Below are 86049 nucleotides of genomic sequence, written 5' to 3' on the forward strand. Positions count from 1 at the left end.
GCCGCCGGTCGCGGGTTGAGCGTGATGTTGGTCGAGCGCGACGACCTCGCCTCGCACACCTCGTCGTCGAGTACCAAGCTTATCCACGGCGGGCTGCGTTACCTTGAATATTACGAGTTCCGACTGGTCCGCGAGGCGTTGGCCGAGCGCGAGACACTGATCGACGTCGCGCCACATCTGATCCGGCCGATGCGCTTCGTGATGCCGCTCGCCGACGGCATGCGCCCGGCATGGCTCATCCGCCTTGGGCTGTTCCTCTACGATCATATCGGTGGCCGCACGCGCTTGCCCAAGTCGAAGAGCGTTCGGCTGGACAATAGCCACTGGGGTGCCGGATTGAAGCCCATCCGCCACGGCTTCGTCTATTCCGACGGCTGGGTCGACGATGCCCGCCTCGTCGTGCTGAACGCGCTGGATGCCGCCGAACGGGGCGCCGACATCCGTGTCCACACCAGTTTCGAAGGCGCGCGTCGCGAGGCCGATCACTGGGTCGCGACATTGGGCGACGGAAGCACGGTTTCCGCGCGAGCCATCGTCAACACCGCCGGCCCTTGGGTCGGCAAAGTGCTGAAGGAGATACCTCAGGCGCACGCCGAACAGCCGCCGCGGTTGGTCAAGGGCAGCCATATCATCGTGCCAAGGCTGTTCGACGGCGACCATGCCTACATCCTTCAGAATGAGGATCTGCGGATTGTTTTCGCGATTCCGTACGAGGGCGATTTCACGTTGATCGGCACAACCGACAAGCCGTTTGAGGGCGATCCATCGCACCCGACGATCGACCCCGACGAAACCGAATATCTGTGCAAAAGCGCCAACCGCTATTTCAAGCGGCAGATCGGCGCGGGGGATGTCGTGCGGAGTTATTCGGGAGTCCGCCCGCTTTTCGACGACGGCCACGAAGAAGCCGCGGAAGTCACCCGGGACTATGTCCTGCGGCTGGGGGCCGAAGAGGCGCCGCAGATCCTGTCGGCGTTCGGCGGTAAGATTACGACCTATCGGCGCCTGGCCGAGCACGCGCTCGAACAGCTTGAGCCGTTCCTTCCGCCGATGGCCAAAGCATGGACCGCCGGTGTCCCCTTGCCCGGCGGCGATTTACCCGACGGCGACTTCGCGGCATTCCTCAAGAACGTCCGCGCGCGCTGGCCATTTCTCGACGAGGTAAACGCGACCCGCATGACGCGCGCTTATGGTACCCGCATCGACCGGATATTCGGCGATGCCGCTCGGTTCGACGACATCGGTTACGGCTTGTCCACATGCGAAATCGATTATCTTATCGACGAGGAGTGGGCGTGCACTGCGGAGGATATCCTGTGGCGCCGGACCAAGCTTGGGTTGCACGGCGGTGACCACCTCAAAGCAACAGTCGAGGCGTATCTGGCCAAGCGCCGCATGCCCATTCCACGCTAGCCAAGGAAGGGCTAAGTCGGTGTCCACCGAACCGGTAACGGATTCCCGGTAATTCGGGCATCGGCAGCCGGCCTCAGCGGAAATGCGGCAGCAGCATCTCCGCGAACCGATCAACCGTCTGTGTCAGCACTTCCGGTTCATGCGAGTTCAGCGCGAAGATGAAGTGTGTAGTGCCCGCCTCTCGGAACTGCCCCGCAATGTCGATCGCACGCGCCATGTCGCCGCCCTTGACCGTCGAGCGCAGTTCGAGGTCGGTAATCTCCGCGTTATCCAGTGCCACGTTGAACCGCATGCAGATGTCGATCGAACCAGGGTCCCGCCCGCTTGCCAGCGCCAGTTCGCGAAGCGTGTCCGCCTGTTCCCGCAACTGTTCGGGTGTGATCGCCGTAGGATGCCAGCCATCGCCGATCCGCACTGCGCGCCTGCCTGCGGCGCTGCTCATGCCGCCTATCCATATCGGCACCCGTCTGTCGCGATAGGGCTTGGGCGAGGTATGTATCCCGTCGAATTGCCAGTGTTCGCCCTTGTGCCGGGCTTCTTCCTGCGTCCACAGGGCGCGAATGACGTCAAGCGATTCATCGGTGATCGCGCCGCGCTTTTCCCATGGAATACCCAGTACCTCGAATTCCTGTTGTACGTTGCCAACGCCCACGCCCAGGATGACGCGACCACGTGATATCTGGTCGAGCGTGGCGACATATTTCGCGACGTCGAAAGGGCTGTGGAACGGCAGGACTAGGATCGACGTGCCCAGCGCGATCCGATGGGTGCGCGATGCGATCGCCGACAGCATGGCAAGCGGATGATAATAGGCACCGTCGCCAATACGTGCCCGAACATAATCGAGGTTGATGAGATGCTCGGATGTCCACACCGAGGCGAACCCGCGTTCTTCGGCCTGGACGGCCAGGTCGATCAGGCTCGGCGCATCAGGGACACCCCAGTTGTTCGGGATCGAGATTCCGATTTTCATGCGGATTTTGCGCCTTTTCCTGTCATGGTCAGGGCCATGGCTCTGTCCGTCCTAAAGTTCTGGTTCAATCGGCGTGCCGAAACTGCCGCCCCGCCTCGATCAGCCCTCGAACCCCGGAACCTTGGCGACGAAGAAGGTTTTGGCCGACCTGTGGCGGAATGGAATTGCGTTCTGATATGTCTCCGAATTCCACCAGCGATCGAAGGCTTCCTCATCGTTGAAGCGTAGGATGACCAGCCGGTTGGCCTCCTCGCCGCCCTCCAGAAACACCGGCGCATCCGACGAAACCACGATTTCGCCTCCGACTTCGGCCAGCGGCAGACGTGCCCTGCGGGAATATTCCATGTAGGTTTCCGGGTCCTGCTTATCGAGAACCGACACGACATATATGCTCATTCACAGCATCCCTATGGTTGCACCTGATCCGCCCGCGTTCAGATTCGCATAATCCGTTTACCAAGATTGTCGCCGCGATACAGACCCGCAATGGCGTCGGACGGGCTTCCAGGCGCTCGAGACTGACGCCGACATTCGTTGGAATCGCGGGGCCACCGGGGCGGAACTACGAGCACAGGCTGACCGGTTGAAAAGCTAGCACTCGGCAGGGCCAATGTTCGAAAGACGGTTCTTCGAAGCGTCCAACTCTCCGGACCGTTCTTTGATGTTGCACTGACTTTGCTCCCCACCTACAGGCCAGGTCGGCTCCGCGGTTGTGCGAAAATAGCGAGCATTTCCGCTGGGGCTTCGATAATAATGGCGCCAAAAAGTGGCCGTATATCAGGGAATTGGTTTAATGGGAAAAATTTCAACGGCAGCGATGAGCGTCGTGGGCCTGCTCGCTTCAACAAGCCTTGCCTCGACGGCTTATGCGCAGGGCATCGCTGACGCGTCGACCGGATCGGCTACGACGACCGCTGACAACGCAACGGCTGGGGAAGGCGAGATCATCGTTACCGCTCAGCGCAAGTCGGAAAGCCTGCAGAAAACGCCGATCGCGGTAACCGCGGTTACGGCCGAGGCTGTCCAGAGTCTCGGACTTGTCGAAATAAAGGATATCGCGGCAATTACGCCAGGCGCGAGCTTTACGACCAATTCGAATTTCTTCGCTCCATATATTCGCGGTATCGGAACAGCCTTCGTCTCGGTGGGCGTCGAAGCGCCCGTGGCGATATACGAAGACGGCGCTTATCTGGAGCGGACACTCGGAACTAACGAGGTTCTCGATAATTTCGACATCGGCAACATTCAGGTGCTTCGCGGGCCACAGGGCTCGCTCTACGGGCGCAATGCGACTGGCGGCGTCATCCTCATCAACAGCGCCGATCCCAAGCCGGATCTAGAAGGACGCGTTCGCGGAGAGTTTGGCAACCTCGACCATTACTCGCTGAATGCCATGATCAACATGCCGCTCGGCGAGGATTTGGCCCTCCGCGTTACCGGCGGCTACAAGCATGACGGCGACTATGTTTTCGGTCCTCTCCCGGGTCAGGATCGTGGCGGAGGACGTGTTTATAACGTGCGGGGCAAATTGCGCTGGAACCCCGAGAACGTCGACATCGTCCTGGGCGGGCAATATTACAACATTTCCAATCGGATGGGGCTCAACACGCTGGGGCGCAACGACGTGACCTGCTTCGGCTGCCAATTCTTTCCGGCCGGTTTGCCCGCCAATCCGGGACCGCACGATTATACGAGCCTCCTTTCGGCATCGCCGATGAAGAATGAATTTTACGGCGCCAACTTGAACATGAAATTCCAAGTGGGCGACTTTGAACTATCGAGCGTCACGACATATCGCCATCAGAAGGTGACCGATAGCGTCGGCGACTCGGACTTTGTTCCTCAGATCCTGTTCGAGTTCAACGTACCGGAATCCGGCGGCAAGACCTTCAGCCAAGACCTTCAGCTAAGCTCCGGACTGGACGGCCGGTTCAACTATCTGTTTGGACTGAGCTACCTGCACGACAAGGGATTTTTCAACGCATGCCTCATAGGAGCGGGCTTTGGCGGCTCCACGAGTACGGCGGACGGATTTTGCGCCGACAACCGCACGACAACCAAGTCTTACGCTGCATTTGTCGAGGGCTATTATCAAGTTACGGATAATCTGACGGCAACGGTCGGCGGGCGCTACACCTATGAGCAGCGCAGCGCCGACGTCCTTCAGCGCGCCTTCTCGCCTTTCTTCATTCCCGCCTTCTCGATCTCCAACAGGATATCGCAGCGTGCCTTCACGCCGCGTTTCGTGTTGGCATGGAATGACGGACCCACCAATATCTACTACAGCTTCACCCGCGGCTTCAAAGCAGGCGGGTTTCCGGGGCCTTTCTTTCCTGGCTTCGGTGGTGGGATCACCACCGTGCAACCCGAAAAGATTTTCAGCCACGAAATCGGAGTCAAGCAATCCTGGCTGAATAATCATGTTCGTCTGAATGCGGCCGCATTCTATTTCAAGAACAAGAACCAGCAATCCCAGACGCTCGACCCTCTCACGAGCGTGGCTACCTCCAGAAATTCGGGCGCCGTCGAAAATTACGGTCTCGAAGTCGAGGCGCACATTGTCCCAATCGATGGTCTGACTTTGGGCCTCAACGGTGCCTGGCAACACGCTCGCTACAAGCCGTTCAGGGACGCTGCGCTGGTTTGCTTCGATCCGACGCGGCCGTCGCAATTCACGCTGGCGGGCCCTTCGGGACCCCTCTTCCCTTGCTCGCGCGATATCACCGGGACACCACCGCCCCACGCTCCCAAATTCTCGGGATCCTTCAACGCCAGCTATGACTTCCCTATCGCTTCGTGGACCGGCTCGCTTTCAGGCATCGCGCAATATACGTCGGCGATCCTATATTATCCTGGCGCAAGCGGCCCATTGAATTACGACCGTAGGGGTCAGCTTTTCCTGGTCAATGCATCAGGCTATGTGAGCCCCCCCGGGGATCACATGCGTATCGGCTTTTACGCAAATAACGTGTTCAACAAATCATATGTCGACTACCGACAGACCAACGCTCCCTGGGGCCTGGCCTTCAATGGCGCCAAGCCACGCACTTACGGCCTTCGTGTAGAGTATATGTTCTAAGGATCCGTTTTTGGCTCTGATACCGGGATTGTGGTGATCGGAATCTAGGGAGTCCCCTCGAGGGGATGAAGATTTCGCGCTCACCGCATCCTGGTATAAGGCGTTGGACCAGACCTGAAGACCATCGCGAGAGCAATTTCCAATTGTTCAGCGCTGGCGCGACACTAAGGATCGACGGGGCCTCTCGGGTTGATGATGGCGTCTGTGATAAACAGCGTCAGCAACAGTTGCCGACGAGCGCCCCGCGTTCATGGTTGGCGTGGTGGTGGTGCCGGCGTTGAGCTACGTAACGGAGCGCGGCTGCACCACCGGCACGCAGTCCCCACATGGGTTCGAGCACGACGGTGCTCACATCTTCAGACGGGGGGCAGGCCAGCAGCTGTCAGGCCACCGTCAATGACCAACGCGTGACCCGTGACATAAGATGACTGGTCACTCGCGAGAAATAGCGCACCACGTGCAACCTCTTGGGGCTTCCCAACGCGGCGCATCGGCAATTTTTTGTCGAAATCCGCAATATCTTCAGTCGTTACGCCCATATCCGCCATGATGATGGGGGAGGGAACGGAGCCGGGGCAAATTGCATTCACCCTCACGCCGAAAGGGGCAAGTTCGACCGCGACGGTTTTGGTGAAGGAGACTACTGCTGCCTTCGATGCCGAGTAAAGTGCCATCCCCGGAACGCCAAGGATTGCGTTAGTTGAAGCCGTATTGATAATCGTCCCGGAGCCTTGTTGCCGCATGACCTTGCCCGCCGCGCGGGTTCCAAAAAAGACTCCTCCGACATTGACCCCCATAATGGCCTGATATTCCTCGTCGCCTACGTCGGTGACCGGGCATAACCGCGCAATGCCGGCATTGTTGAACATGATGTCCAGTTTCGCGAACTTATCGATCGCCGTCTGAACAAGTGAATCAACTTCTGCGGATTTTGAGACGTCGACCTGCACGAAGAGTGCTCCGATTCGAGCCGCGACGGCCGTGCCCCGCTCAACGTGGTGATCAGCGACGATCACCTTCGCTCCCTCAGAGACAAACAGTTCGGCAGCGGCCTCGCCCATGTTGGATCCCGCACCTGTGACGATCGCAACCTTGCCCTCAAGCAGTCCCATTTTCTTCCTTTCCTATCTTTCCATCCAAGGTACCGTCGCGCAACATGGCGTGCATGATGACCGCGATGCGACGAGCAAGAGCGTCACTGTAGCTATCGGCGCAGCATATGCAGATCCAATGCCTCCGAACGGTCGTTTCGAATCCGTATTTGAGCCCGCGTAGAGTCTAGCCCGAATGGACTTGAGATGCATATAGCCGCGGCTGTTCGACCGGCCAGCCGCAGTGGAAGCCTTTTTTCACGCTCTTCGCCATAAGCGGGCGCCAGCCGCCAGTCGTGCTGGCGACCACGGTGGGCATAGCCAGGTGCGCAGGCCAAAAGATGTGACTTGTTCGATGGCTTATGGCGGAGACGGAGGGATTCGAACCCTCGGTACCAGATTACCGGTACGGCGGTTTAGCAAACCGCTGGTTTCAGCCACTCACCCACGTCTCCGGGAAGGCAGAGGCCGGGCTATAGCGAGCAGGTACGCCACGATCAACCGCCTCAATGGCCAAACCGGATAATCATCATGCGTTCATTGCAGCGACAGGGAAAAGCGGCTTTACCTGTGGCGAGGCAAAGCGGTTATCGGAGAGTGCGATGAACTACGGCAAGATGCTGGGCGTGGCGATGATGCTGGCGCTGGGCGGAACAGGCGTTGCCGAGGCGCAGGTCCATACCGTCGATCCCAACCAGGCGAACGACCTCGCGCCCGTGCCTGCGAGCGAAGCCGACTATGGCACGAAGGTCGCCGCCCCCGCCCCGGCTGCCCAACCAGCGGCCGCGCAATCCACGGAGGCCGCGGCCAGCGCGGTGTCGGAAGAGGCCGCCGCGGCACCACCTGCCGGTGCGCGGGCGCAGGCCGCCGATGCCTCTGCCAATAACACCTATGCCCAGGATGACGTGCTCAGCGCCGCCGAAGGCGTGTTCGGCCGCGGCGCCGAAGGCCTCGCCAAGCTGGTCGAGAAGATTTTCAAGGAGCAGGGCCGGCCGAACGCCTATATCGCGGGGCGCGAAGCCGGCGGAGCGATCGTGGTCGGCGTGCGGTACGGCTCGGGCACGCTGTTCCACAAGGTCGAGGGGCAGATGCCGGTCTATTGGACCGGCCCGTCGCTCGGCTTCGATCTCGGTGCCAACGGCTCGAAGAGCTTCGTGCTCGTCTACAACCTGTTCGACACCAATGACCTTTTCCGCCGCTATCCTTCGGCCGAAGGGGCCGCCTATGTCGTCGGCGGATTCACCGCGACCTATCTGCGCCGCGGCGACGTGGTGCTGATCCCGATCCGCCTCGGCGTCGGCTGGCGGCTCGGCGTCAATGTCGGTTATATGAACTTCACCCGGCAATCGAAAGCGGTGCCGTTCTGAAGATCGCTCAGCCGGGCAGCCCGATCAAGGAGATCTGCCGGCCATAGCCCGGCTCGCCGCGATGGGTTGCGCGGCGGAAACTGTAGAATCGTTCGGGCTGTGCATAGGTGTCCTCGCCCAGCGCGATCACGCGGGCGATGCCGGCTAAGGCAAGGCGGTGCGCGACATAGGCTTCGATGTCGAACTGGGCATAGCCGGCCCGCCGCCCATCGGCAAAGAAGCGTTCGTTCGCCGGGTCATCGGCCTGGAAACGCCGCACGAAAGCCTCATCGACCTCGTAGCTCGCCCGCGCGATGCAGGGGCCGATGGCCGCGACGATCTCCGGCCGCCGTGCGCCCAGCTTCTCCATCTCACCGATGGTGCTGTCGGTCACGCCCGAGAGCGCGCCCTTCCAGCCGGCATGGGCGGCACCGACCACGCCTGCCCCCATATCGGCGAACAGCACCGGCACGCAGTCGGCGGTGAGGATACCGAGCAGCAGCCCCGGCCGGTCGGTGACCAGCGCATCGGCGTGGGGCCGCGCGGCGTCGGCAAAGGCCTCCGTGACCGCGACGGCGTCCGGCGAATGGACCTGATGGAGCGTGACGAGGCCATAGCCCGATGAGACCGCTTCGACGGCACGGCGACGATTCTCGACTATCGCGGCGCGATCGTCGTCCGAACCCAGCCCGACGTTCAGCCCGGCGTGGATCCCTTCGGAAACGCCACCCTCACGGCCGAGGAAGCCGTGGGGGAGATCGCCCAGCGCATCGACGCGGATCGGCTTGACGCTCATACCGTCGCCTTCTGGGTGAAGCCCGCAGCGACAATGCCGGGGGTGTCCTCGACGATCACCTTGTCGACCCGCGCTGCGGGCGGCCCTTCATGGCAGCGAGCGATCAGCGCTTCGACCTTGTCGGCCGGCCCCGCCACCACCGCCTCGACGGACCCATCGAGCCGGTTGCGCACCCAGCCATCGAGGCCGAGTTCGTTCGCCTGATCGACCGTCCAGCCGCGATACCACACCCCCTGGACCTTGCCCTTGATGTGGATGCGCCGGGCAATCCGCCCGGGATTGCCGCTCATCCCCGCTGGGCCCGGTGCAGCAGCTTCTGGTCGGCCAGGACCAGCGCCATCATCGCCTCGACCACGGGCGCGGCGCGGATGCCGACGCAGGGATCGTGGCGGCCCTTGGTGCGGATCTCGGCGGCCTTGCCGTCATTGCCGATCGTCTCCACCGGCGTAAGAATTGAGGATGTCGGCTTGAGCGCTATCCGCACCACCACCGGCTGTCCGGTCGAGATGCCGCCCGCAACGCCGCCGGCATGGTTGGCGAGGAACAGCGGCCGGCCGTCATTGCCCGGCCGCATCGGATCGGCATTGGTTTCGCCGGTCAGCCGCGCTGCCGCGAAACCATCGCCAATCTCGACTCCCTTGACCGCATTGATGCTCATCATCGCCGATGCCAGCTCGCTATCGAGCTTGGCGTAAAGCGGCGCCCCCCAGCCGGCCGGCAGCCCCTCGGCTATGCATTCCACGATCGCGCCGACCGACGATCCGGCCTTGCGTGCCCCATCGACGATGGCTTCCCAGCGAACCGCAGCCGCCCGGTCGGGGCAGAAGAACGGGTTCTCGTCAATCGCCGAATCCTCGAAGGCAGCCCGATCGATCGCATCCCCGCCCAGCTCGACCAGATAGGCGCGGATCCGCACCTCGGGAATCACCAGCCGCGCCACCGCGCCTGCAGCGACCCGCGACGCCGTCTCCCGCGCCGACGAGCGCCCGCCGCCACGATAGTCGCGAAAGCCATATTTCGCGTCATAGGCATAGTCGGCATGGCCCGGCCGATAGGCGAGCGCGACCTCCGAATAATCCTTCGAGCGCTGGTCGACATTCTCGATCATCAGGCTGATCGGCGTGCCCGTCGTCTTCCCCTCGAACACGCCCGAGAGGATGCGCACCTGGTCCGGCTCCTGCCGCTGGGTCGTGAAGCGCGAGGTGCCCGGCCGGCGCTTGTCGAGCCAGGGCTGGATATCGCCCTCGCCGATCGCCAGCCCCGGAGGACAGCCATCGACGACCGCACCGATGGCGGGGCCATGGCTCTCTCCCCAGGTGGAGAAGCGGAACACGCGACCGAAGGAGTTGAAGCTCATAGAAACCCTCTCCCTGCAGGGGAGAGGGAGGGGCCCGCGCCGCAGGCGTGGGAGGGTGAGGGTTCTTCTTTCAAGGCATTCATGATTGAAGTCAGTACCCCGTCCAGATTGTCGCGCACGTCATTGTTCCAGAAGCGCAACACGCGATACCCCTGTTGCGCGAGAAAGGCCGTGCGTCGATGGTCATATTCCTGCTGCTCGGCATGCTGGCCGCCATCGGCTTCGATCACGAGCCTCCGATCGAGGCGTACAAAATCGACGATGTAATTTCCAAGCCACACCTGCCGCCGGAACTTCGCTTCTTCCAGACGCCGACCGCGTAGACGAGACCAGAGCCGCTTCTCTGCATCAGTACTGAAGGTACGAAGCGATCTCAGCCGTTCTATCGGCTCTACGCCAGGTGGTCGCTGCATTGAGCCTGCCCTCACCCTCCCACCGCTTTGCGGCGGGCCCCTCCCTCTCCCCTGAAGGGAGAGGGTTCAGTTTCTAAGCCAGCGCGATATCCGGTGCGTCCTCGGCCTTCATGCCGATGACGTTATAGCCGGCATCGACGTGGTGGATCTCGCCGGTCACGCCGCTCGCCAGCTGCGACAGAAGATAGACGCCTGCCCCGCCGACATCCTCGATCGTCACGTTGCGTCGGAGCGGCGAGTTCAGCTCATTCCATTTGAGGATATAGCGGAAATCGCCGATCCCGCTCGCGGCCAAGGTCTTGATCGGGCCGGCCGAGATCGCGTTGACACGGATATTCTCGGGGCCCAGGTCCATCGCCAGATATTTGACGCTCGTTTCAAGCGCAGCCTTGGCCACACCCATGACGTTGTAATGCGGCACCACCTTCTCGGCGCCGTAATAACTGAGCGTCAGCACCGAGCCGCCATCGGACATCATCGGCCGGGCGCGCTTGGTCACCGCCACCAGGCTGTAGGCCGAGATGTTCATCGTCATCAGGAAATTGTCGAGGCTGGTATCGACATAGAGCCCGCGCAGCTCGTTCTTGTCCGAGAAGCCGATCGCGTGGACCAGGAAGTCGATTTTCGGCCAGCGGGCGGCGAGCGTGCCGAAGGCGACGTCGAGCGCCGCATCGTTCGAGACGTCGCATTCGATCAGGAAATCGGAGCCGACCTGCTCGGCCAGTGGGCGGACGCGTCGCTCCAGCGCCTCGCCCTGATAGCTGAAGGCCATTTCGGCGCCCTGTTCGTGGAGCGCCTTGGCGATCCCCCACGCTAGCGAGCGATCATTGGCGAGGCCCATAATCAGCCCGCGCTTCCCCGTCATCAAACCCGCCACGACATCTCCCTTACTCGTTCGGCGCCGCCTCCTTTACAGAGCTTTCCGGGGTTTCCGCTAGAGCCGCATTGAGATGGGCACCGAAAACAAGCCCAAGCCCCACCAGCCAGAAGAACAACAGCGTCACGATGACGCCCGCAAGGCTGCCATAGGTACGGCCATAACCGCCAAATGCACTCACCACGACGGGCAACAGCATCGTCACCGCCATCCACCATAGCCCGGTAAACAGCGCGCCCGGCCATTTCGGGCAGGGCGCATAGCGATATTTAGATGGGGTGAGCGTGGCGAACATCGCATAGAGAGCGCCCACCAGCATCAGCAGCGGTCCGATCCGCGAGAGGTTGATCAGCGGCTGAAGCTCGGCGCCGATCGGCAGCAACCGCCAGATGAACTGCTCGACGCCGGTGAGCACCACCTGCGCGCTGAAGGCCGACATGGTCAGGATCACCGAGACGATGATGATCAGGATCGAGCCGGCGCGATAGTGCCAGAAACCTCGGGACGGCCTGGTGCCATAGGCACGGTGGAGAATGTCGCGGATCGTCTCGACGAAGCTGCCGACCGTCCACAGCCCGACCAGCGCGCCGAGCCAGAGCAGCGCGCCGCTATTGTTGGCGGCAAGCACGTCGTGGATCGGCTTCGAGATCAGGTCCCGCACCGAATGTGGCACGGTCCGCAAGAAGCCGTAGACCGCATGCTGGACATCCGGCGTGCGTCCGAACAGCTGCGCCAGCGCCGCCATCACGATGAAGAAGGGAAACATCGTCAGCAACGCCAGATAGGCAATGTTGCCGGCGTGGATGAAGCCGTCATTATACACGCCCAGCGCAGCGCGGCTGACGATCGTGTAGATGCGGCCGCCGGGGCGCATCTCGGCCAGATGCTTTTCGAAGGGACGACGCCTGCGCGCTTCGGGAGATTGGTCCGTTATCAGCGCCGCCCTCCCTTTTGTCCTGTTCCGCTGGAAAGACTTACCCTCGTCAAACGCCCAGATTGGCCCGCGGGTTGCGCTTGCCCTTGCCGGCCCAGCTCTCGACGAACGCCTCCAACTCGGGATCGTCGGCGGGGATGTCGATCATCACGGTGACGAGCTGGTCGCCGCGCGATCCATCCTTGCGGTGGAATCCTTTGCCCTTGAGCCGCAGCGTCTTACCGGAGCTGCTGCCCTTAGGGATGCCGAGCATCACCGCGCCGTCGACCGTCGGGACCTTGACCTTCGCACCCAGCAGCGCCTCGTCGATCGTCACCGGCAGGTCGAGCCTGACATCGTCCTCGTCGCGCCTGAAGTAGCGATGCGGTCGGATATCCACGGTGATGATGGCGTCGCCGTTACCGCCGGGGCCGGCCTCGCCCTGCCCGCTCAGCCGCATCTGGGTGCCGGTCTCGACGCCGTTGGGTAGTTTGACGTCGATCGTCTTGCCATTGGCCAGCGTGATCCGCTGCGGCTTCAGCGCCGCGGCATCCTCGAACGGCACCGCCAGGCGATAGGCGATATCCGCGCCCTTGGGCGGACGACCGCCGCCCTGGCTGCCGAATCCGCCGAACCCACCCGGCCGGCGCGCACCGGCGCCCGCTCCCGCCCCCGCACCGCGCGAACGGCCGAAAATGCCTTCGAAGATGTCGCCGAAATCGGCGCCGTCGCCGGTAAACTCGTAGCTCGCCCCGCCCGGCCCGGCGCCGGGATTGAAGCCGCCCCCACCGCCGCGCCCGCCAAAACCGAACGGCCCGCGGGGATTACCCTGCTCATCGATCTCGCCGCGATCATATTGGGCACGCTTGTCGCGGTCCGACAGCAGATCATAGGCCGCCGTCACATCGGCAAAGCGCTCGGTCGCCTTGGGATTGTCCTTGTTGCGATCGGGATGAAGCTCCTTGGCGAGCTTGCGGTAAGCCTTCTTGATCTCGGCCTCGTCGGCGCCGCGCTTCACCCCAAGCTTCGAATACAGATCGGCCATAGTCGTCGTCGTCATCCTGCAATCGCACCCTGTTGCATTTATGCAACAGATCAGATGTGTACCGCCTCGCCATTAAGCAAGTGCAAATTTCATTTGCCACAGGGCAACTCAGCCGGTCCGCTGGCGTTCTGCGACCGAAACCTCCCGACTACAAGCGAGTTACTTACCTATGGCGCCTTATCCGTGCCCTAACTGCAAGCGCCTGAACCATTTCGAAGTGCGCGTCTGCCCGGCCTGCGCCTTCACGCTGGGTTTCGACCCCGCGTCCGATGGCTTTCTGTTCCTCGGCGACGGCGCCACCACCTGGCGCGACGGCAACGGGGGAACCCATGACGTCGCCGTCTGTGCCAACAACAATGAATATGGCGTGTGCAATTGGCTGGTCTCGACCACCGACAACACGCCCTTCTGCCGCGCCTGCCGCCACAATCGCACGATTCCTGACCTGACCGTTCCCACCGTGCCCGAGCGCTGGGGCAAGATCGAGGAAGCGAAACGCCGGCTGTTCCACACGCTGATCAAGCTAGGCCTGCCGCTGGAAACCAAGGCCGAGGAAGTCGATCATATCCAGGGGCTTGCCTTCGATTTCTTATATGACCCCTCAGCCGAATTGCAGGGCCAGCGACAGGTCCTCACCGGCCATGACGGCGGTGTGGTGACGCTCAACCTGATCGAAGCCGACGATGTCGAGCGCGAGCGGATGCGGCGGAGCATGGGTGAGCCCTACCGCACTCTCCTCGGCCATTTCCGGCACGAGGTCGGCCACCATTACTGGTCGAGACTGGTCGAACAGGATCCGCAGGAGTTGCAGGCGTTCCGCTCGATATTCGGGGACGAGACGATCGACTATGCCCAGGCGCTGCAGGAACATTACGGCCCGAACAGCCAGAAGGTCTGGACCGAGGACTATGTGAGCTTCTACGCGACCGCACATCCATGGGAGGATTTCGCTGAGACGTTCGCCCATTATCTCCACCTTGTCGACACGCTGGCGACCATCGGCGGCTTCGACATGCGAATGGCGCCCTTGCCGGGGCCAGAGAGCCATCCGGGCGCCGTGGTCGACTTCAACGCCTATACCGCCAGCACCGAGCAACTGATGGCGGAAATGGTGCCCTACAGCTTCGCGCTGAACGCGGTGAACCGGAGCATGGGCCAGCCCGACCTCTACCCGTTTCGGCTGACCCCGGCGATCATGGGCAAGATCGATTATGTGAACCGGCTGGTCGCGAAGGCGGCGGGGCGGACGCGATCGTAGGACGCACCCTTGTGGGTCATCCGGAACTCGTTTCGGGATCCACTCTCCCACTGGAGCTCCCGTGCCAAGCAATGAATGCTGAAACAAGTTCAGCATTACGAAATCGTTCGAGCCCCGCCTACTCCATCGGCTCCACGTCCACCGAGACGTCGATCTTCTGCCCGTCCTGCCCCGTGAAGACCCCGTCGATCGGCGCCACGTCCGCATAATCGCGGCCCATCGCGGTGATGATGTGATCACTGCCGACCATGCAGGCATTGGTCGGATCGAAGCCCAGCCAGCCCCGATCTGGTCCGCACCAGATCACCACCCAGGCATGGGTGGCGTCGGCGCCAACCAGCCGCGGCTTGCCCGGTGGCGGCACGGTGCGCAGATAGCCAGAGACATAGGCGGCGGGCAGGCCCACGCCGCGCAGCCCGGCGATCATGATCTGGGCGAAATCCTGGCAGACACCGTGGCGCTTCTCGAATGCCTCGGCGGGGGTAGTATCGACGGTGGTCGCGCTGCCGTCATAGGTGAAGCGGTCATGGATGCGCGTGGCGAGCGCCAGCCCTGCCTCGACGATGGCGCGGTGCGAATCGAGATGCTCGGAGCACCAGGCGGTGATTTCCGAACTGAGCGGAATGGACAGCGAAGGGTAGATGTAATTAGCCGGGCTCTCGACTCCCATATCGGCCGTCGTCCGCGCCAGCATCGCGATCTCGCCGATAGCCGGATCGTCGGCTCGCGGCTCCGGCACCGGCCGGTCGACACGGATACGAAAACTGCTCTCGATGCTGAGCTCGCGCGATGGCCGGTCCACCACCATCCGCGTGACGTTGCCGAGATAGCCGATCGGCCGGGTTCCAGTGACGTGCGCCGACGGCGACAGCTCCAACTCATAATGCTCCAGCGTCTGACCGGCCCATTCGACCGGCTGCAGCCTCAGGTTGCAGCGTGCGAAACTGACCGGAAAGGCGTAGCGGAAGCGAGTCTTGTGGCGAACCTGATAGAGCATCAAGCGAGCGTCATACCCGACATCCGGAAACCTTCGCTACCCTGCAGGAAGAAGCGGGCGCTGATCGCGTTCGACATCTCCGACAGCATGTTCTCGACGCCAAGCATCATCTGCGAGTCGAGCGTCTCCGCACTGGCGGTTCGGATCGCGGCCTCGATACGATAGAAGATCGCGACGTGAGGTTCGGCCATGCCGTCATCGCGCAGCGCGGGCAAAGCCCTGAGATGCTCGGAGATCCGCTCAACCTGGTAGGCCAGGGCGCGAGGATTATAGGGGTCGAGGGCGACAAGATCGCGGACCGGCTCCAGCGCCAGCCCCGTCAGATAACGCGCGCGGTAGCTGATCTGGCTGTCGCACAGGTCGAGCAAGGTAGTCAGGTCGTCAGCCGAGGCGTCCTTGCCGCCGAAGATGCGGACCAGGCGGGCCCCCCATAGCGCACGCTCCATACGGCGTCCCATGTCGTGGAAGCGCCAGCCCGCGGTGCGCCCCATATTTTCCGCCGCAAGCCCGGATAGCGCGGAAAAGCGCTCCTGCATGTCGATCGCTCGCGCCAGGGTCGCCTCGGCGTCCTCGGACGTGGCATTGGCCAGCGGCGCGTCGACCAGCCGCCAGACATCGGCCGACAGCCGTTCGCGCGTGCCGCTTGCGATCACCCGGGCGTTGCGGATCAGGTTGGCGACGCTGGCCGGTCCCGCTCCGTCGAGCGCCAGCAGAGCCAGCTCACGCAGATCATGCGTCTCGCCGAAGCTGTGCTCGGGCGCGTCATCCTCATCCTCGTCAGCCTCTTCTTCCCTGGGCACCGCCGCCCCCGAGGAGACCAGCATCGTGCCGAGCCGATCGAGCGTCAGCGGAAAAAGCGCGGCGCCCCCATCCGCGACAATCGACCCGCCGAGCGTCGCGCGCACCAGCCGCAAGGTCGCCTCGCCACGTTCCAGGTAACGGCCGAGCCAGTAGAGATTGTCCGCGGCGCGGCTCGGCAGGGTACCGGGGTTGCGCCGGATCGGCACCTTCTGGGGCAGCAGCGAGATAGGCTCGACCGCTTTCGACCCGACGATGCACACATCGGCCGAGAAGGCGCCCTCGCCCATCACGGTGGCGCGCGCATCCGAATCGTCGCCGATCCGCGCGAAGCCGCCCGGCATGACCGTCCAGTTGCCCTGCCCGTCGCGCGCGGCGAACACCCGCACGGTGAACGGCCGCGGCACCAGCTGCCCATCCTGCACAACCGGGGTGGTCGACAGGTGGACATCTTCCTGCGCGACATAATCCTCGGGCCGCCGGTGCATATCGGCGAGCAGGACCGCGCGCTCTGCGCTGCTCAGCGTGGCTGCGAGCACCGGGCGGCCGCGTGGCAGGCCCATCGGCGTCTCGGAGAAAGCGGGCGCGATCAGCATCTCGTCGAGCCTCGCCTCCACCTGCGCGCGCGGCGTCTCCTGTCCGCACCACCAGGTGGCGATGTTGGGAAGTGCCAGGTCCTCACCAAGCAGACGCCGGGCCAGCGTGGGCAGGAAGGCTGCGATCGCGGTCGATTCCACCACGCCGACGCCGGGCGCGTTGGCGATCACCGCCTGCCCCGCCGCCATCGCATCCATCAGGCCCGGCACGCCGATGGCGGAGGTCGCGTCGAAGGCCAGGGGATCGAGCAGTCGCGAGTCGATGCGACGCCACACGGCGTCGACGCGCTTGAGTCCCTCGATGGTCCGCACGAACAGGCCGTCCTCGCGCACCGCCAGATCGCTGCCCTCGACCAGCAGCAGGCCGAGATAGCGGGCGAGATGCGCCTGCTCGGCATAGCTCTGGTTGTAGCGTCCCGGCGTCAGCAGGCCGATTCGCGGCTCCGACCGGCGGCATGCCGCCGCGAGTCCTTCACGGAAGGCCGAGAAGAACGGCGCCAGCCGCTCCACATGCAGGCGGGTCTGGAGCGAGCCCATCAGGCGAGTCGAGGCGAGCCGGTTTTCGAGGGCGTAGCCGGCCCCCACCGGGGCGCGGACGTGATCGTCGAGGACCCGCCATTCGCCGCTCGGATCGCGGCACAGATCGGCCGCGTAGATGTGGAGGCGATGGCCGCCGGGCGGCTTGATCCCGACCTGCGAACGCCAATAGGCGCGGCTTCCCGTCACCAGCGCCGCCGGGATCGCGCCGGAGGCGACGAGCTTCTGTTCGCCGAATATATCGTCGAGCACCCGCTCGAGCAGTTCGGCGCGCTGCGACACGCCGGCAGCGATGATCGCCCAGTCGTCCTCGCCAATCAGCAGCGGCATCGCCGAAACGGGCCAGGGCCGCTCGCGCTCCTCGCCTGGCAGGCGGAAGGCCGTGCCGAGTTCCAGCACCTGGCGCGCCATGCGCTGCTGCAGCAGATCGAGCCGCCCCTCGCTCAGCCGCCCTACGCCCTCGAACAGGGCGTGCCACCATTTGGCGCCACGCCCCACGTCGCCGCGCAACGCATCGGCGATCCCGGCCTTGCCGATATAGCTGTGGAGCCAGCCTTCCCCAAGGCTCGGCATGCCCGGCAGTTCCGCCATCATATCCCCCTGCATGACGGCCATTACCAGTTGGGCGGTGTACGAAGATCGAGTGTCATCGGGAACTCGCTGGGCCGTTCGGTCATCGGCATCGCCACCGGGCCGGGCGTGTGGCCATGGTCCTGGAAGCGCGCGCGACGGCGCGCCTCGGCCTCGAGGTCGTTGATCGGAATCGTGTCATAACTGCGTCCCCCCGGATGCGCGACATGATAGACGCACCCGCCTAGCGACCGACCGTTCCACTTGTCGAGCAGATCGAAGGTCAAAGGCGCATCGGCCTCCAGCAGTGGGTGGAGGCAGTTGGCCGGCTTCCACGCCTTGTAGCGGACCCCGCCGACCGCCTCGCCCGGCACGCCGGTCGGCGTCATCGGCACCGCTCGGCCGTTCACCGCCACGATGTGGCGCCCAGGCACCAAGCCACTGGCTTTGACCTGGAGCCGCTCGGTCGAACTGTCGACATAGCGCACCGTACCGCCGATCGCGCCGGTTTCGCCGAGCACATGCCATGGCTCCAGAGCATGCGCGATCTCGAGCGTCACCCCGCCGGCCGATACCGTGCCATGCACCGGGAAACGGAACTGGCGCTGGGCCTCGAACCAGGCGGGATCGAAATCATAGCCGGCCTGGCGCAGATCGGAGAGTATCTCCATGAAGTCTGCCCAGACGAAGTGCGGTAACAGGAAGCGGTCGTGCAGCGTTGTGCCCCAGCGCACCAGCCCGCCCTGCTGTGGCTCGCGCCAGAACCATGCGGTCAGCGCCCGCAGCAGCAGTTGCTGGGCGAGGCTCATCTTCGGCTCGGGCGGCATTTCGAAGCCGCGGAACTCCAGCAGCCCGAGCCGCCCGGTCGGCCCGTCCGGCGAAAACATCTTGTCTATACAAATCTCGGTGCGGTGGGTGTTGCCGGTGACGTCCACCAGCAGGTTGCGGAACAACCGGTCGACCACCCATGGCGGCGGCGTCTCGCCCTGCCCCGGCATCGGCACCTGCGACAGCGCGATCTCCAGTTCGTACAGCCCGTCATGGCGCGCCTCGTCGATGCGCGGCGCCTGGCTGGTCGGGCCGATGAACATGCCCGAGAACAGGTAGCTGAGCGAAGGATGGCGCTGCCAGTAGAGGATGAAGCTCTTCAACATGTCCGGGCGCCGTATGAACGGCGAATCGGCCACGGCACGACCCCCCAGCACGATATGGTTGCCGCCGCCGGTGCCGATCGCGCGGCCATCGATCATGAATTTGTCGGCGGTGAGCCCGGTCTCCCGCGCCAGCTCGTAGAGGCCAGTGGTGATATTCACCGTCTCGGCCCAGCTTGACGCCGGGTGGACGTTGACCTCGATGACACCGGGATCGGGCGTCACCTTGAGAAGATTGAGGCGCGGATCGGGCGGCGGGCCATAGCCCTCGATCCGCACGGGAACGCGGGTGCGCTGGGCGGTGGCCTCGATCTCGGCGACCAGCTCCAGATAATCCTCGAGCTTCTCGGTCGGCGGCAGGAACACCGCGATATAGTCGCCACGCGATTCCGCTGTCATCGCGGTGCGGACCGCGCCTTCGATGATCTTCTGCTCCTGGCGCTCCTGCGCCGCCGCGCCGCCGGCGGCCGGGGCCACCGCTTCGGAACGCTGGGCCGGCTCCTCTGACCTAACCGGCTCGAACACTGGAAGCGCGCCGCGTGGCTCGCTGGTGTCCTGGACGTGCAGATAGGGATAATCGGCCGGCGGCACATAAGGCAGCGAGCCCAGCGGCAGGCGATAGCCGATCGCCGCGTCGCCAGGCATGACGAACAGCTTGCCGCGCCGCACCTGCCAGCGTTCGGAGCGCCAGCGCCGCGGCTCGGGCTCCTGCGCCGCCTGCCAGCGCTGGATCGGCAGGACGTGGCCGACCGGCTTGCTCAGTCCATGTTCGAAGGCCTTGACCATGCGGTGCCGCGCCTCCGGATCGTCGATCTTGGGATCGGTCGGGTCGACATTTTCCGGCAGCTGGGCTTCCTTGACCGCCCATTCGATGCCGTCCTCATAGGCTTCCTGCACCATTTCGGCGCCGACGCCGAGACTGTCCGCGATCTCCGCCAGGAAGGTGCCGGCATCGTCGCTGGTCACGGCCTTGCCGGTTTCGCTCCCGGCGATCAGGCTGGCGTCCTTCCAGACAGGCACGCCATCGGTGCGCCAATAGACCGAATAGCCCCAGCGCGGCAGGCTCTCGCCAGGATACCATTTGCCCTGACCATGATGGAGCATGCCGCCCGGCGCATAGCGTTCGCGCAGCTTGCGGATCAGCCGGTCGGCATAGCCGGCCTTGGTCGGCCCGACCGCATCGCCATTCCATTCGGGGGCCTCCGGATCGTCGAGCGCGACGAAGGTGGGCTCCCCCCCCATAGTGAGCCGCACGTCCTGCGCGACCAGATCGGCATCGACCTTCTCGCCGAGACGGTCGAGCGAATCCCAGCGCGCGTCGGTGAAAGGCTTGGTGATCCGCACCGCCTCGGCGATCCGCTGGACCGTCATGTCGAATTGGAAGTCGACATGCGCAGGCTCTAGCAGCGCGCCCTCGATCGGCGTCGCCGAGCGGTAATGCGGGGTGGCGGCAAGCGGGATATGCCCTTCTCCCGCGAACATGCCCGACGTCGCGTCCATGCCGATCCAGCCGGCGCCGGGCAGGTAGACCTCCGCCCAGGCGTGGAGATCGCAAACATCCTGCGAAACACCCTTGGGACCGTCGATCGGCACGATGTCCGGTGTGAGCTGGATGGAGTAGCCCGACACGAACCGGGCCGCGAGGCCGAGCCGACGGGCGGCCTGGACCAGCAGCCAGGCCGAATCACGGCAGCTGCCGGTGCCGATCGCCAGCGTGTCCTCCGGCGTCTGCACACCCGGCTCCAGCCGGATCACATAGCCGACGCGCTGGTTGATCGCGATATTGAGATTGCCGAGGAAATCGATCGTGCGGATGCGTACATCGGCGAACTGGGCAACGAATTCGTCGAACAGCTGGCCCTGCGGCTCCAGTTCGAAATAGGCGGCGAGATCGGAAGCAAGGTCAGGCGCGTAGGTGAACGGCCGCTGCTCGGCATAATCCTCGACGAAGAAATCGAATGGATTGATTGCGACCATGTCTGCGATCAGATCGACCGTGACCGAAAACTCGTTGGTGCGTTCCGGAAAAACCAGCCGCGCCAGCCAGTTGCCGTGCGGATCCTGTTGCCAGTTGATGAAGTGATTCTCGGGGACGATCCGCAGCGAATAATTGTCGACCACCGTGCGGCTATGTGCCGCGGGTCGCAGCCGGATGACCTGCGGACCCAGCTGGACCGGGTGGTCGTAGCGATAGACTGTCTTGTGGTGCAGGGCGGCCTGAATCATAGCCGAGAGAGTCAGCACATCCCGTTGTGCGGTGCAATGAAGAGTTACACTGGCGAACAGTCCTGCTTCAGGTTCCGCGCGCCAGTTCCATCAGCCCCGGCACCAGCGATGCCACCAGCAGCGCGGCCATGCCGACATTGAAGGCGCGCAGCGCGGCGGGCCGCGTCAGCAGCCGGCGCACGATGGTGCCGCCGCCAGCCCAGAGCATGATGCAGGGCAGGCCACAGGCCGCAAGCACCAGCGCGACGACCATGACGTCGGCGACCAGATGGCCGGGTCGCGAGAAGCTTGTCGCCGCGCCGAGAGTCATCGCCCAGGCCTTGGGGTTGACCCACTGGAATGCGGCCGCGTCGAAAAAGCCCAGCGGCCGTGCGCGCGACGCCGCGGCGCCCGCGCCAGCGGAGGTGGCGATCCGCCAGGCGAGGTAGAGCAGGTAGGCGGTCGAGGCGGCGTGGAGCCCGGTATAGAGCCACGGCGCCCGCCCGATCACGCTCGCCAGGCCGAGGCCGAGCAGCAACACCATGACGACGCAGCCGATGCTGATGCCGAAGATGTGCGGCAGCGTCGGGCGAAAACCGAAGGTGGCGCCGGAGGACAGCAGCATCATGTTGTTCGGGCCCGGCGTCACCGTAGAGACAATGCAGAAGGTGCCGAGCGCAAGCAGCGTGTCGGGAGCCATGACTATCGTCGCAGACCGATGGCTAGGCGGTACTGCGCCTCGATCATCATGCGTCGTCCATCCAGACGGGCGTCCGGCTCCGCCGACGCAATCGCCGAGGCGGAAACGACGGCCGCGAAGCCGATCAGCAAGAAGCTAGCAAGGGCTGTCATCCATATCTGTCTCATTGTCCCTGTCCTGTTCGCAGTTGACACATGCCAATTGCGATCTAGTTTACCTCGTGTCAAAGGCGATATTGTCATAATGACATTTTCGGGCAGCCCGAGGTGGTGTGGATGATCTGGACTCCGGTTCTTGGCGACGATGCGGACACGGTGTCGGGCCGGCTGCTTGCCGCCCTGCGCCGCGACATCGATGAGGGCCATCTGCCGCCCGGCACGCGCCTGCCGCCGCACCGCGATCTCGCGCATCGGTTGGGTATCGGCATCGGCACGGTCACAGCGGTCTATGGCGAAGCGGCACGGCAGGGCCTGCTCACCGCCACTGTCGGCCGCGGCAGCTTCGTCGCCGACGGTTCCGCGCGCGGCGGCCGCAGCGATGGTCTGATCGGGCTGGCCCGCAACCTGCCGCCGCTCGCGGCCAGCCAACGGCGCTTCGCCACCACGCTCGCGAAGCTGAGCAAGCGCGGCGATATCGCGCAGTTCCTGGACTATGCGCCGCCCGCAGGCCATGAAGCGCATCGCCGCACGGGCGCAAGCTGGCTGCGGCGGGTGAGCGGGCTTGCGGATGTCCGTGCCGACCGGCTGGTCGTCACCAGCGGCGGCCAGCAGGCGATGACGCTGGCGCTCGACACGCTATGCCGCCCAGGCGACACCATCATGACCGAGGCCGCAACCTATTTCGGGGTTCGGTCGATCGCCGAAGCCGGCGGCTACCGCACGCTGGGGCTGGAAATGGACGAACAGGGCCTGCTGCCGGACGCGCTCGATCGCGCCGCGGCCCGCGGTGCGCGGGTGCTCTACACCTTGCCAACACTCCAGAACCCGACTGGCCGGATCATGGGCGATGCTCGTCGCGCCGAGATCGCCAAGGTCGCGCGCGCGCGGGACATCTGGATCGTCGAGGACGATCTCTATTCTGCCTTCGCGATCGGTAACGCCCCGCCGCCGCTGGCCAGCTACGCGCCGGAACGCTGCTTCTACATCAACGGCACCTCCAAGGCGCTCGCGCCCGGCTTGCGTACCGGCTACCTGGTGCTACCCGACGACGAGCATCTGGATCGCGTGCAGCGACTGATCCTGGCGCGGGTCTATGCGCCCGCTGCAATGGGGGCGCTGGTCGCCAGTCAGTGGATCGAGGACGGAGCCGCCGATGAGATCGTCGCCGAGATCCAGGCCGAGATGCTGGTGCGCGGCAAGATGGCCATCGACCGGCTCGGCGCGGCGATCAGTCCGCCGGGCGATCCCCGCTGCCCGCATTTGTGGCTGCCGATGCCGGAACTGGAGGCGGAGCGGATGGTGGCCCGGGCGATGCGGGCCGGCGTGGAGCTGACGCCGCCCTCCGCACCGCTGGTCGATCCGGCCTCGATTTCCGGGGTGCGACTATGCCTCGGCGTTGCGGCCGATCGGGCGCAACTGGCGACAGGGTTGGATCGGGTGGCGCTGGCGCTCGATTCGGGGCGGACGCCTGCCGCATCAGCAGTTATCTGATCCAGTTCCTACCCGTCGGTGGATATTCTCCATGCGCGCACTAGAAGAAAAATCATGACAGACACCCCGCTCTCGCTGTTCGCCCTATGGTTTGTCGAGGCGCGCCAGTCCGAACCCAATGATCCCGAGGCCATGGCAGTCGCCACGGTCGGCGCCGATGGCCGTCCGTCGGTCCGCATGGTGCTGCTCAAGGGACATGATGAGCGTGGCTTCGTGTTCTATACCAATTATGAGAGCCGCAAGGCGGAGCAGCTGATGGAAAACAGCCAGGCCGCGCTGCTCTTCCACTGGAAGTCGCTGCGTCGGCAGGTCCGCATCGAGGGAGCCGTCAGCAAGGTGAGCGATGCCGAGGGCGACGCCTATTTCGCAACCCGCTCACGCGATTCGCAGCTCGGCGCCTGGGCATCCGACCAGTCGCGCCCGCTCGACAGCCGCGCCACTTTTGAAGCGCGATTCGAAGCGGTCGCCGAGCGTTTCGCCAACATGGCGGTGCCCCGCCCGCCGCACTGGTCGGGTTTCCGCGTCGCACCGGAGCGGATCGAGTTCTGGCAGGATCGTGCCCATCGCCTCCACGAACGCCGCTTGTTCACGCGGGCCGGCAATGGCTGGACCGAGGGCCTGCTTTACCCATGAAGCTCGATCCCAACGTGCGCGCCGGGATCGCCTCGGTGTCGGTCGCGCTGATCCTGATCGGGCTGAAGGGCTATGCCAGCTGGGCCACTGGCTCGGCAGCGATGCTCGGGTCGCTCGCCGATACCGGGCTGGACCTGATCGCCTCGCTGGTGACGCTCTACAGCGTCCGCCTTGCCGCGACTCCGGCCGACCGGCAGCACCGATTCGGCCACGGCAAGGCCGAGGCGATCGCGGCCTTTTTCCAGGTGGTGCTGATCAGCCTGTCGGCCTTCTGGATCGCGAGCCATTCGATCCAGCAGCTGGTCGGGGCGGCACGTCCCGCCGACGCCGAAGCAGGCATCCTGGTGTCGCTGATCGCGCTGGTGTTGACCTTGCTGCTGGTCACCTATCAGCGGCGCGTGGTGGCGCAGACCGGTTCGCTCGCGATCGGCACCGACAATATCCATTATCAGAGCGATCTCCTGCTCAATGCTGCGGTCATTGCTGCCTTGGCCGCCGACCAGTTCGCGAACATCCAGGGTGCGGACGCTGTGGCCGGCATCGCCATCGCCGGATGGCTGCTCTACGGCGCCTACACCGCCTCGCGTCAGGCGATCGACCAGTTGATGGACCGCGAATGGCCCGAAGAGCGCCGCCGCGCCTTCGTCGAAGTCGCCAACCGCCACCCCGAATTGCGCGGAATCCATGACCTGAAGACGCGCACGGCGGGCCATCATGATTTCGTGCAGTTCCATGTCTGGGTCGATCCGATGATGACTGTCGGCGAGGCGCACCGGGTGATGGACGAAGTCGAGGACAAGCTGCGCGAGGCATTTCCCGGCGTCGAGATATTGATCCATCCTGATCCCGCTGGGCATGTCGACGGCGGCGAGGAGATGCATCCGTGAAACTTCCGTTCCAGCAAGTCGACGCCTTCGCCGATCGTCCGTTCACCGGTAACCCTGCAGCGGTAATGCCGCTCGAGGCGTGGCTCGACGACGCGACGCTGCAGGCCATCGCCGCCGAGAATAACCTGGCCGAAACCGCCTTCATCGTCCCGTGGCTCGGCGATGACGCCGACTTCGAGCTGCGCTGGTTCACGCCCGAGGTCGAGGTGGCGCTATGCGGCCATGCGACGCTGGCGACGGGCCATGCCCTGCTGTCGTCGCGGGAAACGGTCGACAGGGTGCGCTTCGCGACCCGCAAGGCCGGCATCCTCGAAGTGGCACGCGATGGCGACGGCTACAGACTGGCTCTACCTGCATGGGAGGTCGCGCCGAAGCCGCTGCCCGATCATGCTGCGGCACTCGGCGGCACGCCGATGGAAAGCCATTGGCGCGATGGCGGCTATGCCTTCTTCCTCTATGGCAGCGCCGCCGAGGTGCGCGATCTTTCTCCTGATTTCAGAGCGATGCGCAGCTTTGGTGATATCCTGTTCATGGCGACGGCGCCCGGCGACGAAACCGACATCGTCAGCCGCGTCTTCGCCCCCGGAGTGGGCATCGACGAAGATCCGGTAACCGGCTCGGCGCATTGCTTGCTGACCACCTTCTGGGCGAAGCGCCTCGGCAGGGAGCGGTTCAGCGCCTACCAGGCATCGGCGCGCGGCGGCTATCTGAGCTGCGCGCTGGAGGGTGACCGGGTCGTGCTGGGCGGCAAATGCGTAACGGTGATCGAGGGCGTGTTCAGCCTGGCCTGACCCATCTTCAGCCGTCACTCGATCATCGCTTCGACCGTACCCGAGCCATTCTCGCCGACAATGATGGTCACCGGTTTTTCGAAAGTGACGTCGAACCCACCGCTCTGGATGATTGGGAGCGACAGAGGATAGCTGGTCCAATCCAGATCTTCGGTCCCAAACTCTTTCGGAAGCCAGACGCGTTTAAGAAAGGGCGGCGGCAGTGAGGTGGTACGAGTTTTTCGGCTCATGAGCCGCGAATACTATAGACCAGAATCAGGTGGAAGACGCGCATGATCAGGCCGCGAGCTGCGCCGCCGCCGTCTCGCGAATCCATCCGCCGCCGAGCACACGGTCGCCGGCATAGAGCACCGCGGCCTGGCCCGGTGCCACGCCATATTCAGGCTGGTCGAAGCTCACGACGCCCTCCTCGAAGCGGGCCGGCACGGGCTTGGCGAGCGATCGCACCTTGGCGGTAACCGGGCCATCATACCCGTCGCCGATCCAGTTGAGGTCGTCGAGCGCCGCAGCCGACACTGCAAGAGCGCGGCGCGGGCCAACGACCAGCCGCTTGGCCGCGGGCTCCAGCCGCACGACATAGAGCGGCTCCGGGCTGCCGCCAATCTCGATGCCGCGGCGCTGTCCGACCGTGAAATGGATTAGTCCCTTGTGCCGCCCTAAGACCCTGCCCTGCAGATCGACGATCTCGCCTTCATCGGCAGCCTCCGGTCGCAACCGCTTGACGATGCTTGCATAATCGCCGTCCGGTACGAAGCAGATGTCCTGGCTGTCCGGCTTGGCCGCGACGCCGAGACCAAGCTCGGCGGCGATCGCCCGGACACGCGGCTTCGGCATGCCGCCGAGTGGGAAGCGCAGATAGTCGAGCTGCGCCTGGGTGGTAGCGAACAGGAAATAACTCTGGTCGCGCGCAGGATCGGCGGCACGGTGCAGTTCTGCCCGCCCCCCCGCTCCAATCACGCGGCGGACATAATGCCCAGTCGCCAGGCAGTCCGCACCGAGATCGCGGGCGATGCCGAACAGGTCGGTGAACTTGACCCCCTGATTGCATCGAACGCAGGGGATCGGCGTACGCCCCGCGGCATATTCATCGGCGAAATCGGCGATCACCGAATCCCGGAAACGGCTCTCATAATCAAACACATAATGGGCGATGCCGAGCCTGTCCGCCACCGCCCGGGCATCACGGATATCCTGCCCGGCACAACAGCTGCCGCTACGGCCCACCGCCGCGCCATGATCATAGAGTTGAAGCGTCACACCGATAGTCTCGGCGCCGCTCGCGGCCGCGAGCGCCGCTACCACCGAACTGTCGACACCGCCCGACATGGCGACCACGATGCGGGCGCCCTTCAGCGAGGTGCCGTCGCGGCTTTCGATCTGGAACTCAGGATTCATCGGGCGTCCATAGCAGCTGGCGGCGAAGCCCGCAAAATCGATTGGAAAATGACTAAAGATTCCTGCCTGCCCGTCGTTTCTTGTGCTGAGACGGAAAACGGGACTCGCCAGCATGAAGTTCAGGATCGACGAATTCCGCATCTGTGACGCCCGGCCAGTGGAAGCACAACTGGATTTCACGCTGCTGTGCGAGCAACTCGCCGCGCTACAGGCGGAGACGCCCACGGCACGGCTTGCACGCCACAGCGGCGGTCCGTCCGAACATCATGACCATGCCAACCGGGCGGTCGCAATCCTGCTGACCGCTCCGGGCATCGATACGTTCGAAGGTATGGGCGTGCAGGGCAGCTTCCACGCCGCCGCCGCTGCGCGCGTCAACGGCCGGGCGCGTTAACGAAAATGTTCCGGCCATTTACCGTCTCACGCAAAGCTTCCTTGATCGCGGACCGCCAAGACCGTGTTCGGGGAATGAGCCTAGGTCGCATGACCATGTTTGGGGTAACGTATGCTTGAAAATCAGAAATTTCGTCCGCATCAGGTTATCGGCCCGCTGGGTGAGCCGCTCACGCTGGACTCGCTACCGCCGGCTGGAACGACCCGTTGGGTCGTTCGTCGAAAGGCTGAAGTGGTGGCAGCCGTCAATGGCGGCCTGCTGACAGCAGACGAAGTATGCGATCGCTACAATCTGAGCGTGGAGGAGTTTGCCGCCTGGCAGCGCGCGGTCGACCGGTCGGGAATGCCCGGGCTCCGCGTCACCCGCATCCAGCACTATAAATCGCTATACGAACGCCAGCAGAAATATTGATCCCCGCCGCTCGGAAGTGAGTACGGAATCCGCCTTCCACAAGGGAGGCGGATTCGTCTGTTTGAGGCCGATAGCAAGGCGGTCGAACCGGGGTGGAAAGGAACAAGAACGGGTGTTCAGACGTACTGCGTAACGATGGCTTTCGACATGAGCGGAAGCCTTTGGCATTGGCAGGAGGACTCGATGAACCTTATCATTTTCCTTATCGTCGGCGGCATCATCGGCTGGCTGGCCAGCATTCTTATGCGCACCGATGCGCAGCAGGGCATCATCTTGAATGTGATCGTCGGCATCATCGGTTCGTTCATCGGCGGCGTGCTGTTCGGCCGGACCCTCGGCGCCGGCGGCATCTATGGCTGGATCAGCGCCTTCCTGGGCGCGGTGATCCTGCTCGCGATCGTCAATCTCGTCCGCCGCGGCGCGATGCGCTGATCCTCCGGCGATTTTCTGACGGAAGGCCGCCGGGCTCGCTCCGGCGGCTTTTTCTTAACCGATGGTCGAGCGCTGGCGCTGCTGACCGCTGCAAAGCCTCTCGACAGAGTCCGGCGAGGACGCCAATCATGGGTGCAATCGTTCGGGGCATCGTCATCCATGGTCAGTCGCGCCAAGCTCATCGCCTACGGCTTGCCGAAGCAGCCCCTCGAGATCCGCCCCGCTCCCTATGAGCGCGACTGGATGGACGCCACCAGCCAGCGCTATGCCTATCGATGTCTACCGCTGACGATCGCCAACGCGCATGGTTGGGAGATCCTCTGCCCCGCCGGATTTTCCGCATGGTGGGGCGGCGGCCAGAATTCCGACGCGATCCGCATCACCCCCGACGATGAGAACCACAAGCCGGCGATCACCCATTTCGGCTATGGCGTCCTGACCTTCCATATTCCGGCCGTGTTTCGTACCGATGCCGGATATGACCTGATGGTGCAGGGTCCGATCAACCGGCCCAAGGACGCGATCGCGCCGCTTTCCGGCATGGTCGAAACCGACTGGACCCCGTTCACCTTCACGATGAACTGGCAGTTCACGCGGCCGAACACGGTGATCCGCTTCGAAAAGGGCGAACCCTTTTGCCATGTCTTCCCCGCCCGGCGCGGCGAACTGGAAAAGATCATGCCCGAGGTGCGGCCGATCGCCGATGATCCCGAGCTAAAGGCCGAGTTCGACGCCTGGACCGCCAGCCGCGCCAATTTCCTCGACGGACTCAAAAAACCCGACTCCGAGGCCTCGGCCGCGAAATGGCAAAAACATTATTATCGCGGCCAGAATCTCGATGGCACCGACATCGCCGCCGATGATCACCGCACCAAGATCCGCCTCCAGCCTTTCCGCAAGAGCGAGGACAGCGGAGAGGGGTGAAAGACAGCTCACGGCCCGGCCGGTAAACTCCGCAATGGCGAACTAGTTCAGCTCGAACGTCACCGAAACGCTGATCGCGATCTTTTGCTCGCCCGCCTCGATCGACGAATCCGCGGCCTCCTTGCCGCGCGCCATCATCATCATCGGCATCGGCCGCGGCATCCCTTCGTAGCTGCCCTCGCTGATCGCGACGATGCGCTTGACCTGCAGCCCCGCCGCCCGCGCGTACAACGCCGCCCGTGCCCTTGCCCCAGCGATCGCCTTTTCGCGGGCCTGGTCGAGCAGCGGCTCCGGCTTGTCGATCGACAGCGCCGGACCATCGATCTGGTTGGCGCCCGCGGCAACCAGCGAATCGAGGATCGGTCCCGCCGCCTTGATGTCGCGGAAGCGCACGCTGACTCGGCTCGACGCCTGGTAGCCGGTGATCGCGGGCGGCTGGTTATCGGCATAGCGATATTGCGGGCTGAGGTTGATCGCCGTCGTCTGGATGTCGCGATCGGCAACCCCCGCCTTGCGAATGGCTGCAACCGTGGCAGCGGTACGTCGCGCATTGTCGCTCATCGCCAAGGCTGCCGTGGCGGCCTGCGTAACGACGCCGGCACCAACCGTAGCGATATCCGGCGCGACGCTCACCTCGCCGGTTGCAACGACATCAAGCCGCGTGCCTGCCATTGCTGACGGCATTGGCGCACCGGCCGGCTCCTGCTGCGCCGCGGCCGGGCTCGCCAGCGCCAGCGCCAGCGGCGCGATCAGGCCGATGTTCCGCATTTTGTCTCCCATTTCGGTTTAGCTCCTGCTTGGCCGCACCGTTGGCGGCGTGCTAAGGATTATGGCGATTATCGCTGCACGTGGCCTGAACGCCTTACGGCTACGAAATGATCCCCTGATGCTCGGGAGCGGCGACATGGCGCTGTGGTCTTGAGCCAGGTGACATATTGATATAATACAGTCTGCTCGAAATCAGGGCTCGACGGGGCTGGCAGTGGAAAGCGCATGAGGATGAACGTCGAATCCGGCATCCAATCCGACTACACTCTATATGACTATGACGACGGCCGCGCGCGTCGGTGGCGACTGATAATCATTGCCGCTGTGATCGCAGTGCTATTGGTGGCGATTGTCGCTGGCATAACGATATTTGGCAAGAAGGAGGCGCCGCCGCCGCCGCCGCCGCCGGGCGTCACCGTTATCGTCCCCGGACGCACCGATGTCGCTGCCGCCGTGAACGCGACCGGCACGCTCTTCGCCAAGCGGGAGATGCCGGTTGGCGTCGCCGGAGAAGGCGGCATGGTCCAGCGCGTGCTGGTGGAACCGGGCGACTGGGTCGCCGCAGGACAGACGCTCGCCGTGATCGAGCGATCCGTGCAGGCGCAGGAAGCCAATTCGCTCGCCGCCTCGATCCGCGTGGCCCAGGCCGATGCCGATCTGGCGCAGGCCGAACTCGACCGCGCCAAGGCGCTGGTTGCGCGCGGCTTCATCTCCAAGGCGGACATCGACCGCAAGACGGCAAGCCGCGATGCCGCCGTCGCCCGCGTGGCGGTGGCGCGAGCGCAATATGGCCAGACGCGCGCCCAGATCGGCCGTCTCGACATCCGTTCGCCCGCCGCCGGGCTGGTGCTCACCCGCGCGGTCGAGCCTGGCCAGGTCGTCAGCCCGGCCAATGGCGCGCTGTTCCGCGTGGCGAAAGGCGGCGAGCTCGAAATCCGTGCGCAGCTCGCCGAGCAGGATCTTGCCCGTCTCAAGGTCGGCGATACGGCGCAGGTAACGCCGATCGGCGGCAAGCGCGCCTTCCCCGGCACAGTGTGGCAGATATCCCCGGTGATCGATCCGCAGACCCGCCAGGGCATCGCCCGTGTCCAGATGCGCTACGATCCGGCACTTCGGCCGGGCGGATTCGCCTCGGCATCGATCCTCAGCGGCACGATCTCCGCGCCGCGCCTGCCCGAATCTGCAGTGCTCAACGATGAGAAAGGCTCCTTCGTCTACATCGTCGCCCCAGATAACAGGGCGGTTCGCCGCGATGTGAAAACCGGCGACGTTACCGATGCGGGCGTAGTGATCCTTGCGGGCCTCCAGGGCAGCGAGAAGGTCGTTCTGTCGGCGGGTGCGTTCCTGAATCCGGGCGACAAGGTCACGCCGCATATTGCATCGGCGTCCGCCGACGGCCGCTGAGAGATCGGACCCAACATGAACAACATATCCGCCTGGGCGATCCGGAACCCGATCCCGCCCATCGTGCTGTTCATCGCGCTGACGATCGCGGGGCTGATCAGCTTTGCGCGCATGGACATCAACCAGATGCCCGACGTCAGCTTCCCGGCCGTCAGCGTCCAGATTTCGCAGCCCGGCGCCGCGCCCACCGAGATGGAAACGCAGATCACTCGCAAGGTGGAAGCGGCGGTCGCCTCGATCGGCAATGTCAAGTCGATCACCTCGTATGTGACCGAGGGCATATCGGGCACAAACATCGAATTCCAGCTCGGCACGCCGGTCGATCGGGCGGTCAACGACGTTCGCGACGCCGTCTCCAAGATACGTTCGGACCTGCCCGAAGGCATTCTCGAACCGCAGGTCACCCGCATCGAGATCGAGGGCGGGCCGATCGCCTACTACTCGGTGGAAGGCATCGACATGACCCTCGAGCAGCTCAGCTGGTTCGTGGACAACACCGCGATCAAGCAGTTGCAGGCGATCGATGGCATGGCCTCCGTGTTCCGCGGCGGCGGCGTCTCGCGCGAGATCCGCGTGATCCTCGACCCCGCGCGCATGCAGGCCCACGGCGTTACGGCGAGTCAGGTCAACAATGTCCTGCGCGCCACGAACCTGAATGCAGCCGGCGGACGGGCCGAACTAGCGGGCGCCGAACAATCCGTGCGCGTACTCGGCAACGCCGCCTCCGCCTATACGCTGGGTGAGACACAGATCTCGGTGGGCAATGGACGCACCGTTCGGCTGTCCGACATCGCTACGGTGCGGGACGCCTATGGCGAACAGCGGTCGCTCGCCAAGATGAACGGCCGTCAGGTGCTGTCGATGGGCATGCTCAAGGCCAAGGGCGCTTCGGACGTCGAGGTTTACGACCAGGCGAAAAAGGTCCTGAAGGATCTCCACACCGAAAACCCGAAGGTCACCTTCAGGGAACTTTACACCAGCGTCGATTATACCAAGGATCAATATACCTCCGCGCTTCATGCGATGATCGAGGGTTCGGTGCTGGCGGTCGTCGTGGTGTTCTTCTTTCTCCGCGATTGGCGCGCCACGCTGATCTCGGCGCTGGCGATCCCGCTGTCGGCGATCCCCGCCTTCTGGTTCATGAGCTTGATGGGTTTCACGCTCAACACGATCAGCTTGCTGGCGCTCAGCCTCGTCGCCGGCATTCTGGTCGACGATGCGATCGTGGAAATCGAGAATATCGTCCGCCACATGCGCATGGGCAAGACCGCCTACCAGGCCTCGATGGACGCCGCCGATGAGATCGGCCTCGCCGTGGTCGCGACGACGATGGCGATCGTCGCAGTTTTCGTGCCGGTGTCGTTCATGCCCGGTGTCCCCGGCCAGTTCTTCAAGCAGTTCGGTCTGACCGTCGCGGTCGCGGTGCTGATGAGCCTGCTCGTCGCACGCCTGATCACGCCTATGATCGCCGCCTATTTCCTGAAGGCGGAAGGCGTCAAGGAACATGGCGGCGGCAGGGCGATGGAGAAATATCTCAATCTTCTCAAATGGTCGCTCGTCAACCGTTGGAAGACGATCGGGCTGGGCCTGGCGGCCTTCGCCGCGACGATCGGGCTGGGATGGACGATGCCGACCGAGTTCCAACCAGCGCTCGACGTCGACTATAGCCAGGTGAAAATCGAGCTGACGCCAGGCGCGCGCGTCATCGAGGACACGCAGAAGGTCGCCGACCAGGCCGTCGCCATCCTGCGCAGGCAGCCCGAGGTCGAACACGCCTTTGCCGATATAGGCGACAATAGCGATACGCGTTTCGCGACCATCTACGTCACGCTGAAGCCAGCTAAGGAACGCGGGCGAACCAGCATCGAGTTCGAGCGAAACACCGCGCCGCTACTGGCCCAGATTCCGGATGCGCGCGTGAACTTCCAATCCCAGACCGGCGGTTTCGGTCGTGACCTAACGGTCATGCTGGCGGGTGACGATCCGGTGAAGCTCCAGTTCGCAGCGCAATCGCTGATCGATCAAATGCGTGGCATAGCGCTGGTCCGCGATCCACGGATCGATGGCGACATCCAGCGTCCCGAACTGATCATCAAGCCGCGGCTCGACCTAGCCGCCGATCTCGGCGTGACCACGGCGGCACTCAGCCAGGCGATACGGATCGCCACGCTGGGAGATATCGAGCAGAATATGGCGAAGTTCTCGCTCAGTGATCGCCAGATCCCGATCCGCGTATCGCTCAGCGAGGATTCGCGCCGCGACCTTTCGACGATCCAGAACATGCCCGTGCAGACCACCTTCGGCGGCACCGTGCCGTTGCGCGTCGTCGCCGATATCCATTTCGGCACCGGCCCGTCGAAAATTCGACGGTATAACCAGGTTCGCCGCCTGGTGATCGGTGCAGACCTCGTGCCCGGCGCGGTCAGCGGTGACGCCTATGACGCCGTCTATGCAACGCCGATCATGAAGAATTTGCCTGTCGGGGTTCGTCAGGTGAAGGTCGGAGACCAGGAGTTCCAGGATGATCTGATCTCGGGCTTCATCATCGCCGTCCTGTCGGGTGTCATGCTGGTGTTCGCGGTGCTGGTGCTGCTGTACAAGCGGGTGCTGCCGCCGTTCGTGAACATGGGCTCGCTGCTGCTCGCGCCGCTCGGCGGGATCCTCGCGCTGAAGCTGTGCAGCATGTCGATCTCGATGCCCGTCTATATCGGACTGCTGATGCTGTTAGGCATTGTCGCCAAAAACTCGATCCTGCTGGTCGATTTCGCTATCGAAGAAATGCGCCGTGGTGCCAACCGCACCGATGCGATCCTGGAAGCCGCGCACAAGCGCGCCCAGCCGATCGTGATGACGACGGTGGCGATGATTGCCGGTATGTTGCCGATCGCGCTGGGGCTGGCCGGCGACAGCAGTTGGCGGTCGCCAATGGCGGTCTGCGTGATCGGTGGCCTGGCGCTGTCGACGCTGCTCACCCTGGTGATCGTCCCCGCAGGCTTCACCCTCGCCGACGATCTCGAAAAATGGATCGGCCCCAAGCTCGGCCGCGCGCTGGTCAACAACGAGCCGCACCGGATCGAGCCGGGCATGCCGCAGCCTGCAGAGTAGCGCGGTCGCTGCCGACTTGACGGATGTGGGCATTACGCAGCACGCATCGGGGCTCTTCATGGGCAAGGCAGACTGCCATCGTTTCGGTTGAACATTTGCGCGCGACAGCCATTTGGTCGGCATGACCATCTTGCAAGCCACGGGACTCGACCGCTTCAATCCCGCACAAGGCGGGGTACGCGGCATGCGGGTCGTCGCTTCGGGGCTGCTGGTCATCATGGCCGCGCTCTATCTGTTCGCCCGCGCGCATGAGGCGACGGGTGCGTCGGCCGGCTGGGGTTATCTGCGGGCCTTCGCCGAAGCGGCGATGGTGGGCGGGCTGGCCGACTGGTTCGCGGTCACCGCGCTGTTCCGCCACCCGCTCGGACTGCCGATCCCGCACACCGCGATCATCCCGCGCAACAAGGATCGCATCGGCAACAGCCTGGCCGCTTTCCTGCGTATCAATTTCCTGACGGCTTCGGTCGTCGCCCGGCGGATGGGACAAGTCGATGTCGCAGGCGCGATCGGCCGGCTGCTGTCCGCTCCGCCGGCGGGCGGGCGGACGCGCGCCGGCGTCGGTCGTGCGCTGGCGACGATCCTGGAGTCGCTCGGCGACGACCGCTTCGGAGCGATGGTGAAGGGCGCGCTGGCCAGCCGCCTGCGCGGGTTCGACATCGCCCCCCTGCTCGGCCGCACACTGGACGCCGCAATCGTCGAGAATCGGCATGCCGAGATGCTCGACGGGATCATCGGCTGGGCGAGCCGTATCCTGCTGCACAACGAAACGATGATCCACGAGATGGTGCAGGCGCGCGCCGGCAAGATCATGAAGTGGACCGGGCTCGACGAAAAGCTGTCGACCGCGATCGTCGAAGGGCTGCACAAGCTGCTCGACGAAGTGTCGACCGACCCCGAGCATCCGCTGAGGCTGAAGGCGCAGGAGGGACTGGAGCAGTTGGCGGATAAGCTGCAGCATGATCCCGAAACCCGCGCCACGGTGGCCAAGCTGAAGGCCGATCTGCTCGAAAGCCCGGCCGTCACCGCCTGGCTGGACACGCTGTGGCAGGGCGCCCGGCTGCGCCTGATCGAAGCCGCCCGCCATCCCAATGCCGCGCTGGGCGGACAGGTCGGAGAGGCGCTCCGCACCCTGGGCGCCACGCTGCAGAACGATGCGGGCCTCAAACGAACGATCAACCGCTTCACCCGCCGCATGACGGTCGGCCTCGTTGCCGATTATGGCGACCATATCGTCAAGCTGGTATCGGAGACGATCCATGGCTGGGACGCCGGGACCGTGACCCGCCAGCTGGAGAACGCCGTGGGCCGCGACCTGCAATATATTCGGGTCAACGGCACCCTCGTCGGAGGACTGATCGGCATAGGCCTGCACCTGCTGGCCGGGATCATCTGACCTAGAGTCGAGCGCGAATACGCAAAGCAACCGGTGCAACAGCAATGCCGGCGAAGCCAAGCATTGGCCTGTCAGGGCAGACAGGCCGGCCAGGTGGAGGGGAGCAAACCCCAGTCCCGGCCCCCCGATCCCCGGCAACACCGGCATTACCAGCGCGATCCTAACCATGACTGTCGACAATGCCTTGTGAACGATTGCAAATTTACGATTTGTTACGTCCAGAATGGTGCAGATCGGGTGAGATCGCGCGATGACGAGAGAGTTTATGCGCGGAGCGCGTGGCCGGCACTTGGCATAGACCGTTACGGCGGGCATGCTTACCCGCATGGATCGACCCAACCGGCCCCTCGCTGCATCGGACGACAGCATGCGCATCGCCGTCCTGGACGACGAGCCGGCGGCGCGCGCTTTCGTCATCGAGACGTTGGTCGAAGCGGGCCATCATTGCTACGAATTCCAGAACGCCCGCGCGCTGTCTTCCCGGCTGCGCCAGGAAACCTTCGACCTGGTCGTCCTGGACTGGAACATGCCCGACAAGAGCGGCATCGAGATCATCCGGTGGATGCACGAGAATATGGACAAGCCCGTCCCGTCGCTGTTGCTGACCAACCGCAACAGCGACGAGGACATCGTCACCGGACTCCAGGCCGGCGCGGACGACTATGTCATCAAGCCGGTGCAGCCGCCGGTGCTGCTGGCGCGCATCGCCGCAATCCACCGCCGCACCGGTCCGCGCGAGGCGCCTGGCGCAAACGAGAGCTACGGGCCTTACACATTGCACCCGGGACGCCAAACGGTGACGGTCGAGGATGAGTCGATCGTCCTGACGGCGAAGGAGTTCGAACTCACGGCCACGCTGTTCCGGAACCTGCATCGGCCGCTGTCGCGCTCCTATCTGCTGGAGATGGTCTGGGGCCGTAATCCCGATCTGCCGACACGAACGCTGGACGCCCATATCTCGCGGATCCGCGCCAAGCTCGGCCTGCGCCCCGAACGCGGCTTTCGCCTGGTACCGGTCTATAGCTATGGATACAGGCTGGAAGCGCTCGAAACGGAGGCTAGCGGAAGCTGATACAGGAACGGGGGCATCGTCATCTGCTGGCACTCATGGGCGCGCTGCTCGCGCTCCTCGTGAGCGTGCCGCTGTCCGCCGCGCCGGTCGACCCACCCTATCGCTATACGGTGCGCAACGGCGACACGCTCTATACGCTGGCCGCGCGGTATCTGTCCAAGACCGGCGACTTCCTGACAGTCCAGCGGCTCAACAAGATCGCCGACCCCTATCACCTGCCCCCCGGCATGGTGCTGCTGATCCCCGATGCGCTGCTCAGGACCGAACTGGTGATCGGCGAAATCGCATCCTTCCGCGGTACTGTGAAGGTCGACGACATGCCGGTCGCAGTCGGCACCAGCGTGCGCCAGGGCATGCGGGTCGAAACGGGGGCCAACGCGTTCGTGACGGTCAGGCTGCCGGATGGAAGCGCTATCTCCCTGCCCTCGCAAAGCCGGATACGGATCGACAAACTGCGCCGGGTACTGCTCTCGGGCGGGCTAGACCGCAACTTCGTCCTCGAAGCGGGGCGCTCGCGGTCGACCGTCACCCCGATCAAAGACCCCGCCAGCAATTTCCGGGTGACGACGCCGCTGTCGGTGTCCGCCGTCCGTGGCACCGACTTCCGCGTCGCGTTCGACGCCGCGGAAGGCCGCGCCCTGACCGAGGTGGTCGGCGGCACTGTCGGCGTCGCGCCCGATGCGGACAAGGACCAGACCGAAGTTCCTAAAGCGTTCGGCGTGATCGGCACCGCAGCCGGCATCGAGGGGCCGATCGCGCTGCTTCCCGCGCCGGTGCTGCTACAGATGGCAAAGACCGCGACGGGGATGGTCGTCACCATCAAGCCGGTCGAGGGCGCTGCGCGCTATCGCACCCAGCTTGCCACCGATACGGCGTTCCGGGACGTTTTCGACGAGGCGATCACCGAAAAGCCGAGCGCCAGCTTCACCCTCGGCACAGACGTTTCCTTTTTCGTCCGCCTGACGGCGATAGCGGCGTCGGGGATGGAGGGCCTGCCTGCAACCTATGCGCTGGGCCAGCGGATTGCCGCTGCGCCCGGGGAATATCCGTCTAGCGTGACCGGCAATGACCGAACCGAACCAGCGTCCAGTCCCGGCAAGACTCTACGCTGAATGGCTGGCGGTCGCGCTGGCCGCCACCCTGCTGGTGTCCGGGCTGGTGCTAGGGCGGCTCACGGAGCGGCTCGACCATATCGTCTACGATCATGCGCTGAGCGTCGCCGAACGCCCTCCACCTGACGACATCGTCGTCGTCGCGATCGACAACCGCAGCCTCCAGGCGATCGGCCGCTGGCCCTGGCCGCGCCAGATCCACGCGCGGCTTCTCGACCGGCTGGCAGTGGCCCGCCCGCGCACGGTTGGCTATGACGTGCTGTTCGTCGAGCCCACCGCCGACGACTCCGTTCTGGCCGCGGCGGTGCGGCGCAGCCCGACATATCTGCCGCTGGTGATCGACGTGCCCGGGAAGGACGGCGCCGCCTATGACGTGGCGCTGCCGGCCGGCGGGCTCGCGGCCGCGGCGGCCGGAATCGCGCAGGTCAATCTCCACTTCGACGGTGATCGCGTGATCCGCAAAGCCTATCTCGAGGAGGGCGGCAGCGGTCGCAGCTGGCTGCAACTCGCCGCGATGATGGCGAGGTTGATGCCGACGCCCGATACCGAGCGCGGCACGGCCGGGCTATGGCAAGCGCGGCCGGTGCTGATCCCCTATGGCGGCGCGGCAGGGCACATCCGCACTGTCTCGTTCGTCGATCTGCTCGAGGACCGCGTTCCTGCCGAGCTGCTCACCGGCCGTCATGTGCTGGTGGGGGCGACCGCCGACGGGATGGGCGACAGCTATCCCACGCCCACGTCGGGGGCGACCAGCCAGATGGCCGGGGTGGAGATCCAGGCGCAGCTGCTCGATGCGCTGCTGCGCGGAGAGACGATCACGCCGGCATCCGACGGCTGGACGCTGGCGGTGGCACTGACGGCGCTGTGGGCGCTGCTGATAGGTTTCCTGCGGCTCAGCCCGCGCGGCACCGCCAACCTCGCGCTGGCCATCAGCTGTGCGATGCTCGCGCTGACCTTCGGCCTGTTCCGGATCGCGCATGTCTGGCTGCCGCCCTCCGCCGCACTGATCGGACTGTTGTTCGTATATCCGCTATGGGGCTGGCGGAGGCTGCAGGCGGTGAGCAGCTACATGACCAGCGAGTTGCGCCAGCTTCAGCGCGAGGACGACGGCTTACCCCGCAAGCAGGGCCCGGGCGGCCGGCGCGAAATCACGCTCCAGGCGAGCCTGCTCGGCCAGGCCATCGATCGGCTGCGCGATCTGCGGCGTTTCCTGTCGGATGCCATCGGGCGCTTGCCCGACGCCTTGTTCGTGACTGACCTCGCCGGCAGGCTCGCGCTCACCAACGCGGAGGGACAGCGGCTGGCGGCACGGCTGGGCGTCACCATGGATCGCGGCGCCGACCTGCGCACATTGCTTGCACGGTTTCACGCGACCGATGGCGGCCCGCTCTCCCCCTTCGCCGCCGATTCCCCCATCGAAGGCAGCGCCGAGGCAGCCACCGAAGATGGCGGAAACTTCGCCACTCGCTATGTCGCCCAGCGCGACGCCGCGAACATCCAGGTGGGGTGGATTGTCCGCATCGTCGACATCAGCCCGCTCAAGCAGGCGGAGCGCCACCGTGACGAGGCGCTGCAACTGCTCAGCCACGATATGCGCGCGCCGCAATCCGCGATTCTGACGCTGCTGCGCAGCGCGGAAGCTGGCCTGCCGGAGCCGATCGCGGCGCGGATCGAAAGCCTTGCCAATAGAACCCTCGACCTGGCCGAGGACTTCGTCCAGCTCGCTCGCGCCGAAGCCAAGCCGCTGGACAATGAGCCGCTCGATCTCAACGATGTCGCGATCGACGCGGCCGACACGCTGTGGCCGGAGTCCAAAGCGCGCGGCATCCGCGTGGAAGTGGAGGGAGTCGACGAGCCGCACATCGTGGATGGCGACCGCCAGCTGCTGACCCGGGCAGTGATCAACCTGATCGGCAACGCGATCAAATATAGCGATCAAGGCACCGTCCGCTGCACCCTTTCCGCCGGCGCCGGTTGTGTCCTCTTGACCATCGCCGACGAGGGCGTCGGCATGACCGAGGAGCAGTTGGGCAAGCTGTTCGCCCGCTTCCACCAGGGCCCGCGCGAGGGCGTCGGCCTCGGCCTCGCATTGGTCCTCACGGTGGTGGCGCGGCATGGCGGGACGATCGGTTGCGACAGCACGCCTGGCAAGGGCACCACCTTCGCCATCAAGCTTCCGCAGAGCGAGGCGGAGCCGGCCATCGAGGTGTAGGTCCAGCCGAAAAGCAGACCTGCACGCCCTGCTCTATTGTCCAACCGCCGCGCCGGGCGATAAGCTCGGCGCGAACATAGGGGGAGAGGCCGATGGCGACGATCGACGAGAGCACCGCGCCCGCGAGCCACCGGGCGACCCGCCGCGAAGTGCTGGTCATCACCGCGTCGTCGTTGGGCACCGTCTTCGAATGGTATGACTTCTACCTCTACGGCCTGCTCGCCACCTTCATTTCCGCGCAGTTCTTCTCGGGCGTCAATGAGACGACGGGCTTCATCCTCGCGCTTGCCGCCTTTGCCGCGGGCTTTGCGGTCCGGCCTTTCGGGGCGCTCCTGTTCGGCCGGATCGGCGATCTCGTCGGCCGCAAATATACCTTCCTCGTCACCATGGGGATCATGGGCCTGTCGACCTTCGCGGTCGGCCTGCTGCCGTCCTATGCCAGCATCGGCGTGGCCGCGCCGGCGATGCTCGTCACGCTGCGGCTGCTCCAGGGGCTGGCGCTGGGCGGAGAATATGGCGGCGCGGCGACCTATATCGCCGAACATGCGCCCAACGAGAAACGCGGGCTCTACACCAGCTGGATCCAGACCACCGCGACACTGGGCCTGTTCGCGGCGCTGCTGGTCGTCATCGGCATCCGCTTGGCCATCGGCGAGGACGCCTTCGCCGCCTGGGGCTGGCGGCTGCCCTTTCTCGTCTCGGCGATCCTGCTCGGCGTCTCGCTGTGGATCAGGCTGCAACTCGCCGAAAGCCCGGTCTTCCAGAAGATGAAGGATGAGGGAACGACGTCAAAGGCACCGCTCACCGAGGCGTTCGGCCGCTGGAGCAACCTGCGCTGGGTGATCGTCGCGTTGGCCGGCGCGGTCGCCGGGCAGGCGGTGGTCTGGTATGCCGGGCAATTCTACGCGCTGTTCTTTCTGGAAAAGACCCTGAAGGTCGACGGCGCGACGACCAACATCCTGATGGCCATCGCGCTCGCCATCGCCACGCCGGCCTTCGTGTTTTTCGGCTGGCTGTCGGACAGGATCGGCCGCAAGCCCATCATCCTGGCGGGGTGTGCCATCGCGGCGCTCTCCTATTTCCCGCTGTTCCAGGCGCTTACCGTCGCCGCCAACCCGGCGCTGGCGCACGCGCAGGCGGCTGCCCCCGTCCGGGTGATCGCCGACCAGGACGCCTGCTCGGTGCAGTTCGATCCGGTCGGCAAGAACCGATTCGACATGAAGAGCTGCGACATCGCCAAGGCATGGCTTGCCAAGGCCGGGGTCAGCTATCGCAACATCCCCGCCCCGGCCGGCCAGGCGGCCCAGGTCCGCGTAGGCGACGAAATAGTGACTGCGCCACAGCCCGCGGCGATGACGGCCGACGCACGCAAGGCCGCGATCAAGGCGTTCCAGGATGATCTCGGGGCAGCGCTGGCCGATGCCGGCTACCCGTCCAAGGCCGATCCGGCGGCGATAGACAAGCTCATGGTGGTCGCGATCCTGACGGCGCTCGTGCTGCTTGTGACGATGGTCTACGGCCCGATCGCCGCGCTGCTGGTCGAGCTGTTCCCCAGCCGGATCCGCTACACGTCGATGTCGCTGCCCTATCATATCGGCAATGGCTGGTTCGGCGGCTTCCTGCCGACCACCGCCTTCGCGATGGTCGCAGCGACCGGCGATATCTATTATGGGCTGTGGTATCCGATCATCGTCTGCGCGGTGACCGTGGTGGTGGGGCTGTTCTTCCTGCCCGAGACGAAGGGGCGGGATATCCACGAGTAGCGCCGCCGATCTGCGGTCAGCGCCCCGTTCGCGTCCAACGCCTAGCCAGGTTATTTGGAACGCCAGCCGCCATCTACGCGCAGCGTGGTACCGGTGATGAAACTGGCCGCGTCCGACGCGAGGAACAATACCGGCTCGGCGATTTCTTCCGGAGCTGCAAACCGGCCCATGGGCGTCACAGCCTTCACCATCTCGTCCACTTCGGAAAAATTATCCATCACCTCGAAGATGTTCGTGCGGACGCCGCCTGGCGCCACCGCGTTGACGCGAATTCCGCGCGCGGCGACCTCACAAGCGAGCTGGTTGACCAGCCCGGCCACACCATATTTGGAGGCGGTGTAGGCCACCCCGCCCGCCAGGCCGCCGAGACTGGCGACCGACGAGGTCATTACGATGTTGCCCTTGGTGCGCGCGAGATGCGGAAGCGCAGCGCGCGCGCCGTAAAAGCTACCCGACAGATTGACCGCGATATTCCTGTGCCACAGCTCGTCCGTCATATCGTCGCAGGGCGTTCCGGCATCGATGACGGCGGCATTCCCGAAATACACGTCCAGCTTGCCGAACAGAGCCACGGCGCGATCGAACATGCCGTCAACTTCAATGCGATCGCTTACGTCGACCTTATGCGCCTGGGCGCTTCCTGCCGCTTCCCTGATGATCCCGACCGTTTCCTCCGCGCGATGCTCGATTATGTCGGCGACCAGGACATTCGCGCCTTCCCGGGCGAAGGCGACTGCCGTCGCCCGCCCGATCCCGGAACCTCCGCCCGTAACGATTACGGATTTGTCGCTGAAGCGCCGCATCAACATTGTCTGCCTCTCCAATCTTCATCTATCCACCTGGGGTGGCGCGACGACGCTTGGCCGCCGGCCGTCCAGAAAATCAATGCACATCGGCCAGAGCGCGTGTCATGATTCTGCTTCCCGTTCCAGCGGCCGCGGCCTTGGGAGCGCAGATTTTAGATGCGCGCGGCGAAGCTTCAGCCAACGCACCCCTTCGGAGCTTCGATATGAAGTAGTTCTACGCCGCGATGCATATGGAGGCGAACAACGCCTGTGGCGTCGATGGTCCCGATCTACGGGCCGCTTCTCGCTGAAGAAAACGCAAAGTAATCAACACTGGTGACCCCAACGGGACTCGAACCCGTGTTTTCGCCGTGAAAGGGCGACGTCCTAGACCGCTAGACGATGGGGCCGTGTAGCGCTGAGGGGGGCCGATTAGGGCAGCGGCGGCAGGTGGTCAAGGCGGGTTGGGGGATATTTCGCACCGCCGGCGAAGCTTGGCGGTCAATCAGCCCAGGCGGCGTCCTCGATATGGAGTTCGGCGGCGGGGCGGCTGCCCCAGTCGTCGATCTTCGGGCGGCCGGCGATCCACAGGGTGCGGTCGCGGCCGGCGCCGAGCAGCGCCTGGCCGAGCGCGCTGTCGGCGGCGCGGAAGGCGATCGTCTTGATCGAGCGTCCGTCGCGGCCAGAGACGATGGCGCGGACATGCCCCTGCCCCACCACGTCGGCCTTGACGATGCGGATGGCGCCAGCGGCTATGCGCGGCGCCGGCCATCCCGCGCCATAGGGGCCACCGGCCTCCAGCGCCTCGACCAGCGACGGGGTGACGCCGCCGGGCGCCACCACCGCATCGAGCAGCAGCGCACGGTCGTCGCGCGCGACGGCGACGTCGCTCGCCAGCCGGGCGTCCAGAAAGTCGGCGAGGGCATCCACGCCACCCGCGCCGACGGTGAGCCCCGCCGCCATGGCATGGCCGCCGCCGGCGACCAGCAGCCCCATGTCCTTGGCCGCGAGCACAGCTGCGCCGAGATCGACGCCGCCGATCGAGCGGCCCGAGCCCTTGCCGACGCCATCCGTGTCCAGCGCGATGACGATGACGGGGCGGCCGAGCTTTTCCTTGAGCCGGCCGGCGACGATGCCGATCACCCCGGGGTGCCAGCCGCCGCCCGCGACCACCGCCACGGCACGGTTGCCCTGGGTGAGCGCCACGACCTCGGCCTCTTCCTGGACGCTCTTCTCGATCGCGCGACGTTCCTCGTTCAGGCGGTCGAGTTCGGCGGCGATGACGCGCGCCTCCTCCGGATCTTCGGTAGTCAGCAACCGCACGCCGAGATCGGACTTGCCCACCCGGCCGCCGGCGTTGATCCGCGGACCCAGCGCGAAGCCGAGATCGGTGCAGGTCGGCGCGCGCGTCAGCCGCGCCGCCTCGATCAGGGCGGCGATCCCGATGTTGCGACGGCCGGCCATGACCTTGATGCCCTGCGCGACGAATGCCCGGTTGAGCCCGCGCAGCGCCGCGACGTCCGCCACCGTGCCGAGCGCGACGATGTCAAGCAGATCCATCAGGCGCGGCTCCGCGCGGGTGGCGAACCATCCCCGCGCGCGCAGCAGCCGGACGAGCGCCGCGCCGAGGAGGAAAGCGACGCCGACGGCGGCAAGATGTCCGTGCGCGGCGCCGTCCCTCTCGTCGAGCCGGTTCGGATTGACCAGGGCGAAGGCGCGCGGCAGCTCGGCGGCGCATTTGTGATGATCGACGACGATCACGTCTATCCCGGCGTCCTGCGCGAGCGCGAGCGCCTCGAACGCCTGCGCGCCGCAGTCGACGGTGACGATCAGCTTGGTGCCCGCTTCGCCGATCCGCAGCAGCGCCGCGCCGGACGGCCCATAGCCCTCCATGAGACGGTCGGGGATATAGGCAGCGGCATGCAGACCCAGATCGCGCAGCAGGCGGACGAGCAGCGCTGCCGACGTGGCGCCGTCGACGTCATAGTCGCCGAAGATGGTGATCGGCTCGCCCTTCTGGACGGCATCGGCGAGCCGTTCCGCGGCGGCGTCCATGTCGCGGAAGATCGACGGATCGGGCATGAAATTGCGGATCGTCGGGACGCGGTGCTCTTCGATCCCGTCACGGGGGCAGCCGCGCGCGAGCAGCAGCTGGGTTACGAGGCCGTCCGGTTCGAAATCGGCGTCGATGCCGTCCACCGTGCCGCCCCGCCAGTGCCAGGGCTGGCCGAGGATCGAGCGGGTGATGTTGAGGACGGGGGATCGCATGGCGGGACGTTAGTGGGGGATCGGCAAGCTGGGAACCCTCTCCCCGCTCAGCAGCGCAGTCGCATATGCCAAAGCCGCGAGAGTCGCGGGCGCTCCCCTCCAAAACATCGTCATCCCGGACTGGATCCGGGATCCCGCTTCTTCTTTTGTCGCCCGTTTACACGGGGGGCAAAGGCAGCGGGATCGCGGATCAAGTCCGCGATGACGAACAGGGGAAAGCCGTAAGCCAGCTGCTATGAACTGCCGCTCCCTCTCCCCTGACGGGGACAGGGGTTCAAGGCTCAGCCCTTGTGGTGTTCGCCCTTGACCCAGCGGACGGTGCGGCTGGAGGCGCGCATCACCACGCTTTCCGTGGTCATGCAGCCGCCGGCGCGACGCTTGACGCCCTGGAGCAGCGAACCATCGGTGACGCCGGTCGCCGCGAATATCGCGTCGCCCTTCACCAGATCATCGAGCTCGTAAATCCGGTCGAGGTCGGTCACGCCCCATTTGCGGGCACGGGCCTTCTCGTCGTCATTGCGGAACAACAGGCGGCCCTGAAACTGGCCGCCAACGCACTTCAGTGCAGCAGCCGCGAGCACGCCCTCTGGCGCGCCACCCGAGCCCATGTAGATGTCGATCGTGGTGTCCGGATCGGTGACCGCGATCACGCCGGCGACGTCGCCGTCGGGGATGAGCACGATACCGCAGCCGATCTTGCGCAGCTCGGCGATCAGCTTTTCGTGGCGGGGGCGGTCGAGCACGCAGGCGATGATCTCATCGGGCTGGACACCCTTGGCCGCTGCAAGTGCGTTGACGTTCTCGGTCGGGGTGCGATCGAGACCGACCAGCCCCTTCTCAAAGCCTGGGCCGATCGCCAGCTTGTCCATGTAGACGTCGGGCGCGTTGAGCAGTCCGCCCTCTTCCGCGATTGCCAGCACGGCCAGCGCGTTAGGGCCGGCCTTTGCGGTGATGGTGGTGCCCTCGAGCGGATCGAGCGCGATGTCGATCTTCGGGCCGGTGCCGATGCCGCAGCCGACCTTCTCGCCGATATAGAGCATCGGCGCTTCGTCGCGTTCGCCTTCGCCGATCACAACGGTGCCATCGAACTCGAGTTCGTTGAAGGCAGCGCGCATGGCTTCGACCGCGGCATGATCGGCCGCCTTCTCGTCGCCGCGTCCGACCAGCTTCGATGCGGCGATCGCCGCAGCCTCGGTGACGCGCACCATCTCCAGAACGAGCACCCGGTCGAGCGCGTTACTTGCCTTCACCATGCGGGATTGCCTTCTCTATTGGGGAATGGGGAGGGGTTAAGCGAGGCTTGTTGCATTGTCGAGAAGCCGCGCCGCTATTCGTCCAGTATGTGCATGAGCATAGGTTTACCGGCGAGGCTCTGCGATCCGTCCAGGCGGTCGAGCGCGTCGGCGACCGCGCGCTCGGGGCCGACATGGGTCACCATCGCGATAAGGACATTGCCGTCCTCGGCTGCGCCCCGCTGTATCAGGCTTTCGATCGACACGCCGGCATCGCGCATCGCAGCGGTGATTTCGGCCAGCACGCCCGGCCGGTCGGCGACCGTGAAGCGCAGATAGGCGCGGCCGCGCCTATCACCGGCCGGCGCGGTCGCCGGAGTGGCGAGCGACGCCACCGGCATGGCGAAGGCCGGGCCGGTCTCGCCGCGGGCAATGTCGATGAGGTCAGCGACGACGGCCGAGGCAGTAGGCCCCTCCCCCGCGCCGCGCCCCGAAAAGAACAGCCGACCGACGAAATTGCCATGCGCGACGACGGCGTTCAGCGAGCCGGACACATGCGCAAGCGGGTGGCTGAGCGGCACCAGGCAGGGGTGAATCCTCTGGAACAGCCCCTTGGCATTGGCCTCGCCATGGCCGACCAGCCGGACCCGGAAGCCGAGTGCGGCCGCCTCGGCGATGTCCGGGGCGATGACATGCCGGATCCCGGTAATCTGGATCGCGTCGAAATCGACGGCGGTGCCGAAGGCGAGACTCGCCAGGATCGACAGCTTGTGGGCGGCATCGACGCCGTCGATGTCGAAGCTGGGATCCGCCTCGGCATAGCCCAGCCGCTGCGCCTCGGCGAGCACGGCGGCGAAGTCGCTGCCCTTCTCCTCCATCTCGGTCAGGATATAGTTGCAGGTGCCGTTGAGGATGCCGAATACCTCGGACACGACATTGGCGGCAGCGCCCTCGCGCAGGCCCTTGATGACGGGGATGCCGCCCGCGACCGCGGCCTCATATTTCAGGGCGACACCGCGCTGCTCGGCCAGTTCGGCCAGTTCCAGCCCATGATGGGCGATCATCGCCTTGTTGGCAGTGACGAAGGGCTTGCCCGCCGCCAGGGTTTCGCGCGCGAGCGTGAGTGCCGGGCCATCGGCGCCGCCGACCAGCTCGACCACCACATCGACATCTTCTGTCGCCGCCAGCGTCGTCGCGTCGTCCACCCAGCCGAAGCGGGCGAGATCGACGCCGCGATCCCGCGAGCGATCCCGCGCGGACACCGCGACCACCTCGATCGCCCGTCCGGCACGACGCTCGATCAGCGCACGATTCTCGTCGAGCAGCTTGATAACGCCAGCTCCGACCGTTCCCAGACCTGCGAGCGCAACCCTCAACGCCTGCGGCATGCATGCTCCCTTTCCATTCAATCGGTGCGTCCTAGGGTGGCCCGCCGATATCCGCAACGGCGCACGCACAGCAATACTTGTTCCGTCATCACAATATCCCGTTTCCGAGGCGTTGGCCGCAGCGACAGGAACGTAGGCTACTAACTCTCGTTAGTGTCGCGTCCCTCTTCCGGGATATTCGCAGGAGATTATGCCATGGGCGAGAATCGTCAGGGCGGCAGCGACCGCAACAGTCACAGCGAAATGAGCCAGGATCCGAACCGCCAGCAGGACCAGCAGCGCGAGAGCCAGCTGGAACGGCAGCGCCAGAATCAGGCCCAGGACCAAGGCACGCAAGCCGGTAAGGGCAATCAGGCCGGACAAGGCTCCGGCCAGCGCGGGCAGGAGGATCAGCAGCGCCAGGGCTCGGTGGATCGCCAGCAGAACCAACAGCGCGACCAGCAGCGCGGAACCGATCTCGACCGCCAGCAGGGCGGGCAATCGGGTCAGACCGGCCAGTCCGGGATAGATCGCGACAGCGACCGCCAGCGCTGACGCGCGGCACAGGCTTTGAAGAGCCGACTGGGAGAAGGGGTCGCGAAAGCGGCCCCTTCGTTTATGTGGGGGAGGCTGTAACTATCCTCCCCGCCGTTACAGCAGCGTGCGCTCCAGCGTTACTTCCGCATTCAGCAGCTTCGAGATCGGGCAGTTCGCTTTGGCGCCATCCGCCAGCCTGGCGAACTCGTCGGCGGCGATGCCAGGCACCTTCGCCTGCAGCGTCAGCGCTGACTTCGTGACCTTGAAGCCATCGCCTTCCTTGTCGAGCGAAACCCTGGCGGTGGTGTCGAGTTCGCCATCGCCATATCCCGCACCCGCCAGTGCGAAGCTCAGCGCCATGGTGAAGCAGGAGGCATGCGCCGCCGCGATCAATTCCTCGGGATTGGTACCCTTGCCGTCCTCGAACCGTGTGTTGAAGCCATAGGGCTGGTGGTCGAGGACCCCCGATTGGGTGGAGACATGCCCCTTCCCTTCCTTGCCCAAGCCCGAATAGTGCGCCGAACCGCTGCGAACGATCATCGTGAATCTCCTCTGATGGATAGCCGGCACGGTAACGCGCGACGCAACCAGTCTCTACCGGCTGGCGTAAATGGCGATAACCGATAGAGACGGAGGCATGATGACGAAGCTGACCCTGGCCGGCCTGGTCCTGCTGATATGCGGTGCGCTATTGGCTGCGGCCTGCGCGCCGGTCCGTGCCTTCGACACGGTAATGCCCAAGGACAGCGAAAGCCGGAAGGTCGCGTCGGACATGGCCTATGGCGACGGGCCGCGCCGTCAGCTCGACATCTATGCTCCGGTTGCGACCGGCAAGGGCCGGCTGCCGGTCATCATGTTCATCTATGGAGGCTCATGGGCGAACGGCACGCGGGAAGGCTATCATTTCGCCGCGCGCGCGCTCTCCGCCGCGGGTTTCGTCACCGTCGTCCCCGATTATCGCCTCGTCCCCGAAGTCTATTTTCCCGGGTTCGTCGAGGATTGCGCCGCTGCGCTCCGCTGGACCCGCGCGCATGCGGCGGAATATGGCGGCGACCCTGACCGCATCGTGCTCGTGGGCCATTCCGCGGGGGCCTACAACGCCGCGATGCTCGCGCTCGACCCCCGATTCCTTGGGCGCGATCGAGCTGCGATCAAGGGATTTGCCGGTCTCGCCGGGCCTTATGACTTTCTCCCGCTCGATGGCCCGATCCCGACCAGGACCTTCGGCCGCTGGCCTCGCCCCGAGGAAACCCAGCCAATCCACTATGCCGATGCATCGGCGCCGCCGATGCTGCTGCTGCACGGCAGCGACGACGATACGGTGTGGCCGAAAAACTCGATCAACCTCGACCGAAAGCTGCGCTCGCTGGGCGTCTCGTCGGAGCTCAAGATTTATCCCGGCCTCGGCCATGCCGGCATCGTCACCGCGCTGGCGCGCCCGTTCCGCGGCCGGGCTCCGGTACTCGCCGACGTTACACGCTTCGCGCACCGGGTGGCTGGGAACTGAGGTTCCGACAGCTTTTTCAAAGGTCAGTCGAGCTTGAGGATGTGGCGCGCGCGCGCGCGGATCTCTTTGCGTCTTTCAACGGGGACCGCGAAATAATTGGTGGTGCGGCGCGGATATTGGTGGCTGTCGACAAAGCCTTCCAGGGTCAGTCCGGGCGCCTGATGGGCCAGCCGGTTGGGGACGTAAATCGCGTATCCACGGTCATCGAGGAGAGTCCACATGCCGGCCTTGTCATAGCCGAGCAGTTCCTCCGGAGCACTTTCGAACATGATGACCGGACGGCACCGTTCGAGCATCGCCGTAGCGCCACGCAATACGCCCAGTTCCGCTCCTTCCACGTCGATCTTGACGATATCGGGCGATATCCCAAAGCCGTCGAGCCTGCGGAGTGGGACTTCGATTTCCCGAATATCGTCGCGGCCTCCAGCCAGCGAGCTGTAGCCCGATTGCGCCAGGTCGACGAAGAACGATGCCGTGCCCTCGCGGTCCGACAAGGCGCAGCACTCGACCCGAACATCGCGGAACTTCGCGCGGAGCCGAGCGGCCTTCTCCGGAATGGCCTCGAATGCGACGAGCTTTGCGCCGGGGCCATGGCGCTTCACCTGCGCGATCACCGAACCGATATGCGCGCCCACATCGACGAATGTGCTGCCTTCCGCGGCAAGGCGCGTGACGATTGTGCCGGCAAGCTGATCGTTAGCCAGCGTCCCCAGCGACTCCCTGGCGGAGGTCAACAGATGGTAGCGATCGCGCAGCGCCAGCGCCGCTTGTCCGAAGACCGATCCCAGCAGGTGCTGCCGCATCATCTGGTCAGCGTTTCGTCGCCGCGATCGCGTCCAGCACGGCCTTGCGCTTGGGCGTCTCCGCCATGGGCTGGCCGCTATATTCGGCTAGGCCGAAATGCATCGAGGAACCTGCCGGGCTGACCGAATGAAAGAGCATCAGCAGATCGCCGAAGCCGCGATCCCATCCGGCGAGATAGAGCCGATAGGCGTCGCCCATGCGCGGATCGCGGTTCAGCCGGGCTATCAGCGCGCGGTCCTTGCCGGCATAGCTGGCGTGCTGCCCACCTTCATAGCCGATGTAGCGCAGCCCCCGCGCATCGGCCATCTGCTTGAACTGGCGCGCCGAAGCGAAGGTCGACTCGATCGAGCCTTCGAGCTTGGGAAACAGCGGCGCGATATCGCTGGTGTCCACCAGCGGATCGTTGAGCAGCCGTTGTCCGAAGTAAAGCGCGGTCGACAGCGCATCAACGTGGCGCGTGGTGTCCTGATAGTCCAGCGCATATTGAAACAGCTGCGGCCAGCTGTTCTGGCCGGACAGTACCCGAACGATCCGCCTGGGCTCGCGCGCATAGACCCGTTCCCAGATCTTGAAGCCTTCCACCGAATGCTCGGCATAGCGGCGCATCCGCGCCTCATCGCTGGTCTGGCCGAGCTTTGCCTGCAGCCCTTCGGCCAGTGCCTGCCGTCCGGCGGGGAAGCCCATGTTCCAGATCTCGTTGCCGATCTCGACATAGGCGGTCCGGGCCGGGTCGAGATGATCATGCACATATTGCGCGAAGCCCTCCATATAGGCTGCATCGGCATTCCACGGCATTACGAACCAGGGATCGACCCTCGCCAGGTTGGCGAGCGCCACCAGATGCTCAACCGCGACCCCCTGCGGACTGCCCTGGATCGTCGCGGTTGGCAGCGTCCGTGCCGGCCAACTAACGGCAGCGTTCGCATTTGCCATCTGCCAATCGAGAAAGCGCACCGCCTTGTACGGCCGCAGGCTGTCAACAAAAGCTGGATCGAACAGCAGCTTCGGATCGGCATCCGCCTCGCGGCAATCGACATTTCGAATCGGATCGGCGGGATCGGTGGCCTTGACGCGGAAGCCGGTACCAGCAATCTCTTTCTTCCACAGGAAAACGATCTGCCCAGGGCCGGTTTTCATGTCGACCACGTTGATACCGTCGACGACGCCCGTTCCATCAAAGCGGCAACGGATTGTCACGTCGCCGCGGTGCGCCGCGGCGGGCCTCGTCAACGCCAGTGTCGCCTGCTCGCCTGGCGGCAGCGCAAGCAGCGTGCCGTTGCGATCGACCAGCTTGGGATCGACGGCGGACCAGGTTGTGGTCGAGCGCCAGGTGCCGCTCGCGACCACGAGGTTCATGAAGGAGCGCTCGTTGGTCCAGTAAACGAGCGGCGAGAGGTTGATGCCGAATGCCGTAGCCCGGCGCGGCAAAGGCGTCGCGGCAGTGGCCGCGGATTCGACCGCGTTGGAGGCGGGCTGCTGCTTGCTATAGCTGGTGACGATCGCAATTCCGATGCAGAGCATCACTGCCGCCAGCGGCACCAGAACTCGCTTCATCACCTTCTCCGACCGCGTTGCCTCCTATTGAACGTTGGTCAGGCAAAAGGGAAGTGCGGCCCCTGGGCACTCCGCGCCCGCGCCCGATCGTACGATCAGCCTCTTGGCGCAGCGGGGGCCCATGTTCTACACATGTCCGAATGCTTACCGCGCTGGCCATCCGGGACGTCGTGCTGATCGAGGCGCTCGACCTAGAGTTTGGGCCGGGCCTCGGCACGCTGACGGGCGAGACCGGCGCAGGCAAATCGATTCTGCTGGATGCGCTGGGCCTCGCGCTCGGCATGCGGGCCGACAGCGGGCTGGTCCGGAGCGGTGCCGCGCAGGCGACGGTCTCGGCGAGCTTCGAGCTGGAGCCCGATCATCCTGCCCTGACGCTGATCGGCGAGAATGGCTTCGATGCGGAACCGGGCGAGGCGCTGGTGATCCGTCGCGTCGTCAAGGCCGATGGCGGCAGTCGCGCTTACATCAACGACCAGCCCGCCTCGGCCGCAACGCTGCGCGAACTCGGCGGGATGCTCGTCGAGATCCATGGCCAACATGACGACCGCGGGCTGATCAACCCGCGGGGACACCGAGCCCTGCTCGATGTTTTCGGACGGCTCGACGTTGCCAGCGTCGCCGCCGCGCACCGGGCGTGGCGGGTGGCCGAGGACGCGCTGGACACCGCGCGAAGCGACCTTGAGAACGCGGCGCGGGACCATGAATGGCTAGATCATGCCGTCGAGGAACTCTCTCGCTTCGCGCCCGAGCCGGGCGAAGAGGCGATCCTCGCCGGCGAACGATCAGACATGCAGAAGGGCGCCAGGCTGGCCGACGATCTCGAGCTCGTGACGGCCCATCTCGATGGTTCGGACGGCGGACTCTCCGCGCTGCGCCAGGCGGCACGGCGGCTCGACCGCATTGCAGCCGATCATCATCTGCTCGGCGAGGCGCTGGAAGCGCTGGACCGCGCCGTCATCGAGGCGAGCGAGGCGGAAGACAAGCTCGCCGCCGCGGCCGAGGCGATGCGCTTCGATCCAGCCAGGCTCGAAATGGTCGAAACCCGGCTGTTCGAGCTGCGCGCCCTCGCCCGCAAGCACCGCGTCGACCCCGATGGTCTGGCTGCACTGCGCGATGAACTAGCCGCGCGGCTCGACCGGATCGAGGCCGGCGGCGCCGGGCTGGCCAAACTGGAAGCGGCAGCGCAGGCGACCCGTCAAGCCTATGACGACGCGGCGGCCCGGCTAAGCGAGGCCCGGCGCGCCGCCGCGGTACGGCTGGACGCAGCCGTCGCCGGTGAGCTGGCCCCGCTCAAGCTCGATGCGGCGCGCTTTCGCACGGTAATCGAGACGCTGCCGGAGAGCGGCTGGTCTCCAGCCGGGCGCGACCGGGTGGAGTTCGAAATCTCCACCAATCCCGGCGCCGCGTTCGCACCGCTGATCAAGATCGCCAGCGGTGGCGAACTGTCGCGCTTCATCCTCGCGCTCAAGGTGGCGCTGGCCGAGCAAGGTGCCGCCACGACGATGATCTTCGATGAGATCGATCGCGGCGTCGGCGGCGCAGTGGCGAGCGCGATCGGCGAGCGGCTGCAACGGCTGGCTGGGAACGCTCAGCTGCTGGTGGTCACCCACAGTCCGCAAGTCGCCGCCCGCGGCCGCAACCACTGGCTGATCGCGAAGAGCCATGACGGCCTTGTCACCCGCACCGGCGTCCGCCCGCTCGACGCGGACGAGCGGCAGGAGGAAATCGCGCGCATGCTCTCGGGCAACGAGGTCACCGCCGAGGCGCGGGCCCAGGCGATGCGCCTGCTACAAGCGGCCTGAGCCTTTGGCGTTGCCGGAGCGTCACTGCGGCCGGCGGTTCTTTCGCCCAATCGCTGCGATGATCAGCAGGAACGCGGCCAAACGCGGGAGATAGGCCCAGCTACGTTCCTCCAGATAGATTTTAGCAAAGGCGATGGCGCCCTGGCTCACACCCAGCAGCGCGAACGCGATGGCGAAGGCAAGGAACAGCTCGTCGCCGGTTCGGCGCCAGAAGCGGAAGAAGAACAGACCAGCGAGCAAATATCCGAAGGTGATGGCCCCGGAGAGAAAATCGATCAACGGCATCAATCCTCTCCATTCCAGATGAAGCCAAACAGCAAGGTCGAAACCGCTGCCAGGCTCAACAATGTGCGCGGCAGTTGCAGATCGACCGACTGGATCACGAGCAAGTCGAACACGACGGTCAGGTTGTTTAGCGCGAGCAGCACGAAACAAGCCGCACTCCAGAGCAACAGATGCGCTCCAGAGCGGCGATAGCTGCGCCCCAGCATCACCGCGCACAGGCTGCTGGTCGCAAAACAGAGCAGATAGACCGCAGGCGGAAGATAAGAGGGCATGCTAATCCTTCCTTATACGGAATGCATCGGCAAAGGCGGTGATGCCGCCCGAGCCGGCGCGGACGATCATGCGCCGCACCTGATCGGGTGACGTGGCGTAGAAATCCCGCGTGCTGACCACCATCGCATTCAACCCGTCGGATGCCGGCCCATAGCGCACCCGCCGCTCCGGCTCGATTGAGACAAGACCTGCCGCCACCAGATCTTCGACGGCGCGCGCGACAATCAACTCGCTGGCTCGAAGTGAGGCGATGAGATCTGGTTCCGACCACAACTTGTCGCGATCATCCGCCATCAACAACAGAAGTTCGAGGGTCCAGACCGATCGAAACGTCGAACGGATGAACTCGGTGATGTCCAGCTTTGACACATTCGCTCCAGCTGCCCTGATGAAAGGACAGCGCCCCTCCAAAGACGCTGCGGCCCTAAGTAGGGTGCTTTGGCGCGCGATCACAAGCCATCGAATATGGCAACGAAATTTAATGAAGACGACCGAAACGAACGTGCTATGAAATAGCAGCGGGCCGGGGGGCCGAGCAAAACTCAAAACGGGGGGAGACGAACAGGGAGCCATCAGTGAACGCCGAAACCCCCATCGACGGTCTCGACCGCCGTCACTTGGTGTCAGCGCTGCGCAGCCTTCGCCGCGGCGATTTCTCGGTCCGCCTGCGAGATGATCTCTCAGGGCCGGACAGCGAGATTGCACAGCTGTTCAACGAGGTCGTCGAAATCAACCAGCAGATCACCCAGGAGCTGGGGCGGCTCTCGATTGTGGTCGGCAAGGAAGGCAAGATCACCCAGCGTGGGCGCGTTAAATCGGCGACCGGCGGGTGGGAGAATGCAATTCGCTCGGTCAACGAGCTGATCGAGGACATGGTGCAGCCGACCGCCGAGGTCGCGCGCGTGATCGGCGCCGTCGCCAAGGGCGACCTTTCCCAATCGATGACCGTCGAGATCGACGGCCGGGCGCTGCGCGGCGAATTCCTGCGCATCGGCAATGTCGTGAACACGATGGTGGGCCAGTTGGCCTCATTCGCATCGGAAGTGACGCGCGTCGCCCGTGAGGTGGGCACCGAAGGCAAGCTGGGCGGCCAGGCGACCGTGAAAGGCGTCGCCGGCACCTGGAAGGATCTCACCGACAACGTCAATCTGATGGCCGCCAACCTGACCGGCCAGGTGCGCAACATCGCCGAAGTGACCACCGCCGTCGCCTCGGGCGATCTGTCGAAGAAGATCACCGTCGAGGTGAAAGGCGAGATTCTCGAGCTCAAGAACACCATCAATACCATGGTCGATCAGCTCAACAGCTTCGCGTCAGAAGTGACCCGCGTGGCCCGCGAGGTCGGCACGGAGGGCAAGCTCGGCGGACAGGCGCGGGTCGAAGGCGTCGCCGGCACCTGGAAGGATCTCACTGACAACGTCAACCTGATGGCCGACAACCTTACCGGTCAGGTGCGCAACATCGCCGAAGTGACCACCGCCGTGGCTTCGGGCGATCTCTCGAAGAAGATCACCGTCGACGTGAAGGGCGAGATCCTCGAGCTCAAGAACACCATCAACGTTATGGTGGACCAGCTCAACAGCTTCGCGTCGGAAGTCACCCGCGTCGCCCGCGAGGTCGGCACCGAGGGCAAGCTCGGCGGGCAGGCGCAGGTGCCCGGCGTGGCCGGCACGTGGAAGGACCTGACCGACAACGTCAACCTGATGGCCGACAATCTCACCGGGCAGGTGCGCAACATCGCCGAAGTGACCACCGCCGTCGCCTCTGGCGATCTTTCCAAGAAGATCACTGTCGACGTGAAGGGCGAGATCCTCGAGCTCAAGAACACGATCAACGTCATGGTCGACCAGCTCAACGGCTTCGCGTCCGAAGTGACCCGCGTCGCCCGCGAGGTCGGCACCGAGGGCAAGCTCGGCGGCCAAGCGCAGGTGCCCGGCGTGGCTGGCACGTGGAAGGATCTGACCGACAACGTCAACCTGATGGCCGACAACCTGACCGGCCAGGTCCGCAACATCGCCGACGTGACCACCGCCGTGGCGCGCGGCGACTTGTCGAAGAAGATCACCGTCGATGTGAAGGGCGAGATTCTCGAACTCAAGAACACCATCAACGTGATGGTCGATCAGCTCAACAGCTTCGCCTCGGAAGTGACCCGCGTCGCCCGCGAAGTGGGTTCGGAAGGCAAGCTCGGCGGCCAGGCGCAGGTCGAAGGTGTCGCCGGCACCTGGAAGGATCTCACCGACAACGTCAACCTGATGGCGGGCAACCTGACCGGCCAGGTGCGCAACATCGCCGAAGTGACCACCGCCGTGGCTCGCGGCGACCTTTCGAAAAAGATCACCGTCGACGTGAAGGGCGAGATCCTCGAACTCAAGAACACCATCAATACCATGGTCGACCAGCTCAACAGCTTCGCGTCCGAAGTGACCCGCGTGGCGCGCGAAGTGGGCTCGGAAGGCAAGCTCGGCGGTCAGGCTCAGGTCGAAGGCGTCGGCGGCACGTGGAAGGATCTGACCGACAATGTGAATGCGATGGCAGCCAACCTGACCGGCCAGGTGCGCAACATCGCCGAAGTGACCACAGCCGTGGCGCTCGGCGATCTTTCCAAGAAGATCACCGTCGACGTGAAGGGCGAGATCCTCGAGTTGAAGAACACCATCAACACCATGGTGGACCAGCTCAACAGCTTCGCGTCCGAAGTGACCCGCGTGGCGCGCGAGGTCGGCACCGAGGGCAAGCTCGGCGGCCAGGCGCAGGTGCGCGGCGTCGCAGGCACCTGGAAGGATCTCACCGACAACGTCAACCTGATGGCCGACAATCTGACCGGCCAGGTCCGCAACATCGCCGACGTGACCACCGCCGTTGCCCGCGGCGACTTGTCGAAGAAGATCACCGTCGACGTGAAGGGCGAGATCCTGGCGCTGAAGGATACGATCAACGTCATGGTCGACCAGCTCAACGGCTTCGCGTCGGAAGTGACCCGCGTCGCCCGCGAGGTCGGCACCGAGGGCAAGCTCGGCGGCCAGGCGCAGGTGCCCGGCGTGGGCGGCACCTGGAAGGATCTGACCGACAACGTCAACCTGATGGCGACCAACCTGACCAATCAGGTGCGCGGCATCGCCGACGTGGTGACCGCGGTGGCGCAGGGCAACCTCAAGCGCAAGCTGACGGTGGACGCCAAGGGCGAGATCGCGGCCCTAGCCGAAACAATCAACTTCATGATCGATACCTTGTCGACCTTCGGCGACCAGGTCACCAACATGGCCCGCGAGGTCGGCATCGAAGGCAAGCTGGGCGGCCAGGCGCGCGTGCCGGGCGCCTCGGGCCTGTGGCGCGACCTGACCGACAACGTCAACGCGATGGCGACCAACCTGACCAACCAGGTGCGTTCGATCGCCGACGTGGCGACCGCGGTCACCAAGGGCGACCTTACCCGCTCGGTCGCAGTCGAAGCCTCGGGCGAAATGGCCGCGCTGAAGGACAACATCAACGAGATGATCCGCAACCTCAAGGAACAGACCTTGAAGAATGCGGAGCAGGATTGGCTCAAGACCAACCTCGCGCGCTTCTCGCGGATGCTGCAAGGCGAGCGCGATCTCACCACCGTGTCCAACCTGATCATGTCCGAACTGGCGCCGCTGGTGAACGCGCAATATGGCGTGTTCTACGTCGCCAAGCGCGAGGAGAACGAGACCGTCCTAGAACTGGCGGCGAGCTACGGCGCCGAGAGGCGGGAGGAACTGAAGCCCGCCTTCAACCTGCGTGAAGGGCTGGTCGGCCAGGCCGCCGCCGACAAGCGCCCGATCCTCCTGAAGAACGCGCCCGCCGACTTCGTCCGGATCGGATCCGGCCTCGGCCACGCGGCGCCCGCCAACGTCAACATCCTTCCGGCGCTGTTCGAGGACGACGTGAAGGCGGTGATCGAGCTGGCCTCGTTCAGCGAGTTCAACGAAACCCACCAGAGCTTCCTCGACCAGCTGATGGAATCTGTCGGCATCGTGCTCAACACGATCGCCGCCACGATGCGCACCGAGGGCCTGCTGAAGCAGTCGCAGCTGCTGACCCAGGAACTGCAGGCGCGCCAGACGGAGCTCACCACGAAGCAGGAAGAGCTTCACGCAACCAACGAAGAGCTCCAGGAAAAAGCGCAGCTTCTCGAAAACGAGAAGCGCCAGGTGGAGGCCAAGAACCTCGAGATCGACATGGCCCGCCGCGCCGTCGAGGAAAAGGCGGAACAGCTCGCCCTCACCTCCAAATATAAATCCGAATTCCTGGCGAACATGTCCCACGAGCTGCGCACGCCGCTCAACTCGCTGCTGATCCTGTCGAAGCTGCTGGCGGACAACCCGCAGGGCAATCTCAACGAGAAGCAGACCGAGTTCGCGCGCACCATCCACTCGGCCGGGTCGGATCTTCTGAGCCTGATCAACGACATCCTCGATCTGTCGAAAATCGAATCCGGCACGGTCTCGATCGAGCTCGGCGACATGCCGATGAACAGCCTCAAGCAGCATATGGAGCGGACCTTCCGCCAGCTTGCGGCCGACAAGAACCTCGATTTCCGGGTCGAGTTCGAAGGCGCCCTGCCCGGCGCGATCCGCACCGACGAAAAGCGCCTGCAGCAGGTCGTGCTCAACCTGCTGTCCAACGCGTTCAAGTTCACCGCGCATGGCAGCGTCACGCTCGCGGTTCGCAATGCCACGTCCGGCTGGAGCACCAATCATCCGGTGCTGCGCAACGCCGACGGCGTGGTGGAGATCGCAGTCACGGACACCGGTATCGGCATTCCGAAGGACAAGCAGAAGCTGATCTTCGAGGCGTTCCAACAGGCTGACGGCACCACCAGCCGCAAATATGGTGGAACCGGCCTGGGCCTGTCGATCAGTCGCGAAATCGCGCGACTGCTCGGCGGCGAGTTGCAGGTTCGCTCCACTCCCGGCACAGGTTCGACCTTCACCCTGTTCGTCCCCACCCAGGCGATTGCGCCGGCGGCGATCAGCGGCGGCGGCGCAACGGCGCGCTACGACAATAGCGGCGCGAACGTGCCTAATGCCCTGCCCGCGCCGATGGAGGTAACCGACGACCGCGATGGCATCGGCGATGCGCCTTTCGTCCTGATCGTCGAAGATGATGCGGCTTTCGCGTCCATCCTGCTCGACGTGGCCCATGAGGCCGGGCTGAAGGGCGTGATCTCCACCGCGGGAGCCGGCACGCTCAACATGGTGCGCAAGATGCAACCGAACGCGATCACGCTCGATCTCGGCCTGTCTGACATCGACGGCTTCGTGCTGCTCGACCTGCTGAAGCATGATCCGCAGACGATGCGCATCCCGATCCACGTGATTTCGGGTGCCGACAGACTGGCGGAGGCTGAAGCCCTGGGGGCGGTCGGCGTCACCGAGAAACCGGCGACGACGCGCCAGCTCAAGGATGTCTTCTCCGCCCTGGCCGAACTGGCGCGAAACCAGCCGCACATTCCTTCGCTGACTCTGCTCGACCGCGACGGCACCAGCCCGTCGCCGCGCGCGGTGCCCGAACTGGCCGGTGCGAAGATCCTCATCGTCGATGACGACATCCGGAACATCTATTCGCTGACCAGCGTACTGGAGAGCTATAATGTCGAGGTTCTCCACGCCGAGCGCGGGCAGGACGGCATCGTCATCCTCGAGCAGACGCCCGGCATCGATATCGCGCTGATCGACATCATGATGCCCGAGATGGACGGTTACGAGACGATGCAGCAAATCCGGCATCGTCCGAACCTGGCCGATCTGCCGCTGATCGCCGTGACCGCCAAGGCGATGAAGGGCGACCGGCAGAAATGCCTCGACGCCGGCGCATCGGACTATATCGCCAAGCCGGTGGACATCGAGCTGCTGCTCGCGCTGCTGAGGGTATGGGTTGGCCGTTCGCGCGAATGGTCCGCCAACGAACTCGCGCATTCGGCCGCTGAATGATTGCGCCATCGCCCGTGAAAAGCGACAGCGTCCCGGTGAAGGTTCACGATGCCCTCGGCGACGAGCGGGCGCGTATCCTCGTGGTCGACGACGATGAACGCAACCTGCTCGCCCTGCAGACCGTGCTAGAGGACGTCGCCGACGTCGTGCTTGCGCGATCGGGCGAGGAGGCGCTGCGGCACCTCCTGAAGGGCGAGTTCGCGGTCATCCTGCTCGATGTCTATATGCCGGTGATGGACGGCTATGAGACCGCCCAGATCATCCGAGCCCGCGAGCAGACCAAGCGCATCCCCATCATCTTCCTGTCGGCGGTGAACAAGGAGACCGAGCATCTGATCCGCGGCTATTCGATGGGCGCGGTCGACTATGTGTTCAAGCCAGTCGAACCTGTCGTGCTGCAATCGAAAGTGGCGGTGTTCGTCGACCTGTACCAGATGCGCCGCGAGATTCAGCGCAAGGCGCGCGCCGAACAGCTGCTGCTGGACGAGAATTTACGGGCCAATGCGGAATTGCTGAGGACCGAGCAGCAACTGCGGCTGGCCGAGCAACGCCAGCTTGCGATCATCGAATCACTGCCGATCATGCTCTATCTCGAGGACCCGAACGCTTCGCCGCGAGTGCCGAAATATGTCAGCGGCAACTTCAAGGTTCTCACCGGGTTCGAGTTCGACGATCTCCAGCATTCTCCCGAACTCTGGCGCAAGCGGCTCCATCCCGACGACCGCCAGCGCGCCGAGCAGGCGATGGCCGGCCGCGCCGCGGGCCAGGGCCTCGCGGTGGAATATCGCTGGCAGTGCGCCGATGGCAGCTACAAGCATTTCCTCGATCAGGCCGTGATCGTGCGCGATGCCGAGGGCCGTCCTTTTGAACTCGCCGGCACCCTGCTCGACGTCACCGACCGCAAGGAACTGGAAATCCAGCTACTGCAATCCCGCAAGATGGATGCGATCGGCAAGCTGACCGGTGGCATCGCCCATGATTTCAACAACCTGCTCGCAGCAGTTTTGGGCGGGCTGGGCATGATCGAGCGGCGGGTAACGCTGGAGGAGGACCAGCGCAAGATCATCACGATGACCAAGCGCGCTGCCGAGCAGGGCGCCGAACTGGTTGCACGGCTGCTCGCCTTCGCCCGCAAGCAGCGGCTGGAGCCGGCGCCGATCGACGTCGCGGCATTGGCCGGCGCGGTCAACGATCTGCTCGCTCACACGCTCGGCGGACTCACCCAGCTGCAATGGAATACCGATAGCGACGTTTGGCATGCTTATGCGGACGATGCGCAGCTCGAACTCGCCCTGGTGAACCTCATCATCAACGCACGCGACGCCATGCCGCAGGGCGGTACGATCACCGTCTCCGTCTCGAACCAGGCGCTCGCGCACGACCAGGCCGGGCTACAGGCGGGCAGCTATGTCGTCTTCGAGGTCGCGGACACCGGATCGGGCATCGCGCCCGACCTGATCGAGCGCGTAATGGAGCCGTTCTTCACGACAAAACCGGTGGGCAAAGGAACCGGGCTGGGGCTCAGCATGGTCTATGGTTTTGCGCAGCAATCGGGCGGCGCGATGCGGATCGACAGCCGCCTGGACGAAGGCACCAAGGTCCAGATCTGGCTGCCGCGTGCGCCGGAAGCTTTGACGCAGCTGGTGGAACTCGAAAGCCCGACACTGCCGATGGAGCCGGCCAAGCCACATTCGATATTACTGGTCGACGATCACGAGGGCGTCCGCGCCACATCGGGAGCGATGCTCAGCGACATCGGTCACCGGGTGACGACTGCGGGCGATGGCTTCGAGGCGCTGAAGCTGCTGAGCGACGGTACATGGCCGGTGGACGTCCTGATCACCGACTATGCCATGCCACAATTGGCGGGAACGGAACTGGTCCGCCGCGCCCGGAAAACACGACCGGGCCTGCCCGCAATCATCATCACCGGCAATGCCAATGCCGCCGATCTCGGAGAATTGGGTGACGGCATGGCGCTGCTCTTCAAGCCCTTCACCGCGGATCAGATGCAACGCTCGATAGCGGCGCTGGTCCGCCCGCCGCGGGAGAAAAATGTCGCGTGAGCCACAATCGGTGGGCGCGTCGGGAGGACTCATCACGCCCGGTTCAAATTGAACGAAACGGACGCTAGAACGCGGCCATGACCACCGAATCCCAGGCTGCCGACCGGCTCGCCTTCCTAGCGGCCGAGATCGCGCGGCATAATGCCCTCTACCATCGTGACGATGCGCCGGAGATCTCGGACGCCGAATATGATGCGCTGATCCGCGAAAACGGCGTGCTGGAGGCGGAGTTCCCTCAGCTCGTCCGGACGGATTCGCCGTCGAAGCTGGTTGGGGCGGCGCCGTCCGGTCATCTCGCCAAGGTCGCGCACGCAGCGCCCATGCTCAGCCTCGACAACGCCTTCGGCGATGAGGATGTGGTCGATTTTGTCGGTCGCGTCCGCCGCTATCTTAGCCTCGCGGCCGACGAACCAGTTGCGCTCACCGCCGAGCCCAAGATCGACGGGCTGTCCTGCTCGCTACGCTATGAAATGGGTGTGCTGGTGCTCGCCGCAACGCGCGGCGATGGCGCCGTCGGCGAGGACGTTACCGCCAACGTCCGGACGATCGACGACATCCCGCAACGGCTGACGGGCGACGCCCCGGCGGTGTTCGAAGTCCGCGGCGAAGTCTATATGGCGAAAGGCGACTTCGCGGCACTCAACGTCCGCCTGCGGCAGGACGCCGAAGACCCCGCTAAGGCGCGGCAGTTCGCCAACCCCCGCAATGCCGCGGCTGGATCGCTGCGCCAGAAGGATCCGTCGGTCACCGCTTCCAGACCCTTGCGTTTCCTTGCCCATGGCTGGGGCGAGGTTTCGGCGCTTCCGGCGGAAACGCAGAAGGGCGTGATGGACGCCATCGCCGATTGGGGTGTGCCGGTTTCGGACGATCTCGTCCGGGTCGACGGTGAGGCCCCTGCCCTCGCGCATTATCGCGGCATCGAAGCGCGACGCGCCGATCTTCCGTTCGACATCGACGGCGTGGTCTACAAGGTCGACCGTCTGGATTGGCAGAAGCGGCTCAGCTTCGTCGCCCGTGCGCCACGCTGGGCGATCGCCCACAAATTTCCCGCCGAGAAGGCGCAGACGCTGCTTAATGCGATCGACATACAGGTCGGCCGCACCGGCAAGCTGACCCCGGTGGCGCGCCTCGAGCCGGTGACGGTGGGTGGGGTCGTCGTCACCAACGCAACGCTGCACAATGCCGACGAGATAGGGCGGCTCGGGGTCTGGCCCGGTGACCGGGTTGTCGTCCAGCGCGCCGGCGACGTGATCCCACAGATCGTCGACAATCTGTCGCGCGACGAGAGCCGTGGCAGCTGGCCGTTCCCGGAGGTCTGCCCCGAATGCGGATCGGCGGCCGAGCGAGAGCCGGGCGAAGTCGACTATCGCTGCACCGGCGGGTTGATCTGCCCGGCCCAACGGGTCGAGCGGCTTCGCCACTTCGTGTCCCGCCATGCCCTCGACATCGAAGGCCTCGGCCTCGTCCATATCGAAAGCTTCTTTCGCGACCGGCTAGTCGAAGCGCCCGCAGACATCTTCCGCCTGACCAAGGACATCCTGCTGTCCCGCGAACGCTGGGCGGAGGTGTCGGCGGCGAATCTGATTGCCGCGATCGACGCGAAGCGGTCGCCGCCGCTCGATCGCTTTCTGTTCGCGCTGGGCATCCGGCATGTCGGCGAGGTGACGGCGCGCGATCTCGCCCGCCGCTATCGCAGCTGGAACGCGCTTAAGGCGATGATCGATCGCGCCGTCGCCGCACGAGAGGCCGCCGTCCAGGCCATAGGCGAGAGCGATCAAAAGTTCGCGGCGCGCGTGGCGAAGGAACTCGCCGCGATCGTCGAAACGCCCGGGGTCGGTCCCGAGGTGGCCTTAGCCCTGATCGATTTCTTCGCTGAACCGCATAATGCCGCCGCCGTTACCGATCTGCTCGGCCAGCTTCAACCGGCCGACGTCATCCATGAGACGCGCGCATCCGCCGTAAGCGGCAAGACGGTGGTGTTCACCGGCTCGCTCGAGACGATGTCGCGCGACGAGGCCAAATCCCAAGCCGAAGCACTGGGCGCCAAAGTATCGGGATCGGTTTCGGCCAAGACCGATCTGGTCGTAGCCGGCCCGGGCGCCGGTTCGAAGCTGAAGAAAGCCGCGGAGCTGGGCATCGATGTTGTCGACGAAGCAGGATGGGCAGACATCGTCGCGGCGTCGCAGTGAATCCCGCGCCGGTTTCTCGGTGACTGCTTCCGCAAAAGTACGAGAGCCAGCCCTTTTCTCTTGCGACCGCCCCATAGGCGCTTAATAAATCCGCATGGGGGTCGTCCGGCATCGTATTCCGTTCCTGGCCATTGTAGGTCTTACGGTCGCTGTCCTGGCTGTCATCGCAGCGCTATTTCTGGCACGCGAGCAGAGCCGATCGGGAGAATGGGCCGCGCATTCGCTCCGCGTGGAAGTCCAGCTCACCGAACTGACCGACCATGTGCGCGCCATCGAATCCGATCACCGCGGCTATGTGCTGACCCGCGATCCGCGGATGAAGGCCCAGCTTGTCCAGCTGACAAGCGAACTGCGGCCGGCGGTCGATCGGCTGCAGCAAGAGATCCACGACAATCCGACGCAGCTCGCCAATATCGGTCCGCTCCGCAAGACCCTCAATGCCAAGGTGGCGTTCGCCATGCGCGGCGTGGCCGCCGTCGACGCCGGTGAACTGCAGGATGAAGTCGCGCGGATAGAGTCCGGCGAGGGTTTCCGGCGCATGCAGGCGGCGCTCCGCGTGATCAACCGCATGATCAACGAGGAGGAAAAGCTGCTCTCCGAACGGCAGCATAGCGCCGAATTGCTGGTGCGGATTCTGGGCGGGACGCTGGTCGCCACGGTGCTGGTCGTGCTGCTGGTCGCCACGACCATAATCGCCGATAGTGCAAAACGGGAAGGCGAGCTTCTCACAGCTCGTGACGAAGCGATCGCAGCCGAAAAGAAGCTGCGCGATCAGATGGCCGCTCGCGAAAATGCCGAGGAACAGATCCGGCAGATGCAGAAGATCGAATCGATCGGACAGCTGACCGGGGGAATCGCGCACGATTTCAATAATATGCTCGCCATTGTAATCGGCAGCCTCGATCTCGCAAAGCGACGCCTGAACGATCCCGAACGGCTCGAGCGCAATATCGACGCCGCCTATGAGGGTGCCGAGCGCGCCGCCTCGTTGACCGCAAGGCTGCTCGCCTTCTCACGCCAGCAGCCGCTCGCGCCGCTGACGCTCGACGTCAACAAACTGGTCGCCGGCATGTCGGAGCTGCTGCAGCGGACGCTTGGCGAGGAATATATGATAGAGACGGTGCTCGCCGGCGGGTTGTGGCGAACCTTCGCCGATCCGGGCCAGCTGGAAAATGCGATTCTCAACCTGGGCGTCAACGCACGCGATGCGATGGCCGGCGGCGGACATGTGACGATCGAAACGGCAAACGCCTATCTGGATGACGAATATGCCCGCACGCGGGGCGATGTCGTAGCAGGCCAATATGTGATGCTCAGCGTCACCGATGCCGGAGTCGGTATGACACCCGAGGTCGCGGCCCGTGCGTTCGATCCCTTCTTCACGACCAAGCCGATCGGCAAGGGCACCGGCCTCGGACTGAGCCAGATCTTCGGCTTCATGAAGCAGACCGGCGGCCATGCAGCGATCTATTCCGAACCCGGCCAGGGTACGACGGTAAAGCTCTATCTGCCTCGCCATCATGGCGAGGCTGTCACCCCGCGCAACCGCCTGAGCGAAAGCGAGACAGTCGTACCCCAGGCACGGCGGGGCGAAACTATCCTGGTCGTGGAGGACGAACAGCGGGTCCGCCATTTCTCCGTCGATGCGCTGCGCGACCTCGGCTACATCGTGGTTTCGGCCGCCAATGGCGCGGAGGCGCTCGATGCGCTTGCCGAACAGCCGACGATCGACATGCTCTTCACAGATATCGTGATGCCCGAGATGAACGGACGAAAACTCGCCGACAATGCCCTGGCGATGCGCCCGGGGCTGAAAATCCTGTTCACCACCGGCTATACCCGAAACGCCGTCGTCCATAATGGCATGCTCGACGCCGGGGTAGCTTTCCTGCCCAAGCCTTTCAGCGTGACCCAGTTGGGGGTCAAGATACGCCAGGTGCTCGACAATGGCGGCGCGAACCGGCCGGTGTAACTCCGGATATCGGCCGCTCCAGCCGCCTGCGCCGGGACCACCGGTCTTGTGTGGGCCCACTCCTCTCTCTATCCGTCAAAGGATGTTCCACAAGATTATCGCCGCGCTGGCCGGCTTCATCATCGCGGTAATTTCCAGCACCGGCTATGGCGGTATCGTCATTCTGATGGCGATCGAGAGCGCCTGCATCCCCTTGCCGTCCGAGATCATAATGCCGTTCGCCGGCTATCTGGTGTCGACCGGGCAATTCAATCTCTACCTGGCGTCGACCGCCGGTGCGATCGGCTGCAATGTCGGATCGGTGTTCGCCTATGAGCTGGGCAAGCGCGGCGGGCGGGCCGTCGTCGATCGCTGGGGTCGTTATGTGCTGATGAGCCACGCCGATCTTGATCGCGCGGAGCGTTTCTTCGCGCGCTGGGGCGACCTGACGGTGCTGATCTGCCGGCTGCTTCCCGCCGTGCGTTCGTTCATCGCCTTCCCGGCGGGCGTTGCGCGAATGCCGCTGCTGCGCTTTCATGTCTATACATTCGTCGGGTCTTGGCCGTGGTGCTTCGGCCTGGCCTGGGTGGGCATGAAGCTGGGCGATCAGTGGCGCACCGATCCGCGGCTGAGCGGCCTGCTCCACAAGCTCGACGTCGTCATCGTGGGCATGATCGCCGTCGCCGCGATCTGGTTCATTTGGCACCGACTGAAGAGACCGGCGCGGAGCGCATGAATCCCGTCTACGCCGCGCTGCCGACAACCATCTTCGAGAAGATGTCGGCCATCGCGCGCGAGACCGGTGCGATCAATCTCGGCCAAGGATTTCCAGATGCGCCGGGACCGGAAGATATTCTAAGGGCCGCTGCGGACGCCCTGTTCGAACGGTCCAACCAATATCCGCCGATGCTCGGCATAGCCGAGCTGCGCCAGGCCGTCGCCGATCATTACCTCGCCCATCATGGCCTTGCGGTGGACTGGCCGTCCGAGGTGGTCGTGACCTCGGGCGCGACCGAGGCGATCTCGGCCGCGATCCTCAGCCTGGTATCACCGGGCGACGAGGTGGTTCTGATCCAGCCGCTCTACGACGCCTATATGCCGATGGTGCGCCGCGCGGGCGGCATCCCCCGGCTGGTCCGTCTCGAACCGCCTGCCTGGACGCTGGACGCGGCGGCTCTCGATGCGGTGATGGGCCCGCAGACCCGGCTGATCATCTTCAACAATCCGGCCAACCCCACCGGCAAGATGTACGACCGAGCGACGCTCGAGCTGATCGCGGAGCGCTGCATCCGCCACGATATCATCGCGCTGTGCGACGAGGTGTGGGAGCATGTCGTCTTCGGCGCCGAGCACATCCCGCTGATCACCCTGCCCGGCATGCGCGATCGCACCGTGAAGATCGGATCGGCGGGCAAGATCTTTGCGCTCACCGGCTGGAAGGTGGGCTGGATGGTCGCAGGTGAGGCGCTCGCCCGGCAGGTGGCCAAGGCGCACCAATTCATGACCTTCACTACGCCGCCCAACCTGCAGTGGGCGGTGGCGCAAGGGCTGGCAAAGCCGCGACCCTGGTTCGACGAGATGCGCGGCGGTTTTGCGCGATCCCGGGCTCGGCTGATCGAGGGGCTGGAAGATGTGGGCTATGCCGTTCTGCCGAGCCACGCGACATGGTTCGTGTCGGTGGACCTTACGGCCTCGGGGATCAACCTGGAGGACGCCGCCTTTTCCGATCTCATGGCCCTGGAAGGTGGTGTCGTGACGATCCCGGTTTCCGCCTTCTTTGAGGAAGCACCGGTCCGCAACATCCTGCGGCTTTGTTATTGCAAGGATGATGCGACGCTGGACGAGGCGGTAGCGCGGCTGGCCGCGATGAGGGAGAGATTGCTGCAAGATTAGCACGTCACCCCAGCGAAGGCTGGGGTCCATGTCTCTCATCAATCAGATGACGCCATCTGTGGAGACAGACACGGATGCCAGCCTTCGCTGGCATGACGCTGATCTTATTTATTGCGTAGCTTAGCGCCCACCGAAGCGCTTGACCGCGCCCTTGTGCGCACCCGGCGCGCCCTTGGGGCGGCTGAAATGGCGCTTGGGCTGAGCTTCGCCGGCGCGACCGCCACCGTCGTGGCGACGACGGTCGCCCTGCGGCGCCGGCGTGCTCGGCACCGGCTTGGGCAGCTTCGCCTTTTCGGCGATGAAGTTCTCGGGCAGCGGCTGGATATCGAGCTGGATCTTGGTCAGCTTCTCGATCGCCTTGAGATAAGGGCGCTCGTCATCGGCCACGAACGCAATGGCGATGCCGGCGGCGCCGGCGCGCGCGGTGCGGCCGATGCGGTGGACATATTGCTCGGCGACATTCGGCAGTTCGTAGTTGAACACATGGCTGACCCCGCCGACATCAATGCCGCGCGCGGCAATGTCGGTGGCGACCAGGATGCGGATGTCACCCTTGCGGAACAGGCCCAGCGCGCGCTCACGCTGCGGCTGGCTCTTGTTGCCGTGAATGGCTTCCGCCTCGATGCCCGCGGCGCGCAGGTTCTTCACGATCCGGTCGGCGCCATGCTTTGTCCGCGAGAAGACCAGCGCGCGATCGATCGGCTCGGAACGGATGCGCAAGGTGAGCAGCGCCTGCTTCTCGGTCGGGTTGCAGAAGGTGGCATATTGCTCGACCCGCTCTGCCGTGGTGGCAGCCGGGGCGACCGACACCTTCGCCGGGTTGGTCAGGAAGCGATCGCCAAGCTCGGCGATCGCCTTCGGCATCGTCGCTGAGAAGAATAGCGACTGACGCTTCTTCGGCAGCAGCTGGTCGACGCGCTTGAGCGCATGGATGAAGCCGAGATCGAGCATCTGGTCGGCCTCGTCGAGAACGAAGATCTCGACGAATTTGAGGCTGAGTGCGCGTTGGTCGATCAGGTCGAGCAGACGGCCCGGCGTCGCCACGAGCACGTCGACGCCGCGCTGGAGCTGACGGATCTGCTTGTTGATCGGCACGCCGCCGAACACCGTGGCAACGCTCAGGCGCAAGAATTTGCCGTATTGGACGAAGCTCTCGGCGATCTGGCTGGCCAACTCGCGGGTTGGTGCGAGGACGAGCATGCGACAACCCTGCGGCGGCGTATGCTTGAGGTTCTCGGCCAGGTGATGGAGCGACGGCAGCGCAAAGGCTGCGGTCTTGCCGGTGCCGGTCTGCGCGATACCGCACAGGTCGCGGCCTTCCAGCAGCGCGGGAATAGCCTGCGCCTGGATGGGAGTAGGAATGTCATAGCCCTTGGCGGCAAGCGCGCGCTGCAGGGGCTCGATAAGACCGAGTTCGGAAAATTTGGTCACAAATGCACTTTCATAGTGCGGGCGCACGAACGGACGTTCATGCGACAGCGGGTTCACATGACGACCCGCGTGAATTGGGAAGCCTCAGCTTGGTTTTGCGTCCTTGCGGGCCCGAGCCGGCCTGTCCTTTGGAATGGACAGGAGATCACGCTGCTCATGGGCCAAATGCTGCAAAACAGCATCGACGCAATCGGGCATATGATCCATGTTTGCGGATATTACAAGCGAAGGTGCGCACGATCATCCGAAAGTGGCGGAATCTCGCCTTCTGTGTCCTCCGGGCATCAGGTGCAACGCCGGGGTTCACGGCTCCGGGCGAATCTCAAACTGCGATGCTCTGCAGCATCGAGGACCGACGCGGGGGGCGACGGCTTGATAGACGGATCAGAAATCCGGCTTTTCGTAATGTTCGGGCGGGCCGACCAACTCCATCCGCTCGGACAGGATGACGCGTAGCGAGCGGCGCGATTTCATGCCCGAATACCATTGCTTGGTCTCGTCATGCCCGCGCCAGTCTATACCGCCGAGATAGTCCGCAACCGAGATGTGCGCCGCGCACGCAAGATCGGCGAGGCTGAGCAACGGCCCGCCGATCCAGCGCCGGCTGCCGACAAGATAATCGACATAATCGAGGTGGTCGTTGACCGCCTTCATCGCCTGACGCAGGACGCCGGCATCCGGCGGAGCGCGGTGGACGATACGCTTCAGAGCGCGTTCGTACAGCAACGGGCCGACGACATCGCCGTAGAATTTCTCGTCGAAATAAGCGACCAGCCTGCGGATCTCGCCACGCTGCGCGGCATTGCCGGGAATCATGGGCATCGGCTCGATCGTCTCCTCCAGATATTCGGAGATCGCGCAGCTGTGGATCAGGGTGGTGCCGAGCGCCGCATCGACGAGGACCGGCGTCTGGCCGACCGGATTGAGATCGAGGAATTCGTCGCGACGCAGCCAGGGCGACTCGCGCACCAGATCATAGGGAATCCCCTTTTCCTCCATCTGGAGCCGGATCTTGCGGGAAAAAGGACATAGAGGAAATTGGTAGAGCTGCCACATCGTGGCGCAACCTATCCGGCCGCGACAGACATGTCAGCAGGCGGAGGTGAGAAAAATAGTCCCTTCCCTTTCAAATGACGAGGAAGGGGTGGCTGCAAGCGGAGCCAACTTAACGATCGCCCTCCCCCGAAGGGGAGGGAGACCGCTTATTTCTATTCCGCCGCCACGACCTCCACCTCGGCATCACTCAGCGGATATTCCAGCCGGCTCACCATCTCCTTCGGGCAGACCTGCCAGATGCATTCGCGCCAGCGGTTCCAATCGTCGAGGATGGTGTGCGCCCATTTGCTGTCGGTGCGCTCGGCATGTTCGGCAATCAGCGCCTTGCAGCGCATCTCCCAATGGACCGAGGCGAAACGCTGCCAGAGGATACTGTCCGGATTGGCCCGACGCTCGAACTCACCATGCTCGTCGAGCACGAAGGCCATGCCGCCCGTCATGCCGGCGCCGAAATTCTCGCCGACCCGGCCGAGGATCACGGCGATGCCGCCGGTCATATATTCGCAGCCGTTTGCGCCGCAGCCCTCGACCACCACTGTCGCGCCCGAGTTGCGGACCGCGAAGCGCTCGCCCGCCTGGCCGGCAGCGAACAGCTTGCCCGCGGTCGCACCGTACAGGACGGTGTTGCCAATGATCGTGTTCGACTTGGTTTCCAGCGGGGATGACACCATCGGCCGCACGGCGATGATCGCGCCCGACAGGCCCTTGCCGACATAGTCGTTCGCATCGCCGAACACTTCGAGCGTGATGCCCTTGACCGCGAAAGCGCCGAGCGACTGGCCCGCCGACCCACGCAGCCGGATATGGACATGGCCGTCGGCGAGCGAGGACATGCCAAAACGCTGGGTGATCTCGGCCGAAAAGCGGGTGCCGACCGCACGGTGGGTATTCCGCACGGTATAGGTGAGCTGCATCTTCTCGCGCCGCTCGAACACGGCCTTGGCGTCCTGGATCATCTGCGCATCGAGACTGTCCGGCACTTCGTTGCGGAAGGTCGGGATGTTGAAGCGGCGCTTGCCCTCCGGCGCGTCCACCTTGGCAAGCACCGGGTTCAGATCGAGATCGTCGAGATGCTCGGCGCCGCGGCTGACCTGCCGAAGCAGCTCGGTGCGGCCGATGATGTCGTCGAGCGAGCGCACGCCCAGCTTGGCGAGTATCTCGCGCACTTCCTCGGCGATGAAGGTCATCAGGTTGATGACCTTCTCGGGGGTACCGACGAACTTCTTCCTGAGCGCCTCGTCCTGGGTGCAGACGCCGACCGGACAGGTGTTCGAATGACACTGGCGCACCATGATGCAGCCCATCGCCACCAGCGACAGCGTGCCGATGCCGAACTCCTCGGCTCCCAGGATCGCGGCGATGACGATGTCGCGTCCGGTCTTGAGGCCGCCGTCGGTGCGCAGCTTGACGCGGTGGCGCAGCCCGTTGAGCGTCAGCACCTGGTTGGTTTCCGACAACCCCATTTCCCAGGGCGTACCGGCATATTTCACGGACGTCTGCGGGCTCGCGCCCGTACCGCCGACATGGCCGGCGACAAGGATTACGTCGGCATGCGCCTTCGCCACGCCGGCCGCGACGGTACCGATGCCAGCCGAGCTCACCAGCTTAACGCAGACCCGCGCGCGCGGATTGATCTGCTTGAGGTCATAGATCAGCTGCGCCAGATCCTCGATCGAGTAGATATCATGGTGCGGCGGCGGCGAGATCAGCATCACCCCGGGCGTCGAATGGCGCAGCCGGGCGATCATCTCGGTCACCTTGAAGCCGGGCAGCTGCCCTCCCTCGCCGGGCTTTGCGCCCTGTGCGACCTTGATCTCGAGCTCCTCGGCCGCACCGAGATATTCGGCGGTGACGCCGAAGCGGCCGGAAGCAACCTGCTTGATCACCGAGTTGGCGTTGTCGCCGTTCGCATAAGGCGTGTAGCGGCTCTTGTCCTCGCCGCCCTCGCCCGACACGGCCTTGGCGCCGATCCGGTTCATTGCGATCGCCAGCGTCTCATGCGCCTCGGGGCTGAGCGCGCCCAACGACATGCCGGGTGTCACGAAGCGCTTGCGGATCTCGGTGATCGCCTCGACCGAGTCGATCGGAATCCCCTCACGCGCCCAGTTGAACTCTAGCAGGTCGCGCAGATAGACCGGCGGCAGATCGCGCACGCCGCGCGAGAATTGCAGATAGGTCGAATAGCTGTCGGTCGCGACCGACGATTGCAGGAGGTGCATCAGCTGCGCGGTATAGGCGTGCGCCTCCCCCCCTGCCCGCTGCTTGTAGAATCCTCCGACCGGCAAGGACACGACGACATCGTCGAACGCCGCTTCGTGCCGGAGCATCAGGTTGAGCTGGAGCGAGGTATAGCCCTCGCCCGAGATCTTCGCCGGCATACCCGGAAAGAAATCGTTGACCAATGCGCGGCTCAGGCCGACCGCTTCGAAATTATAGCCGCCGCGATAGCTGGAGATCACGGCGATCCCCATCTTCGACATGATCTTGAGCAGGCCGTCGTCGATAGCCTTGCGGTGCCGCTTGAGACATTCGGCGAGGGTGCGGTCGCCGAACAGGCCGCGCGCATGGCGGTCGGCTATCGCCGCCTCGGTGAGATAGGCATTCACCGTGGTCGCGCCGACGCCAATCAGCACCGCATAATAATGGGTGTCGAGGCATTCAGCCGAGCGCACGTTGACCGACGCATAGGAGCGCAGCCCCTTGCGGACGAGGTGGGTGTGGACGGCAGCGGCCGCCAACACCATCGCGATCGAGACGCGGTCTGGCCCGACATGCTCGTCGGTCAGGAACAGCTCGGCCTTGCCCTCGCGCACGGCAGTCTCGGCCTCGGCACGGACGCGCGTGATCGCCTGGCGCAGCGCATCGGGCCCGCCATGGGCGTCGAAGGTGCAGTCGATCTCCGCCGCCGAACTGGCGAAATGTTCTTTGAGCGCATGCCAGTCGCGACAGTGGAGCACCGGGCTTTCGAGCACGAGCACGTCCGCCTGCTGGCCCTCATTGTCGAGGATGTTGGCGAGATTGCCGAAGCGTGTCTTCAGGCTCATCACCCGCGTCTCGCGCAGACTGTCGATCGGCGGGTTGGTGACCTGGCTGAAATTCTGCCGGAAGAAATGGCTGATCAGCCGGGGCTTGTCCGAGATTACCGCGAGCGGCGTGTCGTCGCCCATCGAGCCGATCGCTTCCTTGGCCTCCTCGATCTGCGGGCTCAGGATGAGCTCCATGTCCTCCATGGTCTGCCCGGCGGCCACCTGGCGGCGCAGCAGTTCGGGCCGCGACCAGCGCGGGATCATGTCCTCTGCCGGGGCCGGCAGATCCTTGAGCAGCCTGAAACCCTTGACCCATTCGCCATAGGGCTGCTCGGCGGCGATCTTGTCCTTGATCTCGGCGTCGCCATAGAGGCGGCCTTCCTCAAGATCGATCGCGATCATCTGCCCCGGACCCATCCGCCCCTTGGCGATGATCGTGCTCTCCGGCACCACCACCATGCCGGTTTCCGAGCCGACGATCAGCAGATTGTCGGCGGTCCGAGTCGTCCTGAGCGGGCGCAACGCGTTGCGGTCGACGCCGGCCACTACCCAGCGGCCGTCGGTCATCGCCAGCGCAGCAGGCCCGTCCCACGGCTCCATTACCGAACCGAAATAGCTGTACATCGCCCGTCGCGGTTCGGGTATGTCGCTGTTCTGCCAGGCTTCGGGCACCAGCATAAGCTTGGCGGTCGGCGCATCGCGGCCCGAACGGCAGATCGTCTCGAACACCGCGTCGAGCGCGGCAGTGTCCGAAGCGCCCGCGGGGATCAGCGGCTTGATCTCGTCCGAATGCTCGCCGAAAGCGAGCGACGCCATCTTGATCTCGTGGCTCTTCATCCAGTTCTTGTTGCCGCGGATCGTGTTGATCTCACCATTGTGCGCAAGGGCGCGGAAGGGTTGCGCCAGCCACCATTGCGGGAAGGTGTTGGTCGAATAGCGCTGATGGAAGATCGCGACGCGGCTGACGAAGCGCTCGTCCTTGAGGTCGGGATAAAAGACCGAGAGCTCCTCCGCGAGGAAAAGCCCCTTGTAGATGATCGAGCGCGCCGACAGCGAGCAGACGTAGAAGCCCTGGATCTGCGCCTCTATCACCTTGCGCTCGATCCGCCGGCGGATCAGGTAGAGATTCTTCTCGAACTCCTCGAGCGACATCTCGTCCGGCATCGGCCCGGCGATCATGATCTGCTCGATCTCGGGCCGGGTGAGCTGCGCCTTTTCGCCGATCACCGACACGTCGACCGGCACCTGGCGCCAGCCATAGATGGTGTAGCCGAAATCGATGATCTCGCTCTCGACGATCGTGCGGCAGGTCTCCTGCGCGCCGAGATCGGTGCGCGGCAGGAACACCATGCCGACCGCGAGCCGGTTCGGCAGCGGCCGATGCCCGGCATATTCGATCGCGTCGTCGAAGAAGCGCACCGGCAGGTCGACATGGATGCCGGCACCGTCACCGGTCTTGCCGTCGGCATCGACCGCACCGCGATGCCACACCGCCTTAAGCGCATCGATCGCCGCCGCGACGACGCGGCGCGAGGGCTTGCCATCGGTCGCTGCAACAAGGCCGACGCCGCAGGCGTCACCCTCGAACTCAGGGCGATACATGCCTTCGCGGGCAAGGCGCTCGCGCTGGGACGCCATCCATTCGGGATCGCCCTGTATCTTCGCGCTGATTTCTCTCGGATCGGTCATGCCGCCACCTTCTGAGCCTTGGCCTTCGTCTTGAGATAGAGATGCATCCGCTCGGCGACATCGCGGCCATCGCGGATCGCCCATACTACAAGGCTGGCGCCGCGGACGATGTCACCCGCCGCGAACACGCCGTCGAGCGAGGTCTGCATCGACTTGTGATCGACGCGCAGCGTGCCCCAGCGCGTCACCGACAGCTCGGGCGAGCCGAACGCGCCGGGCAGATCCTCCGGATCGAAACCGAGCGCCTTGATCACCAGATCGGCATCGATCCGGAAATCGCTGCCCGGATCAGGTTCGGGCGTGCGGCGGCCCGAAACATCGGGGTCACCCAGCCGCATCTTGGTCGCACGAACGCCGCTGACGCCGCCGGTGCCTTCGAACGCCTCAGGCGCCGACAGCCAGACGAACTCGACGCCCTCCTCCTCGGCATTCTTCGTCTCGCGTTGCGAGCCAGGCATGTTGGCGCGATCGCGGCGGTAGAGGCATTTCACCGAGGCAGCGCCCTGGCGAACCGCCGTTCGCACGCAATCCATCGCCGTGTCGCCGCCGCCGATGACCACGACATTCCTGCCTTTCGCATCGAGCGAGCCATCGTCGAACGAGGGCACGGCATCGCCGAAGCTCTTGCGGTTCGACGCGGTGAGATAGTCGAGCGCCTCGACCACGCCGCTGGCGCCAACGCCCGGCGCCTTGATCGCGCGCGGCTTGTAGACGCCAGTCGCGATCAGCAGCGCGTCGTGGCGGCCTCGCAGTTCGGCGAGAGAGGCGTCGCGGCCGACCTCGAAGCCTTCGTGGAAGACGATGCCCGAATCCTTGAGCCGCTGCACGCGACGCATGACGATCGGCTTTTCGAGCTTGAAGCCGGGGATACCATAGGTCAGCAGGCCGCCGGCGCGATCGTGCCGGTCGTAGACATGCACCTCATAACCGCGCGCGCGCATCAGCTCGGCCGTCGTCAGTCCGGCTGGGCCGGCACCGATCACGCCAACGGACTGACCGCGAGCAGGGCCGACGGCGACCGGCTCCACCCAGCCATTTTCCCAGGCTGTGTCGGTGATATATTTCTCGACCGAGCCGATCGTGACCGCGCCGTGCCCCGAGAACTCGATGACGCAATTGCCCTCGCACAGCCGGTCCTGCGGACAGATGCGGCCACAGATTTCCGGCATGGTCGAGGTAGCGTTCGAGAGCTCATAAGCCTCGCGCAGCCGCCCTTCGGTCGTCAGACGCAGCCAATCGGGAATATGGTTGTGGAGTGGGCAATGTGTCGCACAATAAGGCACGCCGCACTGCGAGCAGCGCGATGCCTGTTCCTCGGCCTGGGGCGGCGCGTATTTTGGTGCAATCTCACCGAAATCGGCAACGCGCGTATCGGCAGCGCGTTTGGGTGGAAAGGCCTGCCCCACGCCTACGAACTTCAGCATCGGATCGTCTGCCATCGAACTGCCCCGCCAGAGCCGCCACGGCCGTCGCAAGCGCACAGCGCGCCCGGCGGGACGTGAGCCAGCTCTCCTCAAAGTGTTGGGACCTGCTCATCGCCACGAGTGCCGGCTGCGCCGATCACCTACCCATGGCAACAAGGGTCTGCCCTCGCATCTCTCACGAAAAGACGCGCGAGTCACGCGCTTTTCACGCCATAGGGCAGATATACTTACCTATTTATTGGGGAAGTGAAGCAACTCGTTGGAATTTCTCCTTGTTCGCGCCGCCAATGAGACCGGATCGGACCTACCTCGCTAGGAGCCAGATCAAGGCCGCCGACCCTACAACGATGCGGTACCACGCAAATGGCGCGAAACCGTGCTTCGTCACGACGTTCAGGAACCAGCGGATGACGAACATTGCGACGATGAACGACACGACGAAGCCGATCGCGATCGCAGTGGCCTGGGCATCGCCGAGTTCGTGCCGTGCCTTCCAGAGGGCGAGGGTCGTCGCGCCTACCATGGTGGGGATGGCGAGAAAAAAGCTGTATTCCGCAGCGGTGCGGCGCTCCACACCCAAGGTCAGTGCGCCCATGATCGTGGCGCCCGAGCGGCTTACGCCCGGGATCATCGCCAGGCACTGGATGAAGCCGATCCCCAGCGAAGTCCTGAGCGACATGCCTTCGACGCTGTCGCAGCTCGGTCGGCGCACGCTCCGCTCTATGACGAGGATAGCGATACCACCCAGGATCAGCGCGACCGCCACCACCATCGGCGTCATCAGCAGCGCCTTGATCGCGCCATAGGCGACCGCGCCGATCACCGCCGATGGCAGGAAGCCGACCAGCACGTTGCGAGTGAAGCGGATCGCCTGGGGATCGCGCCGGGCGAGTCCCGCCAGCACCGCCGCGAAGCGATGGCGATAGAGCACGACAACCGCGAGGATCGCCCCGAGCTGGATGACGATGTCGAAGGTTTCGGTGCCCTGCGGCACTCGCATGACCTCGCCTGCCAGGATCAGGTGCCCGGTCGAGGAAACCGGCAGGAACTCGGTGAGCCCCTCGACGATGCCGAGGAGGATGATCGACAGCAGCGACAGTTCCATCCCGTTCAGGCCGCCGACTTGGCGCGGGAGGCGAAGCGTCCATGCGGACGATACTGAACCAGCCAGGCTGGCGCGACCGCTTCCATCGGCGTCGGCGCGATTCCGAACGCCTCGAAGCCCGTGGCGCCCGGCGAGACGACATTGTCCTTCTGCAGCATCAGCCACTGATCGCGGGTGATGGGCGCCCCCGGTAGCCACCCGGCGATGGTGGCCAGGATGCCGCCAGCAGCGTCCGGCACAGGCACGAAGGTGGGATTTCGACCGGTCGCCTGAGCGAGCCACGCATTGAGCTCGGCCATCGTCAACACTTGCGGGCCGCCCAGTTCGTAGATCTTGCCGGCATGCGCAGGGTCCATCGCCGCCACCGCGATCGCTCGCGCGACATCCACGACCCAGGCCGGCTGGAACTTCACCCGGCCTCGCAGCACCGGAACGAACGGCAGCCGCTGCATGGCGGCAAATCGATTGAGGAAGGAATCTTCCTGACCGAACACCACCGATGGCCGCACGATGGTCGCAGCCGGGAAAGCCGCGCGCACGGCGCTCTCGCCCTGCCCCTTGCTCCGTCCATAAGCCGATGGCGATTCTGGATCGGCGCCGATCGCCGACACGTGAACCAGCGCATTGGCGCCCGCAGCGCGGGCGGCCGCCGCGACATTGGCTGCACCCTTGTGGTGGATCGCGTCGAAGTCGCCCTTCAGGATACCGACAAGGTTGACGACCGCATCCGCTCCTTCGACCGCTGCGGCCAGCGTCGCCGGCCGGGTTACGCTGGCCGGTACGAACTGCGTCTGGCCGAGGCCGCCGAGCGGCTTGAGGAACCATGCGTCGGATGGGTCGCGCTCGGCGATCCGAACGCGGGCTCCGGCCTTGAGCAATTCCTGCGCCACATAGCGGCCGAGGAATCCACCACCGCCGAACAGCGTGACAAGACGGCTCATCGTCATATTCCCTTGATGATCAGATTTCCTCCGCATTGCCCTGCACGGCAGCGGTTTACAAGGCGGTTGACAAGTCCTTGGCCACCCCGCTATCCGCCCGGCCTCCGCTCCGAATGCCCAGGTGGTGGAATTGGTAGACGCGCTGGCTTCAGGTGCCAGTGGCCGCAAGGCCGTGGAGGTTCGAGTCCTCTCCTGGGCACCAGGCGGTTTCCGACAAGGTTCGGGAACGACCGTTAAGCGACTGGTTGTGGGCGTCTTTTCCTGGATCCAGCGTTTGGCGAACTGATCGCGCCGCCCGTCTTGTCCTTATCATACCGTAATTCATGGCGCCCCTCTTCCTCTTTGGTGTTCCGACACGCTTCCAATTTTGTAGATGAGACAAATGCAGTGTCGCGCATGCCTATGTTCATCTGGCCAAGGCCAAACCGAACCCGAGCTTTTGAAGAAGCGGTAACAATTGCGTGACGCCATAAGGTTGCCGAGAAGCGGTGCGCGCCAGCTGCCGGATAGTGCGTTTTACGATGCTGCCTGGGCGTCAATCAGATTGCGCAAATCCCCTGTACACCGGTATGCGGTTGAGGTGCATTCCGCCACTTACGGGCAGATTGACCCCAGAAATGAATCCCGGCTGGGCTAACCAAACCACCACCTGGGCGTAGTCCTTCGGCAGCCCCAATCGCCCAAGTGGAATCTGTTCCATGAACGCCTCGTTCACGTCGAACCGATCAAGGAAAGGTGCGGTAGTTGATGTCTTGATCGGTCCCGGAAGAATTGAATTCACCCGAATTCCCCGCCCACCATATTCCACTGCAGCATAACGCACCAAGCAATCGGTCGCCGCCTTGGCACAGCCATAAGCAAAGGCTCCCAGCGACGGCTGGGCCGCTGCTTGAGCGGAGATCAAAGTGATAGACCCCCCATCATTCATGATCTCCGCCATATAGCGGACGAAATGGACGTGGCCGAGAAAGTTGACATCCAGCGAAGTCTGGAGCGTGTCTTGGTCCGAGTCACCGATCAAGCCGTCGCCCGCAAAAAAGGCGCAATTTATCGCGATGTCGATTTTTCCATATGCTTCGACTGCTGACAGTGACAGGGCCCTGATCTGATCCTGCTTCGCGCCATCACAGACTACGGCCAGCCCATCGATTGCATCGGCCAGTTCTTGAAGAGGCTCAATTCGCCTGGCAGCTACGACAACCTTTGCCCCTTCGGCGGCCAGTGCTTCTGCGATTGCCCACCCCGTGCCGCCGGATGCGGATGCGCCGAGTACCACGGCCACTTTGCCTTCGAGCTGCATAATCCCTCCACCATATAACATTGTGTTATTTGATACCGCACTTAGGACTATGTCTAAGATAGGTGTCCCAATGTCAATTGGGTGACGAATGCTGAAGGGGTCAGGCGCATGACGGGGTCTACAAAAATTTCAGCCGAAATTAGCGGTAGATGATGTCCAATAAATCCACGGTATGTGGCTATCGTCCTAGCCCTATCATTTGATATTCCTGTGAGGCCAGATTTTGGACTTTCACCTTCACGGGAGGAATCGGCGAGACAGAGGGGCACTTTCGAGCGCGAGCTTCAGCGCGTTCTAAACACGCGTGAGTCGGTCCGTGATCTCCAGCGGACGGTTCACTCAGGAGAAATTGAAGTCAAACATGAGAGGAGGAAAGAGGAATTAACGGCAATCAGCGGTGCACTGATACTACTGACCAATATTGTCATGGCCTTGGATTAAGATGGCATGCAGAGTCCTCCAACCTTCCCCAGATCCAAGCTCGACCCTCTCCTTAGCCGCATGGCACTGACACCTAGGGGCACATCAACATGAAGGGCTTGCTGCGATTCAGGATTGAGGAACACCATGGTCCTGTCGAACCACGCTGCATTTGCAGCCAGAAACCCGATATTCCTTTTAAAAGCCGCCAAATGAATCCGGCTCCGCGCGACGGGCGTTGGCGAGCCCTGTGCGCGGTTGGTAAGAGGAGCAAAAGCCCCGCGCTCCAGCCAGCGCCAAGGATGAAGCGGCCGCCCGAAAATGATCGAGCGTCGCGGATCCGGGTCGCCAGACTGATCGGGTGGTGTTCGGTGATGATCGAGATCGAGCTACCGAGCTTCAGCCTCTTCGTCACCGCCGCCACTGCCGTATGGGAGAGCAGCGGATCGTACATTCCCTTGAAGCTCTCCGGCACGGTATAAGCGGTGGCAATACCGAAATCGGGGCCGTTACAGCTCATGTGAACCCCCCATTAAATCATAGGGTGCTTTCGCTGCGGGTCAGGCCAGCCCCATTTCGTGGCGTAGCCGAAAAACGAGATCCTCCTGATCCCGGCGTGGCTTGACGAGGACCGGGGAACTTATCTCGGTTTCTTGGGGCACTTCGAGAACCAGGTTCTGGTCGGGAACCGCTGTTCGCGACGCGATCTTCCAGGCGCCATCCCGCCGTTCGAAAATATCGACATAGCGCCCGAACGACAACACATCGACCGGCCGGTCGCCCTCGATGGCGAGGCCGGCCGCCTTGGCGAACGCCGCCGCGCCTGCAGCCGAATAACGGGTGCAGACGGTCACCCGTGCTTCCACCAGCGCGCGGTCGATGCCGGCGAATTCGATCAGAACGTTGGTGACATTATGGCTGGCGTGCAGGATGTTCCGGTGCCGTTCCCGCATCCATTCGACCAGCCCAGGCACATCGCCTTCGTAAAAGGCGTGATTGTCGACGGCCCCCTCATGGAACAGGGACGGGATCGCTTCGAGATCGCTGCGATCGGCTGCGCGACAGAATTTATGCACGATGTCTGTTATCGCGAAGCGCGCTTCGACTTCCGCCAGCCGGTGTTCGATGTCATGCATAGGGCCTTCTCCCTCACGCCAGCAGATGCCCGAAACGGTCGTAATAGCCGGAAAACCGGCTACGGATCGCTTCGTCCGTGGTTCCGAATTTCTCGGCCGAATAGGAATAGCCGCCATGCTTGTTGCGCGGATTGCGTTCCGACCATTCGCGCATCCCCTGCTGGCTTTGCTCCGTGAGCGGCAGGCCGAACGCCTGGTAGATACGGCGTACGACCGCATCGTCGTTCGAGGTGATGTCGGAAAAGGCGATATCGAGGATTTGCAGATTCGGATCATTGTCGCGCCACGCCAGATGCTCGTCGGCAGACTGGCCATAATAGGCTGTCATCGCCTCGCCTCCGTTCAGGTCAGGTTCGACATCCGCGTAGAGCATATGCCAGTTGTGCGTGACGCCTGCGATCGAGGGCACGCATTTGACGGGATCGCGATGAGTGACGATGAAGCGGGGATTGTCGAAAATCCGGTTCACCTGCTTTTCCAGCCCGAAATGGATCGGCGTCTTGAGAAGCCACGGCTTCTTGCGATCTTCAGGATTTTGCCATTGCAGATATTGAAGCTGCATTTTCAGATAGTCATAAGCTGGCGCAGTATCGGCCTGTAACAGCCATCTGAAATGAGACGACGAGCCGAACACCGCACATCCACCCGTCCGGAAGGAATATTCGAAAAGCTGCATCTCCTCCTCGGCCTCGTCCGTGAACACAGGATGGCCCGTGATCATGTCTGGCGATACTTCATACAGCCATTTTTCATAGGCTCGCGTCTCCGCGATCCGCTGCTCCCGGCCGCCATCGGGCGCGCCGGGGATGCGGGCGAACATATGGCCCTTCCAATATTCGAGGAGCTGGAAATCGCCCGACGCAGCCAGCAGCCGCTGCAGTTTCGTGCTGCCGGTGCGGGGTAGCGACGTGATGATGATCGGCGCATCGATGACTTCGTCGAGAATTTCAGGATGCTCGGCAAGATCCTTTTGGAACCACAGGCGATTGATGAGGAGGCGCAGGACATTTTCACGCAGCGGCTCGACCCGGTCGGGGCGAACGGCAACGTCGGCATTGACGCCCTTCACGAGCATATCCAGACCTTCGCGGAAATCATCCGGCCCAAAGTCGGACAGGCCCGTCCGGTCCCGGGCAACCTGCAATAGTTCTTGAGCGTCCAGCACTTTCATTACCATTCTCTCCTTGATGCCCGCTTCCATGAGTCCACGCAAAGTATGTTGTCACTCGTACAGGCCAGAGCCTGATCGAAAAAGAAGCTGCGTTATATGAGTCCGTTGTGATTCATCGAATTGCGAGGCCGGCATGACACCAACCATGTGGACCGATACCACTAGGATCGGCGTGCCCGAGTTTCGAGGCATTAGAGACCTTGATCCGGATAGCGCCGGTAATAATCTACCATTTCGGCGATCGCATCACGCACGGTATAATCCGGCGAAAAGCCGAACTGACGGATCGCCCGGCTACCATCGACATTTGGCGGAAAAGCCGAACCATGGGGCGGCTGTGAGTCCCGACCAATATCGCAGTCGGGCACTATGTCCCGAATGATCGCGATAACTTCGTCTTCGGAAAAGGCTTTTTCGGTTGGCGTGTTGAACAGCCAGTGTTCGGATCTTGGCGCCAGCGTTGCATCCACGCAGAACTTGGCCTGATCCTTGTTATAGATCATTTGAACACCCGTTTTCGCCCATGAGGGAAATAGAGACGGGCGACCGACGGCGGCATTGTAAATGATCCGATTGTAATTGGCACCCCAGCTTCCCGTCAGCTTGCCGAGCCCGAAGGCGAAGGCAACGCGAACGCACGTGGCATCGAGACCGCGCTCGCGATAAATGGCGGTCATGAGCTCGCCATAATATTTACTGGCGCCATAAGTCGTAGTCGGAGCGATCCGGTAATTTTCGTCGACCGGCCTGCCGTCATAGTCCGGCAACGTGCCTACAGCGGAGATCGAGCTGCTCCAACACACCCGTTCCACCCCCTGGTCCATCGCGACGTCGAATATGTTCGCCGTACCCCGACAGTTCACATCGATCGCCTTCACGGGGAAAGCAACCGATTCGGGCCCGAGATAGCCGGCCAGATGAAGAATGCGGCTTATCTTCCGATCCCTGACGAGATTCGCCAGGAGGTCGACATCCAGAATGTCTCCGGCAACGATGTCCGCCTCCGGTGCGATGGCGGTAAGCATCGGCGCTTCGCTCTTTTGATCGAGAACCGTCACCTCGTGCCCGCGCCGCACAAATTCGGCAACGGCGTACATCCCGATATTCCCGGTGCCCCCGGTGACCAGTACCTGTCCCACTATGATCTCCTATGAAATTCTATCGCCAGTGCCAGTCGGTCAGGCTGCGGTAAGGCCGCCATCGACGCTCATCATCGTACCGGTTACGAAGCGGGCCTCACCGCCGGTGATCAGTATCGAGCGTCCTGCAAGATTTTGCGCCATTTCAGCTTTCCTCTGTTATGCTATCTTTGCCGTTGCTAACTTGAACCATAATGTGCGTTCGGTCAGTATCCGGGCCATCGCCAGAGTGACGCAACCAGACTTACAGGAACAAAGCCCGATGCAGTCGCAAACTATATAGCGCGTCGGGGTTAGTCGCGCCTGTTCCTGCCATCCGTTCCATGACTGCCGCGAACGACAGATCGCGCCGCTTGGGCAAGCGCGCCCGATCTGCTGCTAGCAAGGCAGCAGCCACTTCGTCTTTCGAGAGATCTGTGCAATAGACTGGTGCCCCTGGCTGCTGGCGCCATGACTCGGCAAGCGAGCCTGCATCCACAGGCTCAATTCCAGTAGCATCGACCAGCGCCATCGCAATTTCGCGATCATGCTGGCTGTCAGCCGCGACAGGAATAGCAACACGGTCGGGGTGTCCGGCTGCCTGCGCCTTCGTGGCGAGGGACTGCGAACCAATCGCGTTCCATGCCTTGGCGATTGGCCTGCCCAGACGCTCGGCGACCCAGAGGCTCTCCACCTGACCAGCGTCGATGGCGTCGATGTGTCCGTCGCGCTGAGGAAAATAATTGGAGGTGTCGATGACGATCACTTCCGGTGGCAAGCCCGCCACGAGCGGCGCGACCTCCGGGATGCGGTTGAGCGGGATGGACAGGATCACCACGTCAACATCGGTGACGGCGTCCTGCACGGTGACTGCTCGACCGCCCGACGACAGAATATCGGCGTCGATCGTCTCGGGCCCACGCGAATTTGCGACCTTGACCTCATGCCCTGTCCCGCTCAGTCGCTGAACCAGGATTTTTCCAATGTGGCCAGTGCCGATGATGCCGATTTTCATGATCAGTCCCTTGTCAGGTTCTTGGGTTCAGGCGACGGGAAACGCGAATGTTTCCAGGGTACGCCGAAGGTCATCGATCCGTCATGCTATTCATCGCTTGCATGGGCTTGAGACGCGCAATCTCCTGACTGGTCTTCGATCCGTCAAACGCGCAATCAAGCGTCAAAGCCAACACGTTTTTTGTATACCAGACATCAGCTCCTGCTTGGGTGCTTCAGCGTAACAGGTTGGTAAGCTGTTGCAGGCTGTTCCAATCCGCATTGACGTCGCGCTCACCGCCGACAGGC

At 64.2% G+C, this 86049-nt stretch carries 69 protein-coding genes and 3 tRNA genes (1 of these 72 running past the window's edge); 30 read left to right on the forward strand and 42 right to left on the reverse strand.

From position 1 onward, the window contains the following. Nucleotides 1-1413 carry the 3' portion of a glycerol-3-phosphate dehydrogenase gene (gene glpD, locus AAC645_RS09915; RefSeq protein ID WP_340315654.1) on the forward strand. 69 nt of this gene lie to the left of the window's left edge, so 1413 of the gene's 1482 nt are visible here — the last part of the coding sequence; the start codon falls outside the window, past its left edge; it ends in the stop codon at nt 1411-1413. 73 nt (nt 1414-1486) lie between these two features. On the opposite strand, the gene AAC645_RS09920 is transcribed toward glpD, so the two are convergent. Both AAC645_RS09920 and AAC645_RS09925 read right to left on the reverse strand, forming a co-directional pair. After that, a complete protein-coding gene (locus tag AAC645_RS09920) occupies nt 1487-2386 on the reverse strand; it encodes an LLM class flavin-dependent oxidoreductase (RefSeq protein WP_340315656.1) in 900 nt (299 codons plus the stop codon). Nucleotides 2387-2485: 99 nt separating this feature from the next. Then, nucleotides 2486-2782: a DUF1330 domain-containing protein gene (locus AAC645_RS09925; protein ID WP_340315658.1), complete on the reverse strand. Its 297-nt coding sequence runs from the start codon at nt 2780-2782 to the stop codon at nt 2486-2488. A gap of 397 nt (nt 2783-3179) precedes the next feature. Here AAC645_RS09925 and AAC645_RS09930 point away from each other — a divergent pair, with 397 nt between their 5' ends. Next, entirely contained in the window at nt 3180-5465 is a 2286-nt protein-coding gene (locus AAC645_RS09930) for a TonB-dependent receptor (RefSeq protein ID WP_340315660.1), read from the forward strand. A 356-nt stretch (nt 5466-5821) separates the two neighbouring features. Here the strand turns inward: AAC645_RS09930 and AAC645_RS09935 are convergent, their stop codons facing one another. Beyond that, nucleotides 5822-6577, reverse strand: coding sequence for an SDR family NAD(P)-dependent oxidoreductase (locus tag AAC645_RS09935; RefSeq protein ID WP_340315662.1), 756 nt, complete (start codon nt 6575-6577; stop codon nt 5822-5824). Nucleotides 6578-6919: 342 nt separating this feature from the next. Next, nucleotides 6920-7011: transfer RNA gene (locus tag AAC645_RS09940), tRNA-Ser, on the reverse strand. 147 nt (nt 7012-7158) lie between these two features. Here AAC645_RS09940 and AAC645_RS09945 point away from each other — a divergent pair. After that, complete coding sequence (locus AAC645_RS09945) at nt 7159-7923, forward strand: DUF1134 domain-containing protein (protein WP_340315664.1); 765 nt, start codon at nt 7159-7161, stop codon at nt 7921-7923. Between the two features lie 7 nt (nt 7924-7930). On the opposite strand, the gene pgeF is transcribed toward AAC645_RS09945, so the two are convergent. The 7 genes from pgeF to AAC645_RS09980 all read right to left on the reverse strand — a co-directional run bounded on the left by pgeF (nt 7931) and on the right by AAC645_RS09980 (nt 13303). Continuing rightward, the gene (gene pgeF / locus AAC645_RS09950; RefSeq protein ID WP_340315666.1) at nt 7931-8698 is read right to left on the reverse strand and encodes a peptidoglycan editing factor PgeF; all 768 of its coding nucleotides are present in this window, start codon (nt 8696-8698) and stop codon (nt 7931-7933) included. After that, on the reverse strand, nt 8695-8988 hold the full coding sequence (locus AAC645_RS09955; protein WP_340315667.1) for an acylphosphatase: 294 nt from the start codon (nt 8986-8988) through the stop codon (nt 8695-8697). Before AAC645_RS09955 ends, pgeF begins: the two co-directional genes overlap by 4 nt. Further along, complete coding sequence (gene aroC / locus AAC645_RS09960) at nt 8985-10055, reverse strand: chorismate synthase (RefSeq protein WP_340315668.1); 1071 nt, start codon at nt 10053-10055, stop codon at nt 8985-8987. The genes AAC645_RS09955 and aroC overlap by 4 nt, the downstream gene beginning before the upstream one ends. Then, the gene (locus AAC645_RS09965; RefSeq protein WP_340315669.1) at nt 10052-10468 is read right to left on the reverse strand and encodes an endonuclease domain-containing protein; all 417 of its coding nucleotides are present in this window, start codon (nt 10466-10468) and stop codon (nt 10052-10054) included. The genes aroC and AAC645_RS09965 overlap by 4 nt, the downstream gene beginning before the upstream one ends. 73 nt (nt 10469-10541) lie before the next feature. After that, complete coding sequence (fabI, locus tag AAC645_RS09970; protein ID WP_340315671.1) at nt 10542-11345, reverse strand: enoyl-ACP reductase FabI; 804 nt, start codon at nt 11343-11345, stop codon at nt 10542-10544. 10 nt (nt 11346-11355) lie between these two features. Then, a complete protein-coding gene (locus tag AAC645_RS09975) occupies nt 11356-12219 on the reverse strand; it encodes a YihY/virulence factor BrkB family protein (RefSeq protein WP_340315673.1) in 864 nt (287 codons plus the stop codon). Nucleotides 12220-12328: 109 nt separating this feature from the next. Then, a complete protein-coding gene (locus AAC645_RS09980; RefSeq protein ID WP_340315767.1) occupies nt 12329-13303 on the reverse strand; it encodes a J domain-containing protein in 975 nt (324 codons plus the stop codon). 169 nt (nt 13304-13472) lie between these two features. Here AAC645_RS09980 and AAC645_RS09985 point away from each other — a divergent pair, with 169 nt between their 5' ends. Next, nucleotides 13473-14561, forward strand: a complete 1089-nt coding sequence (locus AAC645_RS09985) for a zinc-binding metallopeptidase family protein (protein ID WP_340315675.1) — start codon at nt 13473-13475, stop codon at nt 14559-14561. Nucleotides 14562-14679: 118 nt separating this feature from the next. Here the strand turns inward: AAC645_RS09985 and AAC645_RS09990 are convergent, their stop codons facing one another. The 5 genes from AAC645_RS09990 to AAC645_RS10010 form a co-directional block, all read right to left on the reverse strand. Further along, a complete protein-coding gene (locus AAC645_RS09990) occupies nt 14680-15558 on the reverse strand; it encodes a transglutaminase family protein (protein ID WP_340315768.1) in 879 nt (292 codons plus the stop codon). Then, a complete protein-coding gene (locus AAC645_RS09995) occupies nt 15558-18095 on the reverse strand; it encodes a circularly permuted type 2 ATP-grasp protein (RefSeq protein WP_340315677.1) in 2538 nt (845 codons plus the stop codon). Before AAC645_RS09995 ends, AAC645_RS09990 begins: the two co-directional genes overlap by 1 nt. Nucleotides 18096-18103: 8 nt before the next feature. Next, entirely contained in the window at nt 18104-21436 is a 3333-nt protein-coding gene (locus tag AAC645_RS10000) for a transglutaminase family protein (RefSeq protein ID WP_340315679.1), read from the reverse strand. 67 nt (nt 21437-21503) lie between these two features. Further along, nucleotides 21504-22115 (reverse strand): LysE family translocator, encoded by a 612-nt coding sequence (locus AAC645_RS10005; RefSeq protein ID WP_340315681.1) that lies wholly within the window; start codon nt 22113-22115, stop codon nt 21504-21506. A 2-nt stretch (nt 22116-22117) separates the two neighbouring features. Further along, nucleotides 22118-22267, reverse strand: coding sequence for a hypothetical protein (locus AAC645_RS10010; RefSeq protein ID WP_340315683.1), 150 nt, complete (start codon nt 22265-22267; stop codon nt 22118-22120). 123 nt (nt 22268-22390) lie between these two features. Here AAC645_RS10010 and AAC645_RS10015 point away from each other — a divergent pair, with 123 nt between their 5' ends. The 4 genes from AAC645_RS10015 to AAC645_RS10030 are packed head-to-tail and all read left to right on the forward strand — an operon-like array spanning nt 22391 to nt 26075. After that, complete coding sequence (locus tag AAC645_RS10015; RefSeq protein ID WP_340315685.1) at nt 22391-23764, forward strand: aminotransferase-like domain-containing protein; 1374 nt, start codon at nt 22391-22393, stop codon at nt 23762-23764. A 54-nt stretch (nt 23765-23818) separates the two neighbouring features. Beyond that, the gene (gene pdxH / locus AAC645_RS10020) at nt 23819-24397 is read left to right on the forward strand and encodes a pyridoxamine 5'-phosphate oxidase (RefSeq protein WP_340315687.1); all 579 of its coding nucleotides are present in this window, start codon (nt 23819-23821) and stop codon (nt 24395-24397) included. Beyond that, nucleotides 24394-25284 (forward strand): cation diffusion facilitator family transporter, encoded by an 891-nt coding sequence (locus AAC645_RS10025; RefSeq protein ID WP_340315689.1) that lies wholly within the window; start codon nt 24394-24396, stop codon nt 25282-25284. Before pdxH ends, AAC645_RS10025 begins: the two co-directional genes overlap by 4 nt. Then, a complete protein-coding gene (locus AAC645_RS10030) occupies nt 25281-26075 on the forward strand; it encodes a PhzF family phenazine biosynthesis protein (protein WP_340315690.1) in 795 nt (264 codons plus the stop codon). The genes AAC645_RS10025 and AAC645_RS10030 overlap by 4 nt, the downstream gene beginning before the upstream one ends. Before the next feature lie 14 nt (nt 26076-26089). Here AAC645_RS10030 and AAC645_RS10035 read toward each other — a convergent pair whose 3' ends face one another. Further along, nucleotides 26090-26305, reverse strand: a complete 216-nt coding sequence (locus AAC645_RS10035; protein ID WP_340315691.1) for a hypothetical protein — start codon at nt 26303-26305, stop codon at nt 26090-26092. A 46-nt stretch (nt 26306-26351) separates the two neighbouring features. Then, entirely contained in the window at nt 26352-27470 is a 1119-nt protein-coding gene (gene mnmA, locus AAC645_RS10040) for a tRNA 2-thiouridine(34) synthase MnmA (protein WP_340315693.1), read from the reverse strand. A 112-nt stretch (nt 27471-27582) separates the two neighbouring features. Here mnmA and AAC645_RS10045 point away from each other — a divergent pair, with 112 nt between their 5' ends. From AAC645_RS10045 to AAC645_RS10060, 4 genes are all read left to right on the forward strand, one after another. Further along, nucleotides 27583-27864, forward strand: a complete 282-nt coding sequence (locus AAC645_RS10045) for a hypothetical protein (RefSeq protein WP_340315695.1) — start codon at nt 27583-27585, stop codon at nt 27862-27864. Nucleotides 27865-27975: 111 nt separating this feature from the next. After that, entirely contained in the window at nt 27976-28275 is a 300-nt protein-coding gene (sciP, locus tag AAC645_RS10050) for a CtrA inhibitor SciP (RefSeq protein ID WP_340315697.1), read from the forward strand. 183 nt (nt 28276-28458) lie between these two features. Further along, nucleotides 28459-28707, forward strand: a complete 249-nt coding sequence (locus AAC645_RS10055; protein ID WP_340315699.1) for a GlsB/YeaQ/YmgE family stress response membrane protein — start codon at nt 28459-28461, stop codon at nt 28705-28707. 159 nt (nt 28708-28866) lie between these two features. Further along, complete coding sequence (locus AAC645_RS10060; protein ID WP_340315700.1) at nt 28867-29631, forward strand: DUF6065 family protein; 765 nt, start codon at nt 28867-28869, stop codon at nt 29629-29631. Nucleotides 29632-29673: 42 nt separating this feature from the next. On the opposite strand, the gene AAC645_RS10065 is transcribed toward AAC645_RS10060, so the two are convergent. Further along, complete coding sequence (locus AAC645_RS10065; RefSeq protein WP_340315702.1) at nt 29674-30411, reverse strand: SIMPL domain-containing protein; 738 nt, start codon at nt 30409-30411, stop codon at nt 29674-29676. Nucleotides 30412-30630: 219 nt separating this feature from the next. Here AAC645_RS10065 and AAC645_RS10070 point away from each other — a divergent pair, with 219 nt between their 5' ends. From AAC645_RS10070 to AAC645_RS10100, 7 genes are all read left to right on the forward strand, one after another. Beyond that, the gene (locus AAC645_RS10070; protein ID WP_340315703.1) at nt 30631-31803 is read left to right on the forward strand and encodes an efflux RND transporter periplasmic adaptor subunit; all 1173 of its coding nucleotides are present in this window, start codon (nt 30631-30633) and stop codon (nt 31801-31803) included. Between the two features lie 15 nt (nt 31804-31818). Next, nucleotides 31819-34908: an efflux RND transporter permease subunit gene (locus AAC645_RS10075; protein WP_340315704.1), complete on the forward strand. Its 3090-nt coding sequence runs from the start codon at nt 31819-31821 to the stop codon at nt 34906-34908. Between the two features lie 121 nt (nt 34909-35029). Then, nucleotides 35030-36301: a DUF445 domain-containing protein gene (locus tag AAC645_RS10080; protein WP_340315705.1), complete on the forward strand. Its 1272-nt coding sequence runs from the start codon at nt 35030-35032 to the stop codon at nt 36299-36301. Between the two features lie 367 nt (nt 36302-36668). Beyond that, nucleotides 36669-37373, forward strand: coding sequence for a response regulator transcription factor (locus AAC645_RS10085; RefSeq protein WP_340315706.1), 705 nt, complete (start codon nt 36669-36671; stop codon nt 37371-37373). Nucleotides 37374-37408: 35 nt separating this feature from the next. Then, nucleotides 37409-38485 carry a FecR family protein gene (locus AAC645_RS10090; RefSeq protein ID WP_340315708.1) on the forward strand — a complete coding sequence of 359 codons (1077 nt, stop codon included), beginning with the start codon at nt 37409-37411 and terminating at the stop codon, nt 38483-38485. Next, nucleotides 38439-40697 (forward strand): CHASE2 domain-containing protein, encoded by a 2259-nt coding sequence (locus tag AAC645_RS10095; RefSeq protein WP_340315709.1) that lies wholly within the window; start codon nt 38439-38441, stop codon nt 40695-40697. Before AAC645_RS10090 ends, AAC645_RS10095 begins: the two co-directional genes overlap by 47 nt. A gap of 92 nt (nt 40698-40789) precedes the next feature. Further along, entirely contained in the window at nt 40790-42460 is a 1671-nt protein-coding gene (locus AAC645_RS10100; protein WP_340315711.1) for an MFS transporter, read from the forward strand. A gap of 50 nt (nt 42461-42510) precedes the next feature. On the opposite strand, the gene AAC645_RS10105 is transcribed toward AAC645_RS10100, so the two are convergent. From AAC645_RS10105 to AAC645_RS10125, 5 genes are all read right to left on the reverse strand, one after another. Beyond that, complete coding sequence (locus AAC645_RS10105; RefSeq protein ID WP_340315713.1) at nt 42511-43269, reverse strand: SDR family NAD(P)-dependent oxidoreductase; 759 nt, start codon at nt 43267-43269, stop codon at nt 42511-42513. Between the two features lie 310 nt (nt 43270-43579). Then, nucleotides 43580-43655, reverse strand: a tRNA-Glu gene (locus AAC645_RS10110). A gap of 91 nt (nt 43656-43746) precedes the next feature. Further along, the gene (gene recJ / locus AAC645_RS10115) at nt 43747-45513 is read right to left on the reverse strand and encodes a single-stranded-DNA-specific exonuclease RecJ (RefSeq protein ID WP_340315715.1); all 1767 of its coding nucleotides are present in this window, start codon (nt 45511-45513) and stop codon (nt 43747-43749) included. Nucleotides 45514-45794: 281 nt separating this feature from the next. Next, a complete protein-coding gene (gene glpX / locus AAC645_RS10120) occupies nt 45795-46766 on the reverse strand; it encodes a class II fructose-bisphosphatase (RefSeq protein ID WP_340315717.1) in 972 nt (323 codons plus the stop codon). 74 nt (nt 46767-46840) lie between these two features. After that, nucleotides 46841-48133 carry a homoserine dehydrogenase gene (locus tag AAC645_RS10125; protein WP_340315719.1) on the reverse strand — a complete coding sequence of 431 codons (1293 nt, stop codon included), beginning with the start codon at nt 48131-48133 and terminating at the stop codon, nt 46841-46843. A gap of 195 nt (nt 48134-48328) precedes the next feature. Between AAC645_RS10125 and AAC645_RS10130 the strand changes: the two genes are divergently transcribed. Continuing rightward, nucleotides 48329-48667 (forward strand): hypothetical protein, encoded by a 339-nt coding sequence (locus tag AAC645_RS10130; RefSeq protein WP_340315721.1) that lies wholly within the window; start codon nt 48329-48331, stop codon nt 48665-48667. Nucleotides 48668-48763: 96 nt separating this feature from the next. Here the strand turns inward: AAC645_RS10130 and AAC645_RS10135 are convergent, their stop codons facing one another. Next, complete coding sequence (locus AAC645_RS10135) at nt 48764-49189, reverse strand: OsmC family protein (protein WP_340315723.1); 426 nt, start codon at nt 49187-49189, stop codon at nt 48764-48766. Between the two features lie 97 nt (nt 49190-49286). On the opposite strand from AAC645_RS10135, the gene AAC645_RS10140 reads away from it, so the two are divergent. After that, nucleotides 49287-50156 carry an alpha/beta hydrolase gene (locus tag AAC645_RS10140; RefSeq protein ID WP_340315724.1) on the forward strand — a complete coding sequence of 290 codons (870 nt, stop codon included), beginning with the start codon at nt 49287-49289 and terminating at the stop codon, nt 50154-50156. Between the two features lie 23 nt (nt 50157-50179). On the opposite strand, the gene AAC645_RS10145 is transcribed toward AAC645_RS10140, so the two are convergent. Continuing rightward, entirely contained in the window at nt 50180-50962 is a 783-nt protein-coding gene (locus AAC645_RS10145) for an FkbM family methyltransferase (protein WP_340315726.1), read from the reverse strand. Nucleotides 50963-50966: 4 nt separating this feature from the next. Further along, nucleotides 50967-52514, reverse strand: coding sequence for a hypothetical protein (locus tag AAC645_RS10150; protein WP_340315727.1), 1548 nt, complete (start codon nt 52512-52514; stop codon nt 50967-50969). A gap of 140 nt (nt 52515-52654) precedes the next feature. Between AAC645_RS10150 and recN the strand changes: the two genes are divergently transcribed. Beyond that, nucleotides 52655-54316, forward strand: coding sequence for a DNA repair protein RecN (gene recN / locus AAC645_RS10155; RefSeq protein ID WP_340315728.1), 1662 nt, complete (start codon nt 52655-52657; stop codon nt 54314-54316). Nucleotides 54317-54337: 21 nt separating this feature from the next. Here recN and AAC645_RS10160 read toward each other — a convergent pair whose 3' ends face one another. Genes AAC645_RS10160 through AAC645_RS10170 form a run of 3 tightly spaced genes read right to left on the reverse strand, consistent with a single transcriptional unit; the run spans nt 54338 to nt 55168 of the window. Further along, complete coding sequence (locus AAC645_RS10160; RefSeq protein WP_340315730.1) at nt 54338-54601, reverse strand: DUF5985 family protein; 264 nt, start codon at nt 54599-54601, stop codon at nt 54338-54340. Continuing rightward, on the reverse strand, nt 54601-54873 hold the full coding sequence (locus AAC645_RS10165; protein ID WP_340315732.1) for a DUF5985 family protein: 273 nt from the start codon (nt 54871-54873) through the stop codon (nt 54601-54603). The genes AAC645_RS10160 and AAC645_RS10165 overlap by 1 nt, the downstream gene beginning before the upstream one ends. A 1-nt stretch (nt 54874) precedes the next feature. Continuing rightward, nucleotides 54875-55168 carry a hypothetical protein gene (locus tag AAC645_RS10170; protein ID WP_340315733.1) on the reverse strand — a complete coding sequence of 98 codons (294 nt, stop codon included), beginning with the start codon at nt 55166-55168 and terminating at the stop codon, nt 54875-54877. A 281-nt stretch (nt 55169-55449) separates the two neighbouring features. Here AAC645_RS10170 and AAC645_RS10175 point away from each other — a divergent pair, with 281 nt between their 5' ends. From AAC645_RS10175 to AAC645_RS10200, 6 genes are all read left to right on the forward strand, one after another. Beyond that, nucleotides 55450-60831, forward strand: a complete 5382-nt coding sequence (locus tag AAC645_RS10175; RefSeq protein WP_340315735.1) for a HAMP domain-containing protein — start codon at nt 55450-55452, stop codon at nt 60829-60831. Nucleotides 60832-60845: 14 nt separating this feature from the next. Continuing rightward, nucleotides 60846-62897 (forward strand): response regulator, encoded by a 2052-nt coding sequence (locus AAC645_RS10180; RefSeq protein WP_340315737.1) that lies wholly within the window; start codon nt 60846-60848, stop codon nt 62895-62897. A gap of 77 nt (nt 62898-62974) precedes the next feature. After that, nucleotides 62975-65086 (forward strand): NAD-dependent DNA ligase LigA, encoded by a 2112-nt coding sequence (gene ligA / locus AAC645_RS10185; RefSeq protein WP_340315739.1) that lies wholly within the window; start codon nt 62975-62977, stop codon nt 65084-65086. Between the two features lie 94 nt (nt 65087-65180). Further along, nucleotides 65181-67058, forward strand: a complete 1878-nt coding sequence (locus AAC645_RS10190) for a CHASE3 domain-containing protein (protein WP_340315740.1) — start codon at nt 65181-65183, stop codon at nt 67056-67058. An 82-nt stretch (nt 67059-67140) separates the two neighbouring features. Next, nucleotides 67141-67773: a DedA family protein gene (locus tag AAC645_RS10195; RefSeq protein ID WP_340315742.1), complete on the forward strand. Its 633-nt coding sequence runs from the start codon at nt 67141-67143 to the stop codon at nt 67771-67773. Next, nucleotides 67770-68930, forward strand: coding sequence for an aminotransferase (locus AAC645_RS10200; RefSeq protein ID WP_340315744.1), 1161 nt, complete (start codon nt 67770-67772; stop codon nt 68928-68930). The genes AAC645_RS10195 and AAC645_RS10200 overlap by 4 nt, the downstream gene beginning before the upstream one ends. 120 nt (nt 68931-69050) lie before the next feature. Here AAC645_RS10200 and AAC645_RS10205 read toward each other — a convergent pair whose 3' ends face one another. The 6 genes from AAC645_RS10205 to AAC645_RS10230 all read right to left on the reverse strand — a co-directional run bounded on the left by AAC645_RS10205 (nt 69051) and on the right by AAC645_RS10230 (nt 79602). Then, entirely contained in the window at nt 69051-70361 is a 1311-nt protein-coding gene (locus tag AAC645_RS10205; RefSeq protein WP_340315745.1) for a DEAD/DEAH box helicase, read from the reverse strand. A 384-nt stretch (nt 70362-70745) separates the two neighbouring features. Beyond that, complete coding sequence (locus tag AAC645_RS10210; RefSeq protein WP_340315746.1) at nt 70746-71417, reverse strand: glutathione S-transferase family protein; 672 nt, start codon at nt 71415-71417, stop codon at nt 70746-70748. Nucleotides 71418-71569: 152 nt separating this feature from the next. Continuing rightward, nucleotides 71570-76081, reverse strand: a complete 4512-nt coding sequence (gltB, locus tag AAC645_RS10215) for a glutamate synthase large subunit (RefSeq protein WP_340315770.1) — start codon at nt 76079-76081, stop codon at nt 71570-71572. 47 nt (nt 76082-76128) lie between these two features. Then, nucleotides 76129-77571: an NAD(P)-dependent oxidoreductase gene (locus AAC645_RS10220; protein ID WP_340315748.1), complete on the reverse strand. Its 1443-nt coding sequence runs from the start codon at nt 77569-77571 to the stop codon at nt 76129-76131. A 289-nt stretch (nt 77572-77860) separates the two neighbouring features. Further along, complete coding sequence (locus AAC645_RS10225; protein ID WP_340315750.1) at nt 77861-78661, reverse strand: undecaprenyl-diphosphate phosphatase; 801 nt, start codon at nt 78659-78661, stop codon at nt 77861-77863. A 5-nt stretch (nt 78662-78666) separates the two neighbouring features. Then, nucleotides 78667-79602 carry a complex I NDUFA9 subunit family protein gene (locus tag AAC645_RS10230; RefSeq protein WP_340315752.1) on the reverse strand — a complete coding sequence of 312 codons (936 nt, stop codon included), beginning with the start codon at nt 79600-79602 and terminating at the stop codon, nt 78667-78669. Nucleotides 79603-79717: 115 nt separating this feature from the next. Between AAC645_RS10230 and AAC645_RS10235 the strand changes: the two genes are divergently transcribed. After that, nucleotides 79718-79804: transfer RNA gene (locus AAC645_RS10235), tRNA-Leu, on the forward strand. A 333-nt stretch (nt 79805-80137) separates the two neighbouring features. Here the strand turns inward: AAC645_RS10235 and AAC645_RS10240 are convergent. After that, nucleotides 80138-80902: an SDR family NAD(P)-dependent oxidoreductase gene (locus AAC645_RS10240; RefSeq protein ID WP_340315754.1), complete on the reverse strand. Its 765-nt coding sequence runs from the start codon at nt 80900-80902 to the stop codon at nt 80138-80140. A 210-nt stretch (nt 80903-81112) separates the two neighbouring features. On the opposite strand from AAC645_RS10240, the gene AAC645_RS20435 reads away from it, so the two are divergent. Next, the gene (locus tag AAC645_RS20435) at nt 81113-81343 is read left to right on the forward strand and encodes a Tn3 family transposase (protein ID WP_422785819.1); all 231 of its coding nucleotides are present in this window, start codon (nt 81113-81115) and stop codon (nt 81341-81343) included. 73 nt (nt 81344-81416) lie between these two features. On the opposite strand, the gene AAC645_RS10245 is transcribed toward AAC645_RS20435, so the two are convergent. From AAC645_RS10245 to AAC645_RS10265, 5 genes are all read right to left on the reverse strand, one after another. Then, nucleotides 81417-81842 carry an LLM class flavin-dependent oxidoreductase gene (locus AAC645_RS10245; RefSeq protein WP_340315756.1) on the reverse strand — a complete coding sequence of 142 codons (426 nt, stop codon included), beginning with the start codon at nt 81840-81842 and terminating at the stop codon, nt 81417-81419. 40 nt (nt 81843-81882) lie between these two features. Next, nucleotides 81883-82458: a nuclear transport factor 2 family protein gene (locus tag AAC645_RS10250; protein ID WP_340315758.1), complete on the reverse strand. Its 576-nt coding sequence runs from the start codon at nt 82456-82458 to the stop codon at nt 81883-81885. A 13-nt stretch (nt 82459-82471) separates the two neighbouring features. Continuing rightward, nucleotides 82472-83629 carry a sulfotransferase family protein gene (locus tag AAC645_RS10255; protein ID WP_340315760.1) on the reverse strand — a complete coding sequence of 386 codons (1158 nt, stop codon included), beginning with the start codon at nt 83627-83629 and terminating at the stop codon, nt 82472-82474. A 191-nt stretch (nt 83630-83820) separates the two neighbouring features. Next, nucleotides 83821-84768 carry an NAD-dependent epimerase/dehydratase family protein gene (locus AAC645_RS10260; protein ID WP_340315761.1) on the reverse strand — a complete coding sequence of 316 codons (948 nt, stop codon included), beginning with the start codon at nt 84766-84768 and terminating at the stop codon, nt 83821-83823. Nucleotides 84769-85012: 244 nt separating this feature from the next. Next, a complete protein-coding gene (locus AAC645_RS10265; protein ID WP_340315763.1) occupies nt 85013-85762 on the reverse strand; it encodes an NADPH-dependent F420 reductase in 750 nt (249 codons plus the stop codon). Nucleotides 85763-86049 lie beyond the last annotated feature (287 nt).

The sequence above is a fragment of the Rhizorhabdus argentea genome (assembly GCF_037861105.1).
Taxonomy (GTDB): Bacteria; Pseudomonadota; Alphaproteobacteria; order Sphingomonadales; family Sphingomonadaceae; genus Rhizorhabdus; species Rhizorhabdus argentea.

Coding starts and splice junctions, on each gene's coding strand:
- AAC645_RS09920 (WP_340315656.1), bottom strand. CDS start 2,386: ATGAAAATCGGAATCTCGATCCCGAACAACTGGGGTGTCCCTGATGCG.
- AAC645_RS09925 (WP_340315658.1), bottom strand. CDS start 2,782: ATGAGCATATATGTCGTGTCGGTTCTCGATAAGCAGGACCCGGAAACC.
- AAC645_RS09930 (WP_340315660.1), top strand. CDS start 3,180: ATGGGAAAAATTTCAACGGCAGCGATGAGCGTCGTGGGCCTGCTCGCT.
- AAC645_RS09935 (WP_340315662.1), bottom strand. CDS start 6,577: ATGGGACTGCTTGAGGGCAAGGTTGCGATCGTCACAGGTGCGGGATCC.
- AAC645_RS09945 (WP_340315664.1), top strand. CDS start 7,159: ATGAACTACGGCAAGATGCTGGGCGTGGCGATGATGCTGGCGCTGGGC.
- pgeF (WP_340315666.1), bottom strand. CDS start 8,698: ATGAGCGTCAAGCCGATCCGCGTCGATGCGCTGGGCGATCTCCCCCAC.
- AAC645_RS09955 (WP_340315667.1), bottom strand. CDS start 8,988: ATGAGCGGCAATCCCGGGCGGATTGCCCGGCGCATCCACATCAAGGGC.
- aroC (WP_340315668.1), bottom strand. CDS start 10,055: ATGAGCTTCAACTCCTTCGGTCGCGTGTTCCGCTTCTCCACCTGGGGA.
- AAC645_RS09965 (WP_340315669.1), bottom strand. CDS start 10,468: ATGCAGCGACCACCTGGCGTAGAGCCGATAGAACGGCTGAGATCGCTT.
- AAC645_RS09975 (WP_340315673.1), bottom strand. CDS start 12,219: ATGCGCCCCGGCGGCCGCATCTACACGATCGTCAGCCGCGCTGCGCTG.
- AAC645_RS09980 (WP_340315767.1), bottom strand. CDS start 13,303: ATGGCCGATCTGTATTCGAAGCTTGGGGTGAAGCGCGGCGCCGACGAG.
- AAC645_RS09985 (WP_340315675.1), top strand. CDS start 13,473: ATGGCGCCTTATCCGTGCCCTAACTGCAAGCGCCTGAACCATTTCGAA.
- AAC645_RS09990 (WP_340315768.1), bottom strand. CDS start 15,558: ATGCTCTATCAGGTTCGCCACAAGACTCGCTTCCGCTACGCCTTTCCG.
- AAC645_RS09995 (WP_340315677.1), bottom strand. CDS start 18,095: ATGCAGGGGGATATGATGGCGGAACTGCCGGGCATGCCGAGCCTTGGG.
- AAC645_RS10000 (WP_340315679.1), bottom strand. CDS start 21,436: ATGATTCAGGCCGCCCTGCACCACAAGACAGTCTATCGCTACGACCAC.
- AAC645_RS10005 (WP_340315681.1), bottom strand. CDS start 22,115: ATGGCTCCCGACACGCTGCTTGCGCTCGGCACCTTCTGCATTGTCTCT.
- AAC645_RS10010 (WP_340315683.1), bottom strand. CDS start 22,267: ATGACAGCCCTTGCTAGCTTCTTGCTGATCGGCTTCGCGGCCGTCGTT.
- AAC645_RS10015 (WP_340315685.1), top strand. CDS start 22,391: ATGATCTGGACTCCGGTTCTTGGCGACGATGCGGACACGGTGTCGGGC.
- pdxH (WP_340315687.1), top strand. CDS start 23,819: ATGACAGACACCCCGCTCTCGCTGTTCGCCCTATGGTTTGTCGAGGCG.
- AAC645_RS10025 (WP_340315689.1), top strand. CDS start 24,394: ATGAAGCTCGATCCCAACGTGCGCGCCGGGATCGCCTCGGTGTCGGTC.
- AAC645_RS10035 (WP_340315691.1), bottom strand. CDS start 26,305: ATGAGCCGAAAAACTCGTACCACCTCACTGCCGCCGCCCTTTCTTAAA.
- mnmA (WP_340315693.1), bottom strand. CDS start 27,470: ATGAATCCTGAGTTCCAGATCGAAAGCCGCGACGGCACCTCGCTGAAG.
- AAC645_RS10045 (WP_340315695.1), top strand. CDS start 27,583: ATGAAGTTCAGGATCGACGAATTCCGCATCTGTGACGCCCGGCCAGTG.
- sciP (WP_340315697.1), top strand. CDS start 27,976: ATGCTTGAAAATCAGAAATTTCGTCCGCATCAGGTTATCGGCCCGCTG.
- AAC645_RS10055 (WP_340315699.1), top strand. CDS start 28,459: ATGAACCTTATCATTTTCCTTATCGTCGGCGGCATCATCGGCTGGCTG.
- AAC645_RS10060 (WP_340315700.1), top strand. CDS start 28,867: ATGGTCAGTCGCGCCAAGCTCATCGCCTACGGCTTGCCGAAGCAGCCC.
- AAC645_RS10065 (WP_340315702.1), bottom strand. CDS start 30,411: ATGGGAGACAAAATGCGGAACATCGGCCTGATCGCGCCGCTGGCGCTG.
- AAC645_RS10070 (WP_340315703.1), top strand. CDS start 30,631: ATGAACGTCGAATCCGGCATCCAATCCGACTACACTCTATATGACTAT.
- AAC645_RS10075 (WP_340315704.1), top strand. CDS start 31,819: ATGAACAACATATCCGCCTGGGCGATCCGGAACCCGATCCCGCCCATC.
- AAC645_RS10080 (WP_340315705.1), top strand. CDS start 35,030: ATGACCATCTTGCAAGCCACGGGACTCGACCGCTTCAATCCCGCACAA.
- AAC645_RS10085 (WP_340315706.1), top strand. CDS start 36,669: ATGCGCATCGCCGTCCTGGACGACGAGCCGGCGGCGCGCGCTTTCGTC.
- AAC645_RS10090 (WP_340315708.1), top strand. CDS start 37,409: ATGGGCGCGCTGCTCGCGCTCCTCGTGAGCGTGCCGCTGTCCGCCGCG.
- AAC645_RS10095 (WP_340315709.1), top strand. CDS start 38,439: ATGACCGAACCGAACCAGCGTCCAGTCCCGGCAAGACTCTACGCTGAA.
- AAC645_RS10100 (WP_340315711.1), top strand. CDS start 40,790: ATGGCGACGATCGACGAGAGCACCGCGCCCGCGAGCCACCGGGCGACC.
- AAC645_RS10105 (WP_340315713.1), bottom strand. CDS start 43,269: ATGTTGATGCGGCGCTTCAGCGACAAATCCGTAATCGTTACGGGCGGA.
- recJ (WP_340315715.1), bottom strand. CDS start 45,513: ATGCGATCCCCCGTCCTCAACATCACCCGCTCGATCCTCGGCCAGCCC.
- glpX (WP_340315717.1), bottom strand. CDS start 46,766: ATGGTGAAGGCAAGTAACGCGCTCGACCGGGTGCTCGTTCTGGAGATG.
- AAC645_RS10125 (WP_340315719.1), bottom strand. CDS start 48,133: ATGCCGCAGGCGTTGAGGGTTGCGCTCGCAGGTCTGGGAACGGTCGGA.
- AAC645_RS10130 (WP_340315721.1), top strand. CDS start 48,329: ATGGGCGAGAATCGTCAGGGCGGCAGCGACCGCAACAGTCACAGCGAA.
- AAC645_RS10135 (WP_340315723.1), bottom strand. CDS start 49,189: ATGATCGTTCGCAGCGGTTCGGCGCACTATTCGGGCTTGGGCAAGGAA.
- AAC645_RS10140 (WP_340315724.1), top strand. CDS start 49,287: ATGATGACGAAGCTGACCCTGGCCGGCCTGGTCCTGCTGATATGCGGT.
- AAC645_RS10145 (WP_340315726.1), bottom strand. CDS start 50,962: ATGATGCGGCAGCACCTGCTGGGATCGGTCTTCGGACAAGCGGCGCTG.
- AAC645_RS10150 (WP_340315727.1), bottom strand. CDS start 52,514: ATGAAGCGAGTTCTGGTGCCGCTGGCGGCAGTGATGCTCTGCATCGGA.
- recN (WP_340315728.1), top strand. CDS start 52,655: ATGCTTACCGCGCTGGCCATCCGGGACGTCGTGCTGATCGAGGCGCTC.
- AAC645_RS10160 (WP_340315730.1), bottom strand. CDS start 54,601: ATGCCGTTGATCGATTTTCTCTCCGGGGCCATCACCTTCGGATATTTG.
- AAC645_RS10165 (WP_340315732.1), bottom strand. CDS start 54,873: ATGCCCTCTTATCTTCCGCCTGCGGTCTATCTGCTCTGTTTTGCGACC.
- AAC645_RS10170 (WP_340315733.1), bottom strand. CDS start 55,168: ATGGCGGATGATCGCGACAAGTTGTGGTCGGAACCAGATCTCATCGCC.
- ligA (WP_340315739.1), top strand. CDS start 62,975: ATGACCACCGAATCCCAGGCTGCCGACCGGCTCGCCTTCCTAGCGGCC.
- AAC645_RS10190 (WP_340315740.1), top strand. CDS start 65,181: ATGGGGGTCGTCCGGCATCGTATTCCGTTCCTGGCCATTGTAGGTCTT.
- AAC645_RS10195 (WP_340315742.1), top strand. CDS start 67,141: ATGTTCCACAAGATTATCGCCGCGCTGGCCGGCTTCATCATCGCGGTA.
- AAC645_RS10200 (WP_340315744.1), top strand. CDS start 67,770: ATGAATCCCGTCTACGCCGCGCTGCCGACAACCATCTTCGAGAAGATG.
- AAC645_RS10210 (WP_340315746.1), bottom strand. CDS start 71,417: ATGTGGCAGCTCTACCAATTTCCTCTATGTCCTTTTTCCCGCAAGATC.
- gltB (WP_340315770.1), bottom strand. CDS start 76,081: ATGGCGTCCCAGCGCGAGCGCCTTGCCCGCGAAGGCATGTATCGCCCT.
- AAC645_RS10220 (WP_340315748.1), bottom strand. CDS start 77,571: ATGGCAGACGATCCGATGCTGAAGTTCGTAGGCGTGGGGCAGGCCTTT.
- AAC645_RS10225 (WP_340315750.1), bottom strand. CDS start 78,661: ATGGAACTGTCGCTGCTGTCGATCATCCTCCTCGGCATCGTCGAGGGG.
- AAC645_RS10230 (WP_340315752.1), bottom strand. CDS start 79,602: ATGAGCCGTCTTGTCACGCTGTTCGGCGGTGGTGGATTCCTCGGCCGC.
- AAC645_RS10240 (WP_340315754.1), bottom strand. CDS start 80,902: ATGCAGCTCGAAGGCAAAGTGGCCGTGGTACTCGGCGCATCCGCATCC.
- AAC645_RS10245 (WP_340315756.1), bottom strand. CDS start 81,842: ATGAGCTGTAACGGCCCCGATTTCGGTATTGCCACCGCTTATACCGTG.
- AAC645_RS10250 (WP_340315758.1), bottom strand. CDS start 82,458: ATGCATGACATCGAACACCGGCTGGCGGAAGTCGAAGCGCGCTTCGCG.
- AAC645_RS10255 (WP_340315760.1), bottom strand. CDS start 83,629: ATGAAAGTGCTGGACGCTCAAGAACTATTGCAGGTTGCCCGGGACCGG.
- AAC645_RS10265 (WP_340315763.1), bottom strand. CDS start 85,762: ATGAAAATCGGCATCATCGGCACTGGCCACATTGGAAAAATCCTGGTT.